This is a genomic window from Streptomyces sp. CB01373 (genome assembly GCF_002803075.1).
Classification (GTDB): domain Bacteria; phylum Actinomycetota; class Actinomycetes; order Streptomycetales; family Streptomycetaceae; genus Streptomyces.
This window is the reverse complement of sequence record NZ_NNBK01000010.1, coordinates 47,135-146,128: the sequence shown is the minus strand read 5'-3', so window position 1 is coordinate 146,128 and position 98,994 is coordinate 47,135. Positions and strand designations below refer to the sequence as shown.

The following is a 98,994-nucleotide window of genomic DNA, read 5'->3' as shown; positions in this document are numbered from 1 at the left end:
CGGCACGTACACCTCGTGCCAGTCCCGTACCCGCTCCTCGACCGGCCTGCGAGGCCATTCCTGGCGGGGTGTGGTCATGAAACCCTTGGGATCGGCCATGGCCGTCCCCCTTGCCTCGGGCACCAGCTCTTTCCGGCCACGATACGTCCGCCGCCCACCAGGCGCAGAGCCCGATATCCCGGGGGCGGCGGGGTGCCCGGAGCCGGGTGCGTCCGGCGGGTGTGTGCGGCGGGTGTGCCCGGCAGGTCGTCCATGGCGCGGCGCGCGCGGGGCGGGCACGTATGTGGTGCGGTGTGCGCGGGCGGGGCACGTATGTGGTGCGGTACGCGCGGCCGGGGAGGTCCGTGATGCGGTGCGTCCGCCGCCAGAGGCGTCCGTCGTGCGGCACGCGCGGAGCCGTCGGCTCGGGTGGGGCTAAGCGCGGGCTAAGCGTGCGGTTCAGGCTCCCGCCAGGCCCGCAGTACTGAGTTCACGGCGGGCCTGATCCGCCGCCGGGCCTCGGGCCGAGCCACCCCGCTCATCAGCAGCCGGTCGTAGGGCGTGTCCAGGTGGCGCACGGAGGCCGTGACCGCCGAGGTGACCGCGGCCTCGGACAGGGCGCGCCCCGACGCGCTGCGGCCGACCCGTCCACTGCCGCGCAGAGAGGCATGCGCGGCCACGGCCCGCGCGCGGTCCGGCGGGCAGGCGGGAAAGAGCCGCAGGACCTCCGCCGCGAACGCGTCCGTGACGCGTATGTCCTCGGCCGCGCGCCGCCGAGCGTCGCGCGCCCGACGACGGCGCCGGGCCTCGGCGTCTGCCAGACACCGTTGCTCCGCGCGGGCCAGCGCCGCCTCCTCGACGAGGACGCCCTGCCGCTCGTAACGGCTCCTGCGCCGGTTGAACCGCACGACCACCGCCGACAGCGCGCTCTCCTCCCGCGACCGGCGCGTCAGCGCGGTGTCGCCCCGCGGCAGGAAGACCAGGTGCCCGAGGTCGGCGCAGTCCAGGCACCGCGGCACCCCCTCCTCCAGCACGAGCAGCGGCAGCGGGCCGCGCCGGCACGCGGCGCAGTGCTTGCGGCGCACCGGCTGGACGACGAGAAGCCCGTCGGACGGCCGAGGCACGGGCAGCGGGGTCATACGTGAGGACGTATGTGGGGCCGTATGCGGGGCCATACGTCGTACATTCCCGGGCGCGTGTCCGGACGCCCCTCCCGCCGTACCCCGCTTTCAGCCTGGCGCATCATGGGCGTGTGCGACTTCAAGCGATCACCTGGGAACGGCTCGGAGACCTCCTCGCGGAGCGCCTGCTCGACCTGGAGCCCGCCGACGGCAGCCCCTGGCCGCGCATCGCCTTCGACGGCGCCCCCGCCGCCCTCCCGGGCGACCTGGCCCACCGCGTCGCCGAGGCACTGCGGCCGCTCGGCCGCCCCGCGGTGGTGGTGGGCACCGAGGGCTTCCTGCGCCCGGCCTCCCTCCGCCTGGAGCACGGCCACCGGGACGAGGAGTCCTACTACAACGGCTGGCTCGACACCGGCGCCCTGTGGCGCGAGGTCTTCGGCCCGCTCGAACCCGGCGGTGACGGACGCGTGCTTCCCGACCTGCGGGACCCGGTCACCGACCGCGCCACCCGCAGCGACTACGTCCGGCTCCCGCCCGGCGCCCTGTTGTTGCTGCACGGCCCCCTCCTGCTGCGGCACTGGTTCCCCTTCGACCTGACCGTCCATCTCCTCCTCTCCCCGGGCGCCCTGCGCCGCCGTACCCCGGAGGCCGAGCACTGGACGCTGCCCGCCTTCGAGCGCTACGACGCCGATACCGACCCGGCCCGCACCGCCGACGTCCTGGTACGCGCCGACGACCTCCGGCACCCGGCCTGGAACGGCTGAGCCCGGCGCCACCCGGAGTCAGAGCCAGCCGTTGCGGCGGAAGCCGCGGTACAGCGACAGACAGATGGTGGATATCAGGCAGATGACCAGCGGATAGCCGTACCGCCAGTGGAGCTCCGGCATCACCTCGAAGTTCATGCCGTACACCCCGCACACCATGGTCGGCACGGCGATCACCGCGGCCCAGGCCGTGATCTTGCGCATGTCCTCGTTCTGCGCCACCGTCACCTGTGCGAGGTGGGCCTGGAGAATCGAGTTCAGCAGTTCGTCGAAGGCGGCGATCTGCTCCTTGGCCCGCGTCTGATGGTCGAGGACGTCCCGGAAGTACGCCTGTATCTCCGGGCCGACCACCCGCATCGGCCGGGCGGAGAGCTCCTCCAGCGGGCGACCCAGCGGCACGACGGCCCGCTTCAGTTCCAGCAGCTCCCGCTTGAGCTGGTAGATCCGCCCCGGATCGACACGCTCGCCGTCCTCCGCGAACACCTCGGTCTCCACCTCGTCGATGTCCTCCTGGAACGAGCCGGTGACGCTCAGATAGTCGTCGACCACGTGGTCCGCGATCGCGTGCAGCACCGCCGCCGGCCCCTTGGCGAGCTGCACCGGATCGGACTCCAGCTCCTCGCGCAGCGGACCGAGTGAGCCGTGCCGGCCGTGCCGCACGGTGATCACGAAGTCCTGCCCGGTGAACACCATGATCTCGCCGGTGCTCACCACCTCGCTCGTCGCCGTCAGCTTCTCGTGCTCGAGGTAGCAGACCGTCTTGAACACCGCGAACAGCGTCTCGCCGTACCGCTCCACCTTCGGGCGCTGATGCGCCTTGACCGTGTCCTCCACCGCCAGCGGGTGCAGGTCGAAGAGGTCCGCGATGCCCGCGAACTCCTCGTCCGTCGGCTCGTGCAGCCCCAGCCAGACGAAACCGTCACGGGCCTTGCGCACCCGCGTCACGGCCTCCACCAGATCGCCGGCGTCCGGGACCCGCTCGCCGTCCTGGTAGGCCACGCAGTTCACCACGGAGGAGCCCAGCGGGGACCGGGCGGGATGGCTCAGGTCGACCCGGCGCCGCCCTCGGGCCAGCCGAGCCACCTTCCGCAGATTCCCCGCCATGGACATCCGGATCTCCTCGCGTGCACCTTTTGCCGCCTGGTCGAGCCAGTCTGCCAGGCTCACGTGAGGACCGGGCAAGCCTGTGGAAACCGCACGTTCCGCTTTGTTCCCGCCTGTGGACAAACGCGGCGGGCGTCAAAGGCGGCGGGCGTCAAAGGCGGCTGGGATGATCGCGGTATGAGGTACAGCGACGGGCAAGCGGACGGGCCTTCGGGCACGGACACCGACCACGGCAAGGACGGGCGCGGAGGCCGGAACGAGAGCCAGGACGGGGGCCGTCGCGAGGGCAGGGACGGCGGTGGATATCTGCTCGCCAACCGGCAGACCGAGGCGGGCGAGCGCTTCGACGCCTTCGCGGCCCTCTTCGACCCCACGACGTTCCGCCACCTCGAAGGACTCGGTGTCGGACCCGGGTGGCGCTGCTGGGAGGTCGGCGCCGGCGGCACCTCCGTCGTCTCCTGGCTGGCCGAGCGGGTCGGCCCCACCGGCACGGTCGTCGCGACCGACATCGACACCTCGCTGATCGCCGGGGCCGCCCGCCCGCCGGTGGAGGTCAGGGTCCACGACGTGGGCGCCGAGGAGCCGCCGGGGGAGGGCTTCGACCTCGTCCACGCCCGGCTCGTCCTTGTTCACGTGCCGGACCGGGAACGGGCACTGCGGTCCATGATCAAGGCCCTGCGCCCCGGCGGACGGCTGCTGCTGGAGGACGCCGACCCCGCCCTCCAGCCCCTGCTCTGCCCGGACGAGCACGGCCCCGCGGAGGAACTGGCCAACCGGCTGCGCCACGGCTTCCGCCGCCTGCTGGCCGACCGCGGCGCCGACCTGTCCTACGGCCGCAGACTCCCGCGCCTGCTGCGCGAGGCCGGTCTCCACCAGGTGGAGGCCGACGCCTACTTCCCGGTCACCTCCCCGGCCTGCACCGTCCTGGAGTCCGCCACGGTCCGGCAGATCCGCGCCCGCCTCGTCGCCGCGGGCCTGGCCACCGACGAGGAGATCGACCAGCACCTGGCCAACGTGGCCTCCGGCACCATGGACCTGACCACGGCGCCGATGATCTCCGCTTGGGGCACCAAGCCGTAGCACCTCGGGACCGCCGACCGGAAGGCCACCGGTGCTGAAGGCCTCGAAAGGTCACAGGGCTCGGAAAACCTCGGAGGAGCACCGGGCTCTCGGAGGCCTCGCGCCCACCCGCGCCACCGCGAGCGCGCCCGCCCCGCAGCCCCGGGCCGCCGCCGTCTCGGGGGTGGCGCCGGCCAGCAGGGCGGCGAGGAACGCGCCGGTGAAGGCGTCACCCGCGCCGGTGGTGTCCCTCGCGGTGGCCGGCACCGCGGGTACGTGGGCGCGGACGGCGCCCGTCCACGCCACCCGCGCTCCGGCGGCGCCCTGCTTCATGACCACCAGCGGCACGTGGCGGCTCAGCTCGGCCGCCGCGTCCGCCGGGTCGGGCAGGCCAGTCAGCAGGCAGGCCTCGTCGCGGCTCGGCAACAGGAGGTCCACCCCCTCCACGAGCGCGAGGAACCGGTCCACGCCCAGCGTGACGAGGAATCCGGCCGACGCGGGATCCAGGCTCACCGGCACACCACGCGCGCGGGCCGCCGTGACGGCCCGCGCCACCAGTGCCCGGCCCGTTCCGGAGAACAGCAGGTAGCCCGACAGATGCAGCCGGTCCACCCCGTCGAGCAGTGGGTCGGACCAGTCGCCCGCCTCCAGGCGAAGCGACGCCCCGCTGTCCGTGAGGAACGTGCGCTCGGCCGCCGCCGAGGAGTCGACGAGGCAGACCACCGTCCCGGTCGGCGCCCCGGGATCGACCACCAGGTGGGGACGCACCCCCGAGGCGATCAGCGCCCGTTCGTGCCAGCCCGCCGACTCCGCGCCCACCCGCCCCAGCAGCCGGACCTCCCGGCATCCGCTGTGGACCGCCCAGCAGGCCACGTTGGCCCCCGCCCCGCCCGGCAGCAGCCGGACCGCGGCGGAGGTGTCGGTGCCGGTGGCGAGCGGCCCGCGATGCCGTACGACGACATCCGTCACGACGTCCCCGACCACCAGCAGCGCTCCGCCGGCCGTCACGGCAGGGCCCACGCCGCCGCGATCAGTGCCGCCAGCCGGACATTGCCGCGCACCGCCGCCAGGTTGGCGCGCAGCGAGGCGCCGTCGGTGTGCCGCACCAGATAGTCGAGCAGGAACGGGGTCACCGCCTGCCCAGTGACGCCCTCCTCGGCGCACGCGCGCAGCGCGTCGGCGAGCACCCGCGCGTGCAGTTCGGGGTCCAACTGCTCCTGAGGCGTCACGGGGTTGGCGACGATCAGCGCCGACTCCGGCGCCCGCAGCGCGTTCTGTGCCCGCATGACCTCGGCCACGTCCTCCGGCGTCCGCAGCGTCCAGTCCACCGGGTGGCCGGAGTCGGAAAGATAGAAGCCGGGGAAGCGGTTCGTGCGGTACCCGGCCACCGCGACCCCCAGCGTCTCCAGCCGCTGCAAGGTCGCCGGAACGTCCAGGATCGACTTGACCCCCGCGCACACGACCGTGATCCGCGTGCGCGCCAGCAGCCCGAGGTCGGCGGACTCGTCCTGCGTCACCGTCCACTCCCGGTGCACCCCGCCGAGCCCGCCCGTGGCGAACACGCGGATGCCCGCCAGCGAGGCCAACAGCGCCGTCGCCGACACCGTGGTCGCCCCGCTCGCCCGCGCGGCCGTCGCGAGCGGCAGGTCGCGGTGGCCGAGCTTGCGCATCCCCTCCTCGTTCGCGACCCGCTCCAACTGCCCCTTTTCCAGGCCGACATGGGGATGGCCGTCCAGCACCGCGATGGTCGCGGGCACGGCACCCTCCTGCCGCACCACGTCCTCCAACTCGAGCGCCACCTGGAGATTGCGTGGGCGCGGCAGCCCATGGGCGATGATCGTGGACTCCAGGGCCACCACGGGTCGACGCGCCGCCAGCGCCTCCCGTACCTCTTCGGACACCACCAGCACGTGCCTGCCTCCCGTCTGTCGGGCTCTCCCCTCATCTCTGGCGGGTGCCGTACCGGGTCAAACCCCTGCGGCCGGTAGTTAAGGGCACCACGACCAGCGCACGCGCTGCTTGTCGCGCCCGGCGTCTCAGAACAGCGGCTCGGGCAGCACGCCTTCCAGCGCGAGCAGCCTGCGCTTGGCCTCCAGGCCGCCGCCGAAGCCGCCTATGCCCCCGTCGCTCTCGACGACCCGATGGCACGGCACGACCACCGGCAGCGGATTGGCGCCCATCGCCGCCCCCACCGCCTGGGCGGCACCCGGCTGCCCCACCCGGTCGGCCAGATCGCCATACCCGACGACCGAGCCGTACGGCACACCCGACGCCAGTTCGCGCAGCACCTGCCGGTTGAAGCCGGAGATCAGCGACCAGTCCAGCGTCAGCTCGAAGTCCTGCCGCTCGCCCGCGAAGTACGCCCGCACCTGGCGTATCGCCTCCGTGAGCAAGGGGGAGTCGGGCGCCTCGACCGGTTCGGTGCCCAGCCGGGACGCCAGCCTGGCCAGCGCACGCTCCCGTACCGCGTCGGTGGCATGGAAGACGACGTTGACCAGGCCCTCGAGGGTCGCTGCCAGCAGCAGCGGGCCGATGCCGGTACCGACGACGGCCCATACGACCCGCTGTTCGTCCTGCACGACCCGCTGCCCGTCCCGCTCGTGGCTGTCCATGCGATTACGGTACGGCCCACCACTGACAACGCCGGCTGACCTGCGCAGTCGTGGGATCAGACGGTTGTGAGCGCCGCGCGCACCACTTCCGGCTTGTTCGTGATGATGCCGTCCACGCCGTAGCCGGCGACGGTCCGGGCGCCGGCGGCGTCGTCCACCGTCCAGGCAAAGACCCCCATCGGGGCGCCGTGCGGTCCCCGGTGTGCGCGGACGGCCGCCATGTACTCCGCCGACAGCGAGCGGTACGAGGGGTTGATCAGGTCCACGAAGGCCGCGTACCGGTGCAGGTCGGCCGTGTCCGGGCGGCCGAGGAGGGCGGTCCGGACGGCGGGCTTCAGCGCGTGCACGGTCCGTACGCTGTCGGCGCTGAAGCTCTGCACGATCAGACGGCTCGCCAGGTGCCGCTGGTCGAGCCAGCCGTCGTTGGCGAGCACCTTGAGGATCTGTACCTCGATCCCGGGGTACAGCTCGGGGTTCTTGATCTCCAGGAGCAGCTTCTCGTGGTTGTGCTCGAGCCGGCGCATGTACTGGTCGAGCGTCGGCACGCGCGTGCCCGTGAACGCGGGGGAGAACCAGCTGCCCGCGTCCAGGCGGGCGATCTCGGCGGCGGTGAAGTCCTTCACGTTCCAGGGAGCCCGGCCGGGAAAGAGCCGCTCGACGTTGGTCGTCCGCTTCAAGGTGGCGTCATGGACGACCACGAGTTCGCCGTCCTTGGTGCGCTGCACGTCGTTCTCCACCCAGGAGAAGCCGAGCGCCGCCGCCTTGTCGACGGCGGGCAGCGTGTTCTCCGGGGCGTGGGAGGAGGCGCCCCGGTGGGCGACGACCACGGGCTGCGGTCGTTGGGCGTCGGCGGCCCGTGCCCCCGAGACGGGCAGGAGCAGGGCGGCGGCCGCCGCGAGAGCGGTGGCCAGGGCGGCGACTGCGCGCGCGTGCATGCGTACTCCTCGCGACGAACGACCACGGACAGCACAACACTGACAGCACAGGGTCAACGAGGCGCCCGCAGATGGGCCACGGGTGGGATCACAGGCCGTACGGATCCGGCCGAACTCGCTCACGGGTGCCGCACATCTGCGACGAGGCCGTGCTTCTTTGCCGGAAAGTCGTTCGGCCATTCCGGTGGCAGTCATACTCTCAGCGTCAACCCTGACCGCGTGGCGGTCCTGGGACGGGGGCATTCACGATTTCCGGGACTCGAGAGGCGGAAGGGCGACCGCATGCACGGAACCGTCGACGGATTCAGCTACGGGCTCGTCACTCCACTGGTGGCCTGTCTCATGGCCTGCCTCGGCGGGGCCCTCGGCCTGCGCTGCACCACCCGCGCCCTGCTCGTCGCCCGCTCCTGGCGCCCGGGCTGGCTCGCCCTGGGGGCGGCGGCGGTCGGGTCGGGCATCTGGACCATGCACTTCGTCGCGATGACCGGTTTCACCGTCGAAGAGGTGTCGATCGACTACGACCGGTCGACGACATACGCGAGTCTGGCCGTCGCCATCGTCATGACGGGGATCGGGATCTTCATCGTCGGCTACCGGGGCGCGACCGGCTCCGCCCTGTTCACCGGTGGCACGATCACCGGCCTCGGTGTCGCCAGCATGCACTACCTGGGCATGGCCGGGATGCGGCTCGACGGCACCGTCGACTACGACATTCCCATCGTCGTGGCCTCCGTGCTGATCGCCGTCGTCGCCGCGACCGCGTCCCTCTGGGTCGCCGGACGGGCGAAAGGGTTCCTCTGGAGCGTCGGCGCCGGCCTCGTGATGGGACTCGCCGGCGTCGGCATGCACTACACGAGCATGGCCGCCCTCGACGTCCACCTGCACGACACGGGCGGCGCCGTCGGCGGCGAGTCGTCGGCGGCCCTGCTCACGCCGATGCTGATCGGCCCGCTGGTCTTCCTGGTGCTCACCGGTGCCGTCGTACTGTTCGACCCGCTGATGATCACAGGCCGGTCCGGCTGGACCCCGGTCGAGCACAAGCCGGGCGTCCCGGCGCGCGAACTCGTCGCCCACTCCGCCCGCCGCTCCCCGGTCCGCGCCCACCGCGACCCCGACCGCGAGACGGTCCGCGAACGCTCCCGCACTCCGCAGAACCGCTGATCAGAACCCGTTGTCAGTGGCGGGTCGTACGGTGGATGTCATGCGGCCCGTCTCTCACATCGAACGCACGGTGGCGCCCTTCGAGGTCGTCAGCCCCTACCAGCCCAGCGGCGACCAGCCGCAGGCCATCGCCGAACTCGCCCAGCGCATCAAGGCGGGGGAGCCGGACGTCGTCCTGCTCGGCGCGACCGGCACCGGCAAGTCCGCCACCACCGCGTGGATGATCGAGAAGCTTCAGCGCCCGACCCTCGTCATGGCGCCGAACAAGACGCTCGCCGCACAGCTGGCCAACGAGTTCCGCGAGCTGCTGCCGAACAACGCGGTCGAATACTTCGTCTCGTACTACGACTACTACCAGCCCGAGGCCTACGTCCCGCAGTCGGACACCTACATCGAGAAGGACTCCTCGATCAACGAGGAGGTCGAGCGCCTGCGCCACTCGGCGACCAACTCGCTGCTCACCCGCCGCGACGTCGTCGTGGTCGCCTCCGTCTCCTGCATCTACGGCCTGGGCACCCCGCAGGAGTACGTGGACCGCATGGTCCCCCTCCGGGTCGGCGACGAGATCGACCGCGACCAACTGCTGCGCCGCTTCGTGGACATCCAGTACACGCGCAACGACATGGCCTTCGCCCGCGGCACCTTCCGGGTGCGCGGCGACACCATCGAGATCTTCCCGGTCTACGAGGAGCTCGCCGTCCGCATCGAGATGTTCGGCGACGAGATCGAGGCGCTGTCGACGCTGCACCCCCTCACCGGCGAGATCATCAGCGACGACCAGCAGCTGTACGTCTTCCCGGCCTCGCACTACATCGCCGGTCCCGAGCGCATGGAGCGGGCGGTCAGCGGCATCGAGAAGGAACTCGAGGAGCGCCTGGCCGAGCTGGAGAAGCAGGGCAAGCTGCTGGAGGCCCAGCGGCTGCGGATGCGCACCACCTACGACATCGAGATGCTCCGCCAGATCGGCACGTGCTCCGGCGTGGAGAACTACTCGATGCACTTCGACGACCGCGCGCCCGGCACCCCGCCCAACACCCTGCTCGACTACTTCCCGGACGACTTCCTGCTCGTCATCGACGAGTCGCACGTCACCGTGCCCCAGATCGGCGCGATGTACGAGGGCGACGCCTCCCGCAAGCGCACCCTCGTCGAGCACGGCTTCCGGCTTCCGTCCGCCCTGGACAACCGGCCACTGAAGTGGGAGGAGTTCCAGGAGCGCATCGGCCAGACGGTGTACCTGTCGGCGACCCCCGGCACATACGAGCTGTCCCGCTCGGACGGTCAGGTGGAGCAGATCATCCGCCCCACCGGCCTGGTCGACCCGCAGGTGGTCGTCAAGCCCACCGAGGGTCAGATCGACGACCTGGTGCACGAGATCCGCGGGCGCGTGGAGAAGGACGAGCGCGTCCTGGTCACCACGCTGACCAAGAAGATGGCCGAGGACCTGACGGACTACTTCCTGGAACTCGGCATCCAGGTGCGCTACCTGCACAGCGACGTCGACACCCTGCGCCGGATCGAGCTGCTGCGCGAACTACGCAGCGGCGAGTACGACGTCCTGGTCGGCATCAACCTGCTGCGTGAGGGCCTCGACCTGCCCGAGGTGTCGCTGGTGGCGATCCTCGACGCCGACAAGGAGGGCTTCCTGCGGTCGGGCACCTCGCTGATCCAGACCATCGGGCGCGCCGCACGCAATGTCTCCGGCCAGGTCCACATGTACGCCGACAAGATCACCCCGGCGATGGAGAAGGCCATCGAGGAGACCAACCGCCGCCGGGAGAAGCAGATCGCGTACAACAAGGCGAACGGCATCGACCCGCAGCCGCTGCGCAAGAAGATCAACGACATCGTCGCGCAGATCGCCCGCGAGGAGGTCGACACCGAACAGCTGCTCGGCACCGGCTACCGCAAGGGGAAGGACGGCAAGGGCGCGAAGACCCCCGTGCCGGCCCGCGGTGACAACGGCGCCAAGGCCGCCGGTGCCGCCAAGTCGGCCACATCCGCCAAGCCCGCGAAGTCCGCCAGGGGCAAGGCGAAGGAGACGGTGCCCACCGACCGCCCCGCCGCCGAACTCGCCGGGCAGATCGAGGAGATGACGGAGCGGATGCGCGCCGCCGCCGCCGACCTCCAGTTCGAGGTCGCGGCCCGGTTGCGCGACGAGGTCGCGGAGATGAAGAAGGAGCTGCGCCAGATGCGCGAGGCGGGGCTGTCCTGACCGACTGCGCTGTGTTGCAAGACCGACACAAAGCGCGGACCCGTGTGCGGCGATGTCAGTGCCTCTGCGTAGGGTTCTTGGCAGCCGCGGAACCGGCGGCGACAGGGGCGTAGGAGAGGGGAATCAGCCGTGACCGTCAACTTGACCAAGGGTCAGGCCATCAGTCTGCAGAAGAACGACGGGGGCAGCCTGTCCGCGGTCCGTATGGGTCTCGGCTGGCAGGCCGCTCCGCGCCGGGGCCTGTTCGGCTCGCGCACGCGTGAGATCGACCTCGACGCCTCCGCCGTGCTCTTCGCCGAGAAGCAGCCGGTCGACGTCGTCTTCTTCCGCCACCTGGTGAGCGACGACGGTTCGGTGCGCCACACCGGCGACAACCTGGTCGGCGGCGCGGGCCAGGGCGGCGACGACGAGTCGATCCTCGTCGACCTCCAGCGCGTCCCGGTCCACATCGACCAGATCGTCTTCACCGTGAACTCCTTCACGGGCCAGACCTTCCAGGAGGTGCAGAACGCGTTCTGCCGTCTGGTCGACGAGACCAACGGCCAGGAGCTCGCCCGCTACACCCTCGCGGGTGGCGGCGACTACACCGCCCAGATCATGGCGAAGGTGCACCGCGTGAACGGCGCCTGGACGATGACGGCCCTCGGCGTCCCCGCCAACGGCCGCACGTTCCAGGACCTGATGCCGACGATCCTGCCGCACCTGTAGAACGGCCAGGGCGGTCCGGCGGAAGTCCGGGCGGTCCGGTGAGTGGCGCACCACGGCATATGACAACAGGGGGACGCGGGCGATGACGGCCGAGCTGGTGCGGGGGCAGAACCACCCGCTCTCCGAGGTCCGCCTGGAGATCCGGATCTCGGCCGGCCGGCCGGTCGTGGCGGCGGCCACTCTCAGCGACGACAGCGGCAGGGCGAGGAGCGCCGAGTGGGTGGTGCACCCCGGCGCGCCCGTCCTGCCCGGTCTGGAGGTGTCCCGCCAGGCCGCCGCCGACCACCGGCTCGCCCTCGACCTCGGTGCCATGCCCGAGGCGGTGCACCACGTCGACGTGCTGCTGGCTCTGCCCGCCGCGGGCGGAGGACCGACTCGGTTCGGTGCGGTCGCCGCCCCCTTCGTCGCGGTCACCGGCCTGGACGGCACCGAGCTCGTCAGTTACACGATCATCGGCCTGGACGCGGAGTCCGCCGTGATCGCCCTGGAGCTGTACCGCCGCCAGGGCGCCTGGAAAGTGCGCGCCGTCGGCCAGGGCTACGCGGGTGGCCTCACCGCACTCCTCACCGACCTGGGGCTGGCCGAGGCCGGTGAACTGGCCGCCGCCGCCGAGGAGGCGGTGGCCCAGGGGCTGGCCCGCTCGGTGGCGCCACCCCCGTCCCGCACGACGGACGACGTCCGTTCGCACCAGGCCCCGGCGCCGCCCCGGCCGGACCCGGCTGCTGCCGTTTCCCCCCACGAGGGCTGCTCCCCTGAGGGACAGGTCTCCGGGACTGCCGGACCCGCGGTGCAGCAGCCCGCGAGTTCGATGGGATCCGGAGGAGCGACCCCGGCGGCCGGATCACCGCCCCCTCCGCCCGCGGGCAGAACCATCGACTACCGGCACCCGCGGCGACAGCCGGCACCCCCACCCCCAGCCGCTTCCGGACAGCCCGCATCCCCGTCCCCATCCGGACATCCCGCGGCGCCGACGGCCGCGGGCGCCGCGCCTGTCGGCCACGACGGGCAGCCCGCGCGGCCCGTCGCGGGGGACGCGACCGGGTGGTCGATGGACGAGCGGCTCTACAACCAGGTCTGGGGGATGTTCGAGGACCTGGCCCGCACCACGGCCGCCTACCGCAGCGCCGTCGACTTCGCCGACTCACGCATGGACAAGGAGCTGGACCAGGCCCTGTCCGACCCACGCAGCCGCATCGGCGGTCAGGGCGACGACGCCCGGGAGGCGGCCCGCGCCAAGCACACGCAGCTCGTCGACCAGGCCAGAGCGGCGCTCGACAGAGACCTGGCCCAGCTCACCGTCGAGTCCGAGGTCGTCGAGCCGGCCCTGCCGGCGGCGTACGCCCGCTGGGACAACCCGGTCTGGCACGGCTTCCGCGTGCCGATGGAGAACCCCATGGCGGTCCGTCTCGGCGACCTCCACCTGCCCGAGGACCCGTCCCTGCGCATTCCCATGCTGATCCGGCTGCCGCTGGAGCGCGGCCTGTGGATCGACAGCGGCCGCTGGGCGTCCCCCGACGACTCCTTCGCCGACGCGGGCGAACGGCGCCGCCTGGCGATGGAGGCGGCCGTGGCGCACGCGGCCCGGCTGATCGCCGTGCACCCGCCGGGCGAGTTCGGCGTCCATGTCGTCGACCCGGCCGGATCCGGGGCACAGGCACTCGCGCCCCTGGTGCGCACGGGCGTGCTCGCGGGACCGCCCGCGGCCGGCGCGGCCGGGGTCGCGGATGTCCTGAGTCGGCTCACGGAGCGGGTCGACCTGGTGCAGATGGCCGTGCGCGGGGGCGCGCCGGACGCGCTGCCGCCCGGCTTCGACGCCGGCGAACAGCTGCTGATCGTCAACGACTTCCCGCACGGGTTCGACGACCGCGCCGTGACCCAGCTGCGCTACCTCGCCGACGAGGGCCCGGCCGTGGGCGTCCACCTGATGATGGTCGCCGACCGCGAGGACGCCGCCGCCTACGGCCCGTTGCTCGACCCTCTGTGGCGTTCGCTGTTGCGACTGACCCCGGTGCCCGACGATCACCTCGCCGACCCCTGGGTCGGACACGCCTGGACGTACGAACCGCCGGTGGTGCCGTCGGGCAGCCAGGTGCTTCAGCTGGTGCTCACCGAGGTCGCGGCGGCCCGTCGCGACTGGAACCGCTGAGCCGCGCGACTGGAACCGCTGGACCTGGGTAGCGCCCCGGACCACCCATCCCCAAGGAATCGTAAACTCGCCTGACCTGCGACTTTGATCTTTTCTTTGCTTTTCCCTTTACCATTCCTTGGTCATTCCGGTACCGTTTTGTCCTGTGAACGTCTCGTTGTCCCTGTGGATCCTGACCATCGCCGGCCTGGCCGCCCTGATCGCTGTCGACTTCTTCATCGGCCGTAAACCCCACGACGTGTCGATCAAGGAAGCCGGGATGTGGACGGCCGTCTGGATCGTCCTGGCCGGTCTCTTCGGGCTCGGGTTGCTCGTCTTCGGCGGCGGCCGGCCGGCCGGCGAGTTCTTCGCCGGATTCATCACCGAGAAGTCGCTGAGCGTCGACAACCTCTTCGTCTTCGTCCTGATCATGGGCAAGTTCGCCGTGCCGTCGCAGTACCAGCGGCGGGTGCTGATGATCGGTGTCCTCATAGCCCTGGTGCTGCGGGCCGGCTTCATCGCCGCCGGAGCCGCGATCATCGCGAGCTTCTCGTGGGTGTTCTACCTCTTCGGCGCCTTCCTGATCTGGACCGCCTGGAAGCTCATCCAGGAGGCCCGTTCCGGCGGGGACGAGGAAGAGGAGTTCGACGAGAACAAGCTGCTCAAGGCGGCCGAGCGCCGGTTCGGCGTGGCCGACCGCTACCACGGCACCCGGCTGTGGATCCGGCAGAACGGCAAGCGGGTCATGACGCCGATGCTGGTCGTGATGCTCGCGATCGGCACCACTGACATCCTGTTCGCCCTCGACTCGATCCCCGCGATCTTCGGCCTCACCCAGGACCCGTACATCGTCTTCACCGCCAACGCCTTCGCACTGATGGGCCTTCGCCAGCTGTACTTCCTGATAGGCGGCCTGCTCAAGAAGCTGGTCCACCTGTCCTACGGCCTGTCGGTGATCCTGGGCTTCATCGGAGTCAAGCTGGTGCTGCACGCGCTGCACGAGTCCGGCGTACACGTCCCCCAGATCGGCATCCCCCTCTCCCTCGGCGTGATCTGCGCGGTTCTGGCCGTCACCACGGTCACCAGCCTGCTGGCCGCCAAGAGGCAGGCCGCGGATGAGGTGCGCGAGACGCGAGCACGGGACGAGCACCACGAGGACGCGCCGAAGGGCAGGGTCGATGCCTGAGCGCGAGCAGGAGCGCACCCGCCCTCTGATCGCGCATGCGAACATTCCGGGACTCTGCGACGATCGCAGCATGATCACGCGGCTCAGGGGACTCTTGACGGCGTGGACGGTCATCGTGCCGGTGCTCGCGGTCGTCCTGCTGATCCTCACCTGGGGGCGTTCCCTCCCCGGCGTGGCCGTCGGCGTGATCACCCTGGTCCTCGCGGGCTCGGTGCTGGCCGCGGTGCACCACGCGGAGGTGGTCGCCCACCGGGTCGGCGAACCCTTCGGCTCCCTGGTCCTCGCCATCGCCGTCACCGTCATCGAGGTCGCGCTCATCGTGACCTTGATGGCGGACGGCGGCGACAAGTCCTCGACGCTCGCCAGGGACACGGTGTTCGCGGCAGTGATGATCACCTGCAACGGCGTGGTGGGACTGAGCCTGCTGGTCGGCTCACTGCGTCACGGCACGGCCGTCTTCAACGCCGAGGGCACGGGCGCCGCCCTCGCCACCGTGGCGACCCTGGCCACGCTGAGCCTGGTGCTGCCGGCGTTCACCACCAGCCAGCCGGGGCCGCGGTTCTCCGGAGTGCAGCTCACCTTCGCCGCGATCTCCTCACTCGTTCTGTACGGCCTGTTCGTGACCACCCAGACCGTGCGGCACCGCGACTACTTCCTGCCGATCACCCGGCAGGGCGAGGTGATCACCTCCGAGGACCACGCGGCGGCACCGTCCGCCCGCACCGCCCGGATCAGCCTGGGACTGCTGGCCATGGCCCTGGTCGGCGTGGTCGGACTGGCCAAGGGCGTGTCGCCCACCGTCGAGTCCGCGGTGCAGGCCGCCGGGCTGCACCATGCGGTCGTCGGCGTGATCATCGCCCTGCTCGTGCTGCTGCCCGAGACCATCGCCGCCCTGCGCTCCGCCCGGCGCGACCGGGTGCAGACCAGCCTCAACCTCGCGCTGGGATCCGCGATGGCCAGCATCGGCCTGACCATTCCGGCCGTCGCGCTGGCGTCGTTGTGGCTGTCCGGGCCGCTCGTCCTCGGCCTCGGCTCCACCCACATGCTGCTGCTTCTGCTCACCGTGGTGGTCACTTCGCTGACGGTGGTGCCGGGACGGGCCACGCCGCTCCAGGGCGGCGTACATCTGGTGATCTTCGCGGCCTACCTGGAGTTGGCGATCAACCCCTAGGAGGATCAAGGTGTCGTGATAGACCGGGGTTTCGAGCGGCGGTCGCCCATCGGCCACCGCAGGACGAACGGACCGGAGGAACCGTGCCCCGTACCCTGGCCAACGCCCCGATCATGATTCTCAACGGCCCCAACCTGAACCTGCTCGGGCAGCGGCAACCGGACATCTACGGCTCCGGCACGCTCGCGGACGTCGAGGCGCTGTGCGCGAAGGCAGCCGCCGCGCACGACGGCACGGTCGACTTCCGCCAGTCCAACCACGAGGGTGAACTGGTCGACTGGATCCACGAGGCCCGGCTGAACCACTGCGGAATCGTCATCAACCCGGCCGCCTACTCGCACACCTCCGTCGCGATCCTGGACGCGCTCAACACCTGTGACGGGCTGCCGGTGGTGGAGGTGCACATCTCCAACATCCACCAGCGCGAACAGTTCCGGCACCACTCGTACGTCTCGCTGCGTGCCGACGGCGTCATCGCGGGGTGCGGAGTGCAGGGCTACGCGTTCGCGGTGGAGCGGGTCGCGGCACTGGCCGGCGCACAGCGGGCGGACGCGTAGCCGCCCGCCGCGTGCGGCCGGGGCCGTCGGCCGAGGGCGGGAGCAGGCGATCGGCGGCCCGTGCCGTTCACCACCCGCGCGCGTGCCACTCCGGCAGATGCGGGCGTTCGGCGCCCAGGGTGGTGTCGTTGCCGTGGCCCGGGTAGACCCAGGTCTCGTCCGGCAGGACGTCGAAGATCTTCGTCTCCACGTCGTGGATCAGGCGGGCGAACGCCTTCGGATCCTTGTGGGTGTTGCCCACCCCGCCGGGGAAGAGGCAGTCGCCCGTGAACACATGGGGGTGCCCGTGCGGGTCGTCGTAGACCAGCGCGATCGAGCCGGGAGTGTGGCCGACGAGGTGGCGCGCGGTGAGTTCGACCTGCCCCACCCGGACGGTGTCCCCGTCCTCCAGCAGCACGTCGGTCGGCACCGGGATGCCCTCGGCGTCGTCCCGTCCCGCGTACGTACGCGGGTGCGTGGCCGCCACGACCTCCGCCAGCGCCTGCCAGTGGTCGCCGTGCCGGTGGGTGGTGACGACGGAGGCGATGCCGTCGTCACCGATCGAGCCGAGCAGCGTGTGCGCGTCGTTCGCCGCGTCGATCAGCAGTTGCTCGTCCGTGGCCCGGCAGCGCAGCAGATAGGCGTTGTTGTCCATCGGGCCGACCGCGATCTTGGTGATCATCAGGTCCTTCAGCTCGTGCACGTCCGCCGGGCCGCCGACCTTCACCTCTCCGCTGTACGTCATGGTCGTCAGCCTATAGCGGGGGCAGCCGCCCGGGGACCGCGCACGCGGCTAGGGCCTCTCGTTTGGATCATGCCGGGCTCGCGGGGTCCGGCACCGTGCCTCGCGGTGTTGTCGTCGGTTGGCAGGGCTCCGCCCTGCCGCCCTCCTCCGCCTTGCGATCCACGGCACCAGACCCCGCTCCCTGATCCGGCCTGATCCAAACGACAGACCCTAGAGCGGGGGCAGCGCCGGGAGCGTTCCGCCCGCCGCCGTCAGGGCGGATCCGTCGCGGCGTCCCGCGAGCCAGCCGAGCAGGTCCGCCCGGCTCCCCGTCACGGTGACCGCGGGCTCGTCCGCCTTCCGGCCCGTGTCCCAAGCGTGCGTGCCGTCCGTCAGCCGGGTCGGCGGCACGTCCGGGTGTCCGGAGAACCGCTGGGCCAGGAACTCGATCTCCCGCTCGACGAACTCCGCCGGAAGGTCCTCGAGCTCGTAGCCGATGCCGAGGTCCACATGGTGCAGCTCGACCTCCACCCAGCGCCGGAAAGGCACCCGGGACGCGGAGTCGGTGACGCCGTTGCGCAGCTCCACGGTCCGCGACCAGTCCGCGGGTCCGGCCGCCGACCGCTGGAAGAGGGCCGCGCTCTCGCGCACGTCCGCGAGCTGGACGTCGAGGGGGCGCGTGGCGTCCCGCTCGATGTCGGAGTCCCGGGCCTCGGCGGACGCGTACATGGGACGGCCCTCGAGGACGTTCACCAGCGCGTCGGCGTTGCGGGCGAGGTGGGCCAGGATGTGGCCCCGGGTCCAGCCGGGGAGTCGTGACTCGTCGGTCACAGCCGCGTTGTCCAGCTTGCCGGCAGCGGTCAGCAGTCGTTCGGTCGCGTCCTGCACAGAGGCCAGGTCGCGCGCGTGATCAATCATGACGCCGACCCTAGCCCCGCCACACGTTCGGGTGAAGGCGGCGAAGGACGGCCGTAAATCGAATGTACGTGCTATAAGGTCGGGTGTGGCATCGGGCATGCTGGAGAGCCGGGGATTGTTGTGTATCCGGGCGGCTCCTGGAATCCCGCCCGGCGTTGTCAGTGGCTCCCCCTAGTCTGAGAAAGCACGGGGGCCCCGCCCCTGTCACTTCTCTCAAGAAAGGTGCGGACCGGCGTGGCCGACCGTCTCATCGTCCGTGGCGCGCGCGAGCACAACCTGAAGAACGTCTCGCTCGACCTGCCTCGGGACTCGCTCATCGTCTTCACGGGCCTGTCCGGGTCGGGCAAGTCCTCCCTGGCCTTCGACACCATCTTCGCCGAGGGCCAGCGGCGCTACGTGGAGTCGCTCTCCTCGTACGCCCGCCAGTTCCTCGGCCAGATGGACAAGCCGGACGTCGACTTCATCGAGGGTCTCTCCCCGGCGGTCTCCATCGACCAGAAGTCGACCTCGCGCAACCCGCGCTCGACGGTCGGCACCATCACCGAGGTCTACGACTACCTGCGCCTGCTCTTCGCCCGCATCGGCAAGCCGCACTGCCCCGAGTGCGGCCGGCCGATCTCGCGGCAGTCGCCGCAGGCCATCGTCGACAGGGTGCTGGAGCTGCCGGAGGGCAGCCGCTTCCAGGTCCTCTCGCCGCTGGTGCGCGAGCGCAAGGGCGAGTTCGTCGACCTCTTCGCCGACCTGCAGACCAAGGGTTATTCCCGCGCGCGCGTGGACGGCGAGACCATCCAGCTCTCCCAGCCGCCCACGCTGAAGAAGCAGGAGAAGCACACCATCGAGGTGGTCGTCGACCGCCTCACGGTGAAGGACAGCGCCAAGCGCCGCCTCACCGACTCCGTCGAGACCGCACTCGGCCTGTCCGGCGGCATGATCGTGCTCGACTTCGTCGACCTGCCCGAGGACGACCCCGAGCGCGAGCGGATGTACTCGGAGCACCTGTACTGCCCGTACGACGACCTGTCCTTCGAGGAGATGGAGCCGCGCTCCTTCTCCTTCAACTCGCCCTTCGGCGCCTGCCCCGAGTGCACCGGCATCGGCACCCGCATGGAGGTCGACCCGGAGCTGATCGTCCCGGACGAGGAGAAGAGCCTCGACGAGGGCGCCATCCACCCCTGGTCGCACGGGCACACCAAGGACTACTTCGGCCGGCTGGTCGGCGCCCTCGCCGACGCCCTGGGCTTCCGCACCGACATCCCCTTCGCGGGTCTGCCGCAGCGCGCCAAGAAGGCCTTGCTCTACGGCCACAGGACGCAGATCGAGGTCCGCTACCGCAACCGGTACGGGCGCGAGCGCGTCTACACCACGCCCTTCGAGGGCGCCGTGCCGTTCGTCAAGCGCCGGCACAGCGAGGCCGAGAGCGACGCCAGCCGTGAGCGCTTCGAGGGGTACATGCGCGAGGTGCCCTGCCCCACCTGTGAGGGCACGCGGCTGAAGCCGGTCGTCCTCGCGGTCACGCTCATGGGCAGGTCGATCGCAGAGATCTCCGCGATGTCCATCAGCGACTGCGCGGAGTTCCTGCGCGGGCTGAAGCTCGACGCCCGCGACAAGAAGATCGCCGAGCGGGTCCTCAAGGAGGTCAACGAGCGGCTGCGGTTCCTGGTCGACGTCGGCCTCGACTACCTCTCGCTGAACCGCGCGGCCGGCACGCTCTCCGGCGGCGAGGCCCAGCGCATCCGGCTGGCCACCCAGATCGGCTCCGGCCTCGTCGGCGTCCTGTACGTCCTCGACGAGCCGTCCATCGGCCTGCACCAGCGCGACAACCACCGGCTGATCGAGACCCTGGTCCGGCTGCGCGACATGGGCAACACGCTCATCGTCGTGGAGCACGACGAGGACACCATCAAGACCGCCGACTGGATCGTCGACATCGGCCCCGGCGCGGGCGAGCACGGCGGCAAGGTCGTGCACAGCGGCTCCCTGAAGGAACTGCTCGCCAACGCCGAGTCGCAGACCGGGCAGTACCTGTCCGGCAAGAAGGCGATCCCGCTGCCCGGCATCCGGCGCCCGCTGGACCCGTCCCGGCAGCTCACCGTGCACGGCGCCCGGGAGAACAACCTGAAGGACATCGACGTGTCCTTCCCGCTCGGCCTGTTCACAGCGGTCACCGGAGTCTCCGGTTCCGGCAAGTCGACGCTGGTCAACGACATCCTGTACACCCACCTGGCCCGCGAGCTGAACGGCGCGCGCAATGTGCCCGGCCGGCACACGCGCGTGGACGGCGACGACCTCGTGGACAAGGTGGTGCACGTCGACCAGTCGCCCATCGGCCGCACCCCGCGGTCCAACCCGGCGACGTACACCGGCGTCTTCGACCACATCCGCAAGCTGTTCGCCGAGACCACCGAGGCGAAGGTCCGGGGCTACCAGCCCGGCCGCTTCTCCTTCAACGTCAAGGGCGGCCGCTGCGAGAACTGCGCGGGCGACGGCACCATCAAGATCGAGATGAACTTCCTGCCGGACGTCTACGTCCCCTGCGAGGTCTGCCACGGCGCCCGCTACAACCGGGAGACGCTGGAGGTGCACTACAAGGGCAAGTCCATCGCCGAGGTGCTCAACATGCCGATCGAGGAGGCGACCGAGTTCTTCGAGGCGGTCCCGGCGATCGCCCGGCACCTCAGGACCCTCAAGGACGTCGGCCTCGGCTATGTCCGGCTGGGCCAGTCCGCGACCACCCTGTCCGGCGGTGAGGCGCAGCGTGTGAAGCTCGCCAGCGAGCTGCAGCGCCGTTCCACCGGACGCACGGTCTACGTCCTGGACGAGCCCACCACCGGTCTGCACTTCGAGGACATCAGCAAGCTGCTGAAGGTGCTGTCCGGACTGGTCGACAAGGGCAACACGGTCATCGTCATCGAGCACAACCTCGATGTGATCAAGACCGCCGACTGGGTCGTCGACATGGGCCCCGAGGGCGGCGCCGGCGGCGGTCTGGTCATCGCCGAGGGCACGCCCGAGCAGGTCGCCGGCGTCCCGACCAGCCACACCGGCAAGTTCCTGCGCGAGATCCTCCAGCCCGACCGGATCAGCGACGCCGCCTCCTCGGCCAAGGCCCCGCGCGCGACCGCCGCCAAGAAGGCCGTCGCGGCCACGTCGGCGACCCGCAGGACGACGGCCAAGGCTGCCAACAGCACGGCGAGCAAGAAGGCGACGCCCGCGAAGAAGACGACCCGGGCCCGCAAGGCCTGAGACACCGTCCAGTAGTACGAGCGGCGCCCCGCGGACATTCCCGCGGGGCGCCGCCCGCGCCTGAGGCACACAGAGGCCGAAGGCCTGGCGCCCTGCGCTACGGTGCGCCGACCTCCGACGCGTACGGCGGTTCCGCGCCCGCGCGTGAGCAGGTGATTGCCGCCGCGCGTGCCGCGAACCGCAGCAGCCGGGTCCAGCCCGTGGCGCCGAGGCCGGCCAGGGCCTCGGGGGACAGGGCGTCCTGGGCGGATAGGCCGTGCAGCAGGGCCGCGTTGACGGTGTCGCCCGCGCCGATGGTGTCGACGACGTCGACCTTCTCGCCCGGCACGGAGTGCTCCGCGCCGTCCCGGGTGTACGCGGTGAGCCCGTCACCGCCGTGGGTGATCACCACCGCCGAGGGTCCGGCGGCCAGCCACTCGCGCGGAGTGCCGCCCAGCCACCCCGCGTCCTCCTCGGACAGCTTCAGCAGCGACACCGAGGGCAGCCAGCTCGCGAAGCGCGCCCGGTAGGCGTCCGCGTCCGCTATCAGTCCTGGCCGGATGTTGGGGTCCAGCGCGGTGAACACACCCTGCGCGGACGCCGTCCGCATCAGCTCCTCGTAGGCGCTCGCGCCCGGCTCCAGCACGAGCGAGCAGGTACCGAAGGAGACAGCGCGGGTTCCGGCGGGAAGCGCGGCGGGCGCCGTGAACAGACGGTCGGCGGTGCCGTCGACGTAGAACGAGTACGCGGCGGAGCCGTCGGTGCCGACCGTGGCGACCGCCAGGGTGGTCGGCTCGGCGCCGCGCTGCACTCCGGACACGTCCACCCCGGCCCCCCGCAGCCCGTCGAGCAGGGCCTCGCCGAAGGCGTCGTACGACGTACGGGAGCAGAACGCGGTGGGCGAGCCGAGGCGGCCCAGCGCGACGGCCGTGTTGTACGGGCCGCCGCCGAGCGCCGGTCTGAGGTCCGCGAGGGCGCCCCTCTCCCGCGGTACCAGGTCGATCAGGGCCTCACCGGCGACGACGATCACGAGTCGGTTCCTCTCTCGGACAGCTCGGGCCGGGAAGCTATCCCATTGCGCGCCGGAGGTAAAACGCCGGTCCGGGGCGTCCGCGTCCGCCCGACCCGCCGCCGCCCGGTTCGGGCCCGGTGGGTATCGTCGGCCTCGTCCAGCCCCTTGACCAGTGGAGGACCTCATGTCCGGCCGCCCCTCCGCGAGCCGCCGCACGATCCTGCGGGGAGCGGCCCTCACCCCCGCCGTCGCGCTCGGGCTCACCGCCTGCGGGCCGATCGGCGGCGGCACCACGGCCCCGGCCACGCCCACCGCGCCGGTCGACCTGGGCGCCGAGAGCGACGTCCCCAAGGGCGGCGCCAAGCTGTACCGGGACCACAACGTGGTGGTCAGCCGTGACGCGGACGGCGCCCTCAAGGCTTTCAGCACGATCTGCACGCACGCGCAGTGCCCGATCAACAAGCTCGAGGGGACGAAGCTGATCTGCCCCTGCCACGGCAGCGAGTTCGACGCCACGACCGGCGAGGTCGTACGTTCCCCGGCCAGTACCCCGCTGCCCGGACTGCCCGTGCGCGCCGAGGGCGGCAGGCTCGTCGCCGGACCCGGCGCCTGACGGCCGCCGCCCGCCCGGCCCGCTCGTTCCCCCTGGTCACTCCCATTCCCAGCCGACCCCGACGGTCCCCGAGCGCACACGCGGCTCCACCAGGTGCACCGAACGGTGCCGTTCACTCACCGGCAGCTCCCGGCGGCCACTGCGCGGCGCCGCCGCCGACGCCTGGGTGAACCGGTGGCAGCGCACCGGCAGGGTGCCGGCGTCGAACCGCACCTGAAGCGCGTACTGGCCGCCGGGGGAGGCGAACTCCCGGACGTACTCGCACGTCGTCCCCGCCGTTCCGTCCTGCACGGCGTGCCGGAACAGGAACGTGTCACCGGCCCGCAGCCGGGTGTCGAAGAGCAGCTCGGCGACCAGCACCCCGGTGTCGTGGTGCCGGCGTATCCGCCCGGTGCGGCAGTTCTCCAGGGCGTGCACGGTCATCCGCTCCGGCGCGCACCCCGGATCGCCGTGGTGGACGGCCACGAAACGGTCCACGCCGTCCCGGTGGGCGCGCACGATGTGCTCGGACTCACGGCCCGCGAGCTCGCGCCGCGGCCCGATCAGCACCCGCTCGTGGTGCCCGAGCACGTGCGGCCCGCCGCCGGGCGGGCAGTCCAGCTCGGCCAGCAGCCCGCGCAGCACGTCAGAGGCCCGGACCAGGGAACGGTAGGAGCGGACGCCGGGCCGCCCGGCCGACGCGTGCTCGTCGGCCTCGGCCAGCAGCCGGATCAGAGACTCCTCCGGCAGTCGCAGGATCTCCTCCAGCGCCCGCACGGCCCGCAGCGACTCCGGGCGCTGTGGGCGCCGGGCGCCCTGCTGCCAGTAGCTGAGGCTGGTGACGCCGACCTTCACCCCGTAGCGCGTCAGATGGTGCTGCACACGCTGCAGCGGCAGTCCGCGGGCGGCGATCGCGGCGCGCAGCGCCACGTGGAAGGGGCCGCCCCGCAGGGCCGTGTCCAGTTCCGCGGTGGCGAACTCCGCCTGCTGTGGGGCGTGCGGCATGCGCGGGCCTTTCTGTGAAGGTGCGGGCGGCTCGGCGGACCCTTCACGCGGGTCGTCGGGGCCGCCCCGCGCGAAGGCAGGGTTCTGCACGTCCGGACGCCGTCGTCCGCGGCCCCGAGTTCCCCCGCATTGAAGCGTGTTGACCAAGCCCCGACAACACCTGGGACGGACAGGCGTGCGTTCCCGGCCGAGGAGGCACCCCTCGAGGGGGCGCGCCGTGGCCGGGGTGGTGGAGGGCCGCCGCGGTGTCAGTGCCCGACAGTAGGGTTGAGTCATGGCCGACCCCTCCAGCTACCGCCCCAAGCCGGGAGACATCCCGGACTGCCCCGGGGTCTACCGCTTCCGTGACGAGTACCGCCGGGTCATCTACGTCGGAAAGGCCAAGAGCCTGCGCCAGCGCCTGGCGAACTACTTCCAGGACCTCGCGAACCTCCACCCGCGCACCCGCAGCATGGTGACCACGGCCGCGTCCGTGGAGTGGACGGTGGTGTCCACGGAGGTCGAGGCGCTGCAGCTGGAGTACTCCTGGATCAAGGAGTACGACCCCCGGTTCAACGTCAAGTACCGCGACGACAAGAGCTACCCGTACCTCGCGGTGACGATGAACGAGGAGTTCCCCCGCGTGCAGGTGATGCGCGGCCACAAGAAGAAGGGCGTGCGCTACTTCGGGCCGTACGGGCACGCGTGGGCCATCCGCGACACCGTCGACCTGCTGCTGCGCGTCTTCCCGGTACGCACCTGCTCGGCCGGTGTCTTCAAGAACGCCGCCCGCACCGGCCGCCCCTGCCTGCTGGGCTACATCGGCAAGTGCTCCGCGCCCTGCGTCGGCCGCGTCTCCGCCGAGGAGCATCGCGAACTGGCCGAGGACTTCAGCGACTTCATGGCCGGCCGCACCGGCACGTATCTGCGCCGCCTGGAGAAGCAGATGACGGAGGCGGCCGAGGAGATGGAGTACGAGCGGGCCGCCCGCCTGCGCGACGACATCGAGGCCCTGAAGAAGGCCATGGAGAAGAACGCGGTCGTGCTCGCCGACGCGACCGACGCCGACCTCATCGCCGTCGCCGAGGACGAGCTGGAGGCCGCGGTGCAGATCTTCCACGTGCGCGGCGGACGGGTGCGCGGCCAGCGCGGCTGGGTGACCGACAAGGTGGAGGATGTCACCACCGGCGCCCTCGTCGAGCACGCCCTGCAGCAGCTGTACGGCGAGGAGAGCGGGGACGCCGTCCCCAAGGAGGTCCTCGTCCCGGCCCTGCCCGACCCGCTCGAGCCGGTCCAGGAGTGGCTCGCCGAGCGCCGCGGGTCGAACGTCTCGTTGCGCATCCCGCAGCGCGGCGACAAGAAGGCCCTCATGGAGACCGTGCAGCGCAACGCCCAGCAGGGGCTCGTCCTGCACAAGACCAGGCGCGCCTCCGACCTCACCACGCGTTCGCGTGCCCTGGAGGAGATCGCGGAGGCCCTCGATCTGGACAGCGCCCCCCTGAGGATCGAGTGCTACGACATCTCCCACCTGCAGGGCGACGACGTGGTGGCCTCCATGGTCGTCTTCGAGGACGGCCTCCAGCGCAAGAGCGAGTACCGCCGCTTTCAGATCAAGGGCCGCGCCGGGGACACGCGGCTCTGGCACGGCGAGGGCCAGGACGACGTCCGCTCCATGCACGAGGTGATCACCCGCCGGTTCAGGCGCTACCTCGCCGAGAAGGAGAGGACCGGCGAGTGGGCCGACGGCGAGGACGTCCCCGTGGACGGATCACCCGACGGCCTGCCCGACGGCCCGGTCGGCACCCTCGTCGAGGACGACGGCCGCCCCAAGCGATTCGCCTATCCGCCTCAGCTCGTCGTCGTCGACGGCGGGCAGCCCCAGGTGGCGGCCGCCCAGCGGGCCCTGGACGAACTCGGCATCGACGACATCGCCGTGTGCGGACTGGCCAAGCGCCTGGAGGAGATCTGGGTGCCCGGCGAGGACGACCCGGTGGTCCTGCCCCGCAGCAGCGAGGGCCTGTACCTGCTGCAGCGGGTACGCGACGAGGCCCACCGGTTCGCGATCACCTACCAGCGCACCAGACGGGCCAAGCGCTTCCGGTCCGGACCCCTGGACGACGTGCCGGGCCTCGGCGAGACACGCAAACAGGCGCTGATCAAGCATTTCGGCTCGGTGAAGCGGCTGCGGTCCGCGACAATCGACCAGATCTGCGGGGTACCCGGCATAGGACGCAAAACAGCCGAGACCATCGCGGCGGCCCTCGCCCAGGCGGCCCCGGCCGCACCCGCCGTCAACACGGCGACTGGAGAGATCATGGAAGACGTGGAAGAAGCGCCACCGGCGACGACGGCGGCTGACGCGGAGACGCCCGTGCCCACGAGCGTCCCGGACGACCGACGGGGGCAGGAGACATGACCGAGCACGACGCACGGCGAAGCGCCGAGCGAGATCAGTCCCAGGAAGGACCGCGCGAGGAACAGCACGAGCGCGCGTCCACGGAAAACGGAGCACAGGTGAGTACGGGCATCGACACGGCCGGCGTCCCCGACACGGCCATTCCCGAGCTGGTGATCATCTCCGGCATGTCCGGGGCCGGCCGGTCCACGGCCGCCAAGTGTCTGGAGGACCTCGGCTGGTTCGTCGTCGACAACCTGCCGCCGGCGCTGATCCCCACCATGGTGGAACTCGGTGCCCGTTCGCAGGGCAACGTGGCCCGCATCGCGGTCGTCGTCGACGTCCGCGGCCGCCGCTTCTTCGACAACCTGCGCGAGTCCCTGGCCGGTCTGGAGGCCAAGAACGTCACCCGCCGGATCGTCTTCCTGGAGTCCTCCGACGATGCCCTGGTGCGCCGCTTCGAGTCGGTGCGCAGGCCTCACCCGCTCCAGGGCGACGGCCGCATCGTCGACGGCATCGCCGCCGAGCGCACGCTGCTGCGCGAACTGCGCGGCGACGCCGACCTGGTGATCGACACCTCCAGCCTCAACGTGCACGAACTGCGGGCCAAGATGGACGCCCAGTTCGCCGGTGAGGAGGAGCCCGAACTGCGGGCCACCGTGATGTCGTTCGGCTTCAAGTACGGCCTGCCGGTCGACGCCGACCTGGTCGCCGACATGCGGTTCCTCCCCAACCCGCACTGGGTCCCCGAACTGCGCCCGTTCACCGGCCTGAACGACGAGGTCGCCGCCTACGTCTTCAACCAGCCCGGCGCCAAGGAGTTCCTCGACCGCTACGCCGAGCTGCTGCGGCTCATCTCGGCCGGCTACCGGCGCGAGGGCAAGCGGTACGTGACCATCGCGATCGGCTGCACGGGCGGCAAGCACCGCTCGGTGGCCGTGTCGGAGAAGCTCGCCGCGCGGCTCGCGGCCGAGGGCGTGGAGACCGTCGTCGTCCACCGGGACATGGGGCGCGAGTGAGAGGACGTACTCCGCGGCTGAGCAGCCTGCGCCGGGTGGTGCCGGAGGGGCGTTCGGCTCGGCAGGCGCTCGCGGCGCGCGCCGGGCGCCCGGCCGAGTCCCGGGGCGGCCGTCCACGCCGCCGCGGCGCCCAGCCCAAGGTGGTCGCACTCGGCGGCGGCATGGGCCTGTCCGCCTCGCTCGCCGCGCTGCGCCGGATCACCGGCGACCTCACCGCCGTCGTCACCGTGGCCGACGACGGGGGCTCCAGCGGGCGCCTGCGCGACGAGCTGGGCGTGCTGCCGCCCGGCGACCTGCGCAAGGCGCTGGCCGCGCTGTGCGGCGACGACGACTGGGGCCAGACCTGGGCCCGAGTGATCCAGCACCGCTTCACCTCCCAGGGCGACCTGCACGACCACGCGGTGGGCAACCTGCTGATCGTCGCCCTGTGGGAACAGCTCGGCGACCACGTCCAGGCGCTGGACCTGGTGGGCAAGCTGCTGGGCGCGCACGGGCGCGTGCTGCCCATGTCCGCCGTGCCCCTGGAGCTCCAGGCGCTGGTCAAGGGGCACGACCCGGAGCGGCCCGAGGACGTCGACACCGTGCGCGGGCAGGCCACCGTCGCACTCACCCCCGGCGAGGTGCAGTCCGTGCACCTGGTGCCGCACGACCCGCCCGCCGTGCCCGAGGCGGTCGACGCCGTCCTGGACGCGGACTGGGTGGTGCTCGGACCAGGCTCCTGGTTCTCCTCGGTCATCCCGCACCTGCTGGTGCCCGAACTGCTCGACGCGCTCACCGAGACCAGGGCGCGCCGGGTCCTGTCCCTGAACCTCGCGCCGCAGCCGGGAGAAACCGAGGGCTTCTCCCCGCAGCGTCATTTGGAGGTTTTGGGACGACACGCCCCTAAACTCGCCCTGGACGTGGTGCTGGCCGACGAGGCCGCCGTGCCCGACCGCGAAGTGCTCACCGAGGCCGCCAAGCGGTTCGGCGCAGCGGTCGAGCTCGCGCCGGTGGCCCGGAGGGACGGAACTCCGCGGCACGACCCGGAGCTGCTGGCCGCCGCGTACGACCGTATTTTTCGGATGCATGGAAGGATCGGCCCATGGCGATGACGGCAGCGGTGAAGGACGAGATCTCCCGGCTCCCCGTCACCCGGACCTGCTGCAGGAAGGCGGAGGTATCCGCCCTTCTGCGGTTCGCCGGCGGCCTCCACCTGGTCAGCGGGCGGATCGTGATCGAGGCGGAGCTGGACACCGCCATGGCGGCGCGGCGCCTGAAGCGGGACATCCTGGAGATCTTCGGTCACAGCTCCGAGCTGATCGTGATGGCGCCGGGCGGGCTGCGCCGCGGCTCCCGCTACGTCGTGCGCGTCGTGGCGGGCGGTGACCAGCTGGCCCGCCAGACCGGTCTGGTCGACGGGCGGGGCCGGCCGATCCGCGGCCTGCCGCCGCAGGTGGTCTCGGGTGCCACCTGTGACGCCGAGGCCGCCTGGCGCGGTGCGTTCCTGGCCCACGGCTCGCTCACCGAGCCGGGCCGCTCCTCCTCCCTGGAGGTGACCTGCCCTGGCCCGGAGGCGGCGCTCGCGCTGGTCGGCGCCGCGCGTCGGCTGTCCATCGCCGCGAAGGCCCGCGAGGTGCGGGGCGTGGACCGGGTGGTGGTCCGCGACGGCGACGCGATCGGCGCCCTGCTGACCCGTCTGGGCGCCCACGAGTCCGTGCTGGCCTGGGAGGAGCGGCGGATGCGCCGCGAAGTCCGCGCCACGGCCAACCGCCTCGCCAACTTCGACGACGCCAACCTGCGCCGCTCGGCGCGCGCGGCGGTCGCGGCCGGTGCGCGGGTGGCCCGCGCGCTGGAGATCCTCGCCGACGACGTCCCCGAGCACCTCGCCGCCGCGGGGCGCCTGCGCATGGAGCACAAGCAGGCCTCCCTGGAAGAACTCGGCGCCCTCGCCGACCCCGCGCTGACCAAGGACGCCGTCGCCGGCCGCATCCGCCGCCTGCTGGCCATGGCCGACAAGCGGGCCTCCGACCTCGGCATCCCCGGCACCGAGGCAAACCTCTCCGAGGATCTGGCGGACAACCTGGCGGGCTGACCGCCACGGGCCGACCGGCCCGGACTCGCCACACCCCGACCGGCCAACCAGCCGATGCTGGTTGGCCGGTGGTGGCCGCTCGGTTTGGTGGGGGAGCACCGACAGTGACCGGCACTGGTCGACCGACGCCGGTCGACGTCGGTGCTTGACAGGCCGCGTCGAGCGTCGCGGGACCGTCGCGGGCCGGGGTGCCGAGGCGTGGACGGGGCGATGCGCCGGCCTGCCGCCGCTACGGCCCCGTGGGGGAATTGCCTGGTTTGTCAGAAGTCCGGATTGGGCGGAGATCGGGGTATTTCACAAGTGAGCTGGGGGGCTCACGAACGAGTGACCAACGTGGTCAATTGGTATGGGCAATCCATAGCGAAATCGGGTGATCCAGACGGCCGGAGCGAGGGGCTCGGACCTTTGGCGAAGCCGTGCTGTCCAGGACGCGTCCGGATGTCACTTCGGAGGCCTTGGAGGGGTAGGGTCGTGGGTGGTCGGGGACATCCCAATACAGCTCGCCGGCGTCGAAACCGGCGTACCAACGAGGAGATCGGTTCGTGACGATCCGCGTAGGCATCAACGGCTTTGGCCGCATCGGTCGTAACTACTTCCGCGCGCTCCTTGAGCAGGGTGCGGACATCGAGATCGTGGCTGTCAATGACCTGGGTGACACCGCGACCACCGCTCACCTGCTGAAGTACGACACCATCCTGGGCCGCCTCAAGCAGGAGGTCTCCCACACCGCCGACACCATCACCGTCGACGGCCACACCATCAAGGTGCTGTCGGAGCGCAACCCCGCCGACATCCCCTGGGGTGAACTCGGCGTCGACATCGTCATCGAGTCCACCGGCATCTTCACCAAGAAGGAAGACGCCGAGAAGCACATCGCCGGCGGCGCCAAGAAGGTCATCATCTCCGCCCCGGCGAAGAACGAAGACGTCACGATCGTGATGGGCGTCAACCAGGACCAGTACGACCCGGCCAACCACCACGTCATCTCCAACGCCTCCTGCACCACCAACTGCGTGGCGCCGATGGCGAAGGTCCTCGACGAGAACTTCGGCATCGTCAAGGGTCTGATGACCACCGTGCACGCGTACACGAACGACCAGCGCATCCTGGACTTCCCGCACAAGGACCTGCGCCGCGCCCGTGCCGCCGCCGAGAACATCATCCCGACCACCACCGGCGCCGCCAAGGCCACCGCCCTGGTCCTGCCGCAGCTCAAGGGCAAGCTGGACGGCATCGCCATGCGCGTCCCGGTGCCCACCGGCTCGGTCACCGACCTCGTCATCGAGCTCTCCCGCGAGGTCACCAAGGAAGAGGTCAACGCCGCCTTCCAGAAGGCCGCCGAGGGCGAGCTGAAGGGCCTCCTGGACTACACCGAGGACCCGATCGTCTCCTCGGACATCGTCAACGCCCCGGCGTCCTGCACGTTCGACTCCTCCCTGACCATGGTTCAGGACGGCAAGAACGTGAAGGTCATCGGCTGGTACGACAACGAGTGGGGCTACTCCAACCGCCTCGTCGACCTCACGGTCTTCGTCGGCAACCAGCTCTGACCGGCAGGGCAGGCACCTCGATGTGAGCGCAGGGCCCGGTCGGCGCGCCAACGCGCCGACCGGGCCCTGACGCACGTACAGCGGGCCGAACGACCACAACCCGCCCACGTGCGGATCGATCAGCCCTCGTACGATCAAGAGCCCCCTCTTCAGGAGTCCCAACCCAATGAAGACGATCGACGAACTTCTCTCCGAAGGCGTGGACGGCAAGCGGGTCTTCGTCCGCGCCGACCTCAACGTGCCGCTGGCCGACGGTGTCATCACCGACGACGGCCGCATCCGCGCCGTCCTGCCCACCGTCAAGGCCCTCGCCCAAGCCGGCGCCAAGGTGGTCGTCGCCTCCCACCTGGGCCGCCCCAAGGGCGCCCCGGACCCGGCCTTCTCGCTGCTGCCCGCCGCCGAACGGCTCGGCGAACTCCTGGGCGCGCCCGTGGCGTTCGCCCAGGACACCGTCGGCCCGGCCGCCCACGACGCCGTGGACGGCCTGCAGCCCGGCCAGGTCGCGGTCATCGAGAACCTGCGGTTCAACCCCGGCGAGACGGCCAAGGACGACACCGAGCGCGGCGAGTTCGCCGACCGGCTCGCCGCCCTCGCGGACGTCTACGTCGGCGACGGATTCGGCGCGGTGCACCGCAAGCACGCCTCCGTCTACGACCTGCCGGCCCGTCTCCCGCACTACGCCGGCTACCTCATCAGCACCGAGGTCGGCGTCCTGAAGAAGCTCACCGAGGACGTCCGGCGGCCCTACGTCGTCGCGCTCGGCGGCGCCAAGGTCTCCGACAAGCTCGCCGTCATCGACGAGCTGCTCGGCAGGGCCGACCGCCTGCTCATCGGCGGCGGCATGGCGTACACCTTCCTCAAGGCCCAGGGCCACGAGATCGGCAAGTCCCTCGTGCAGGAGGACCAGCTCCCGGCTGTCAGGGAGTACATCGAGCGCGCCGAGAAGACCGGCGTCGAGCTGATCCTGCCGGTGGACACGCTGGTCTCGCCCGAATTCCCGGACCTGAAGGCCAAGGCCCCCGTCCACCCCACCGCGGTCGCCGCGGACGCCATGCCGGCCGACCAGCTGGGCCTGGACATCGGCCCGGAGTCCCGCAAGCTGTACGCCGCGAAGCTCGCCGACGCCGCCACCGTCTTCTGGAACGGCCCGATGGGCGTCTTCGAGCACCCCGACTTCGCCGAGGGCACCAGGGCGGTCGCCCAGGCCCTCGTCGACTCGGACGGCTTCACCGTCGTGGGCGGCGGCGACTCCGCCGCGGCCGTCCGTACGCTGGGCTTCGACGAGTCGGCATTCGGCCACATCTCGACCGGTGGCGGCGCCTCCCTCGAATACCTCGAGGGCAAGACGCTCCCCGGCCTCGCCGCACTGGAGGACTGAAACCGTATGAGCACGCGCACGCCGCTGATGGCGGGCAACTGGAAGATGAACCTCAACCACCTCGAGGCCATCGCACACGTCCAGAAGCTCGCCTTCGCCCTGGCCGACAAGGACTACGAGGCCGTCGAGGTCGCCGTCCTGCCGCCCTTCACCGACCTGCGCTCCGTGCAGACGCTGGTCGACGGTGACAAGCTCAAGATCAAGTACGGCGCCCAGGACGTCTCGGCGCACGACTCGGGTGCCTACACCGGTGAGATCTCCGGCCCGATGCTGGCCAAGCTGAAGTGCACCTTCGTGGTGATCGGCCACTCCGAGCGCCGGCAGTACCACAACGAGACCGACGAGCTGGTGAACGCCAAGGTCAAGGCCGCCTACAAGCACGGCCTGACCCCGATCCTGTGTGTCGGCGAGGAGCTGGACGTCCGTGACGCGGGCAACCACGTCGCGCACACGCTCGCCCAGGTCGAGGGGGGCCTGAAGGACCTCCCGGCCGAGCAGGCCGAGTCGATCGTGATCGCCTACGAGCCCGTCTGGGCCATCGGCACCGGCAAGGTCTGCGGTGCGGCGGACGCCCAGGAGGTCTGCGGCGCCATCCGCGGCAAGCTCGCCGAGCTGTACTCGCAGGAGGTCGCCGACCAGGTGCGCATCCAGTACGGCGGCTCGGTGAAGTCGGGCAACGTCGCCGAGATCATGGCGCAGGAGGACATCGACGGCGCCCTGGTCGGCGGTGCCTCGCTGGACACGGACGAGTTCGTCAAGATCGTCCGCTTCGGCGAGCAGTGAGCCGGGGCCGCCGCAGGCGGTGAGCCGGGCCCGCCGCGCACGGCGGGCCGGGCCGTGAGTATGCGCGGGCGGCGATCCGTCGTACTCTTGCGGGGGCATGGTAGGCACGGCCTGCCACACCCTGTCGTCCATCCGAATCCGAGGAAGTTGGTCCAGCCGTGGTTTTGGGGTTCTCGATCGCCCTGATCGTCTTCAGCCTGCTGCTGATGCTGCTGGTGCTGATGCACAAGGGGAAGGGCGGCGGCCTCTCCGACATGTTCGGTGGCGGCATGCAGTCGTCCGTCGGCGGCTCCTCGGTCGCCGAGCGCAACCTCGACCGCATCACCGTGGTGATCGGCCTGCTGTGGCTCGCCTGCATCATCGTGCTCGGCATCCTGATGAAGACGAGCAGCTGACGAGCGGCTGCGCCGGTACCGCGCATTCCGTACGCAAGGCCCCATGGTCGGTACGCGCTCCCGGGCGCGGCCTATCATGGGGCTTGCGTCTGTGTGGGAGCGGTAACTCCCAGCACTGGACGCGCGTTGGGCCTTACGTAGACTGAGGCGCTCGCGGCGGAGCGGCAGGCCGACCCGCTTCGCGGCACCATCACGCAGGGAGTTACGACCGTGGCAAGTGGCAACGCGATCCGAGGAAGCCGGGTCGGGGCGGGGCCGATGGGCGAGGCCGAGCGCGGCGAGTCCGCGCCGCGTCTGCGCATCTCCTTCTGGTGCTCCAACGGACACGAGACCCAGCCGAGCTTCGCCAGCGACGCGCAGGTTCCCGACACCTGGGACTGCCCGCGCTGTGGTTTCCCGGCCGGTCAGGACCAGGACAACCCGCCGGCCCCGCCGCGCACCGAGCCCTACAAGACGCACCTGGCCTATGTGCGGGAGCGGCGCAGCGACGCGGACGGTGAGGCGATCCTCGCCGAGGCGCTCGCCAAACTGCGGGGCGAGATCTAGGACTTGAGGTCCGGTCGGCCGCCCACGGGGGCGGGGCCGGACCTGCTGCGTATCCGGGCGGACCGGCCGTCGCGGACCGATTGTCAGTGGTGCCCTCTACGGTTTGTGCATCGGCGAATCGTGAGTGGGGGGAGCCATGACGCGGGTGGAGGCCGGGCGTGAGCCCGTCGGCGCGGGTGTACCGGCGTGGCGCGGCGGATTCGGACGGTTGTGGAGCGCCGCCGTGCTCTCCAGCTTCGGCGACGCGCTGCGTACGGTCGCGCTGCCGCTGCTCGCCCTGTCCCTGACCGACGACCCGCTGCTCATCGCCTCCGTCACGGCCTGCGGGTATCTGCCCTGGATCGTCTTCGGGCTGCTCGGCGGCGCCGTCGCGGACCGGGTGGACCAGCGGCGCGCGATGTGGGTGGCGGACACGGTACGGGGCCTGCTGGTCGCCGGGTTCGCGCTGGCCGTGGCCCTCGGGCATGCCTCGATCGGCCTGCTGATCGCCCTGGCCTTCGCCCTGACCACGCTCCAGACGCTCTTCGACAACGCCGCCACGGCCCTGCTGCCCGTCCTGGTCGGGCCCGAGGCGCTGGGCACCGCCAACGCCCGCCTGATGACCGGGCAGCGCCTCGCGGGCGGGCTGCTGGGCGGCCCGGTCGTGCCCCTGCTGATCGCCGCGGGGGCCGCCGCCCCCTTCGCGGCCGACGCGGTCACCTTCCTGGCCGCCGCCGCGCTCGTGGCCTCCCTGCGGGTTTCCGTGCCCGAGCGGAAGCCGAGACCCGCGGGGAGCACGCTGCGGCGGGAGACAGCCGAGGGACTGCGCGCCCTCGGGCGGGACAGGGCCCTGCGCGGGCTGTGCGCCGCCACCGCGCTGTGCAACGTCGGGATGGGCGCGCTCATCGCCACCCTGGTGGTCGTCGTGACCGGCTGGCTCGGCGCGGGCACCAAGGGGTACGCGATGGTGCTGACGGCGTACACGCTGGGCAGCCTGGCCGGTGGAGCGGCCAACCGGCCGATCGTGGCCCGGCTCGGGCGGATGCGGGCCGTACTGCTGGCCGGCGTGGTGCAGATCGCCGCCCTGGCGGTCGTGGGACTGGTGCGCAGCCTGGCCGTCGCGGTGGCCGCGCTGGCCGTGTTCGGGCTGATGGGCATGGTGTGGAACGTCAACACGACGACGCTGATGCAGCAGCGCAGCCCCGCCGGGATGCTGGGACGGGTCAGCGCGGCCTTCCGCACCCTGGCGGTGGCCGGGGCACCGCTCGGGGCGGTGCTCGGCGGGGCCGTCGCCGCGGTGTGGGGGCCGAACTGGCCGGCGCTGCTCACGGCCGGCTTCTTCGTCCTTTCCGTGGCCGCGCTGATACCCGTGCGCCGTGCCGACGTACTCGTTGTTGCGCCGGACGACGGCGTGACGACGACTCATGTCACCCGCTGATCAACTAGGTTGGAGCGGCAGCGGGGCAAGGACGCAGGACAGCTAGGAAAGAAGGCTGAGGTCCGAATGAACGCAGACGCCCGTACCAGGCTCAACCAGAGGCCGGAGTGGACCGCTCTGACCAGGCACCGTGAGGAGCTCGCCGACACCGGTCTGCGCGATCTGTTCGCGGCCCACCCGGAGCGCGGCGAGGCGTACGCCCTCCAGGTCGGTGATCTGTACGTCGACTACTCCAAGCATCTCGTCACCGACGAGACGCTGCGGCTGCTGCGGGAGCTGGCCGCCGCGACGGACGTGTTCGGGCTGCGGGACGCCATGTTCCGCGGCGCGAGGATCAACGTCACCGAGGACCGGGCCGTGCTGCACACGGCGTTGCGCGCGCCACGGGACGCGGTGATCGAGGTCGACGGGGAGAACGTCGTTCCGGGGGTGCACGCGGTCCTCGACAAGATGAGCGACTTCGCCCACCGGGTGCGGTCGGGGGAGTGGACCGGGCACACCGGCAAGCGGATCCGCAATGTGGTCAACGTCGGCATCGGCGGCTCCGACCTGGGGCCCGCGATGGCGTACGAGGCGCTGCGGGCCTATACGGACCGCGGTCTGACGGTGCGGTTCGTGTCGAATGTCGACGGCGCGGACCTGCACGAGGCCGTGCGGGATCTGGACGCGTCGGAGACGCTGTTCGTCATCGCCTCCAAGACGTTCACCACCATCGAGACGATCACCAACGCCACGTCGGCGCGCAACTGGCTGCTGAGCGAGCTGAAGGCCGGCCCGGAGGCGGTCGCCCGGCACTTCGTGGCGCTGTCCACGAACACGGAGAAGGTGTCCGGGTTCGGCATCGACGTCGAGAACATGTTCGAGTTCTGGGACTGGGTCGGGGGGCGGTACTCGTACGATTCCGCGATCGGCCTGTCCCTGATGATCGCGATCGGGCCGGACCGGTTCCGGGAGATGCTGGACGGCTTCCGTCTCGTCGACGAGCACTTCAGGACCGCGCCGCCCGAGTCCAACGTGCCGCTGCTGCTGGGGCTGTTGGGTATCTGGTACGGCAACTTCCATGACGCGCAGTCGCATGCGGTGCTGCCGTACTCCCACTATCTGTCGAAGTTCACCGCGTATCTCCAGCAGCTGGACATGGAGTCCAACGGGAAGTCCGTGCAGCGGGACGGGGAGCCGGTGGGGTGGCAGACCGGGCCGGTGGTGTGGGGGACGCCCGGCACGAACGGGCAGCACGCGTACTACCAGTTGATCCACCAGGGTACGAAGCTGATTCCGGCGGACTTCATCGGCTTCGCCGAGCCGGTGGCCGAGCTGAGCGGTGAACTCCGGGCGCAGCACGATCTGCTGATGGCCAACTTCTTCGCGCAGACCCAGGCGCTGGCCTTCGGCAAGACACCGGAGGAGGTTCGGGCGGAGGGGGTGCCCGCCGAGCTGGTGCCGCACAAGACCTTCCGCGGGAACCACCCCACGACCACGATCCTCGCGCGCGAGCTGACTCCGTCGGTGCTGGGTCAGCTGATCGCCCTGTACGAGCACAAGGTGTTCGTCCAGGGCGCCGTCTGGAACATCGACTCCTTCGACCAGTGGGGAGTCGAGCTGGGCAAGGTCCTGGCGAAGCGGGTGGAACCGGCGCTGACCGAGGGGGCGCAGGTGGAGGGACTGGACCCCTCCACGACCACCCTGGTCGCCAAGTACCGCGCCCTCCGCTCCCGCTGACCCCTTCTCCCACCCACCCCGTCACGCCGGAGCGGAGCCCCGGGCCCGGACCCTCCGAGGCCCGGGGGCTCCGCCCCGGCCCCCGGCCCCCGCGTGGTCAGGCCACCGCCGACAGTGTGTCCGCCTGGCGGCGATGGGAGGCTCGTGTGGCGGGGAGGGTGGAGAGGGCTGCGGCGCCGAGGGTGGCCGCGGTGACGAAGAGGAGGAGCAGGAGCGGGGAAGGGGGTCTGGCGATCCCGGCGCCGATGCCGCTGGAGTGGCCCTGGGCGTTGATCAGCCAGTCGGACAGGGGGAGGGCCAGGACGGTTGCGGTGGCCGCCGCGGCCAGAGCGGTACAGCTGGTCGAGGTCACCGTGATCGCGGTGATCTGGCGGGGGGAGAGACCGATGGCCTTGAGGGCCAGGAGGTCCCGTTCGCCCTCGCGGATCGTGCCGCCGATCGCGGAGAGGAGCTCGATCAGACCGATCAGGGCCAGGACGCAGATCAGGCCCACGATGACCGCGCGCATCGACGACAGGCCGTCGGCCGGATTGGTCACCGGGTGGACGTCCAGGTGGCCGTGGGCGCTGGCGGACAGGGCCGTGGCGACGTGGCGCGGATCGGCGCCCGGGTCCAGGCGGAGCTGGTAGAAGGTGGGGCTGAGGTTCGGGTCGTTCTCGTGCAGGGTGTCCAGGGACGTGGAGATGACCCGGCCGGCGTTCTCCGGCTCGATGCTGCGGCCGACGATGTGCAGGATCTGCGGCTGGTCGCCCACCGTCATGCGCACCCAGTCGCCGACCGTGACGTCGAGCAGGTCCAGCAGGCCCTGCCCGGCCACCGCCTCGTCGGGGCCGTTCGCGCGGCGGCCCTCGGCGAGGGCGAACGGGTAGGGGGCCTCGCGGGTGCCCAGGCCCCGCAGGGCGATCGTGGCCGTCTGGCCGGGGACCAGGGCGGCCACCTCCACCCCGGGGTAGACGGCGGCGACCCCGGGCTCCCTCGCCAGCAGGTCCCGCGCCTCGCGGTCGTCCAGGGCGCTGTCGGGGCGGACGGTGAGCGCGGCCGGCAGCCCCAGCTCCTCCGGCCTGCTGTGGAAGCGGTCGATCGTGGTCCAGGCACTCATCGCCACCACCATCAGCAGCAGCGGCAGCGCCAGCCGTCCCACCGTGGCGAAGGTGCGCGGACGGCGGGTGAAGGCCCGGTGCCAGCCCAGGACCAGCGCGGGCGGCAGGCGCAGACCCAGCGCCCTGCGGGCGGCCGCGGTCAGCCCGCCGCCCGGCACCGCCGTGGGGCGCGGCACCGGGACCGGCGGCACCCGTCCCGCCCGCCACGCCGCGAGCCCGGTCACCGCGCCGATGAACAGCACCGCTCCCACCGGGACCGCGACCATCGCCACCGTGTGGTCCGGCAGGCCCTGCCACACCCCCACCGCGTCGCCGAGCCGGCCCGGTATCCGCGCGCCCAGCCCCTCGGTGAGCACCACCGCGGCCACGGCGCCCAGCAGGGCGTACGCCACATGCTGGAGCAGGAAGATCCGGACCACCTGGGCGGGCGTGAAACCGATCGCCTTGAGCACCGAGATGTCCCGCAGATGCCCCCGGATACGGGTGCCGATCGCGCCGTGCACCGCCAGCCCGGCCGCGATCAGCGCGCCCAGCCCGAACAGGCCAAGCACCTGCCCGAGCAGCCGGTTGTCGCCCTGCGCCTCGGCCCGCGCCTGCTGCCAGGTGGACACCTCGCCGACCACGCCGGCGCCCAGCACGGTGACGGCGCGCTGCACGGCGTAGTCCGTGTCGTCGGGATCGGTCAGCCGCACTCCGACCACCCGTCCGCCGGGCTCGCGCACGGCGGACGGCAGCGCCCACACCAGCCCCGGCTGCTCGCCGGGGCCGTAGCGGGGCTCGGCGCTGTCGGCGATGCCCACCACGCTGAGCGTGCGCCCGGTGCCGGGCAGGACGAGCGTGTCACCGGGCTCGGCCAGCAGCGCCCTGGCCAGGCGGCTCTCCAGGACCACGCCGTCCGCCTCCCCGGCGGCCGGCCAGTGCCCGGCGGTGAGCAGCGGGCGGCCCACGGTGGGCAGCGACGGCGTGCCGCGCAGCTCCACGGTGGCGCGGGTGCCGCGGGAGACGACGGTGGCGGACTCGATGAGGTAGGCGTCGGTGACCGACTCGACACCGTCCAGCGCGGCCAGCCGCTCCGTCTCGGCGGACCGCGCCGTGTGCAGCCACACATGGGCCCCGTTGGACTGGGTGAAGACCCGCTGCCAGGGGTTGGTGGCGTAGCCGAACAACGCGGTGGCCAGCAGCAGCGAGGCGACGATGCCGGTCGTGGCCAGCGCGATGAACAGCGCCTCCCCGCGGTGGGTGCGCAGATCGGAGTGCGCCCAGCGCAACGTGGCTCGCACGGGCCTCAGCCCCTCGGTCCGGAACGCGGACCCGGGCACGCCCGGCGGCTGTGATCCGAACACATCAGGTGGTCGTACACCGCACTCAGTCCCTCAGCTCCAGCACGCCCGAGATCCCCGTGCTCCGCGACGGCGTGGTCCCGTCCAGTTCCGCGTCGTCGGCGATCCGGCCGTCGAAGAAACTGATCACCCGGTCCGCGGCGCTGGCCAGCCGGGCGTCATGGGTGACCAGCACGATCGTCTGGCCGCGCCCGTGGAAGCGGGACAGCAGCCGCATCACCTCGCGGGTGCCCTTGCTGTCGAGGCTGCCGGCGGGCTCGTCGGCGAGCAGCAACGGAGGGTGGTTGACCAGCGCGCGGGCCAGCGCGACCCGCTGCTGCTCACCGCCGGACAGCTCGCCCGGCATGCTGCGCTCCTTGCCCTCAAGGCCCAGCTCGGCCAGCAGCTCCTCCCGCTCGGCGCGTGCCTGCCGCGGAGAGCGGCCGGCGAGCAGGGCAGGCAGCTCGACGTTGTCGGCGACGGACAGGTTGGAGACCAGGTTGAAGAACTGGAACACGATCCCGATGCCGTTGCGGCGCTCCTCGGCCCAGCGGGCCTCGCCGTAGGAGTCGGTGCACCGGCCGTCCAGCCAGATGCTGCCCTCGTCCGGCCGCTGCAGCCCGCCGAGCAGGTGCAGCAGCGTCGACTTGCCGGCCCCGGACGGGCCGGTGACCGCCACGAACTCGCCGCGGGTCACCGACAGATCCACCCCGCGCACGGCCCGGGCGGGCGCCCCCTGGCCGTGATGCGTCTTGACCAGGCCCTCGGCCCGCAGCAGCGCCGGAGCTCGGACGTCACTCACTCCAGCCCCTCCAGTTCCTCCTGGCACCGCTCCAGCCAGTCCAGGTCGGCTTGAAGGTGCAGCATGGCGCCCTCGATCAGCAGTTGGGCGATTCGGTTGTCCCGGTTCTCGGCGGCGGCCAGCTTCGACAGACCGCGCATGGTGTTGAGGTACTGGCGCCGCTGCTTGTTGATGAGGGCGATCTGGTCGGCGAGACCGGTCTGCGGGGCGAGGGCGAGCTTCATGAAGAACTCGTCCCGCACCCGGGGTTCGTCCTCGGGCTCCTCGAACCAGGCGCGCAGTTCCTCCCGCCCGGCGTCGGTGAGGTGGTAGATCTTCTTGTTGGGCCGGCTGGACTGCTCGACCTCCTCGCCCTCGATCAGTCCCGACTTCTCGAGGCGGCCGAGGGTCACGTAGATCTGGCCGACGTTCGGCTGAGGGTACGCGGAGCCCAGCAGTTGCTCAAGGTCCTGCTTCAGCTCGTAGCCGTGGGCGGGACCGCGCGCGAGAAGTGCCAGGAGGGGCAGGCGCACGCGTGCTCTCCTCCTAGGTCCTCGTCAGACGCGTCATGCGGGGGTCTCCGGGTGGACGACGTGAGATTGACGCCAGGCCCTAGTATCGCCCATACCTAACAGGTATACATGGCCTGAGCCGGGCGAAGGTGCCCGGCGCCGGTGTGCAAGGAGGAACCTATGCGGTGGATCCACGCCGCTGGTAGGGGCCTCCTTGTTCTGGTCGTGGTCATGACCGGCTATATATCCTCGGGCGCGAGGGCGACCGGGGGGAGCGGTGAGGGCCGCGGCCCGCTCACCCTGGCCACCGCGGGCGATCTGACCGGCTACCTCGGTTCGCTCCTTGAGGGCTGGAACCGTACCCATCCCGCCGAGAGGGTCACACTCGTCGAGCTGCCCGACGCCGCCGACGAGACCCGGGCGCAGATGGCCACCGACCTGCGCGGCGGCAACCGCAGCCGGTTCGACGTGCTCAACATCGACGTGAACTGGACCTCGGAGTTCGCCGCGGCCGGCTGGATCCGCCCGCTGCCGCGCGAGCGCTTCCCGTTGAAGACCTTCCTGCCCCCGGTCGTCGGCACGGCCACCTACGACGGACGGCTGTACGCGGTCCCGTACGTCACCAACGCCGGCCTGCTGCTGTACCGCAAGGACGTCCTGGACAAGGAGGGCGTCGCGCCGCCGCGCACCTGGGCCGAGCTGGAGCACGCCGCCCGGACCATCGCGCCGAAGTACGGTCTGGACGGCTACGCGGGCCAGTTCCTGCCGTACGAGGGCCTGACCGTCAACGCCGCCGAGGCCGTGTACTCGGCGGGCGGCACGATCCTCGGCGACGAGGGCGAGCGCGTCACCGTCGACTCGCGCGCGGCCCGCGAGGGCATCGGCTTCCTGGCGCGCGGCTTCCGCGAGGGCTGGATCCCCCGGGAGGCGCTGACGTACAAGGAGGAGGAGTCCAAGCAGGCCTTCCAGGACGGCCGGCTGCTCTTCCTGCGCAACTGGCCCTACGCGTACGCCGTCGCCTCGGCCGAGGGCTCCAAGGTCGCCGGGAGGATCGGCGCCGTGCCGCTGCCCGGACCCGACGGGCCGGGGACCAGTGTCCTCGGCGGCTCCAACCTGGCCGTCAACACGCACGCGCGGCACCCCGACTCGGCCGCGCGCCTCATCGCGTACCTCACCAGCGAGCCCGTCCAGCGCCAGGTGCTCACCGAGGGCGCGCTGCCGCCCGTGCGCGCCGCGCTGTACGAGGACCCCGCACTCGTACGGCGGTTCCCGTATCTGCCGACCCTGCGGGCCTCCGTGCTGGCCGCCGCGCCGCGCCCCAAGAGCCCGCACTACGACCAGGTCAGCCTGGTGGTGCAGGCGGTCGTGCACGACGCGCTGGCGGGGCGGCAGACCCCCGAGGCGGCCGTGCGGCGCCTGGCGCGCGAGCTCGACGCCATCGCCGGGCGCTCGTAGCACTCGTACCGCTCACAGTGAAGCGCTCCCACTAGTTACGTGTTAGGTAACGCCGTCATCACATCTGCCTCTGGCCCGTCCTGACAAGTCAGGACATGGGCGGTCAACTGCTGAGTAGCTTCTGTTCCGTTCGTTGACACCTTCGAGACACCGCTACCTAACATGCATGCATAACTGCTGCCTTCACAGGAACAGGTCAATGGATTGAACAGGCATGGTTGGTGGCGCGACGCGGTGATCTACCAGGTGTATGTCCGCAGCTTTCTGGACAGCACCGGCGACGGCATCGGCGATCTGGCCGGGGTCCGCGCGGGGTTGCCGTATCTGAAGAAGCTCGGCGTCGACGGCATCTGGCTGAGTCCCTTCTACCCCTCCCCGCAGCACGACCACGGCTACGACGTGGCCGACTACTGCGGCGTCGACCCGGTCTTCGGTGATCTCGCCGAGTTCGACCTGCTGATGGCCACCGCGCATCGGCTGGGGATCAGGGTGCTCCTCGACATCGTCCCCAACCACTGCTCCAGCGAGCACCCGTGGTTCCGCGAGGCGCTCGCCGCCGCGCCCGGCAGCGAGGCCCGCGACCGCTACCACTTCACCGACGGGCGCGGCCCCGACGGCGCCGAGCCGCCCAACAACTGGCACGCCATGTTCGGCGGCCCCGCCTGGAGCCGGGTCACCGAGCCGGACGGCCGCCCCGGCCAGTGGTACCTGCACATGTTCACGCCCGAGCAGCCCGACTGGAACTGGCGCAACCCCGAGATCCCCGCCGAGTTCGAGCGCGTCCTGCGCTTCTGGCTCGACCGGGGCGTGGACGGCTTCCGCATCGACGTCGCCGCCGGCCTGTTCAAGCACCCCGAACTGCCCGACTCCCCGGACCCGGAGGCCGACGCCCGCACCCGCGACTCGGTCAACCCGCTCGCCTGGAACCAGCCCGAGGTGCACGACGTGTGGCGGCACTGGCGCGCGGTGTGCGAGGAGTACACCGCACGCGACGGCCGCGAACGCCTGCTGGTCGGCGAGGTGTCCGTGCCCAGCGCCCGCGAACACGCCCAGTACGTCCGCGCGGACGAACTGCACCAGGCCTTCTTCTTCGACCTGCTCGGCGCCCCCTGGGACGCCGATGCCTTCCGCAAGGTCATCTCCGAGGCCATGCTCGACATCGCCGGCACCGGCTCCACGGTCACCTGGGTCCTCAACAACCACGACCAGGTCCGCACCGTCACCCGCTACGGCGAGGCCGCCGTGGAGGGCAGCGGACTCGGCGCCGCACGCGCCCGCGCCGCCGCGCTGCTGATGCTGGCGCTGCCCGGAGCCGCGTACGTCTACCAGGGCGAGGAACTCGGCCTGCCCGAGGTCGTCGACCTGCCCGACGACGTGCTCACCGACCCCATCTTCCATCGCACCGGAAGCCGCACCCACGTCCGAGACGGCTGCCGGGTGCCGCTGCCCTGGTCGGGACAGGTCTCCCCGTTCGGCTTCACCTCCGGGACCCAGAGCGCCAAGCCCTGGCTCCCGCAGCCCGAGTACTTCGCCGAGTACGTCACCGAACGCGCCCTCGCCGACACCCGCTCCTTCTGGCACCTGTACCGCGACGGCCTGCAACTGCGTTCCGCGCTGCCCCAGTTGGGCGAGGGCTCGCTGCGCTGGCTGGACACCCCGCCGGACGTGCTCGCCTTCGTCCGCGGCGACGGCCTGGTCTGCGCCGTCAACTTCGGTACCTCGCCCACGACCGCGCCGGTCCCCGGCACTCCGCTGCTGGCCAGCGCCGACTGCCCGCCCGGGGTACTCGCCGGGTCCACCGCCGCCTGGTGGATCACCGACGGCACCGACCTCTGAACCTCACCGACCCCTGAACCTCACCGACCTCTGAACTTCGTCAATCCCCACCTTCCGAAGGGACATCAACGATGATGCGACGACGTACCACCCTGCTCACCGGCTGCACCGCCCTCGTCCTCGCCCTCGGCGCCACCGCCTGCGGCGGCGACGACCCCGTCTCCGCCGGTGGCGGCGACAAGACGCTCAGCGGCCAGACGGTCACCGTGGCCGGCGTCTGGTCCGGCAGCGAGCAGAAGAACTTCCAGAAGGTGCTGGACGCGTTCTCCGCGAAGACCGGCGCCAAGACCCAGTTCATGTCGACCGGCGACAACGTCTCCACCGTCGTCGGCAGCAAGATCGAGGGCGGCAACGCGCCCGACGTCGTGATGGTCCCGCAGGTCGGCGTGCTCCAGCAGTTCGCCAAGAAGGGCTGGCTGGAGCCGCTGTCCGACACCACCCAGAAGTCGGTGGACGCCAACTTCGCGCCGGTGTGGAAGAAGTACGGCAGCGTCGACGACACCCTGTACGGCCTGTACTTCAAGGCCGCCCACAAGTCCACTGTCTGGTACAGCCCCGACGCGCTCGACCAGGCCGGCGTCAAGGCACCGGCGACCTACGACGAGATGCTCAAGGCCGGGCACACCCTCTCCGACTCCGGACTCGCCGCCTTCGCGGTCGCCGGACAGGACGGCTGGACCCTGACCGACTGGTTCGAGAACGTCTACCTCTCCCAGGCCGGCCCCGAGAAGTACGACGCCCTCGCCGCCCACGACCTGAAGTGGACCGACGACAGCGTGGTCAAGGCCCTCACCACGCTCGGCAAGCTGTTCAAGGACAAGCAGCTGATCGCGGGCGGCCAGAAGGGCGCCCTCAACACCGACTTCCCGGGCTCGGTGGAGAAGGTCTTCGGACCCAAGCCCGAGGCCGGCATGGTCTACGAGGGCGACTTCGTCGCGGGCGTCGCCCACGACCAGTTCGACCGGACCATCGGCAAGGACGCGGACTTCTTCCCCTTCCCGCCGGTCGACGGCGGCAACGCGCCGGTCGTCAGCGGCGGTGACGCGGCCGCCGTCCTCAAGGACGGCAAGAACGCCAAGGCCGGCATGAAGCTCCTCGAGTACCTGGCCACCCCCGAGGCCGCGGCCGTGTGGGCCAAGGCCGGCGGATTCCTGTCCCCGAACAAGAACCTCGACCTCGCCTCCTACGGCGACGACGTCACCCGCGCCACCGCCAAGTCCCTCATCGGGGCGGGCGACTCCGACGCGGTCCGCTTCGACATGTCCGACCAGGCCCCGGCGGCCTTCGGCGGCACCAGCGGCGCGGGCGAGTGGAAGCTGCTCCAGGACTTCCTGCGCGACCCGTCCGACCCGAAGGGCACCGCGGCGAAGCTGGAGGCCGCGGCGGCCAAGGCGTACAAGAACCAGGGCTGATCCGTCATGACCGCCCCCACGCTCCCGAAGGAGAAGGGCGCGGGCCCCCCGTCGCCCGCCGCGCGCGCCGAGCAGGTTCGGCGCGCGCGGCGGCGGGGCCGGGTCGTCGCGCTGCTGTTCGTCTTCCCCGCACTGCTGCTGCTCGGCGCCCTCGTCGTCTACCCGGTGCTGTTCTCCGTCGGCCGGAGCTTCTTCGACGCCTCAGGCACCCGGTTCGTCGGCGGGGACAACTACACCGAGATATTCCACGACCCGGCGACGCTGAAGGCCATCCGGAACACCACGATCTGGGTCGTCGTCGCCCCGGCGCTGCTGACCGGGCTCGGACTGATCCTCGCCGTGCTGGTGGAGAAGGTCCGCTGGGCGACGGCGTTCAAGCTGCTGCTGTTCATGCCGATGGCCGTCTCCTTCCTGGCTGCCGGCATCATCTTCCGGCTCGCCTACGACGAGGACCCGGACAAGGGCGTCCTGAACGCCGCCGTGGTCTCCGTGCACGACGCGTTCAAGGAATCCCCGGCCTACCCGAGCGCCCGCGCCCGCGAGGGGTTCGGGCTGACCGAGGGCCGGGACGGCTCCTACCTCACGAGCACGAGCCTCTCGCCGGGCTCCACGGTGACCCTGCCCATGGTCGGCGTGCTGCCCAAGGACCTGCCCGGCGGCGCCTCGCCCGCCCGCCCGGTGGAGGACGGGAAGACCGCCGCGGACGAACTGCGCGGAGTCGTCTACCTGGACTTCGCACCCGGCGGAGGCGGCACCCAGGGCAAGATCGACCCCGGCGAGAGCGGTATGCCCGGCATGAAGGTCGAGGCGGTGCGCGACGGCCATACGGTCGCGAGCACCACCACGGGCTCCGACGGCTCCTTCAGCTTCACGGGCCTCAAGGCGGGCTCGTACGAGGTGAAGCTGGAGCAGGCCAACTTCGCCCAGCCCTACCAGGGCGTCTCCTGGCTCGGCCCGACGCTCGTCACCCCGATGATCATCGGCGCCTACCTGTGGATCTGGACCGGGTTCGCGATGGTGCTGATCGGCGCCGGACTGTCCGCGCTGCCGCGTGACGCGCTGGAGGCGGCGCGCATCGACGGGGCCAACGAGTGGCAGATCTTCCGCCGGATCACCGTGCCGCTGCTCGCCCCCGTCCTCACCGTCGTCTTCGTCACCCTCGTGATCAACGTGATGAAGGTCTTCGACCTCGTCTACATCATCGCGCCCGGCCCGGTGCAGCAGGACGCCACCGTGCTGGCGACCCAGATGTGGCTGGTGTCCTTCGGCGGTGGCAACAACCAGGGCCTCGGCAGTGCGCTCGGCGTGCTCCTGCTGCTCCTGGTGATCCCGGCGATGGTGTTCAACGTCCGCCGCTTCCGAAGGAGTCAGTGATGAACGCGGTCAGGCGAGGCCTGAGCAGCGCGCTGGTCCAGGCCGTCCTCGTGGTGATCGGCCTGGTCTGGATGACCCCGCTCGCGGGCCTGTTCGTGTCGTCGCTGCGTTCGGCCCAGGACACCGCGAAGGGCGGCTGGTGGACGGCGCTGGCAAGCCCGCAGCAACTGTCCTTCGACAACTACTCGGCACTGCTGAAGAACTCCGGCATCACCAGGGCCTTCTGGAACACGGTGCTGATCTCGGTGCCCACGACGTTCCTGGTCGTGGTCGTCGCGGCGCTGGCCGGATACGCGTTCGCCTGGATGGACTTCCCGGCCCGTGAGCCGCTGTTCCTGCTGGTGGTGGCCATGCTGGTGGTGCCCGTGCAGATCGGTCTGCTGCCCGTCGCCAAACTCTTCGGCCAGCTTGGCCTGTTCGGCACGATCCCCGGCGTGGTCCTCTTCCACGTGGCCTACGGACTGCCGTTCGCGGTGTTCCTGTTGCGGAACTACTTCGCCGAGATGCCGAAGGAGATGCTGGAGGCGGCCCGCATGGACGGGGGCAACGAGTGGCGGATCTTCACCCGGCTGGTGCTGCCGGTGGGGCGGCCCGCGATCGCGAGCCTCGCCATCTTCCAGTTCCTGTGGGTGTGGAACGACATGCTGGTGGCGTTGCTGTTCGCCGACACCTCGTCGCAGCCGCTGACGGTGGAACTCCAGTCGCAGATCCGGCAGTTCGGCAGCAACATCGATGTGCTGGCGCCGGGGGCGTTCCTGTCGCTGATCGTGCCGGTGGTCGTGTTCTTCGCCTTCCAGCGGCACTTCGTGCAGGGGGTGATGGCCGGGTCGGTGAAGTGACGCCGACCTCCGGTCCGGCCTGAACGGCCTCCTCCCCGCGTGCCGGACGGGCCGGGAACAAGGTGCGGCGGCGGTGTTCTCACCGCCGCCGCACCTTGCCGTTCACGCCGAAGCCGGCGGATACAGCGACCGCGGTAGTTGCGAGGCCGCCGCCGTGTCCAGGAGCCACAGGGTGCGGGCGCGGCCCCGGGCGCCGGCTGCCGGGGCCTGGATCTCGCCCGCGCCCGACAGGGCCATCGCCACCGCGTTGGCCTTGTCCTCGCCTGCCGCCAGCAGCCAGACCTCACGGGCCGAGCGGATGGCGGGCAGGGTGAGGGAGACGCGGGTGGGCGGCGGCTTGGGGGAGCCGTGCACCCCGATCACCGTACGCTCCGTCTCGCGCACCCCCGGGTGCTCCGGGAAGAGGGACGCGACATGGGTGTCCGGGCCGACGCCCAGCATCAGGACGTCGAACGCCGGGACCGCGCCGTGGTTCTCGGGGCCGGCCGCGCGGGCCAGCTCCTCGGCGTAGGCCTCCGCCGCCGCCTCGGCGTCCGCGCCATGGGGACCGTCCGACGCGGGCATGGCGTGCACGCGCTTGGGGTCCAGCGGCACGGAGTCCAGCAGGGCCTCGCGGGCCTGCGTGACATTGCGCTCCGGGTCGCCCTCCGGCAGGAACCGCTCGTCGCCCCACCACAGGTCGAGCCGGCCCCAGTCGATCGCGTCACGGGCGGGCGCGGCCGCCAGCGCGGCCAGCACGCCGTTGCCGTTGCGGCCGCCGGTGAGGACCACGGACGCCGAGCCCGTCGAGGCCTGCGCGTCCACGATCCGCGTGATCAGCCGGGCCGCGGCGGCCTGCGCCATCAGCTCCTTGTCGTGGTGGACGACCAGTTGCGGAGTGCTCACTTGGCGGCCTCCTCCTGGGGCACGGGCACCGCGATCGGCTCCGGCGCCGCAGCCCTGGAGCCGTCGGACGCCTGGGTGCCGTCCAGCCGGTCCACGCCGAACCGCAGCGCGGAGGCGTACGTGTCGTCCGGGTCGAGCCGCCGCAGCTCCTCCGCGATCAGCTCGGCCGTCTCCCGCCGCTTCAGCGCCACCGCCCGCTCCGGCTGCCCCTGGATGGACAGGGTCGCCAGCCTGCCGTCGGCCCGGTCCAGGGCGATCGGGCCGCAGCTGGTGTCCATGCGGACCGCGGTCAGACCGGGCCCCGCGGACTGCGAGCGCCTGACGGGTACGTCCAGCCGGTCCGCGAGCCACATCGCCAGCAGCTCGCAGCTCGGGTTGAACTCCTCGCCCTCCACCTCCACGGCCCTGACCTCGCAGGTGACCTGGTCGAGGGCCGCGGCCAGCATCGAGCGCCACGGCGTGATCCGGGTCCAGGACAGGTCCGTGTCGCCGGGCGTGTACGCCTCGGCCCGCGCCGAGAGCTCCCGCACCGGCTGCTCGGAGGAGTAGGTGTCGGTGACCCGGCGCTGCGCCAGGGCGCCCAGCGGGTCCTTGGCCGGGTCGAGCGGCGCGTTCACCGGCCACCAGACGACGACCGGCGCGTCGGGCAGCAGCAGCGGCAGCACCACCGACTGGGCGTGGTCGGCCACCTCGCCGTGCAGGCGCAGTACCACCGTCTCGCCGGTGCCGGCGTCCGCGCCCACCCGCACCTCGGCGTCCAGCCGCGAGGACGTGCGGTCGCGCAGGGTCCGGGCGTGCCGCTTGATGACGACCAGCAGGCGCGAGGGATGCTCCCGCGAGGCGTCGCCGGCGGCCTTCAGGGCGTCGTAGGCGTTCTCCTCGTCGGTGACGATGACCAGCGTGAGCACCATGCCCACGGCCGGGGTGCCGATCGCCCGCCGGGCCTTCACCAGCGCCTTGTTGATCTTGCTGGCCGTGGTGTCGGTCAGGTCTATCTTCATGGCCGGCGCCAGCTCCGTCCGTCTCGTGCGAGCATGTCGTCCGCCTCGGCGGGTCCCCATGTCCCGGACGGGTACTGCGCGGGCTTGCCGTGCTTGTCCCAGTACGTCTCGATCGGGTCGAGGATCCGCCAGGACAGCTCGACCTCCTCGGTGCGCGGGAAGAGGTTGGAGTCGCCGAGCAGCACGTCCAGGATCAGCCGCTCGTACGCCTCCGGGCTGGACTCCGTGAAGGACTCGCCGTAGGCGAAGTCCATCGACACGTCCCGGATCTCCATCGACGTGCCGGGCACCTTGGAGCCGAAGCGGACCGTGACACCCTCGTCCGGCTGGACGCGGATCACGATGGCGTTCTGCCCGAGTTCCTCGGTGGCCGAGGTGTCGAAGGGGGAGTGCGGCGCCCGCTGGAAGACGACCGCGATCTCGGTGACGCGGCGGCCCAGGCGCTTTCCGGTGCGCAGATAGAAGGGGACGCCCGCCCAGCGGCGGTTGTCGATCGCCAGCTTGACGGCCGCGTAGGTGTCGGTCTTCGACTTCTTGTCGATGCCCTCTTCCTCGAGGTAGCCGATGACCTTCTCGCCGCCCTGCCAGCCCGCCGCGTACTGCCCGCGCACGGTCGACCTGCCCAGGTCCTTGGGCAGCTTCACCGCGCCGAGCACCTTGGTCTTCTCCGCGGCCAGCGCGTCCGCGTCGAAGGAGGCGGGCTCCTCCATGGCGGTCAGCGCCAGGAGCTGCAGCAGGTGGTTCTGGATGACGTCACGGGCGGCGCCGATGCCGTCGTAGTAGCCGGCCCGGCCGCCGATGCCGATGTCCTCGGCCATGGTGATCTGCACATGGTCCACGAAGGACCGGTTCCAGATCGGCTCGAACATCGTGTTGGCGAAACGCAGCGCCAGGATGTTCTGGACGGTCTCCTTGCCCAGGTAGTGGTCGATGCGGAAGACCTGCTCCGGGTCGAACACCTCGTGCACGATCCGGTTCAGCTCCTCGGCCGACTTCAGGTCGTGGCCGAAGGGCTTCTCGATGACCGCGCGCCGCCACGAGCCGTGGCTCTGGTCGGCGAGCTGGTGCTTCTTGAGCTGCTGGATGACCACCGGGAAGGACTTCGGCGGCACCGACAGGTAGAAGGCGAAGTTGCCTCCCGTGCCCTGCGCCTTGTCCAGTTCCTCGATCGTGCCGCGCAGCCGCTCGAACGCGTCGTCGTCGTCGAAGGTGCCCTGCACGAAGCGCATCCCCTGGATGAGCTGCTGCCAGACCTCCTCACGGAACGGCGTGCGCGCGTGCTCCTTGACGGCGTCGTGCACGACCTCCGCGAAGTCCTCGTGCTCCCAGTCGCGGCGGGCGAAGCCGACGAGCGAGAAGCCCGGCGGCAGCAGACCCCGGTTGGCCAGGTCGTACACGGCGGGCATCAGCTTCTTGCGCGACAGGTCGCCTGTGACACCGAAGATGACCAGGCCCGACGGCCCCGCGATGCGCGGGAGCCGTCGGTCGGCGGGGTCACGGAGCGGATTCGCTCCGGTGACGGTAAGAGGAGCCAAGGTTCTCAGCCCTCCGCGGGAGCGAGGCGCTCCAGCTCCGCCTCGGTGGACTTCAGCAGGTCGTTCCAGGACCCCTCGAACTTCTCGACGCCCTCGTCCTCCAGAACCTGGACGACGTCGTCGTAGGAGATCCCGATGCGCTCCAGCGCGTCGATGTCCGCGCGGGCCTGCTCGTAGGTGCCGGTGATCGCGTCGCCGCGGATCGCGCCGTGGTCCTCGGTGGCCTCAAGGGTGGCCTCGGGCATGGTGTTCACCGTGTTCGGCGCCACCAGCTCCTCGACGTACATGGTGTCCTTGTACGCCTTGTCCTTCACCCCGGTGGACGCCCACAGCGGACGCTGCTTGTTGGCGCCCTCCCGCTCCAGCGCGCTCCAGCGGTCGGAGGAGAAGACCTCCTCGTACGCCTCGTAGGCCAGACGCGCGTTGGCCACGCCCGCCTTGCCGCGCAGCGCCTTGGCCTCGTCGGTGCCGAGCTCGTCGATCCGCCGGTCGATCTCGGTGTCCACGCGGGACACGAAGAAGGACGCCACCGAGTGGATCTTCGACAGGTCCAGGCCGCGGCCCCGGGCCTTCTCCAGGCCGCTCAGGTACGCGTCCATCACCGCGCGGTAGCGCTCCAGCGAGAAGATCAGGGTGACGTTGACGCTGATGCCGTTGCCGATGGTCTCGGCGATCGCCGGCAGGCCCGCCCGGGTGGCCGGGATCTTGATGAGCGTGTTGGGCCGGTCGACCAGCCAGGCGAGCTGGCGGGCCTCGGCGACCGTCGCCCTGGTGTTGTGCGCCAGACGCGGGTCCACCTCGATGGAGACCCGGCCGTCCTTGCCGCCGGTGGCGTCGAAGAGCGGGCGCAGGATGTCGGCGGCGTCGCGGACGTCCGCCGTCGTGATCATGCGGATGGCCTCATCCACCGTGACCCGGCGGGCGGCCAGGTCCGAGACCTGCTGCTCGTAGCCGTCCCCGTGCGAGATGGCCTTCTGGAAGATCGTCGGGTTGGTGGTGACGCCCACGACGTGCTGCTGGTCGATCAGCTCGGCGAGGTTGCCGGACGTGATCCGCTTGCGCGACAGGTCGTCCAGCCAGATCGCGACGCCTTCGTCGGAAAGGCGCTTCAGTGCGTCTGTCATGGAAAATGCATCTCCTACGGGTCGTATATGAGCGTCAGCGCTGGGCGGCGGCGATGGATTCCCGGGCCTTGGCGGCCACATTCTCGGCAGTGAAGCCGAATTCGCGGAACAGCACCTTGGCGTCGGCTGAAGCGCCGAAGTGCTCGAGGGAAACGATGCGGCCGGCGTCTCCCACGTACTTGTGCCAGGTCAGACCAATACCTGCCTCGACCGCGACACGTGCCCGCACGGCCGGGGGCAGCACGCTGTCCCGGTACCCCTGGTCCTGTTCCTCGAACCACTCCACGGACGGCATGGACACCACCCGGGTGGGGACGCCCTCGGCCTGGAGCCGCTCACGGGCCTCCACGGCCACGTGCACCTCGGAACCGGTGGCGATCAGGACGACCTGCGCCTCGGTGTTCTGCCCGTCGGGGCCCTCCGCCTCGAACATGACGTAACCGCCGCGCGCCGCGTCGTCGTTGGGCTCGTACGTCGGCACGCCCTGGCGGGTCAGCGCCAGTCCGTGCGGGGCGCCCTTGCCGAACTCCTTGGTCCAGCGGCGCAGGATCTCGCGCCAGGCGATCGCGGTCTCGTTGGCGTCGGCCGGGCGCACGATGTTCAGGCCCGGGATGGCGCGCAGCGAGGCCAGGTGCTCGACCGGCTGGTGGGTGGGGCCGTCCTCGCCCAGACCGACGGAGTCGTGCGTCCAGACGTACGTCACCGGCAGGTGCATCAGGGACGACAGACGCACCGCGTTGCGCATGTAGTCGGAGAAGACCAGGAAGGTGCCGCCGTAGACGCGGGTGTTGCCGTGCAGCGTGATGCCGTTCATCGCCGCGGCCATCGCGTGCTCACGGATGCCGAAGTGGATGGTGCGCCCGTACGGGTTCGCCTCCGGCAGCGGGTTGCCCTCGGGCAGGAACGACGAGGTCTTGTCGATGGTGGTGTTGTTCGAGCCGGCGAGGTCCGCCGATCCGCCCCACAGCTCCGGGACCACGTCGCCGAGCGCCTGGAGCACCTTGCCGGACGCGGCGCGCGTGGCCAGGCCCTTGCCCGCCTCGAACACCGGGATCTTCTCGTCCCAGCCGGCCGGCAGTTCGCCCGCGGCGATCCGGTCGAACTCCGCGGCCCGCTCGGCGTTCGCCTCGCGCCAGACCTGGAGCGACTTCTCCCACTCGGCCCTGGCCCGGCGGCCCCGCTCGACGGCGCCGCGGGTGTGGTTCAGCACCTCGTCGGAGACCTCGAAGTGCTGCTCGGGGTCGAAGCCGAGGACGCGCTTGGTGGCCGCGACCTCCTCCTCGCCCAGCGCCGAGCCGTGCGCGGCCTCGGTGTTCTGCGCGTGCGGGGCCGGCCAGGCGATGATCGAGCGCATCGCGATGAAGGACGGCCGGTCGGTGACGGCCTTGGCCGCCTCGACGGCCGCGTGGATCGCCTGCGGGTCGAGGTCGCCGTCCTCCTTGGCCTCCACGCGCTGCACGTGCCAGCCGTAGGCCTCGTACCGCTTGACGGTGTCCTCGGAGACGGCCGTCTCGGTGTCGCCCTCGATCGAGATGTGGTTGTCGTCCCACAGCAGGATCAGGTTGCCGAGCTTCTGGTGGCCGGCCAGCGAGGACGCCTCGGCGGAGATGCCCTCCTGGAGGCAGCCGTCACCGGCGACGCAGAAGATGAAGTGGTCGAACGGGGACTCGCCGGCGGGGGCCTCCGGGTCGAACAGACCGCGCTCGTAGCGGGCGGCCATCGCCATGCCCACCGCGTTGGCGACACCCTGGCCGAGCGGGCCGGTCGTGGTCTCCACGCCCGCCGTGTGCCCGTACTCCGGGTGGCCCGGCGTCTTCGAGCCCCAGGTGCGGAAGGACTTCAGGTCGTCCAGCTCCAGGCCGAAACCGGCGAGGTACAGCTGGGTGTAGAGGGTCAGGGAGGAGTGGCCGGCGGACAGTACGAAACGGTCGCGGCCCACCCACTGCGGATCGGCCGGGTCGTGGCGCATCACCTTCTGGAAGAGGGTGTAGGCGACGGGAGCCAGGCTCATCGCCGTGCCGGGATGGCCGTTGCCGACCTTCTGTACGGCATCGGCGGCCAGGACGCGCGCGGTGTCCACGGCACGCTGGTCCAACTCGGTCCAGTCGAGGTCTGTGGTGGTCGGCTTGTTGCTCACCCTGAGTCAGGGCTCCTCTCCACATGTCGGATGCCGGCGTACGGGGGGACCGCGCACCGGTTTGCCGGCCTTCTCGGCGTCGGCCGGACGTTGTCGAGCCTATCCCGTCAGAACGTGCGTTTTTCCGCGTCGTTCCAGAGTGCCGGGACTCTCCGGGATCCGCCTCCCCGCTGGTCGGAATCGCATTCCGCACATGAATACGGAGCTGCTCATTCGATCGCTCAATCGAGCCGGATCACGCCCTTCCGGAGGGCCCCGCCAACACGATCCGACCCCCGCGAATGTCCGGGTCTGGGCAACGTCTACAGTGGCGTGGTACGCGCGAGTCCTTACCGTCGGTTCACACGGGCGGCTCGCTGGGAGTCTCTGTCAGGGGTGTGCGTGACGGCCGTCGAATCCCGTCCAGCGGGTGGGGGCACCTCCCACGCCTTCAAGGCTGTGGGGGAGCTCGGTGCGAGCCAGAGCCCGAGCCACCGGCCGTTCGGGGCCCGTGTCAAGGCGTTCGTGGCGCTGACCAAGCCGCGGATCATCGAGCTGCTGCTGATCACCACCGTTCCGGTGATGTTCCTGGCCCAGCGGGGCGTGCCCGACCTGGGGCTGGTCCTGGTCACCTGCGTCGGCGGCTACCTGTCGGCGGGCGGCGCCAACGCGTTGAACATGTACATCGACCGCGACATCGACGCGCTCATGGACCGGACCTCCCAGCGCCCGCTGGTCACCGGCATGGTCAGCCCGCGCGAGTGCCTGGCCTTCGGCATCACGCTGGCGGTCGTCTCCACGCTGCTGTTCGGCCTCGCCGTCAACTGGCTGTCCGCGTGGTTGTCGCTCGGCGCGCTCCTCTTCTATGTCGTCGTTTACACGATGATCCTCAAGCGCCGCACCTCGCAGAACATCGTGTGGGGCGGCATCGCCGGCTGCATGCCGGTGCTGATCGGCTGGTCCTCGGTCACCAACTCGATGTCCTGGGCGCCCGTCATCCTCTTCCTCGTCATGTTCTTCTGGACGCCGCCGCACTACTGGCCGCTGTCAATGAAGGTCAGGGAGGACTACGCGCGCGTGGGCGTGCCGATGCTTCCGGTCATCGCCTCGAACAAGGTGGTCGCCCGGCAGATCGTGATCTACAGCTGGGTGATGGTGGCGGTCTCGCTGCTGCTGACCCCGCTCGGCTACACCGGCTGGTTCTACACGGCGGTGGCGCTGGCCGGGGGCGGCTGGTGGCTGTGGGAGGCGCACGCGCTGCAGAACCGGGCCAAGGCCGAGGCGACCGGCGTGAAGCTGAAGGAGATGCGCCTGTTCCACTGGTCCATCACCTATGTGTCGCTGCTGTTCGTCGCGGTGGCGGTGGATCCCTTCCTGCGCTGAGCTCTCGCCGGGACATCCCACGGGCGGGGTACGTGGTCAAGGCCACGCACCCCGCCCGTCGCCGTTTGATCTACCCGTGGGTAGCATCCTGGCCATGGCAGACACGCAGCAGGTTGACCCCAAGGCCGAGCGCAGGGCCGCACGTCTCGCCCGGCGGATCGGCTCCTTCTCCAAGGCCCACGGAGGTGCCGAGGGGCAGGTCGCGTACCTCGGGGAGCGCGGCGCCAGGATCGTCCTGGTCGGCGAGGACGGCACCTGGGGCGACCTCGTGGCCCCCACATACGCCATCGCCGAGCAGGCGGTGGAGAAGTCCGGGATCACCGTCCACGAGGCGTTCGACGGCGCGTTCGCGGCCAAGGTGCGGACGGGCCCGTACGAGTGGAGCCGCATGGCGGGCCTCCAGGTGGGCGGCCCGTCCAACCGCTGACCGGAACCGGACGCCGGGGCCGGCGGTCACCTGACGGCCGGTTCGCCCCTGGAAGCCGCTCGCTGTACGGCGGCGGCGTCACCGCTCACCTCGTCGACATGGGGGTGAGGGGCGATGCGAACGGGCCCGGCGGGGGAATCCGGGGTTCGCCCCGGATGCCCCCGCCGGGCCCGTTCGGTCTCAGGCCTTCGCCAGCGTCGCCTCGGTGGCGGGACCCGGCAGATCGGCCACGGTCTCCGGCCGCTCACGCAGCGACAGCAGCACGCGCAGCACCCAGATCCACATGACGCACGAGCCCAGCATGTGCAGGCCGACGAGGGCCTCGGGCAGATGCGTGAAGGACTGGACATAGCCGATGACGCCCTGGCCCAGCAGGATCAGGAACAACTCACGGGTCCGCGCCAGCGGGCCCCGCGGCGCGTCGACGGCCTTGAGGATGAACCACAGGGCGAACGTCAGCGTGATCACGATCCACGCCAGCACGGCGTGCAGCTTGGCGACGGTCTGCCAGTCGATCGGAATGCGGGAGACCTCCTGGGAGTCGCCCGCGTGCGGCCCGGCACCGGTGACCACCGTGCCCACCGCGATCAGCAGTACGCTCGCGAGGACCAGGAACCCGACCAGCTGCCGGATCGGCTTGCCGACCAGCGGACGCGGCTCGGCGTCGCCCTCGCGGGTGCGCTGCCACATCACCGTGGCGACCGCGATCAGCGCCGAGGAGAGCAGGAAGTGCGCCGCGACGGTGTACGGGTTCAGGCCCACCAGGACGACGATGCCGCCGAGCACCGCGTTGCCCATGACCACCCAGAACTGCGCCCAGCCCAGCCGGGTGAGGCTGCGCCGCCACGGCTTCTGGGCGCGCGCGGCGACGATCGCCCAGCCCACGGCGGCACACAGCACGTACGTCAGCATCCGGTTGCCGAACTCGATCACACCGTGCACACCCATCTCGCGGGTGGTGGTCAGCGAATCGTCCGTGCAGGTGGGCCAGGTCGGGCAGCCGAGGCCCGAGCCGGTCAGGCGGACGGCGCCGCCGGTGACGACGATGACCACCGCCATCACCAGCGCGGACAGGGCCGCCCGCTGGACGGTCCTCGGATGCGGGGTCCAGCGTTCGGCGATGAGGGCGAGCGGGTTGCGCGCGGCGCTCACGGCGTCGGCGCGGGTCAGGTTCGGCACGCGTTCCATCGTAGGCGCCCGCTTGTGCATCGTTTCACGAGGGTCCATGGCGCCCTACTCCCAACGGAAGAACTTCCCGGCGGCCGCGAGACCCGCCACCGCCCAGACGACGAGGATCGCGAGGTCGCCCCAGGGCATCCCGGCGCCGTGCTGGAGCACGTCCCGCAGCCCGCCGGAGAGCGCCGAGATGGGCAGCAGGCCGAGCACGTCCTGGGCGACGGGCGGGAACTTGTCCAGCGGCACGACCACCCCACCGCCGACCAGCAGCAGCAGGAAGACCAGGTTGGCGGCGGCCAGGGTGGCCTCCGCCTTCAGGGTCCCCGCCATCAGCAGGCCAAGCCCGGAGAAGGCGGCCGTGCCGAGGACCATCAGCAGCAGCACGGCGAACGGGTTGCCGTGCGGCGACCAGCCGAGCGCGAAGGCGATCACGGTGAGCAGCACGACCTGAAGCACCTCGGTGACCAGCACCGACACCGTCTTGGCGGTCATCAGCCCCCAGCGCGGCAGCGGCGAGGCGGCCAGCCGCTTCAGCACGCCGTAGCGCCGCTCGAAGCCGGTCGCGATGGCCTGCCCGGTGAACGCGGTCGACATCACGGCCAGCGCGAGGACCCCGGGGGTGAGGAAGTCCACGGCCCTGCCGGAGCCGGTGTCGACGATGTCCACGGAGCTGAACAGCACCAGCAGCAGCGTCGGGATGACGACGGTCAGCAGCAGCTGCTCCCCGTTGCGCAGCAGCATCCGCGTCTCCAGCGCCGCCTGCGCCGCGATCATGCGGGTCAGCGGGGCCGCGCCCGGCTTCGGGGCGTACGTACCGGTGGCGGTGGCGGTGGTCATGAGCGCAGCTCCTTGCCGGTCAGCTCCAGGCTGTGTTTTCCCGGGGGGCAACCCCCGGACCCCCGGCCGTGCTTCAGGTGGACCGGAATCATGAGCGCAGCTCCTTGCCCGTCAGCTCCAGGAAGACGTCCTCCAGGGTGTGCCGCTCGACGGAGATGCGGTCCGGCATCACGCCGTGCTGGGCGCACCAGGACGTCACGGTCGCGAGCAGCTGCGGGTCGATCTTGCCTACGACACGGTAGGAGCCCGAGGTCAGCTCGGCGGCCGAGGAGTCGGCGGGCAGTGCCTTGAGCAGGGAGGCGACGTCGAGTCCCGGGCGGCCGGTGAAGCGCAGGGTGTTCTCGGCGCCGCCGCGGCACAGCTCCTCCGGGGAGCCGTGGACGACGACCCGGCCGGCGTCGATGATCGCGACGTCGTCGGCGAGCTGCTCGGCCTCCTCCATGTAGTGCGTGGTGAGGATCACCGAGACGCCGTCGGCGCGCAGGTCGCGCACCAGGTCCCAGGTGGCCCGGCGGGCCTGCGGGTCGAGTCCGGCGGTCGGCTCGTCGAGGAAGACCAGTTCGGGCCGCCCGACGACGGCCATGGCGAGCGCGAGCCGCTGCTGCTGGCCGCCGGAGAGCCGGCGGTAGGAGGTGCGCCCGCAGCTGCCGAGCCCGAGCCGTTCGATGAGGGTGTCCACGTCCAGCGGGTGGGCGTGCAGTCTGGCGACGTGCCGCAGCATCTCGTCGGCCCGCGCGCCGGAGTACACGCCACCGGACTGGAGCATCACGCCGATACGGGGCCTGAGCCGCGCGGACTGTCTCACGGGGTCGAGGCCCAGGACGCGCACCGTGCCGGAATCCGGCCGCCGGTACCCCTCGCAGGTCTCGATCGTCGTCGTCTTGCCCGCGCCGTTGGGGCCGAGCACGGCGGTCACGCCCGCCCAGGCCACCAGGTCGAGGCCGTCCACCGCGGTCTTCGTGCCGTACCGCTTCACCAAGGCCTGGACCTGGACCACGGGCTCACTTCGCATGAGGCCAAAGTCTAGGGACGCGCCGGACGGCTCAGGCGGCCGGGTGAGGGAAGTCATCCTCCCGGGGCCGGTGCACCGCGAGCCACCGCTGCGCGTACGCCACCGCGTCCGCCAGCGGGAACAGCCGCGACCGTGCGGCGCCCACCGAGCCGCGGACCACCGGCCGGTCGCGCTCGAAGTCGTGCCCGAGCTCGTCGAACCGCTCGGAGGTGATGGACACGTCGGTGACGACCTCCCAGCCGTGCGGCCCCGGTCGGCCCACCTGGACGAGCGGCGCGGGGATCCGGTACTCGGCCAGGTGGAAGCAGGTGCAGGAGTCGTATCCGGCGCCCAGCATCAGCACCCGGGCGCCGAGCGCCTCCAGCCGGGCGAGCGGGCTGCGCTCGCCCAGCCGGCAGTCGGTGGCGTGCCCGTCGACGATCTCGGTGGCGCGGGGCCCGATCGCCGCGAACGAGGTGTGCGGGTGCGCGCTGCGCAGGGCGCCCGGCCAGGTGCGCACGGTCTCCGGGATCACTCCGACCCCGAGGGTGGGGGTGATCCGCGGGTCGTAGGCGGGCATCGTGGCCCGGATGGTGTCCCACCACTCCTCGGGTACCGGCGGTCTGCTCCAGTGCGCCGGGTCGGAGAGGTCGCCGGACTGGGTGGGGACCACGAGCGTGCCCTCGGGACCGAGCGCGTCGAGCAGCCCCTGGACGACCGCGACCGGACCGCCGCAGACCCAGCCGAGCGAGCTGAGGGAGGAGTGCGCGAGGAGGGTCTCGCCGGGGCGCACGCCGAGGTCGCGCAGTCCCCCGGCGATCGTGTCCCGGGTGACGAGCGGGCCGGTCGGAGGCGGTGTGGGCATGGTCGGGGAGTCTGGCGCATCGCCCCGGAGGGTGCCACCCGTTTGATCGACCGGAGATCGTTTCCGCAGGTCGGATTAGGTTTGCCTAAGTGACGCAGGGCACCGCCCATCCGGATCAAGGCCGCTTGTCAGTCCGTGAGGAATTACGCAACAATGGCGTTGTGAAAAACGTCGGCGAGGCTCGGGAGACCCCCACGGGGGCCCCGCAGGAGGAGTTCGCAACCGGGGAGCGTTCCACGCGCAACCGGGTCGCGCGGTCCATCCTGGACCACGGCCCGTCGACCGTCGCCGAGCTGGCCGGCCGGCTGGGACTCACCCAGGCCGCCGTACGGCGCCACCTGGACGCCCTGGCCGCCGACGACGTGGTCGCGGCGCGGGAGCAGCGGGTGTACGGAGCGCGGACGCGCGGCCGGCCCGCCAAGGTCTTCGCGCTCACCGACTGCGGCCGGGACGCCTTCGACCAGTCGTACGACAAGCTCGCCGCGGACGCGCTCCGCTGGATCGCCGAGCGGGAGGGCGGACCGGAGGCGGTCGCCGCCTTCGCCCGGGCCCGGATCGCCGCGCAGGCGGGCGCGTACCGCAAGGCGGTCGAGGCCGTCACGCCCGACCAGCGCACCGAAGCGCTGGCCAAGGCCTTGAGTGTGGACGGGTACGCTGCTACGGCGCGCAGCGCGCCCCTCCCGCAGCGGGGTGAGCAGCTCTGCCAGCACCACTGCCCGGTCGCGCATGTCGCGGAGCAGTTCCCGCAGCTGTGCGAGGCGGAGACGGAGATCTTCGCCGAGCTGCTGGGTACTCACGTCCAGCGACTGGCGACCATCGCGCACGGCGACGGCGTCTGTACGACGTTCATCCCCAAGATTTCCCAGACCGATCACCAAAGCCAGAACGCATCCGCAAGCACGGCCGGGAGGAACCCCGCATGACTCTCCCCACGGAGACTGCCCACCCCGAACTCGAGGGCCTGGGCACGTACGAATACGGCTGGGCCGACTCCGACACGGCCGGCGCCTCTGCCAGGCGCGGTCTGAACGAGGAGGTCGTCCGCGACATCTCGGCGAAGAAGTCCGAGCCGGAGTGGATGACCAAGCTGCGCTTGAAGGGCCTGCGGCTCTTCGAGAAGAAGCCCATGCCGAACTGGGGCTCGGACCTGTCGGGGATCGACTTCGACAACATCAAGTACTTCGTGCGCTCCACGGAGAAGCAGGCGCAGTCCTGGGAGGACCTGCCCGAGGACATCAAGAACACGTACGACAAGCTCGGCATCCCCGAGGCGGAGAAGCAGCGCCTCGTCGCCGGTGTCGCCGCGCAGTACGAGTCGGAGGTCGTCTACCACCAGATCCGTGAGGACCTGGAGGAGCAGGGCGTCATCTTCCTCGACACGGACACCGCCCTGAAGGAGCACCCGGAGCTCTTCAAGGAGTACTTCGGCACCGTCATCCCCGTCGGCGACAACAAGTTCGCCTCGCTGAACAGCGCCGTGTGGTCCGGCGGCTCCTTCATCTACGTCCCGCCGGGCGTCCAGGTGGAGATCCCGCTCCAGGCCTACTTCCGTATCAACACGGAGAACATGGGCCAGTTCGAGCGGACCCTGATCATCGTCGACGAGGGCGCCTACGTGCACTACGTCGAGGGCTGCACCGCGCCGATCTACCAGAGCGACTCCCTGCACAGCGCGGTCGTCGAGATCATCGTCAAGAAGAACGCCCGCTGCCGCTACACGACCATCCAGAACTGGTCGAACAACGTCTACAACCTGGTCACCAAGCGCGCCGTGGCCTACGAGGGCGCGACCATGGAGTGGATCGACGGCAACATCGGCTCCAAGGTGACGATGAAGTACCCGGCCGTCTACCTGATGGGCGAGCACGCCAAGGGCGAGACCCTGTCGATCGCCTTCGCGGGCGAGGGCCAGCACCAGGACGCCGGTTCCAAGATGGTCCACATGGCGCCGAACACCTCGTCCAACATCGTCTCCAAGTCGGTGGCGCGCGGCGGCGGCCGTACCTCGTACCGCGGCCTGGTCGAGATCGGCGAGGGCGCCGCGGGCTCCAAGTCCAACGTGCTCTGCGACGCGCTGCTCGTGGACACCATCTCCCGCTCCGACACGTACCCCTACGTGGACGTCCGCGAGGACGACGTGTCCATGGGCCACGAGGCGACCGTCTCCAAGGTCTCCGAGGACCAGCTCTTCTACCTGATGAGCCGTGGTCTGAGCGAGTTCGAGGCGATGGCGATGATCGTGCGCGGCTTCGTCGAGCCGATCGCCAAGGAGCTGCCCATGGAGTACGCGCTGGAGCTCAACCGGCTGATCGAGCTGCAGATGGAGGGCGCGGTCGGTTAAGCACCGACCCGGGCCGGCGTGAATCGCCGGCCCGCAGTCCGCCGTAGCCCACACGCAAGAAAGCGAGCAATACGACAGCCATGGCTGAGGCCCAGAACTCCCCCACCCTCGGATCAGCTCGGGCGGGGGGACCCCCATCCGTCGGTTCGACGACCGCCGGCCAGATCGCGGTCGCCGCCGAGTCGACCGTCGCCACGCGCATGAGCGCGCCGCCCTCCTTCGACGTCGCGGACTTCCCGGTCCCGCACGGTCGCGAGGAGGAATGGCGCTTCACCCCGCTGGGGCGGCTGCGCGGTCTGCACGACGGGACCGCGACCGCCACCGGCGAGGGCGTCAAGGTGGACGTCCAGGCCCCCGACGGCGTCACCGTCGAGACCGTCGGCCGCGACGACGCCCGGCTCGGCAAGGCCGGCACCCCGGTGGACCGCGTCGCCGCCCAGGCCTACTCCGCCTTCGAGAAGGCCTCGGTCGTGAGCGTGGCCAAGGAGGCCGTCCTCACCGAGCCGATCCGCATCGCGGTGCACGGCCAGGGCGGGGTCGCCTACGCCCACCAGGTCATCGAACTCGGGGCCTTCGCCGAGGCCGTCGTCGTCATCGACCACACCGGTGACGCGGTACTCGCCGCCAACGTCGACTTCCTGCTCGGCGACGGCGCCAAGCTGACCGTCGTCTCCATCCAGGACTGGGACGACAAGGCCGTGCACGTCGCCCAGTACAACACGCTGATCGGCCGCGACGCCTCCTTCAAGTCGGTCGTCGTCACCTTCGCCGGTGACCTCGTCCGCCTGAGCCCGCGCGTGACCTACGCCGGCACCGGCGGCGAGGCCGAGCTGTACGGCCTGTACTTCACCGACGCCGGCCAGCACCAGGAGCACCGCCTCCTGGTCACCCACAACACCCCGCACTGCAAGTCGAACGTCGCCTACAAGGGCGCCCTCCAGGGCGACGACGCGCACGCGGTGTGGATCGGTGACGTGCTGATCGAGGCCAAGGCCGAGGGCACGGACACCTACGAGATGAACCGCAACCTGGTGCTCACCGACGGCGCCCGCGTCGACTCCGTGCCGAACCTGGAGATCGAGACCGGCGAGATCGTCGGCGCCGGGCACGCCTCCGCGACCGGACGCTTCGACGACGAGCAGCTCTTCTACCTGATGGCCCGCGGCATCCCGGAGCAGGAGGCCCGCCGTCTGGTGGTCCGCGGCTTCTTCGCCGAGCTGGTCCAGCAGATCGGTGTCAAGGACATCGAGGAGCGCCTCATCGCCAAGATCGAGGAGGAGCTGGAGGCGGCGGTCGGATGACCCACACCTTCGTACGCGTCTGCGGGCTGAGCGAGCTGGAGGAGGACACCCCGAAGCGGGTGGAACTCGACGGCACGCCGGTCTCGGTCGTGAAGACCGAGGGGGAGGTGTTCGCCATCAACGACATCTGCTCCCACGCGAACGTCTCGCTCTCCGAGGGCGAGGTCGACGACTGCCACATCGAGTGCTGGCTGCACGGCTCGCGCTTCGACCTCCGTTCCGGCAAGCCCGACGCGCTCCCCGCGACGCGCCCTGTCCCCGTATACCCCGTAAAGATCGAAGGGGACGACGTGCTCGTCTCCCTCACCCAGGAGTCCTGAGGCACCCATGGCAACGCTTGAAATCCGAGACCTGCACGTCACCGTCGAGGCCGACAACGCCACGAAGGAGATCCTCAAGGGCGTCGACCTCACCGTGAAGCAGGGCGAGACGCACGCCATCATGGGCCCCAACGGCTCCGGCAAGTCGACCCTCGCCTACGCCCTGGCGGGCCACCCCAAGTACACCGTGTCCGGCGGCTCCGTCACCCTCGACGGTGAGGACGTCCTGGAGATGTCCGTCGACGAGCGCGCCCGCGCGGGCCTGTTCCTCGCCATGCAGTACCCGGTCGAGGTCCCCGGCGTCTCGGTCTCCAACTTCCTCCGCACCTCCGCCACCGCCGTCCGCGGCGAGGCGCCGAAGCTGCGCACCTGGGTGAAGGAGGTCAAGGAGGCCATGGAGCGGCTCTCCATGGACCCGGCCTTCGCCGAGCGCAACGTGAACGAGGGCTTCTCCGGCGGCGAGAAGAAGCGGCACGAGATCCTTCAGCTGGAGCTGCTCAAGCCGAAGATCGCGATCCTCGACGAGACCGACTCCGGCCTCGACGTCGACGCCCTGCGCATCGTGTCGGAGGGCGTGAACCGGGTCCGCGAGAGCGGCCAGGTCGGCACCCTGCTGATCACCCACTACACGCGCATCCTGCGCTACATCAAGCCCGACCACGTCCACGTGTTCGCCGGCGGCCGGATCGTCGAGTCCGGCGGCGCCGCGCTCGCGGACAAGCTGGAGAACGAGGGCTACGAGGCATACGTGAAGGGTGGCGCATCCGCGTGACACAGCTGCCGGGCCTCCTCGACACAGAGGCGATCCGCAAGGACTTCCCCATCCTGGACCGGCTGGTCCACGACGGCCAGAAGCTCGTGTACCTGGACAACGCGGCGACCTCGCAGAAACCGCGCCAGGTGCTGGACGCCCTGAGCGAGTACTACGAGCGCTACAACGCCAACGTCCACCGCGGTGTGCATGTGCTCGCCGAGGAGGCCACGGCGCTGTACGAGGGCGCGCGCGACAAGGTCGCCGCGTTCATCAACGCCCCGAGCCGCGACGAGGTGATCTTCACCAAGAACGCCTCCGAGTCGCTCAACCTCGTGGCCAACATGCTCGGCTGGGCCGACGAGCCCTACCGGGTGGACCACGAGACCGAGATCGTCATCACCGAGATGGAGCACCACTCCAACATCGTTCCCTGGCAGCTGCTGGCGCAGCGCACGGGCGCGAAGCTGAAGTGGTTCGGCCTCACCGATGACGGCCGCCTCGACCTGTCGAACATCGACGAGGTCATCACCGAGAAGACGAAGATCGTCTCCTTCGTGCTGGTGTCCAACATCCTCGGCACCGTGAACCCGGTCGAGGCGATAGTGCGCCGCGCCCAGGAGGTCGGCGCGCTGGTCTGCATCGACGCCTCCCAGGCCGCGCCGCACATGCCGCTGGACGTCCAGGCACTCCAGGCCGACTTCGTGGCGTTCACCGGCCACAAGATGTGCGGCCCGACCGGCATCGGTGTGCTCTGGGGCCGCCAGGAGCTGCTTGAGGACCTGCCCCCGTTCCTCGGCGGCGGCGAGATGATCGAGACCGTGTCGATGCACTCGTCGACGTACGCCCCCGCCCCGCACAAGTTCGAGGCGGGCACCCCGCCGATCGCGCAGGCGGTCGGTCTGGGCGCGGCGATCGACTACCTGAACTCGATCGGGATGGACAAGATCCTCGCCCACGAGCACGCGCTCACGGAGTACGCGGTGCGGCGGCTGGCGGAGGTCCCCGACCTCAGGATCATCGGCCCCACCACGGCCGAGGACCGGGGCGCGGCGATCTCCTTCACGCTGGGTGACATCCACCCGCACGACGTGGGCCAGGTCCTCGACGAGCAGGGCATCGCGGTGCGCGTGGGCCACCACTGCGCACGGCCGGTGTGCCTGCGGTACGGAATTCCTGCGACCACGCGGGCGTCGTTCTATCTGTACTCCACGCCGGCCGAGATCGACGTTCTGGTCGACGGCCTGGAGCACGTACGGAACTTCTTCGGCTGACGGGACGAACGATCGCATGAAGCTGGATTCGATGTACCAGGAAGTCATCCTGGACCACTACAAGAACCCGCACGGGCGTGGTCTGAGGGATGGCGACGCCGAGGTGCACCATGTGAACCCGACGTGCGGCGACGAGATCACCCTCCGAGTGAAGTACGACGGCACGACGATCAAAGACGTCTCGTACGAGGGCCAGGGCTGCTCGATCAGCCAGGCCTCGGCCTCCGTACTGAACGAACTGCTCGTCGGCAGGGAGCTGGCCGAGGCGCAGAGGATCCAGGAGACCTTCCTGGAGCTGATGCAGTCCAAGGGCCGGATCGAACCCGACGACGCGATGGAGGACGTCCTGGAGGACGCGGTCGCGTTCGCCGGGGTGTCCAAGTACCCGGCCCGGGTCAAGTGCGCCCTGTTGAGCTGGATGGCCTGGAAGGACGCGACGGCCCAGGCGCTGAGCGGCGCCGACGCCGAAAGGAAGACCGCATGAGCGAGACCGTGGAGATGAAGCCGGCCTCGGAGGAGGAGCTCCGCGAGGCCCTGATGGACGTCGTCGACCCCGAACTGGGCATCGACGTCGTCAACCTCGGCCTGATCTACGGCATCCACGTCGACGAGTCGAACATCGCGACCATCGACATGACCCTGACGTCCGCGGCCTGCCCGCTCACCGACGTCATCGAGGACCAGGCCAAGTCCGCCACGGACGGCCTCGTCAACGAGCTGCGCATCAACTGGGTCTGGATGCCGCCGTGGGGCCCCGACAAGATCACGGACGACGGCCGCGAGCAGCTGCGGGCGCTCGGCTTCAACGTCTGAGATCAACGAGCACAACACCGAACGGCGAGGTCCCCCGGAGGACCTCGCCGTTCGGCGTTCGCTCGCGGTTCCGCCGGTTTCCCTCGCCGGTCCGTGGAGGTCAGCGCACGACCAGCTCTCCGATCAGGCCGAACAGGGCCACCACGCCGAAGACGGCGATACCGACCCCCAGCGCCTTGCACAGCCCACTCACCGCCCGGGCGATCCCCGACGACCGCATCACGGCGCCGATCCGGCGGCCCGTGCGTGGCGTCACAGTGCAGAACGCACCGTAGAAGGCGGCCAGGCCGCCGAAGAGCACCAGCACGCAGAAGCAGATCACGGAGAGCCGCCAGGCTGTCGGCGTCACCCCGACCGTGTAGCAGTGGCCGTGGGCATCCCGCTGGACCGGCAGCACCGCCCCCTTCCTGTGGGGGCCGCCGATGGACGCGAACCTGTCCACGACACGGTGGTCGTCCGACCGGAAGGCGCCGACGCAGTCGGTGTGGCGCTGCTTGCCGGTGCCGGAGGTGATGCATTCGTCTATCTTCAGCAGCCCCGGGGTGCCGGAAGCACGCGTGGAGTACTTCAGACCATCGGCGAAATGCACGGTCGCGGCCACCCCGACGACGCTGAACAGCACCCCCGTGATCAGCATCACCAGCACGAGGCAGACGCGGCCCAGCAGCGACTTCGGCGGATCGGTCCTCTTCGGTGTGTCGTCGGCTTTCACTCGCGGCGCCCCTCCAGTCCGTGCCGTCACTCGCCGCAGCATTATCAGCGGCGATCGAAGACCCCCGTTGTGTACGGACGTACACAACGGCGGATACGCTCGCCCGCATGGGATACGTGTTGCTCGCCGGGGCCATCGCCGCGGAAGTCGCGGCCACGACGGCCATGAAGTACAGCGACGGCTTCAGCAGGTTCGGGCCCTCGCTGGTGACCGTCGTCGGGTACGTCCTCTCCTTCGTGCTGCTCGCCCGGACCCTGCAGACCGTGGCCATCGGCACCGCCTACGCGATCTGGTCCGGCATCGGCACCGCGGCCGTCGCCGCGCTCGGTCTGATGCTGTTCGGGGAGGGGCTCGGCCTCGCCAAGGTCGCCGGGATCGTGCTGATCGTCCTCGGAGTGGTCGTCCTCAGCCTGGGCGGGGCCCACTGATGGCCCGGCGGTACGACCCGGAGCGGCGGCAGCGGATCATTGACGCGGCGCTGCGCGTGGTGGGTGCCAAGGGCCTGGCCGGACTGAGCCACCGCACGGTGGCCGCCGAGGCGGACGTACCACTGGGCTCCACGACCTACCACTTCCGGACGCTGGACGAGCTGATGGTCGCGGCACTCGGGCAGGCAAACGAGGGCTTCGCCAAGGTGATCGCCGCGCGCGGCGGCCTCGACGACCCGCGCACCGACCTCGCGGAGGCGCTCGCGGGCTGGATGGGGGAGTGGCTGGCCGGTGACCGCACCGGGGTCGAGCTGGAGTACGAGCTGTATCTCGCCGCCCTGCGCCGTCCCGCGCTGCGCCCCGTCGCCGCCGAGTGGGCCGAGGACGTCGCGGCCCTGCTCTCCCGCCGCACCGACCCGACCACCGCCCGCGCCCTGGTGGCCCTGATGGACGGCATCTGCCTCCAGGTGCTGCTGACCGGAACCCCCTACGACGAGGGCTACGCGCGCGAGATGCTGAGGCGGATGATCCCGCCGCCCGTGGACGCCTGACCCGGCGGCACGCCCGCCGCGCCGCCTCCCGCGCGGGCCCCTGACCGGCACATGAGACGTCCACCGCACCGGTTCGCCGGTGCGCCCCGCCTCACGTTAGGTTTCCTTCTATGACCGACACGACTGTCCCCCGCACCACCGGCGCCGTGGCCGCCGGACTCGCCACGATCGCCGCCGACGGCACCGTTCTCGACACCTGGTTCCCCGCCCCCGAGCTGACGGACCAGCCCGGCCCGGCCGGCAGTGAGCGGCTGTCCGCCGAGCGGGCCGCGGAGCTGCTGGGCGAGGGTGCCACCGCGGCGATCGGACTGGACGCGCGCCGGGGCGTCGAGGTGGTCGCGGTCCGTACGGTCATCGCCTCGCTCGACGAGAAGCCGATCGACGCGCACGACGTCTACCTGCGTCTGCACCTGCTCTCGCACCGGCTGGTCAAGCCGCACGGCCAGAGCCTGGACGGCATCTTCGGTCACCTCGCCAACGTCGCCTGGACCTCGCTCGGCCCGGTCGCCGTGGACGACATCGAGAAGGTGCGGCTCAACGCCCGCGCCGAGGGCCTGCACCTCCAGGTGACCTCGATCGACAAGTTCCCGCGCATGACCGACTACGTCGCCCCGAAGGGCGTCCGCATCGCCGACGCCGACCGGGTGCGGCTCGGCGCGCACCTCGCCGAGGGCACCACCGTGATGCACGAGGGCTTCGTCAACTTCAACGCGGGCACCCTGGGCACCTCCATGGTCGAGGGCCGCATCTCCGCGGGCGTCGTGGTCGGCGACGGCTCCGACATCGGCGGTGGCGCCTCGACCATGGGCACCCTCTCCGGCGGCGGCAACGTGATCATCGCCATCGGCGAGCGCTGCCTGATCGGCGCCGAGGCGGGCGTGGGCATCGCGCTCGGCGACGAGTGTGTGGTCGAGGCCGGTCTGTACGTCACCGCCGGCACCCGGGTCACGATGCCCGACGGCCAGATCGTGAAGGCACGCGAGCTGTCCGGCGCCTCCAACATCCTCTTCCGCCGCAACTCGGTCACCGGCGCCGTCGAGGCCCGCCCGAACAACGCGGTCTGGGGCGGCCTGAACGAGATCCTGCACAGCCACAACTGACTCACCACCCGAGCGCCCTCCCACGACTGGCCCCCGAGCCGTCCCGGGAGGGCGGACTTCGGCGATGCCGACAGCACTGTTCTGACGGACGCGGAGCGGCGCGAGGTCCGTTTCTGGAAGATCACCATCCTGGGCGGAGTGCTGTTCAACTCCTGGGACTTGGCGTTTCGCGCGTTCCTCGCGTTCCCCGACCCGGCCCTCCCGCACGCCGTACCCTCGAATCATGAGCGCCAACTTCGGTGAACGGCTCCGGGAAGTCCGCAAGCGTCGGGGCCTGAGCCAGCGCGAGTTGTCAGAGCTCTCGGACGTCTCCCTCTCCCTCATCCGCAAGCTGGAGCAGGGCGAGCGAGACGACACGCGCTTGGAGACGGCGCGCCGGCTCGCGAACGTCCTGAAGGTGCCCACAACCCGGCTCATCACCGAGCACGCCGAGGCCGCGGCCGACGAGGAGACGGTGAACCGCTGGGCGCCCGTACACGCTGCTCTGGCGGCTCCCCCAGACCTTGACGGGCTCTCGGAGCAACCCACCTACGACGGCGTACGGGAGGCGCTCGAGGCGGCCGTGCCTCTGTTCGCCCACGACCGCTTCGCCGAGCTCGGCGCGGCTCTCCCGCCCCTCCTGCGTGACGCCGAGGCGCTGACCGAGACCGACCCGCGCGGTCGGCCGCTCCGCGCACGCCTGTTGGAGCTGACTGGCTGGCTGATGACTCAGACGCGTCAGTTCGACGCAGCGGAGTTGGCCTTGGAGCGGGCCCTGGACGACGCAGTCGACCGCGTACAGGGCGCCGCCACCGTCAGCGTCCAATGCTGGCTTCTGCTGCGCCGCGGAAGACTGGCCGACGCCCGCGCACTGGCCATCGAATGGGCTGACGAGGTCGAGCCCCGCATGTCCCGAGCTACACCGACCGAACTGAGTGCCTGGGGCTGGCTCCTGCTCCGCGTGTCGGCGGCAGCGATCCGAGACAACCGCCCCGGCGAGGCCGCAGACGCCCTGCGGCTCGCTCGGTCGGCTGCCGTGGCCCTTGGGGAGGAGCACACTCCCGAGGGCGACTTCCTACGCACTTTCGGGCCCGTCACCGTGGCGTTGAAGCGTACAGAGAACGCGATGGTGGCCGGCCGCCCCGACGAGGTGCTCTCCCTGGCTGCCAAAATCCCTGCGGACAGCCTGAAGCCGACCTCGAACAACCGGAACAGGCACCTACTCGATGTCGCAAGCGCACAGACTCAGCTACGGCAGTACGCGGAAGCCGTCGACACCTTCAACAAGATCCGCGTCGGATCCCCGCAGTGGCTCCCGAACCAGCGCTACGCACACGACATCCTCGTCCGCATCGTGAGTAGGCGTCGCACGCTCACGCCGGAGATGCGGGAGCTTGCCGACCTGGTGCATCTGCCCGTGTGACACCCCGTGGCACTTCGCCTTCGCCGTGCGTCAAAGTGCCATCGACGCAGCGTCAACGCAGCTTCTAGCGTTGCAGTATGGCTATCAGCGACGAGAGAAATCATGGCGCGAACTTCCCCTCTCAGGAGGGGCGGCTCCTCCCGTGGATCGGCGAGGACGGCAAGCCGTGCTACCTGTCCCCGCGAAGTGGGGGCGGGTTCCTCTCCCGCCTCGCAGACGCCATGGAGGCCGAGCAGGTCCGCGACTCGCGGGAGGTCCTGGCCCACTCGAATGGCCTCCTGGAGAAAGAGCGTCTCGGGAACCAAGAGCTTCGGTTCATCGCAACCCGCCTTGCCGAGTGCCTCGCGACCACGCTCCGCGTCACGGAGTCGCGCGGTCTCCGGTTGGGCGTCATGGAATTGGACGGGGACGAAGACGTCACGGCCGGTACACACAGCATGTTTGGAAGGCCGCCCATCGATGCACCATCGTTGCCCTTCCACGAACCGTACCGGCGGTCCGATTCCGAGAAAGGCGCGACATGAAGCGCATCATCGCCCGTCTGTGGCGGATCATCAGGGGCCCTGTGCAGTGGCGTGTGCTGTGGCTGGCCCACAGCAAATTCATGGTCGGCGTCACTGGTGTCGTGCGCCGCGACGACGGCCGGGTTCTGCTGCTGCGCCACCGTATGTGGCCGCCGGAGCGTCAGTGGGGTCTGCCGACGGGTTACGCCGTAAAGGGCGAGGAGTTCGCCCAGACCGTGGTGCGGGAGGTGCGTGAGGAGACCGGCCTGGAGGTGAAGCCGGGGGCCCTGGTGCACCTGAAGAGTGGCTACAAGCTACGCGTCGAAGTTGCCTATGAGGCGCACCTCGTAGGCGGCGAGATGAAGATCGATTCCTTCGAGATCCTGGAGGGGAAATGGTTCTCCCCGGACAACCTGCCGAAAGGACTGCAGGAGTCTCACCGGCCCCTCATCCTGGGCAAGGAATCGAACGGCTGACCCGGTCGGTCGGCATCAGTCCGCGGTTACTCGCCCCGAACGAGCATCTGGCCGGTACCAGCAACATGGGCCGTCTGCTGGACCGGCTGATCGAATTGCGCACGACGGACACCCTGACCGGCGACCACCCGAACGTCACCTTTCTGCCGCTGCCCATGGCCCTGCGGCGGTGGGGCGAAGCCGGGGTGGACGTGGGTCCCTTCCTGTATGGATCGGCGATCCTCCGACCCAGGTACGCGGCCCTCGGCTTGTCCCGACTGCTGCCGCTGGACCGTGTGCTCTACGGCATCCAGTCCACCGACTCCGGCGCGTTCGGCGGTTTTCATCACCCGAACCAGGGCTATAGGCATGCACAGATGAGGGCTCTGATCACCGCCTACGGGCCGATGAACACAGGTCTCCCCGAGCGACCGGTGCTGGCGGCGCTCGACCTGTTGCGAGCGTACGCGCACGACTGCCTGCACTATGGCTCGTACCGCTCTTATCGACTGCGCGGCGACGAGGTGGTCCGCAGCCAGTACGGCGTGAATTTCCGCAGGCACGACGGCCGCACCTACTCGGCTCCAGATCTGGCGGGTTCACCCACGACGCGAAATCTCGGCGTGGTGATGGAAGGGGCTTGCGACCGGGAGGCCCGTGCGATCACGCGAGCGGCAGCCCTGCAATGCGACATCCAGCAACCGGACGGCGTCGACCGGTTCGCGTTCCGGGATGTGACGGGGCTGCTGGATCAGGCGGACACCGACGACCTTGCCCGGCCGGAGGCATGGGACGCGGTGGCCCCGAGCCCCGTTGCCGCGGCGTTCCTCGGTTCGATGGGCAGGTACCAGGCCGGCGTCAATGCCCGGTACAGCATGTTTCTCGAGGAGATCGGGCGCGATGAAGCGAACGACCTGCACACCACGGTCTTGACGGCGATGATCACCGGCGTGCTGACGCCACTGTGTACCTGGCTGCGCGATCGGCATGGTCCGAAGGCATTCGAAACGCTGTTCCTGTCACCCGCGTATTTCGGGCCCGTCGATTCCGTAACCTGACCGGTTGGCGTAGCTTCCACCGTCACCCCGCTCGTCGAGGCGGGGCAGCGTCGCTCCCTGCTGTTTCTTGCTCGCTGGATTGAGGGATCAACTCGCTTTGCTGGCACGCCATTCCAGGGCCTGGGGTTCTTCCGTGAACTCGACGAGATGCTGGCCGGCGTACCGTTGGAGGGCATCGCGCACCTCGGCCGGGGTGACGCGGAAGAACTCCTTTCGGACGTTGACGCGGTTGACTCGGTGATTCGCGAACTCCTTGTGGAGCTGGGACTCCAGGCCGACTGCGTCCTTGCTGAAGATCAGCGCGTGGACGTCGAACCGGAACGGCACTGATGCACCGCTCAGCTCGTATACACGCTCCAGCGGTTCCAGCCGCCGGGTCATTCCGATCTTGACCATCCGCTCACCGAAGGCGCCGATGTTGGAGATCACGTACACGTACCCGGTGCGGACATTGGCGGCACGTGCCTCGACGGAGCTCAGGGCCTCTTCGATCTCGGTGAGTCTGGCTTCCATCCCCGCCACGGCATCGGCGTCCCCGCGTTCCCGGAGTCGCTGCAACGCGGCCTGGTAATGTCCCAGTTCCTTGTGGAGCTTCACTCGTTCACGTTCCAATTCCCGTTGTGCGGCAGCTTCTTCCTTCTCTCGCGCCCGGATCTCCCGCTGGGCTTCCTTCTCCTCTTCCTTCTTCTGCAGGAAGTCGGCGGTCAGTTGCAGTTCACGTACGCGCGCGTCGTGGTAGGCGTCGGAGATGCGGATGTGCATGGTCGCGCCGAGCTTCGCGATGGTCTCCCGACTCTTGTAGAGGCGGTCGATGAGCGAGTTCAGACGGTGGGGGCGCATGGACCGCACCGCGTAGTCCGCCTCGGAGTTGTAAGCCCTGAGCATGAGTTTCGAGAAGTCCCGGACCATCTTGCGCCCCGCGCTGGCAGAACCGTTGACGGTCCAGTCCTGGGCTGCGAGTACTGCCTGGTCGGTTCGCGCGAGGCTTTTGATTTTTACCTGCAGCGAGTCCAGCCGGGTGCGGTAGGCGATGGCATCCTGTAGCTGGTGCCGGTAGGCGTAAATGCCGACCTGTTGAAGCATGGCTGTTTCGTCGGTGGTGACGACCTGGGCCTGGAGTTCGGCGAGTCGGCTACTCGCCTTGTAGGTCTCCTGCCGAGTCTTCTCAGCCTCTTTCCGAGCCCGGTCGGCGTCCTTGGAGGCCTTCTTAGCCTCTTCCTTCTCTCTCTTCACCTCTTCGTGGGCCTTTTGGCGGATCTGCTCTGCGTCCGCTTCTGCGGCTTCGCGCAAGGCGGCGGCTTCCTCGCGCGCCAAGCGAAGGGCATCGAGGACCTGCACGGCGTCCATGCCGTGTGTGTGAGTTATCCAGGCTCGTAGCTGTTCGATCTCTTGGGACTCGTCACGTCGGCGTCTGCCGAACAGCCCACCACGGCGAGCAGAGGGAATGGGAGGTTGTGGGGGAGCGGCGGGCTGTGCGCCGACTACTCGGTCGGCGTCTGAGTCGGACGGCATGGTCGGCGGGCTGTCGACTGATCTGGTTTGGTCCGGCACGACCGTGGGGCCGGTGTTGACGCCATTCGTGGTGTCGTGCACCCAAAGCTGCCAACCCGGCGGCGGTGGCGGCCACGACGGGTCCGGGTGCCATCCCGGAGGCGGAGTCCACCCCGGAGGCGGTGCCGGCCAACCCGGCGGCGGATTGAACCGATACGTCATCATCATGCCCCCCGACCCGGTCTGTCCCCACAGACCGATACCGTCTCCACTCTCCGCACTCCTCAGAGTGCGGAGAGTTGGTAGAGGGAGGTTACTACCCCTCGTCGGGCGTCGACCCGCGCACGGAGACTGAGGAGCTTGGATCTTCTGGCAGAGTGGCGTGGCCGTGGTCACGCCGCCCGCAGGCGTTCGTACGCCGCGCGCAGCTCGGCCGCCGTTTCGCGGGTGGCCGGGCGCAGGGGTGGGCGGACCGGGCCGGCGGGCAGGGACAGGTCGTTCAGGAGGGCCTTGACGGTGACCGTGCCGGGGAGGCCGGCGGACATCGTCGACTCGATGAGTTCGGCGGCCTGTTGCTGGAGGCGGGCGGCACGGGCGGTGTCGCCCGCGTCGAACGCGTCGAGGATCGAGTGCAGTTGGCGCGGGACCAGGTTCGCGACCGTGCTGACGTATCCGGTGCCGCCCACCGCGTACAGCGGGAGGATGTGCTCCTCGCAGCCCGCGTAGTACGCCAACTCGGTGCGGGACAGCACCTTCTGGGTGCCGAGGAAGTCGTAGGAGCAGTCCTTGACCGCCACGATCCGGGGATGTGCGGCAAGCCGCAGCATGGTCTCCGGCTCGATGCGCGTGCCGGTGCGGCCGGGGATGTCGTAGAGCATCACCGGCAGCCCGGAGGCGTCCGCCACCGTGCGGAAGTGCTCCTCCACGGCGTCCTGCGGCGGTCTGCTGTAGTACGGCGTCACCACCAGCACCCCGTCCGCGCCCGCCTTCCCGGCCGCCAGTGCCAGCTCGACGGTGTGCCGGGTGTCGGCGGTGCCCACGCCCGCGACGATCGGGGCGCGCTCCCCGACCGCCTCGCGCACGGCCCGGACGAGCGCCGACTTCTCGGCGTCCGTCGTGGTCGGCGACTCGCCCGTCGTACCGCTGAGCACGAGTCCGTCGCACCCCTCGGTCACCAGCCGGTCGGCGAGCCGCTGGGCGCCGTCGAGGTCGAGTTCGCCCGAGGCGGTGAAGGGCGTGATCATGGCGCACAGGGCGCGGCCGAAGGGCGGGGCGGGAGTGGCTGCGGTCGTCGTCATGGAAGCAGTGTCGGCGGAGTTGACAGTGAAGCTCCACTTAATTCTTCTTCCGGTTATCGGTAAGCAAAGCTGGAGAGAAGGCGTCCTGTGTCCAAGTCGGCCGTGATGCGTCACCATGGGCAGGAGGTCACCGACGGCAGGCACGGGAGGCGTCATGAAGCTCGGCAAGGCACTGGCCACCGGCGTGGCGGAGGAACGGCCGACGGTCCGCGAGGAGCAGGCAGGACTCCCCGAGGCGGTCCAGGAGAGCCAGGAGATCCAGGAACCGCGGGCCGCCGCCGCGCCCGAAGAGGCTCCGGCCGCCCGATGAGGCTGCGGCTGCCCGCGGAACGCCCGACGGAGCCGCCGACCGGATACAAGATCGCCCACCCGGTGCTGTCCCACGACGGCACCCGGGCCCGCTTCACCGGTGTGTCGCTCGGCGGCGCGCTGCCGTACGGCGTCGTCGCCGACGCGGCCTGCGTCTACGGCCGCCGGCACCGGCCACCCGCCCGTCTGTGCGACTGCGGGTTCCACTGCGTGCACGAGCGCGCCGCCGCCGAGGCCCTGCTGTGCACGGCCGAGCACCGTGGAGCCGTCCTCCTTGAGGTCTCCGTCCTCGGCGCCTACATCCGCTACGAACGCGGGTTCCGCTACGCCCGCCAGCGGGTGCGGACGGCGACGGTCGGCCCGTGCGCGTGCGGCGCGCCCGCCTCCGCCCTGGCCGACGCCGGCTGGGGCAGGCCCGGCTGGCGGGCGCTGACCGCCGCCTGCGCGGGCTGCCTGCACGGCCGTACGTCCGTGACCTGCGCCGGGTTCGCCCGGCTGGCCGGGGCCGGGCTGCGGATCGTGGCGGGCGGCGGTTGGCCGGCACCGGTCGCCGGGGCGATCGCCGCCTCCGGGGCGCCGGCTGGGCCGCTCGCCGGACCCGAAGGGCTCGGGGTACCCGAACTCGCCGCGGAGGCAGCCCTGTTGCAGGCGCGCCTCGACTGGTTCCAGACCCAGCTGGCCCGGCTCGGCGAGCGCGGTCCTGGTGGCCTTGGCCACGGGTAGTCGCGGAGGTCCCGGGTACCCGGATGGTCCGGACCGAGAGGAGGCGGACACCGTGACCGGGACTATCGATGTGAGGCCTGCGCCCGACCAGCGCCGCCCAGTGCGCGAGCGCCCGGGCGACCGTGCACCGGATACACGTTCGCTGGACGAACGCCTGCCGGCCGAACCGTCGGTGGGCGACCGTTCACCGGCTGTGCCGGTGGCGGGCGAGCACTCGGTGGGTGAACTCGTCCACCGGGCCACCGAGCAGCTCTCCCAGCTCGTACGGCAGGAAATGGCGCTGGCCAAGGCGGAGCTGACACAGAAGGGGCGCCGCATGGGACGCGGCGGCGGACTGCTCGGCGCGGCGGGCGCCGTCGGCTATGTCGGGCTGATCGCCCTCGCCGGCGCGGCCACCGCCGCCCTCTCGCTGGCGCTGCCCGTGTGGGCCGCGGCGCTTGTCGTGACGGCCTTGCTGTTCGCGATCGCGAGCGTGCTGGCCATCGTCGGCCGCGCTCAGCTGCGCCGCGCCTCACCACCCACGCCGGAGGAGATGCTCGGCAGCGTCAAGGCGGACGTCGAGGCGATCAAGGAAAGGGCACACCACCGATGACGGACAGGACACAGGGGGACGGCGGCGCCACCACGCCGACCGGAGCGAAGGGCCCCGACGAGCTGAGGCAGCAGATCGAGCAGACGAGGAGCCGGCTCGGCGACACCGTCGAGGAGCTGGCGGCCAAGGCGGACGTGAAGGGCCGCGCGAAGGCCCGCGCGGCGGACCTGATGGACAAGGCGGGCGCCATGACGGTCCAGCTGCGCAGCTCGGCCGCGCACGCCGGGCATCGCGTCCAGGAGAAGGCCATCCACGCCCGTCACCGGACCCAGGAGGGGGCGGGCCGGTCCGGGCACACGCTTCAGGAGCGGGCCACGCGGGCGGGTCACCTGGTCCAGGAACAGGCCACGCGTGCCGGGCACACGGTCCAGGAGCAGGCATCCCGGGCCGGGCAGTCCGCCCCGGTGAGCAACGCGGTCGAGGCGTACCGGCGCAACCCGCGCCCGATGGTGATAGCGCTCGCGGCGGGCGCGGCGGCCCTGGTCGCGACCGGACTGCTGATCCGGCGCAGCCGCCGCCGCTGAACCCGCGGGCCGTCCGGTCGCGGCGGCGACCACGGCCGGCCGGGACCACCGGCGTCCCGAAGGCCGCCCCCACCCGAGAGGTGGGGGCGGCCTTCCCGGTACCGCGCCGGGGGACCGTCGCCCCCGGAACGCGCGGGTGTTACGGGTGGAAGCGCAGCACCTGCGGGTCGTGGTCGCTGGTCTGGTCGTGGAACTCCGCGTTGACGTGCACGCTGTCGTAGTCGAAGTTGCCGCCGCGCTTGATCGCCGGGCTGATCAGGATCTGGTCCAGAACCTGGAGGTTGCCCTGGTAGTCGTAGGTGTAACGCTCGTTCTTGGGCAGCGACTTGATCGCCGACCACAGCTCGCCGTCACCCTCGAGGATCTTCGCGGTGTCGGAGAACTCGAAGTCGTTCATGTCGCCGAGCACGACGACGTCCGCGTTCTTCTCGACCTTCAGGATGTCGTTGACGAAGGAGTTCACCTCGGCCGCCTGGCGGTGGCGCTGGACCTCCGAGCTGCGCGCCGGCGGCTGGTACTGCGCGGTCAGGCCCTGGTCGCCGCCCTTGGAGGCGAAGTGGTTGGCGATCACGATGACCGTGCGGCCGCGGAAGACGAACTCGCCGGCCAGCGGCTTGCGGCTGTTCTTCCAGGCGTCGCTCGCGGGGTCGATCCGGCCCGGGGAGACCGTCAGGGCCGCCTTGTTGCCGTTCACCTTCCTGACGCCGACCGCGGTGGTCGAGTCGCCGCCCGGGCGGTCGGTGAAGGAGACCCGCGCGGGGTTGAACAGGAAGACCTGGCGGATGTTGCCGCCCGGCTCGCCGCCGTCCTGGTCGTTGACCGGGTCGATGGAGCGCCAGTCGTACTTCGGGCCGCCGGCCTTGACGATCGCGTCGATCAGCTTGCCCATGGTCACGCTCGCGTCGACCGTGCCGTCGTCCACGGCGCCGTTGTTGTCCTGGATCTCCTCCAGGGACACGATGTCGGGCGACTGCAGGTTGTGCACGATCGCGGCGGCGTGCTCGTCGAAGGTGGCGTCGGACGGGTCGAGGTTCTCGACGTTGTAGGTGGCCACCGAGAGCTCGCCGGGGGACTGCTTGGCGGTCGTCTCGCGCTGCAGGCCGCCGCTCTTGAGCGCGCCGAGCCGGCTGGCGACGAGCGTGTAGCCGCCGTAGGAGTTGTAGTCCATCGGGCCGGTGGTGGTGCCGGCGAGGGTGTCGCCGACGTTCGCCACGGGGAAGTCGGCGGTGGAGCCCAGCGACTCGACCTGGAGGCGGCCGGTGTTCTGGGAGTCGTAGGAGCCGTAGACCGTGCCGCCGCGGGAGCTGCGGTTCTCGTCCGGCTTCACCGTGACCCACAGCTCGCTGTAGGGGTTGGTGGCGGTGACCACGCGGGCGTCGGCGATCTGGACGTTCATGCCCTCCAGGGACTCGTAGTAGTCCAGGGCGTACTTCGTCGGCTCCAGGGTCAGGCCGTTGACCGAGCCCTTCGCGGCGGGGTCGCCGGCCGGGGCGTAGACGGCGGGAACCGACTTGGCGTCGATCACGACCGGGGCCGGGACCGGGTTGCCCTTGGAGACGACGGTGACCACCGGCTTGGTGATCTCGGTGACCGACTGGTTGCCGGAGGTGGCGCCGCCCGGGACGTACTCGGAGACGGTTCCGGTCACCGTGACGGAGTCGCCGACCGCGACCGTCGGGGTGGAGCTGGTGAAGACGAAGATGCCCTCGCTGGTGGCGGGGTTGTTGTCCGGATTGGCGTCCTGCATCCAGAAGCCTCTGGTGGAGCCGTAGGTGCGCACGGCGGTGACGATGCCGGGCACGGACGTGACCTGCTGGTTCGCGTAGGGGGATATCCGGGTGGCGCCCTGGATGTCGTGGATGCGCACGGTGTCCGCGTGCGCGGGAGAGGTGAGGACGACGGCGGACGCGGCCGAGCAGACGGCGGCGATGGTCAGCGCGGCGAGACGGGCGGAGGACTTGCTGGGCACGGTGGATCCCTTCGGGCGTGACGGAGTACGGCGACGGGGGTGCGACGCGAAAACGCGGGACGCGGGCGGGAGGCACCGGTCGACGCGCGTAGAGCGTGACGGGAACGAGCCGCCTCCGCATTTCTACGCGCGTCAATCTGCTGCGCGGCCCGGTCGGTTGTCAAGGTTTCCGCCATGGACGGGAGGTGACGGAAAGGTGAACCGGACGGGATGGGTCGAAATCCGTCTAGGCTGAGCTTTCGAGTCGTCAGGCTTACCGGCCCGTGGGCTTCCCACCCTCCGGGCCCCGGTCCGCTAGGAGAAACCAGCCGATGTCAGACAGGTCCTCGTTCCCGCCGGTGCGGATCGCCTCCGAACCGGAGCTGGCCCGGTACGCGCTCGCCACACCGCTGCTGTCCCGCGCCGCGCGGCTCGCGCGCTGGGCCGGGGACGGGACACGGGTCGACGCGGACGGCGGGCTCGCGCAGGAACAACTGCCCGCCGCGGCCGAGATGCTCGGTCTGAGCGGCGACGCCGCGGCGGCCGCCGCGGGCGAGGCCTGGCGGGTCGCCCTGGACACCGGGCTCGTCCGCGTCGCCGACGAGGACGAGGGCGCCGTCGCGCCCGGCCCCGACCTGGAGCTGCTGACCGGCGGCTCGCCGCACGACGTGCTCGCCCTCTGGTCGAACGCCCTCGAGACCGCGCTGGCCGACGCGAGCGTGCCCGACCTGGACGCGCTGGTCGAAGCGGTGGGGCAGGGCGGCGCGGTCGACCTCTCCGGGCTGGACTGGGACCCCGGGGCGGAGGCGGAGTTCCTCGACGGGGTGCTCGCCAACCTCTACCGGCTGACGGCCGGTGCGGAGGGGGCCGACGGCGTTCCGGTGCCGCTGCCCGTGCTCGCCGCCTCCATGATCGTGCCCAGCGACATGGGGGAGCCCACCAACGACATACTGGAGCAGGTCTCCGAGGCGATGATGCGGCTGGACGACCAGTTCCGGCTGCTGGAGCCGGCGGGTCTGGTCGAGTACCGGCCGGTGGACGAGGAGTTGATGGCGGAGGCCGAGAGCGAGTCGTCCACGCCGGCGGAGGAGGTGGACGTCGCCCGCTACGGCATGGTGCGGCTGACCCCGCTCGGACTGCACGGGCTGCGGACCCGGCTGCTTGAGGCCGGCTGCCGGGCGCCGGTGATCGGCGAGCTCGCGGACAAGGGTGCCGACGCGCTGCTCGACGGTACCGCCGGGTTTCCGCCCGAGGCCACGCACGCGGAGACCGAGCAGTGGCTGGCGAGCCGTGAACCGCTTTCCGCCGCACGGGAGTTGCTCGTTGCGGCGCGCGGTACGGACGCGGGTGCGCCGCTGCGGCGGCTGCGCTGCCAGCAGGCGCTGTCCCTGGTCGGCGCGGAGGCCGAACCGGCGCTGCGGGAGGTGCTCGACGACGCCGAACTGGGCGGTCTTTCCCGGGTCTGGCTGACCGAGCGGGGCCTGGCCGACGTGCCGCCGCCGTCCCAGGAGATGATCTTCTGGCTGACCATCGACACGGTGGCCGCGCAACTGGCCGCCGAGGGCGACTCCGAGGAACTGCACGCCCTCGTCGAGGGTCTCGCCGAACAGCACAGCGGCTTCTTCGCGGCCGCCTGGCGGGTGGACCACCCGCAGACGGCGGACGTACTGGAGGCGATGGGCCGCCTGCACCCGGACAAGAAGACCGCCAAGGAGGCCCGCAAGGCAGCCTTCAAGGCACGCTCCGCGCACGGCGGCTGAGCGAGGACAGTGACCGGCCGCGGCCCGCATTCGCTGTGCGGGCCGCGGCCGTTCGGTCATGGCGCGGGGTTCGTCACTTGCTCACGGCGAAGCGCATCAGGGCGTGTTCGTCGCCCTGCTTGATCTTGCCCGTCTCGTTGATCACTTCGAGCTTCCAGGAGCCGCCGACGCGCATGGCCTTGGCCACCGCGCAGCCGTTGTCCTGGGTGAGCAGGCTCGGCCAGATGTCGGCGACCTGCTGGGAGGTGCCCCCGGTCGCGTCGTAGACCTTGAAGCTGATGTTGCGCGCCTTCTGGAAGGAACTGCCCTTCTTGAACGCGGCGGCGATGAACACGATCGAGGTGATGTTCTGCGGTATCCGCGCGAACTCCACCGTCACCGTCTCGTCGTCGCCGTCCCCGCGGCCGGTCTGGTTGTCGCCGCTGTGCTGCAACGAGCCGTTGCCCATGGGGTCCAGCGAGTCCAGGCCCGCCAGGCGCACCGGGTCCGTGCCCTGCATGGCGACGGCGATCAGGTCGAGGTCGGTGCCCATCTTGCGGCGGAGCATGCCCATCACCCCGCCGGAGGTGCCCCCGGTGGGGTCCCAGGACACGCCGATGGACATGTGGGTCACCCCGTCCAGGTCCGCCGGTCCGTCTTCTTTCGTCAGCGTGATCATGTGTGGTTCATCCTCTGGTGAAGGTGGCTGCGACAGGCGAATTCTGTCCTACAGCGCCTGGGCCGCGGGCTTCACCATGTTCCGCACGGTGCGCGCCTTGACGAAGTCGCCCATGGCCGTCATCTCCCACTCGCCGGTGAACTGACGGATGAGCTTGGCCATCAGCACCCCGGTCTGCGCCTCGGCGTTGGTGAGGTCGAAGCGGACCAGCTCCTCCTCGGTGGTGGCGTCCACCAGGCGGCAGTAGGCCTTGGCGACATCGGTGAACTTCTGGCCCGAGAAGGAGTTCACGGTGAAGACCAGGCCGGTCACCTCCTGCGGCAGGCGTCCGAGGTCGACCACGATCACCTCGTCGTCGCCCGCGCCCTCGCCGGTGAGATTGTCGCCGGAGTGCTTCACGGCGCCGTTCAGGATGGTGAGCTTGCCGAAATAGCAGCTGTCGATGTGGTTGCGCTGCGGGCCGTAGGCGATGACCGAGGCGTCCAGGTCGATGTCGGCGCCGCGGTACGCCGGTTCCCAGCCGAGACCCATCTTGACCCGGGCGAGCAGCGGACGGCCGCCCTTGACCAGGGACACGGTCTGGTTCTTCTGGAGGCTGACCCGGCCCTTGTCCAGGTTGACCTTCCCGGTGCCCGGGGCGGGGGCGGCCGGCGGGGCCGGGGGAACCGGAGGGGCGGCCGGAGACTGCGCGGCGGGCGCCGGGGGCGGCGGGGTGAGCGGCCGGGGCGGGACGGCCGGCTGCGGCGGGGCCACCGGGGCGGGGGCCGGTTCCTCCACCGTCACTCCGAAGTCGGTGGCGATGCCCGCGAGTCCGTCGGCGTACCCCTGGCCGACGGCCCGCGCCTTCCACTGGCCGCCGCGCAGATAGATCTCCACGACCACCAGCGCCGTCTCGGTGCCGAGCCGTGGCGGGGTGAAGGTGGCCAGCACCGAACCGGTGTCCGCGTCGCGGACGGTGGCCGTGGGCTCGATGCCCTGGAAGGTCTGCCCGGCGGCGTCCGGGCTCGCGGTGACCACGATCTTCTCGATGCCCGGCGGCACCGCGGTGGTGTCCACGGTGATCGCGTCGGGCGTGCCGCCGCCGCCCGAACGGTAGGTCACGCCCGGCCCGGACGGCTGGTTGTAGAAGATGAAGTCGTCGTCCGAGCGCACCTTGCCGTCGGCGGTGAGCAGCAGGCCCGATACGTCCAGCCGCACCGGAGCGGCGACGTCGACCGTCACACGCGCGACGGACAGCGGGATGTTCGAGCCGGGGGTCATAGCTGTCATGTGGGAGGTAACGAGCGAGGGCGCTTTACCGTTCCCTTACCCGGCGAACGGGTGAGGCGGCGCAGCGCACGCAACCGGTGCTCGCTACGGGATCACCACGATCTTCCGGCCCACCCCGGAGGCGAACTGGTCGAGTGCCTCCGGGTACCGCTCCAGCGGGATCCGGTCACTGATGAAGACCTCGGGGTCCAGCACCCCGGCCGCGAACAGCTCGGCGGCCCGTTCGAAGCTGTGCAGCACCGCCATGGAGCCGGTGATGGTGATCTCCTGGTTGTAGATCCGGTACGGGTCGATCATCACCCGGGTCGCGTAGTCGGCCACCCCGAACTGGAGGAACGTGCCCGCCTTGGCCACCCGGTCCAGACCGTCCTGGATCGCCGCCGCGTTGCCGGTCGCGTCGATCACCACGTCCCAGCCCCGCGGCCGGTCCAGTTCGTCGGCGTTCGCCGCGGACGCCGACACACCCAGCTGCCGGGCCGTCTCGAGGCGGGCCGGGTTCACGTCGACCACGTCGACGCTGGCCGCGCCGGTCCGCTTGGCCAGCTCCAGCATCATCAGACCCATGGTCCCGGAGCCGTAGATCAGCACGTTCGAGCCCAGGCGCGTGCGCAGTACGTCGTAGCCGCGGACCGCGCACGACAGCGGCTCGATCAGGGCCGCGTCCTCGGTGCGGATGTGCTCGGGCAGCTTGACGCAGTTGGCGACCGGGGCCACGGCGTACCGGGCGGCGCCGCCCGCGGTGGTCACGCCGATCGCGGCCCACCGCTCGCACATGTTGTTGTGCCCGTCGCGGCAGAAGCGGCACTCGTAGCAGTACAGCGACGGGTCGACCGCCACCCGGTCGCCGACCGACACCTCCGTGACCTGCGTGCCGACCGCGGCCACTTCGCCGGCGAACTCGTGCCCGGGCACGATCGGCAGCTTGGGCGCGAACTCGCCCTGGAGGATGTGCAGATCGGTGCCGCACAGCCCGCAGGCCGCCACCTCGACGACGACCTCGCGGGGCCCCGGCGTCGGGTCGGGGACCTCGGTGACGACGGCGCGGCCCACGGACTCGATGACGGCGGCCTTCATTTGACGGCTCCCAACGACAGGCCCTGGACCAGTTTGTCCTGGGCGGCGAACCCCGCGGCGAGCACCGGCAGGGAGATGACGAGCGACGCGGCGCACACCTTGGCCAGGAACAGGCCCTGGCTGGTGATGAAGGTGGTGAGGAACACGGGGGCGGTCTCGGCGACCACGCCCGTGAGGACCCGCGCGAACATCAGCTCGTTCCAGCTGAAGATGAAACAGATCAGGGCGGTCGCCGCGATGCCGGGCAGGGCGATCGGGGCGACCACGCGGCCCAGCACGGTCGGCAGCCGGGCGCCGTCGATCTGGGCGGCCTCGATGATCGCGGCCGGGACCTCGGACAGGAAGGACTGCATCATCCAGACCGCGATCGGCAGGTTCATGGCCGTGTAGAGGATGACCAGCGCCCAGATGTTGTCGAGCAGGCCGGTGTTCTTCGCGAACAGGTAGATCGGCAGCAGACCGGCCACCAGGGGCAGCATCTTGGTGGACAGGAAGAAGAACAGGACGTCGGTCCACTTCTTCACCGGCCGGATGGACAGCGCGTACGCGGCGGGCAGCGCGAGGAGGAGAGTCAGCAGGGTGGAGACCAGCGAGGCGGTCATGGAGTTGATCAGCGCGGGCCAGGGACTGGCCCCGCCGGTCACCCCGAAGAACTGCCGGTAGCCGTCCAGCGTCAGCGAGGCGGCCACCGACGGCGGGTTGGTCGCCGCGTCCGCCTCGGAGTGGAAGGACGTCAGCACCATCCAGAGCAGGGGCAGCACGAACACGAGCCCGGCCAGCCAGGCGACGACGCCCAGGGCCGCACCCCGGAACCGGCCGCGCGGCTTGCCGTACCGCAGGGTGGTGGTGGCGACGGTGGCCATCAGCGGGACACCTCCTCACGGAACAGCGACGACACCACGCGCAGCGCGAAGGTCGCCAGGATGATCGAGCCGATCACGACGATGACGCCGGCCGCGGAGGCGAGGCCGTTCTCGTGCGCCTGGTAGAAGGTCTGGTAGATCGTGTACGGCAGGTTCGCGGTGCCCAGGCCGCCGGAGGTGATGGTGAACACCGCGTCGAAGTTCTGCACGATGTAGATCGAGCCGAGCAGCACGCCGAGTTCGAGGTAGCGGCGCAGATGCGGCAGCGTGATGTGCACGAAGATCTGCCAGTTGCTCGCGCCGTCCATCCTGGCCGCCTCGAGCAGTTGTGAGTCGCGGCTCTGCAGTCCGGCCAGCAGGATCAGCATCATGAACGGGGTCCACTGCCAGATCAGCGCGGCCTCCACCGCCATCAGCGGCATCTCGGAGATCCAGTCCGGCTGCACCGCCCCGTCCCCGCCGATGGCGTGCAGGATGCCGTTGAACAGCCCGTACTCCGGGTTGAACAGCAGGTGCTTCCACATCAGCGCGGCGGCGATCGGCACCAGCAGGAACGGCGCGATGAGCATGGTGCGCACGGCGGCCCGGCCGCGGAAGCGGCGGTCGAGCAGCAGCGCGAGGAGCAGGCCGAGCAGCAGGCTGACCAGCACCACGGTGACGGTCAGCAGGATGGTCGTCCACACCGAACTGCGCAGGTCGGCGTCGCTCAGCACCTCGCCGTAGTTGGCGAATCCGGCGAAGTGGCGCCGGTCGGGGTAGAGCGCGTTCCAGTCGAGGAACGAGATCACCAGGGTGGCCACGAAGGGCAGCTGGGTGACGACGATCATGAAGATCAGCGCCGGCAGCAGGGGCGCCCGGGTGGCCCAGGCGCGCATGCGGTTCGGGCGCCGGGCCGCCGGCCGTCCGGAGACGGCGGCGGCGCGGGCCGGGGACGTCAAGGTCATGACCCCTCGTACTTCTGGGCGACGGCCTCGGCGAGCTTCTGAGCCTTCGTCAAGGCGCTGTCCACCGACTGGCGTCCGGCGATGGCGGAGCTGATCTCCTGGGAGACCTTGGTGCCCAGGTCGGTGAACTCGGGGATGCCGACGAACTGGATGCCGGGCGCGGGCCGGGGCTGCACGCCCGGGTCCTCGGGCTTGGCGTTCGCGATGGCGTCCCGGGTGACGTCCGCGAACGCGGCGGCCTCCTTGCGGTACTCCGGGATGTCGTAGGTCGAGGCGCGCTTGCCGGCCGGGACGTTGGACCAGCCCGCCTTCTCGCCGGCGAGCTTCTCGTAGTCCTTGCTGGAGGCCCAGGAGATGAACTTCCAGGCGTTCTCGGAGTTCTTGGACGCCTTCTGGATGCCCCACGCCCAGGTGTAGAGCCAGCCCGAGCCGTCGGTCTTCTCGACCGGGGCCGGGGCGTAGCCGATCTTGCCCTTGACCGGAGAGCCGTCGGCCTCCAGGGAGCCGGCTCCGGCGGTGGCGTCGTACCACATGGCCGTCTTGCCCTGGGTCATGTTGTTCAGGCACTCCGCGTAGCCGGACTGGGCGGCACCGGCCTCGCCGTGCTTGCGGACCAGGTCGACGTAGAACTGGGTGGCCTCCTTGAACTCCTTGGAGTCCAGCCGTGCCGTCCAGTCCTTGTCGAACCAGGTGCCGCCGAAGGTGTTCACCACCGTGGTCAGCGGTGCCATGACCTCGCCCCAGCCCGGCAGCCCGCGCAGGCAGATGCCCTTCATGCCGGAGCCGTCGACCTTGGCGGCCAGGTCGGCGACCTGCTTCCAGGTGGGCTTGGCCGGCATGCTCAGGCCCTTCTTCTCCAGGACGTCCTTGCGGTACATCAGGAAGGAGGACTCGCCGTAGAACGGCTCGCCGTACAGCTTGCCGTCCTCGGCGGTGAGCGCCCGGGTCATCGGGGGGAGGATGTCGGCCTGGTCGAAGGCGGTGTCCTTCTTGACGTAGGCGTCCAGGGGGTGCAGCCACCCGTTCTTGGCGTAGATCGGGATCTCGTAGTTGCTCAGGGTGGCGACGTCGTACTGCCCGGCCTGGTTGGCGAAGTCCTGGCTGATCTTGTCCCGGACGTCGTTCTCCGGCAGGACGGTGAAGTTCACCTTGATGCCGGTGTCCTTGGTGAAGTGGGCGGCGGTCAGCTTCTGCAGCTCCACCATCTGCGGATTGTTCACCATCAGGACGTTGACGGAGCTGCCGCCGGCGGATCCGGACCCGCCGGCGCCCGAGCAGGCGGCGAGCGGAGCGATCAGCGTCCCTACCGCCGCCACGGCGAAGAGGGTCCGTGGCGAGCGTCGGCTCTGGGTTCGCATGGGTACTCCAGGAGATGTTGACACTAATGGGGACTTGAAGGGGGACGAGAGCGCCTCGCGGGGCGGGTGAAGGGTGAGGTTCAGCGGGGTGCCGGGCGACTCGGCGGTCAGACCCGGATGACCTGCGGCCCGAGCAGGGAGTAGCGGTGTGCCTCGGTCGCCGGGAGCAGGGTGCTCGTCACGATCGCCTCCAACGCGCCGACTTCGGCGAACCGGCAGAAGCTGACCGCCCCGAACTTGGTGTGAACGCCCGCGAGCACCACCCGGCGCGCGGCCCTGACCGCCTGCGCCTTCACCTCGCTGACCGCCGGGTCGGGCGTGGTCAGACCGTGTTCGCGGGAGATGCCGTTGGCGCCGATGAACGCCAGGTCGATGACGAAACCGGACAGCATCTTCGTCGTCCAGTGGTCCACGGTGGCGAGGGTGCCGGAGCGGACCCGGCCGCCGAGCAGCAGCACGGAGATGGTGCCGGTCTCGGCGAGCGCGCCCGCGACCGGCAGGGAGGCGGTGACCACGGTCAGCGGCCGGTCCCGGGGCAGGGCCTCGGCGATGAGCTGCGGGGTGAAGCCCTCGTCGACGAAGACCGTTTCGGCGTCCCCGAGCAGTTCGGCGGCGGCGGTCGCCACCCGGCGCTTCTCGGGTACGTGGCTGGTGGCGCGGAAGGCCAGGGTGGTCTCGAAGCCGGCGCTCTCCACGGGGTAGGCGCCTCCGTGGGTACGGCGTACCAGACCGTGGTCCTCCAGGGAGCGCAGGTCCCGCCGGACGGTCTCCTTGGCCACGCCCAGGTCGGTGGCGAGCGCGGTGACGTCGACCGATCCGGTGGCACGCGCCAGCCGCACGATCTCGCGCTGGCGCTCCTCGGCCGTCCCGTGGCTCATGGGTCGACCACCCGCTTCCTGGTTTCGATGCCCGTTCGGGCCCGGTGTGGCCCTTGCCGGATGTTCTACAGCGGGTAAGCGGTTCTGACCAGGCTTGTTTTGGGTTCGCTCCTGCCCGTTTACGCCCGTTCGGCTCGGCTGGTGCCCGCCTCGGACCTGCGAGGGGGTGTTCCGGGACGTGGGAACGGGCAGCGCGGATGCCCGAATACGAGGGCGGGCGGGCCCGTTCGGGGCCCGCCCGCCTTTTGCTGCGTCGATTTTCCGCCGCGTCAGTATGGCCAGATGGGCGGGTCCGTCACGAAGGGGCCGCCGATGTGGAGATGGGCCTTGTTGTCCGGGTCGAGCTCGCCCTGCTCGGCGATCAGCTTTTCGGCGTACGGCTCGGAGTCGTCCTGCGGTTCGTAGCCGAGCGCCCGCGCACTGGTGAGGTCGAGCCACAGGCGGGTGTTGGCGGACGCGCCGTGGACGACGGTGTGGCCCACGTCCTCGGCGGTCAGGGCCGCGTGGAAGAGACGGGCGCCGTCGGCGGGGCTCATCCACATGGAGAGCATCCGCACACTGGTCGGTTCGGGGAAGCAGGAGCCGATGCGCACCGAGACGGTCTCCAGGCCGTGCTTGTCCCAGTAGAGCTGGGCGAGGTCCTCGCCGAAGGACTTGGACAGGCCGTAGAAGGTGTCCGGGCGGCGCGGGGTCCCGATCGGCAGGAGCGGCTCGCCGGGGCCGGGGTGCGGGGTGTGGCCCACCACGTGGTTGGAGGAGGCGAAGACGATCCGCCGCACGCCCTCTTCGCGGGCCGCCTCGTACAGGTGGTACGTGCCCTCGATATTGGCCTTCAGGACCTTCTCGAAGGGGGCTTCCAGGGAGATGCCCGCGAGGTGGATGATCGCGTCGACGCCCCGGACGGCCTCGCGCAGTGCGTCCCGGTCGGAGAGGTCCGCGACGATCGCGTCCGGCTCGTCCTCGATGGGCCGCATGTCCAGCAGGCGCAGCGCGTAGCCGTAGTCGGGCAGCAGGCCCCGCATCAGGGTGCCGAGCCCGCCGGCGGCGCCGGTGAGCAGAACGGTGCGGGGAGCGGGCATCCTCGGTCTCCTTGAAGGGGTCGTTCTTGTGTGTGGACACGATTCACATGGATGGACACGCTATGAACAGTGTCCGTACCCCGTCAAGTGTGTCGCGAACACGCGAAATCCGCTCCCTGGTTGCCGGTTCGCCCGCTTGACCTGCCCGAATGGGGGCTCCTAACGTGATCGCGTTCATGAACGTGGACATTGCTCAGCAACATGCACTCGCCCGGCTGACCGAGCGCGGCAGCGTGCTGCTCGACGAGGAGGAAGCGTGAAGACCTCGGCCTTCGTCTACCCCTGGGACGTGAACGGCGATCCCGAGGCGCCCGGCCGGCTGGCCGCCCTCGGAGTGGAACAGGTGACGCTCGCCGCCGCCTACCACTCCACGCGCGCGCTGACCCCCCGCCATCCGCGCCACCGCGTGGTCACCGCCGAGCACGCCGCCGTGCTGTATCCGGTGGACGACCGCTGGGAGGGCCGCACGCCGCGTCCGTACCCGGCCGGCGACTGGGCACCGGGCGACGCGTACGGCGAGGCCGCGGCGGCCCTGGCCGAGACCGGTCTGGAGGTGCACACCTGGGTCGTCCTCGCGCACAACTCCCGCCTGGGCGCCGAGCATCCGGACACCTCCGTCGTCAACGCCTACGGCGACCGCTACCCGTGGGCGCCGTGCATCGCCCAGCCCGCCACGCGCGCGTACCTGACCGAGCTGGCCGCCGAGGCGGCCGTCCGCCCCGGGGCGCGCGGCACCGAGCTGGAGTCCCTCGGCTGGTACGGGCTCGCCCATCTGCACGCCCACGACAAGACCGCCGGGGTGGGTCTCGGGGAGGCCGGGCAGTACCTGATGTCCTTGTGCTTCTGTCCCGCCTGCCGCACCGGGTACGGCGAACAGGGCCTGGACCCGGACGAGTTGGCGCACGCCGTACGCTCCGCCCTGGAACCGGTGTGGCGGGGGGCGCCCTCCGGCGGGGACGCCGCCCGGCCGAGCGGAGGCGGGACCGGGGGAGGCTGGGCCGGGGTGGTGGAACTGCTCGGCGAGAGAAGGGCGGACGCCACCCGCGCATGGCGCGACCGGACCGCGCGCACCCTTCAGGAGGCGGCGGTCGCGGCGGTCCGCGCGGCGGCCCCCGACGGCTTCCAGGTCCTTCTGCACGCCGATCCGGTGTCCTACCACTGCGGCGCCAACGCCGGTGTCGACCCCGCCCACATCCTGTCCGTGGCGGACGGCGTGGTGGTGCCCTGCACGGGCGGTTCCGGCCTGCTGGCCCCGTTCGCCGAACAGGGCCGCCCGGACGCCGTCCTGGCCGCCAACTTCACGATCGTCTCCGGCATGGGCGGCAGTCCGGGCACCCTCGCCGAGGACGCGGGCCGCGCGCGGGACCTGGGGGCATCCGAACTTCGGCTGTATCACACGGGGTTGGCCTCGGACGGCGACCTGGAGGCGGTGCGGTCGGCGTTGCGGGGCCTGTGAAGCAGCATCAGTGACGTGGCCGACAGGCCGAGGGCGAGGGGGGCCAGGAGCACCGGGAGGGAGACGGTGCCGACCAGTGCGGCACCCGCGGCCAGGCCGACGACGTTGGGGGCGAAGAGCAGCGTGTTCGCGGTGGCGGACGTCCGGCCGAGCAGTTCCGCCGGTGTCTCCCGCTGCACGGCGGTGAACGCGGCGATCAGTACGCACGGCAGCCCGGCACCGCTCACCACGCTGCTGACCAGGGCCGCCGGGTCGGACGGGATCGCGCGCAGGGCCACGCCGGCCGCGGTGAGGGCGATGCCGAAGGCTGCGAAGCGGCGGCTGCCCAGGCGGCGCAGAGCGGTGCCCGAGGCGAGACCGACCGCCACCGAACCAGCGCCCTGGACGGCGTACAGCACCCCGGCGTACGCGGGCGCGTGGCCGAGGCGGTCGACGACGGCGTAGATCAGCGCGCCGGTCACGCCGGTGAGCAGCATCGTGGCGCCGCCGGCCAGCACCAGGGGCCGCAGTCGCGGGTGGGACCACAGATGGCGGGCGCCCTCGGCGCTCTGCGCGCGCCAGGAGCCCTCGGGCCGGTGGGGCTCGTCCTCGCGGACCCGCAGCATCGCGTACAGCCCGGCGGCGAGCAGGAACGTGGCCGCGTCCAGCAGGGCCACGCAGCGGCCGCCGTACGCCGCGTACAGGCCGGCGCCCGCCAGTGGGGCCAGCAGCTTCATGCCCTCGTTGGCGGTCATCCGCAGCCCGTTGAAGTCGCCGAGCAGCCTCGCGTCGACGGCGGTGGCGACGAGCGCCGACTGCGCCGCGTCCTCGACGACGCCCGTGGCGCCGTAGAGGAACAGCGCCCCGTACAGCACCCAGACGCGGCCGGGGGCGTCGACGGTGAGGAGGATCGGCAGCAGCGCCGCCAGAAGCAGGTTCGTGCCGATCAGCACCGGCCGCCGGCGGGTGCGGTCGGCGAGCGTGCCGAGCGCCGGGCCGGCCAGGGTCGGCGCCCACATCGCCAGCAGGCACAGCGCGGCCAGCCCGTCCGAGCCGGTGAGGTCCTTGACCCACACACCCGAGGCCAGCCACAGCGCCGAGGTGCCGAAACCGGACACCACCACAGCGGCCAGACACACCCCCGCCGCCCGGTCGCGCAGCACCCGCACCAGGGTCCATTCAGTCGTCATACGGCCCGATCGTCGCCCTAAGGCCCCGCCCCACGGATCCGGCAGATGCCGTAGAACCCGGGCCCGCCCGGCCGGCGATCCGCGGGTGGGGTCGGTCATGTCACGGGGTGACGGGCGGACGGCTCGCGTCGGTGGGGGCCGGGAGCCCGGGCGTGGGTGCCGGGTTCCGGCCGGGCCGAACTCCGTGGGGAGCCGTGGGGGCGTGCCGTCGTGGCATGGGTGGGTACCGGCGGTCCCGCTCCGGGACGGTTCGCGGCGCTGGGTTCGCCGCGGTGGGGGCTGGGCGTCCGAGCCTGTGCCCCGGCAGCCGGGCGTCGTGGTGTCGCGCGGGTGCCGAGTCCGGATCGGGCGGGAGTGCGCGGTCGTGCCGCCGGGGCGTGGCTCGGCAACGGCGGTCATGTGCCAGGGACGGCCGTCGCGGATGGTCCGCGCCGGTGGGGGAGCCGGGTGTGCGAGCGCGTGCCCCGCCCGGCCGCCGGGCCTCCGTCCCGTGCGGCGATGAGTTTCGGGGGCGGCGGCGGTCCACCTCCTGTACGTGAGACGCAGGACTGGAGGAACGATGAACGACACGATCATCGATCTCGGGCCGCAGGCCCGAGTCGTGGCGAGGCTGGCCGGGGCGGTGCGCGAGGAGCAGCTCGGCGCGGTGACACCGTGCCCGGACTGCGCGGTGCGCAACCTGCTGGGGCATCTGCTCGGCCTGGCCGTGGCCTTCCGCGACGCCGGCCGGAAGGAACTGGGCGTCACGACCGACACCAGCCCGGACGCCGCCGCGCCCGACATCGGCCCGGGCTGGCGCGAGGAACTGCCCAAGGCCCTCGACGAGCTCGCCGGGGTCTGGCGCGACCCGGCCGCCTGGACCGGCATGACCCGCGCCGGCGGCGTGGACCTGCCGGGCGAGGTCGCCGGGGCGGTGGCCGCCGACGAACTGGTGATCCACGGCTGGGACCTGGCCCGGGCCACCGGCCAGGACTACGACCCCGACCCCGCCGCGCTCCAGGCGTCGTACGGCTTCCTGCGCGCGGCGGCCGACGACCCGAACCGGGGCAACGGCCCGTTCGGGCCCGTCGTCCCCGTCCCCGAGGACGCTCCACTGCTCGACCGTGCGGTGGGCCTGAGCGGCCGTGATCCCGGCTGGAAGCCCTGAACCGCCGAATCGCAGTGCACCTCGTCCACGCGCCCCGCGACCGCACCCGGCGGTCGCGGGGTTTCTTCGCGCCGCCCGGTGCCGGACACGGTCCTCGGCGGTCCGCGGCCGGCGTGCCGCGGGATTTTCCTGTGTCGGAGGCATTGACGAAACCGCTTGCCCCTCTTACCTTCATCGCGTCGTACTTCGTACGTCATATATGAGACGCGATACGCGAGTTCGGAAACTCGCGATCCGAGCCGTGATGTGATCGACGAGATCCGAGAGGCGCGCATGACCTCTGTGCCCACGCCGATTCCCTCCCGCACGCAGGTCGTGCTGGAGGGGATCAAGCACCGCATCCTCACCGGGCTGCTGACGCCCGGTCAGGCCCTGGTCGAGACCGAACTCGCCGCTCAGTTCGGGGTGTCCAAGACCCCGGTGCGCGAGGCGCTGAAGACCCTGGCCGGCACCGGACTGGTCGTGATGAACCAGTACAAGGGCGTCACGGTGCGCGAGGTGGACGCGGACATGGCACTCGAGGTCTACGACGTGCGGCTGCTCCTCGAACCCGAGGCACTGAGGCGTTCGGTGCGCCGCGGTGCCTCCCTGGACGCCGCCCGCGACGCGCTGAAGCGGGCCGACGAGGCTGTGGACACCGCCGAACGCTCCCTCGCCAACCGCGAGTTCCACCGCGCCCTCTACCTGCCCTGCGGCAACCCGCTGCTCGGCCGGATGCTCGACGAGGTCCGCGACCAGGCCGCCCTCGTCTCCGCCGTCGCCTGGTCCGCCGACCCCTCCTGGGACCGGGAGGCCACCGAGCACCGGGACATCCTGCGGCTCGCCCTGGAGGGCGACGCCGACGGCGCTGCCCGCGCCCTCCACGCCCACATCGCGTCGTTCGTGCAACGGGCCTTCCCCTCAGCGGAGTCGAAGGCCCAGGGAGAGGACGGTCAGGCATGACAACGGCGTTCGAGACCCAGCGGGCGGCACTGGCCGACGTGGTGGCGATCCCGGTGACCCCGTTCACCGAGGACGGCGGCGTCGACGGCGCCACCTACCGGACCCTGCTGCGCCGCCTGCTCGACGGCGGCATCACCACCCTCACGCCCAACGGCAACACCGGCGAGTTCTACGCCCTCACCCCCGAGGAACGCCGGCAGGTCACCGAGATGACCGTCGAGGAGGCCGGCGACCGGGCGAGCATCCTCGTCGGCGTCGGCCACGACGTGCCCACCGCGATCGCCACCGCCCGGCAGGCCCACGAGCTGGGCGCGCAGATGGTCATGGTCCACCAGCCCGTGCACCCCTACGTCTCCCAGGGCGGCTGGGTCGACTACCACCGCGCCATCGCCGAGGCCGTGCCCGGGCTGGGCGTCGTCCCCTACATCCGCAACGCCCAGCTGCCCGGCGCCCGCCTGGCCGAACTCGCCGACGCCTGCCCGAACGTCATCGGCGTCAAGTACGCCGTCCCGGACACCACCCGCTTCGGCGCCTTCGCCCGGGACGCGGGCCTGGACAGGTTCGTGTGGGTCGCGGGACTCGCCGAGCCCTACGCGCCCTCCTACTTCTCCGCCGGCGCCACCGGCTTCACCTCCGGCCTGGTCAACGTCGCCCCGGCCGTCTCCGTCAGCATGCTCCGGGCGCTCAGGGCCGGCGACTACCCGGCCGCGATGAAGGTCTGGGAGCGGATCCGCCGCTTCGAGGAGCTGCGCGCGGCCAACGGGTCCGCGAACAACGTCACCGTCGTCAAGGAGGCCCTCGCCGCGCTCGGCCTGTGCCGCCGGGACGTGCGCCCGCCGAGCAAGCCGCTGCCGGAGAGCGAACGCGCCGAGGTCGCCGCCATCGCCGCCGGGTGGTCCATATGAGTGCCCGGCCGGGCGAAAGGCGCCCGGAGGACCTGCGCAGCCACCAGTGGTACGGCACCGACGGCCTGCGCTCCTTCAGCCACCGCGCCCGCACCCGCCAGCTCGGCTACCTGCCCGAGGAGCACCTGGGAAAGCCGGTCGTCGCGATCCTCAACACCTGGTCCGACATCAACCCCTGCCACGTCCACCTGCGCGACCGCGCCCAGGCGGTCAAGCGCGGGGTGTGGCAGGCGGGCGGCTTCCCGCTGGAGTTCCCGGTCTCCACGCTCAGCGAGACCTTCCAGAAGCCGACCCCGATGCTCTACCGCAACATGCTCGCCATGGAGACCGAGGAGCTGCTGCGCTCCTACCCGGTCGACGGTGCGGTCCTGATGGGCGGCTGCGACAAGTCCACCCCCGCCCTCCTGATGGGCGCGGCCAGCGTCGACCTGCCCACCGTCTTCGTGCCCGCCGGGCCCATGCTGCCCGGCCACTGGCGCAGCGAGGTCCTCGGCTCCGGCACCGACATGTGGAAGTACTGGGACGACAAGCGGGCCGGACTGATCGGCGACTGCGAGATGGCCGAGCTGGAGAGCGGCCTGGCCCGTTCGCCCGGTCACTGCATGACCATGGGCACGGCCTCCACGCTGACCGCCGCGGCCGAGGCCCTCGGCGTGACCGTCCCCGGCGCCTCCAGCATCCCGGCGGTGGACTCCGGGCACGACCGGATGGCGGCGAAAGCGGGCCTGACGATCGTCGAACTGGTCCGCAAGGACCGCAGGCTGAGCGAGATCCTCACCCGCGAGGCGTTCGAGGACGCGGTCACCACTGTCCTCGGCCTCGGCGGCTCCACCAACGCGGTGATCCATCTGATCGCCATGGCGGGCCGCGCGGGCGTCACGCTCACCCTCGACGACTTCGACCGCATCGCCCGCACCGTGCCGGTGCTCGCCAACGTCCGCCCCGGTGGACAGAAGTACCTCATGGAGGACTTCCACTTCGCCGGCGGCCTGCCCGGTTTCCTCTCCCGCATCCCGGACCTGCTCCACCTGGACCGGCCGACGGTGTCGTACGACACCCTGCGCGAGCAGATCGCCGGCGCCCGGGTGCACGACGACGAAGTGATCCGGCCCCGCGACAACCCGGTCGCGGACGAGGGCGGCGTGGCGGTGCTGCGCGGGAACCTCTGCCCGGACGGCGCCGTCATCAAGCACATCGCCGCCGAACCGCACCTGCTCGAACACACCGGGCCCGCCGTCGTCTTCGACGACTACCGGACCATGCAGCGCACCATCAACGACCCGTCGCTCGGCATCACCGCCGACAGCGTGCTCGTGCTGCGCGGCTCCGGACCCAAGGGCGGACCCGGAATGCCCGAGTACGGCATGCTGCCCATCCCCGACCACCTGCTCAAGCAGGGCGTGCGGGACATGGTCCGGATCTCCGACGCCCGTATGAGCGGCACGAGTTACGGCGCCTGCGTACTGCACGTCGCCCCCGAGAGCCACGTCGGCGGACCGCTGGCGCTGGTGCGCACGGGCGACCGGATCACTCTCGACGTCAAGGCCCGCATTCTCCGACTCCACGTGGACGACGAGGAGTTGGAGCGCCGCAGGGCCGAGTGGACGCCGCCGCCCGCGCGGTACGAGCGGGGCTACGGCGCCCTGTACTCCGAACAGATCACCCAGGCCGACACCGGCTGCGACTTCGAGTTCCTGGCCCGGCCCGGAAAGGTGCCGGACCCGTACGCCGGGTAGCCGGCCCCGCCCGGAACCGGGAGACAACCGCCCCACCCTCTGCCCACTCCGCGGAAGCGCTTCACCCACGTGTACATAGCAAGCGCTTCCTACGGACTGCTGTACTGCCCCACTGCGAACGGAGAACAGTCGTGGCCCAAGCCGCAGCCGTGGCGAAACCGCCCGCGCCACCCCGGCGGCGCGGTGCCTCCACCACGCCGCGCAGGCTCCCGTACCTGCTGATCGCCCCGGCCGCCCTGCTCATGCTGGGCTTCATCGCCTACCCGGTGCTCAGCGTCTTCTACTACAGCCTGCAGAACTACAACCCCACCAAGCCGTGGCGGAACGGATACGCGGGCTTCGACAACTTCGTCCACGCCTTCACCCAGGACCCCCAGTTCTGGGACACGCTGATCTTCAGCGCCAAGTGGGTGGTCGTCGAGGTCGGGCTGCAACTGCTCTTCGGACTCGCCCTCGCCCTGATCGTCAACCAGACCTTCGTGGGCCGCGGGATCGGCCGGGCCATGGTGTTCTCCCCGTGGGCCGTGTCCGGCGTGCTCACCTCCGCGATCTGGGTGCTGCTCTACAACTCCCAGACCGGCATCACCCGTTACCTCGCCGACATGGGCATCGGTTCCTACGGCACCAGTTGGCTGTCGGACACCTCCACGGTGTTCCCGGCGGCGGTGGTCGCCGACCTGTGGCGCGGGGTGCCCTTCTTCGCCATCCTCATCCTCGCCGACCTCCAGTCCGTCTCGAAGGACCTGTACGAGGCCGCCGAGGTCGACGGGGCGAGCCGGCTCAAGCAGTTCTGGCACATCACCCTGCCCCATCTGAAGGACGCCATCGTCCTGTCCACGCTGCTGCGCGCGGTGTGGGAGTTCAACAACGTCGACCTGCTCTACACCCTGACCGGCGGTGGACCGGCCGGCGAGACCACCACCCTGCCGCTCTACATCGCCAACACCAGCGTCGACGCCCACAACTTCGGCTACGCGTCCGCCCTGACCACGGTGGCGTTCGTCATCCTGCTCTTCTGCTCGATCGTCTATCTGCGGCTGAGCAAGTTCGGAGGTGAGAAGTGATCACCGAGATCGCGCCCGCGCCCGAGCGCGCGGTGTCCGGACCGGCCCGGCCGCGCGGCACGCGCCGCGCCTGGGACGAGGTGCCGCGGTGGCACATCTATCTGCCGCTGTCCGTGTACCTGCTCTTCACGCTGATCCCCTTCTACTGGATCCTGCTGTTCGCGCTGCGCCCGGCCGGCTCCACCTCGCTCGTGCCCTGGCCGATGACCTTCGACCACTTCGAGAAGGTGTGGACCGAGCGGAGCTTCGGCCTCTACTTCCAGAACAGCGTGCTCGTCGGCGTCGCGACCCTGGTCCTCACCACGGTCGTCGCCCTGGCCGGCGGCTACGCGCTCGCCCGGTTCGACTTCCGGCTCAAGCGCGGCTTCATGCTGGCCCTGCTCTGCTCCCAGTTCGTGCCCGGCGCGCTGCTGCTCGTCCCGCTCTTCC

At 70.9% G+C, this 98,994-nt stretch carries 90 protein-coding genes and 1 pseudogene; 56 read left to right on the top strand and 35 right to left on the bottom strand.

Translation table 11 applies throughout. The features are described from left to right. Nucleotides 1-425: 425 nt before the first annotated feature. Complete coding sequence (locus tag CG719_RS17200) at nt 426-1,118, bottom strand: DUF2293 domain-containing protein (RefSeq protein ID WP_100569532.1); 693 nt, start codon at nt 1,116-1,118, stop codon at nt 426-428. Between the two features lie 113 nt (nt 1,119-1,231). On the opposite strand from CG719_RS17200, the gene CG719_RS17195 reads away from it, so the two are divergent. Continuing rightward, nucleotides 1,232-1,864, top strand: a complete 633-nt coding sequence (locus tag CG719_RS17195) for a uridine kinase (protein WP_100569531.1) — start codon at nt 1,232-1,234, stop codon at nt 1,862-1,864. An 18-nt stretch (nt 1,865-1,882) separates the two neighbouring features. Here CG719_RS17195 and CG719_RS17190 read toward each other — a convergent pair whose 3' ends face one another. Continuing rightward, nucleotides 1,883-2,974, bottom strand: a complete 1,092-nt coding sequence (locus tag CG719_RS17190; protein ID WP_100569530.1) for a magnesium and cobalt transport protein CorA — start codon at nt 2,972-2,974, stop codon at nt 1,883-1,885. A gap of 171 nt (nt 2,975-3,145) precedes the next feature. On the opposite strand from CG719_RS17190, the gene CG719_RS17185 reads away from it, so the two are divergent. Next, on the top strand, nt 3,146-4,048 hold the full coding sequence (locus CG719_RS17185) for a methyltransferase domain-containing protein (protein ID WP_100569529.1): 903 nt from the start codon (nt 3,146-3,148) through the stop codon (nt 4,046-4,048). A 51-nt stretch (nt 4,049-4,099) separates the two neighbouring features. On the opposite strand, the gene CG719_RS17180 is transcribed toward CG719_RS17185, so the two are convergent. From CG719_RS17180 to CG719_RS17165, 4 genes are all read right to left on the bottom strand, one after another. Beyond that, nucleotides 4,100-5,047, bottom strand: a complete 948-nt coding sequence (locus tag CG719_RS17180) for a carbohydrate kinase family protein (RefSeq protein ID WP_100569528.1) — start codon at nt 5,045-5,047, stop codon at nt 4,100-4,102. Continuing rightward, nucleotides 5,032-5,937, bottom strand: a complete 906-nt coding sequence (locus CG719_RS17175; protein WP_100569527.1) for a pseudouridine-5'-phosphate glycosidase — start codon at nt 5,935-5,937, stop codon at nt 5,032-5,034. The genes CG719_RS17180 and CG719_RS17175 overlap by 16 nt, the downstream gene beginning before the upstream one ends. Nucleotides 5,938-6,063: 126 nt before the next feature. Next, nucleotides 6,064-6,639: a methylated-DNA--[protein]-cysteine S-methyltransferase gene (locus tag CG719_RS17170; protein WP_100569526.1), complete on the bottom strand. Its 576-nt coding sequence runs from the start codon at nt 6,637-6,639 to the stop codon at nt 6,064-6,066. A 56-nt stretch (nt 6,640-6,695) separates the two neighbouring features. Then, nucleotides 6,696-7,574, bottom strand: coding sequence for a glycerophosphodiester phosphodiesterase (locus CG719_RS17165; protein ID WP_100569525.1), 879 nt, complete (start codon nt 7,572-7,574; stop codon nt 6,696-6,698). A gap of 282 nt (nt 7,575-7,856) precedes the next feature. Here CG719_RS17165 and CG719_RS17160 point away from each other — a divergent pair, with 282 nt between their 5' ends. The 7 genes from CG719_RS17160 (at nt 7,857) to aroQ (ending at nt 16,697) form a co-directional block, all read left to right on the top strand. Beyond that, nucleotides 7,857-8,735: an MHYT domain-containing protein gene (locus CG719_RS17160; RefSeq protein WP_100569524.1), complete on the top strand. Its 879-nt coding sequence runs from the start codon at nt 7,857-7,859 to the stop codon at nt 8,733-8,735. Nucleotides 8,736-8,775: 40 nt separating this feature from the next. After that, nucleotides 8,776-10,950: an excinuclease ABC subunit UvrB gene (gene uvrB, locus CG719_RS17155; RefSeq protein WP_100569523.1), complete on the top strand. Its 2,175-nt coding sequence runs from the start codon at nt 8,776-8,778 to the stop codon at nt 10,948-10,950. 129 nt (nt 10,951-11,079) lie between these two features. Then, on the top strand, nt 11,080-11,658 hold the full coding sequence (locus CG719_RS17150) for a TerD family protein (RefSeq protein ID WP_100569522.1): 579 nt from the start codon (nt 11,080-11,082) through the stop codon (nt 11,656-11,658). Between the two features lie 82 nt (nt 11,659-11,740). Then, complete coding sequence (locus CG719_RS17145) at nt 11,741-13,804, top strand: TerD family protein (protein ID WP_100569521.1); 2,064 nt, start codon at nt 11,741-11,743, stop codon at nt 13,802-13,804. A 145-nt stretch (nt 13,805-13,949) separates the two neighbouring features. After that, nucleotides 13,950-14,969: a TerC/Alx family metal homeostasis membrane protein gene (locus CG719_RS17140; RefSeq protein WP_100569520.1), complete on the top strand. Its 1,020-nt coding sequence runs from the start codon at nt 13,950-13,952 to the stop codon at nt 14,967-14,969. A gap of 70 nt (nt 14,970-15,039) precedes the next feature. Then, entirely contained in the window at nt 15,040-16,140 is a 1,101-nt protein-coding gene (locus CG719_RS17135) for a calcium:proton antiporter (protein WP_100569637.1), read from the top strand. Between the two features lie 83 nt (nt 16,141-16,223). After that, nucleotides 16,224-16,697, top strand: a complete 474-nt coding sequence (gene aroQ, locus CG719_RS17130; protein WP_100569519.1) for a type II 3-dehydroquinate dehydratase — start codon at nt 16,224-16,226, stop codon at nt 16,695-16,697. 67 nt (nt 16,698-16,764) lie between these two features. Here aroQ and CG719_RS17125 read toward each other — a convergent pair whose 3' ends face one another. Next, nucleotides 16,765-17,421 carry an MBL fold metallo-hydrolase gene (locus tag CG719_RS17125; protein WP_100569518.1) on the bottom strand — a complete coding sequence of 219 codons (657 nt, stop codon included), beginning with the start codon at nt 17,419-17,421 and terminating at the stop codon, nt 16,765-16,767. A 210-nt stretch (nt 17,422-17,631) separates the two neighbouring features. After that, entirely contained in the window at nt 17,632-18,318 is a 687-nt protein-coding gene (locus CG719_RS17115; protein ID WP_100569516.1) for a maleylpyruvate isomerase family mycothiol-dependent enzyme, read from the bottom strand. A gap of 234 nt (nt 18,319-18,552) precedes the next feature. On the opposite strand from CG719_RS17115, the gene uvrA reads away from it, so the two are divergent. Next, nucleotides 18,553-21,561, top strand: a complete 3,009-nt coding sequence (uvrA, locus tag CG719_RS17110; protein ID WP_100569515.1) for an excinuclease ABC subunit UvrA — start codon at nt 18,553-18,555, stop codon at nt 21,559-21,561. Nucleotides 21,562-21,658: 97 nt separating this feature from the next. Here uvrA and CG719_RS17105 read toward each other — a convergent pair whose 3' ends face one another. Further along, nucleotides 21,659-22,570 carry a carbohydrate kinase family protein gene (locus tag CG719_RS17105; protein WP_100569514.1) on the bottom strand — a complete coding sequence of 304 codons (912 nt, stop codon included), beginning with the start codon at nt 22,568-22,570 and terminating at the stop codon, nt 21,659-21,661. 166 nt (nt 22,571-22,736) lie between these two features. Between CG719_RS17105 and CG719_RS17100 the strand changes: the two genes are divergently transcribed. Further along, nucleotides 22,737-23,165: a Rieske (2Fe-2S) protein gene (locus tag CG719_RS17100; RefSeq protein ID WP_100569513.1), complete on the top strand. Its 429-nt coding sequence runs from the start codon at nt 22,737-22,739 to the stop codon at nt 23,163-23,165. 36 nt (nt 23,166-23,201) lie between these two features. Here CG719_RS17100 and CG719_RS17095 read toward each other — a convergent pair whose 3' ends face one another. Next, nucleotides 23,202-24,149 (bottom strand): hypothetical protein, encoded by a 948-nt coding sequence (locus CG719_RS17095; RefSeq protein WP_100569512.1) that lies wholly within the window; start codon nt 24,147-24,149, stop codon nt 23,202-23,204. Nucleotides 24,150-24,423: 274 nt separating this feature from the next. Here CG719_RS17095 and uvrC point away from each other — a divergent pair, with 274 nt between their 5' ends. The 11 genes from uvrC (at nt 24,424) to pgi (ending at nt 37,401) form a co-directional block, all read left to right on the top strand. Beyond that, complete coding sequence (uvrC, locus tag CG719_RS17090) at nt 24,424-26,544, top strand: excinuclease ABC subunit UvrC (RefSeq protein ID WP_100569511.1); 2,121 nt, start codon at nt 24,424-24,426, stop codon at nt 26,542-26,544. Further along, nucleotides 26,541-27,542, top strand: coding sequence for an RNase adapter RapZ (rapZ, locus tag CG719_RS17085; protein ID WP_100569510.1), 1,002 nt, complete (start codon nt 26,541-26,543; stop codon nt 27,540-27,542). The genes uvrC and rapZ overlap by 4 nt, the downstream gene beginning before the upstream one ends. Further along, complete coding sequence (locus CG719_RS17080; RefSeq protein ID WP_100569509.1) at nt 27,539-28,633, top strand: gluconeogenesis factor YvcK family protein; 1,095 nt, start codon at nt 27,539-27,541, stop codon at nt 28,631-28,633. The genes rapZ and CG719_RS17080 overlap by 4 nt, the downstream gene beginning before the upstream one ends. Beyond that, a complete protein-coding gene (gene whiA, locus CG719_RS17075; RefSeq protein WP_100569508.1) occupies nt 28,624-29,613 on the top strand; it encodes a DNA-binding protein WhiA in 990 nt (329 codons plus the stop codon). The genes CG719_RS17080 and whiA overlap by 10 nt, the downstream gene beginning before the upstream one ends. A gap of 542 nt (nt 29,614-30,155) precedes the next feature. Continuing rightward, nucleotides 30,156-31,163 (top strand): type I glyceraldehyde-3-phosphate dehydrogenase, encoded by a 1,008-nt coding sequence (gap, locus tag CG719_RS17070; RefSeq protein WP_100569507.1) that lies wholly within the window; start codon nt 30,156-30,158, stop codon nt 31,161-31,163. Nucleotides 31,164-31,329: 166 nt separating this feature from the next. Further along, entirely contained in the window at nt 31,330-32,541 is a 1,212-nt protein-coding gene (locus CG719_RS17065; protein WP_100569506.1) for a phosphoglycerate kinase, read from the top strand. A 6-nt stretch (nt 32,542-32,547) separates the two neighbouring features. Further along, entirely contained in the window at nt 32,548-33,324 is a 777-nt protein-coding gene (gene tpiA, locus CG719_RS17060) for a triose-phosphate isomerase (protein ID WP_100569505.1), read from the top strand. 158 nt (nt 33,325-33,482) lie between these two features. After that, nucleotides 33,483-33,719, top strand: a complete 237-nt coding sequence (gene secG / locus CG719_RS17055; protein WP_100569504.1) for a preprotein translocase subunit SecG — start codon at nt 33,483-33,485, stop codon at nt 33,717-33,719. Nucleotides 33,720-33,929: 210 nt separating this feature from the next. Beyond that, nucleotides 33,930-34,265, top strand: coding sequence for an RNA polymerase-binding protein RbpA (locus tag CG719_RS17050; protein ID WP_073952427.1), 336 nt, complete (start codon nt 33,930-33,932; stop codon nt 34,263-34,265). Nucleotides 34,266-34,401: 136 nt separating this feature from the next. Continuing rightward, the gene (locus tag CG719_RS17045) at nt 34,402-35,682 is read left to right on the top strand and encodes an MFS transporter (protein WP_100569503.1); all 1,281 of its coding nucleotides are present in this window, start codon (nt 34,402-34,404) and stop codon (nt 35,680-35,682) included. 66 nt (nt 35,683-35,748) lie between these two features. Then, on the top strand, nt 35,749-37,401 hold the full coding sequence (pgi, locus tag CG719_RS17040; protein ID WP_100569502.1) for a glucose-6-phosphate isomerase: 1,653 nt from the start codon (nt 35,749-35,751) through the stop codon (nt 37,399-37,401). Between the two features lie 97 nt (nt 37,402-37,498). On the opposite strand, the gene CG719_RS17035 is transcribed toward pgi, so the two are convergent. From CG719_RS17035 to CG719_RS17025, 3 genes are all read right to left on the bottom strand, one after another. After that, nucleotides 37,499-39,781: an ABC transporter permease gene (locus CG719_RS17035; protein WP_100569636.1), complete on the bottom strand. Its 2,283-nt coding sequence runs from the start codon at nt 39,779-39,781 to the stop codon at nt 37,499-37,501. Between the two features lie 85 nt (nt 39,782-39,866). Next, on the bottom strand, nt 39,867-40,622 hold the full coding sequence (locus CG719_RS17030) for an ABC transporter ATP-binding protein (protein ID WP_100569501.1): 756 nt from the start codon (nt 40,620-40,622) through the stop codon (nt 39,867-39,869). Then, on the bottom strand, nt 40,619-41,134 hold the full coding sequence (locus tag CG719_RS17025) for a PadR family transcriptional regulator (RefSeq protein ID WP_100569500.1): 516 nt from the start codon (nt 41,132-41,134) through the stop codon (nt 40,619-40,621). The genes CG719_RS17030 and CG719_RS17025 overlap by 4 nt, the downstream gene beginning before the upstream one ends. 159 nt (nt 41,135-41,293) lie before the next feature. On the opposite strand from CG719_RS17025, the gene CG719_RS17020 reads away from it, so the two are divergent. The 5 genes from CG719_RS17020 (at nt 41,294) to CG719_RS17000 (ending at nt 48,029) form a co-directional block, all read left to right on the top strand. Continuing rightward, nucleotides 41,294-42,568, top strand: coding sequence for an ABC transporter substrate-binding protein (locus CG719_RS17020; RefSeq protein ID WP_100569499.1), 1,275 nt, complete (start codon nt 41,294-41,296; stop codon nt 42,566-42,568). 204 nt (nt 42,569-42,772) lie between these two features. Then, nucleotides 42,773-44,404 carry a glycoside hydrolase family 13 protein gene (locus CG719_RS17015; protein WP_100569498.1) on the top strand — a complete coding sequence of 544 codons (1,632 nt, stop codon included), beginning with the start codon at nt 42,773-42,775 and terminating at the stop codon, nt 44,402-44,404. A gap of 71 nt (nt 44,405-44,475) precedes the next feature. After that, nucleotides 44,476-45,816 (top strand): ABC transporter substrate-binding protein, encoded by a 1,341-nt coding sequence (locus CG719_RS17010; protein ID WP_100569497.1) that lies wholly within the window; start codon nt 44,476-44,478, stop codon nt 45,814-45,816. Between the two features lie 6 nt (nt 45,817-45,822). Beyond that, complete coding sequence (locus CG719_RS17005) at nt 45,823-47,190, top strand: ABC transporter permease (RefSeq protein WP_100569496.1); 1,368 nt, start codon at nt 45,823-45,825, stop codon at nt 47,188-47,190. Further along, nucleotides 47,190-48,029 (top strand): carbohydrate ABC transporter permease, encoded by an 840-nt coding sequence (locus CG719_RS17000; RefSeq protein WP_100569495.1) that lies wholly within the window; start codon nt 47,190-47,192, stop codon nt 48,027-48,029. The genes CG719_RS17005 and CG719_RS17000 overlap by 1 nt, the downstream gene beginning before the upstream one ends. 102 nt (nt 48,030-48,131) lie before the next feature. Here CG719_RS17000 and pgl read toward each other — a convergent pair whose 3' ends face one another. The 5 genes from pgl to tkt are packed head-to-tail and all read right to left on the bottom strand — an operon-like array spanning nt 48,132 to nt 54,711. After that, complete coding sequence (gene pgl / locus CG719_RS16995; protein ID WP_234375630.1) at nt 48,132-48,872, bottom strand: 6-phosphogluconolactonase; 741 nt, start codon at nt 48,870-48,872, stop codon at nt 48,132-48,134. 38 nt (nt 48,873-48,910) lie between these two features. After that, a complete protein-coding gene (gene opcA / locus CG719_RS16990; RefSeq protein ID WP_100569493.1) occupies nt 48,911-49,915 on the bottom strand; it encodes a glucose-6-phosphate dehydrogenase assembly protein OpcA in 1,005 nt (334 codons plus the stop codon). Beyond that, nucleotides 49,912-51,450: a glucose-6-phosphate dehydrogenase gene (zwf, locus tag CG719_RS16985; RefSeq protein ID WP_100569492.1), complete on the bottom strand. Its 1,539-nt coding sequence runs from the start codon at nt 51,448-51,450 to the stop codon at nt 49,912-49,914. The genes opcA and zwf overlap by 4 nt, the downstream gene beginning before the upstream one ends. Nucleotides 51,451-51,455: 5 nt before the next feature. After that, nucleotides 51,456-52,574 (bottom strand): transaldolase, encoded by a 1,119-nt coding sequence (gene tal, locus CG719_RS16980; RefSeq protein ID WP_100569491.1) that lies wholly within the window; start codon nt 52,572-52,574, stop codon nt 51,456-51,458. Between the two features lie 34 nt (nt 52,575-52,608). Next, entirely contained in the window at nt 52,609-54,711 is a 2,103-nt protein-coding gene (tkt, locus tag CG719_RS16975) for a transketolase (RefSeq protein ID WP_100569490.1), read from the bottom strand. A 375-nt stretch (nt 54,712-55,086) separates the two neighbouring features. On the opposite strand from tkt, the gene CG719_RS16970 reads away from it, so the two are divergent. Both CG719_RS16970 and CG719_RS16965 read left to right on the top strand, forming a co-directional pair. Next, nucleotides 55,087-56,073, top strand: a complete 987-nt coding sequence (locus tag CG719_RS16970; protein WP_100569489.1) for a heme o synthase — start codon at nt 55,087-55,089, stop codon at nt 56,071-56,073. A gap of 94 nt (nt 56,074-56,167) precedes the next feature. Then, nucleotides 56,168-56,500, top strand: a complete 333-nt coding sequence (locus CG719_RS16965) for a hypothetical protein (protein WP_199836671.1) — start codon at nt 56,168-56,170, stop codon at nt 56,498-56,500. 180 nt (nt 56,501-56,680) lie between these two features. On the opposite strand, the gene CG719_RS16960 is transcribed toward CG719_RS16965, so the two are convergent. From CG719_RS16960 to CG719_RS16945, 4 genes are all read right to left on the bottom strand, one after another. After that, nucleotides 56,681-57,688, bottom strand: coding sequence for a COX15/CtaA family protein (locus tag CG719_RS16960; RefSeq protein WP_100569488.1), 1,008 nt, complete (start codon nt 57,686-57,688; stop codon nt 56,681-56,683). Nucleotides 57,689-57,733: 45 nt separating this feature from the next. Next, nucleotides 57,734-58,513 (bottom strand): ABC transporter permease, encoded by a 780-nt coding sequence (locus CG719_RS16955; RefSeq protein ID WP_100569487.1) that lies wholly within the window; start codon nt 58,511-58,513, stop codon nt 57,734-57,736. An 88-nt stretch (nt 58,514-58,601) separates the two neighbouring features. Next, nucleotides 58,602-59,525, bottom strand: a complete 924-nt coding sequence (locus tag CG719_RS16950) for an ABC transporter ATP-binding protein (RefSeq protein WP_100569486.1) — start codon at nt 59,523-59,525, stop codon at nt 58,602-58,604. Nucleotides 59,526-59,556: 31 nt separating this feature from the next. Beyond that, nucleotides 59,557-60,369, bottom strand: a complete 813-nt coding sequence (locus CG719_RS16945; RefSeq protein ID WP_100569485.1) for an aminoglycoside N(3)-acetyltransferase — start codon at nt 60,367-60,369, stop codon at nt 59,557-59,559. Between the two features lie 161 nt (nt 60,370-60,530). On the opposite strand from CG719_RS16945, the gene CG719_RS16940 reads away from it, so the two are divergent. From CG719_RS16940 to CG719_RS16905, 8 genes are all read left to right on the top strand, one after another. Continuing rightward, entirely contained in the window at nt 60,531-61,292 is a 762-nt protein-coding gene (locus CG719_RS16940) for a helix-turn-helix transcriptional regulator (RefSeq protein ID WP_100569484.1), read from the top strand. Next, nucleotides 61,289-62,710, top strand: a complete 1,422-nt coding sequence (gene sufB / locus CG719_RS16935) for a Fe-S cluster assembly protein SufB (RefSeq protein ID WP_100569483.1) — start codon at nt 61,289-61,291, stop codon at nt 62,708-62,710. The genes CG719_RS16940 and sufB overlap by 4 nt, the downstream gene beginning before the upstream one ends. An 80-nt stretch (nt 62,711-62,790) precedes the next feature. Then, on the top strand, nt 62,791-64,011 hold the full coding sequence (gene sufD, locus CG719_RS16930; RefSeq protein ID WP_100569482.1) for a Fe-S cluster assembly protein SufD: 1,221 nt from the start codon (nt 62,791-62,793) through the stop codon (nt 64,009-64,011). Further along, on the top strand, nt 64,008-64,331 hold the full coding sequence (locus CG719_RS16925) for a non-heme iron oxygenase ferredoxin subunit (RefSeq protein WP_100569481.1): 324 nt from the start codon (nt 64,008-64,010) through the stop codon (nt 64,329-64,331). Before sufD ends, CG719_RS16925 begins: the two co-directional genes overlap by 4 nt. Nucleotides 64,332-64,338: 7 nt before the next feature. Continuing rightward, nucleotides 64,339-65,103 carry a Fe-S cluster assembly ATPase SufC gene (sufC, locus tag CG719_RS16920; protein WP_100569480.1) on the top strand — a complete coding sequence of 255 codons (765 nt, stop codon included), beginning with the start codon at nt 64,339-64,341 and terminating at the stop codon, nt 65,101-65,103. Next, nucleotides 65,100-66,356 (top strand): cysteine desulfurase, encoded by a 1,257-nt coding sequence (locus tag CG719_RS16915; RefSeq protein WP_100569479.1) that lies wholly within the window; start codon nt 65,100-65,102, stop codon nt 66,354-66,356. Before sufC ends, CG719_RS16915 begins: the two co-directional genes overlap by 4 nt. Before the next feature lie 16 nt (nt 66,357-66,372). Continuing rightward, on the top strand, nt 66,373-66,840 hold the full coding sequence (gene sufU, locus CG719_RS16910) for a Fe-S cluster assembly sulfur transfer protein SufU (RefSeq protein WP_100569478.1): 468 nt from the start codon (nt 66,373-66,375) through the stop codon (nt 66,838-66,840). Further along, nucleotides 66,837-67,169 carry a metal-sulfur cluster assembly factor gene (locus CG719_RS16905; protein WP_100569477.1) on the top strand — a complete coding sequence of 111 codons (333 nt, stop codon included), beginning with the start codon at nt 66,837-66,839 and terminating at the stop codon, nt 67,167-67,169. Before sufU ends, CG719_RS16905 begins: the two co-directional genes overlap by 4 nt. A gap of 100 nt (nt 67,170-67,269) precedes the next feature. On the opposite strand, the gene CG719_RS16900 is transcribed toward CG719_RS16905, so the two are convergent. Then, a complete protein-coding gene (locus CG719_RS16900) occupies nt 67,270-67,881 on the bottom strand; it encodes a hypothetical protein (RefSeq protein WP_100569476.1) in 612 nt (203 codons plus the stop codon). A gap of 107 nt (nt 67,882-67,988) precedes the next feature. On the opposite strand from CG719_RS16900, the gene CG719_RS16895 reads away from it, so the two are divergent. The 7 genes from CG719_RS16895 (at nt 67,989) to CG719_RS16865 (ending at nt 73,378) form a co-directional block, all read left to right on the top strand. Then, nucleotides 67,989-68,309 carry a DMT family transporter gene (locus CG719_RS16895; protein WP_100569475.1) on the top strand — a complete coding sequence of 107 codons (321 nt, stop codon included), beginning with the start codon at nt 67,989-67,991 and terminating at the stop codon, nt 68,307-68,309. After that, nucleotides 68,309-68,860, top strand: coding sequence for a TetR/AcrR family transcriptional regulator (locus tag CG719_RS16890; protein ID WP_100569474.1), 552 nt, complete (start codon nt 68,309-68,311; stop codon nt 68,858-68,860). Before CG719_RS16895 ends, CG719_RS16890 begins: the two co-directional genes overlap by 1 nt. A 110-nt stretch (nt 68,861-68,970) precedes the next feature. Further along, nucleotides 68,971-69,960, top strand: a complete 990-nt coding sequence (gene dapD / locus CG719_RS16885) for a 2,3,4,5-tetrahydropyridine-2,6-dicarboxylate N-succinyltransferase (RefSeq protein ID WP_100569473.1) — start codon at nt 68,971-68,973, stop codon at nt 69,958-69,960. 223 nt (nt 69,961-70,183) lie between these two features. Then, on the top strand, nt 70,184-71,362 hold the full coding sequence (locus CG719_RS16880) for a helix-turn-helix transcriptional regulator (RefSeq protein ID WP_100569472.1): 1,179 nt from the start codon (nt 70,184-70,186) through the stop codon (nt 71,360-71,362). A 77-nt stretch (nt 71,363-71,439) separates the two neighbouring features. Then, on the top strand, nt 71,440-71,886 hold the full coding sequence (locus CG719_RS16875) for a hypothetical protein (protein ID WP_199836670.1): 447 nt from the start codon (nt 71,440-71,442) through the stop codon (nt 71,884-71,886). After that, nucleotides 71,883-72,341, top strand: a complete 459-nt coding sequence (locus CG719_RS16870; protein WP_100569471.1) for an NUDIX domain-containing protein — start codon at nt 71,883-71,885, stop codon at nt 72,339-72,341. The genes CG719_RS16875 and CG719_RS16870 overlap by 4 nt, the downstream gene beginning before the upstream one ends. Before the next feature lie 65 nt (nt 72,342-72,406). Further along, the gene (locus CG719_RS16865) at nt 72,407-73,378 is read left to right on the top strand and encodes a hypothetical protein (RefSeq protein WP_234375621.1); all 972 of its coding nucleotides are present in this window, start codon (nt 72,407-72,409) and stop codon (nt 73,376-73,378) included. Nucleotides 73,379-73,465: 87 nt separating this feature from the next. Here the strand turns inward: CG719_RS16865 and CG719_RS16860 are convergent, their stop codons facing one another. Then, on the bottom strand, nt 73,466-74,725 hold the full coding sequence (locus tag CG719_RS16860; RefSeq protein ID WP_234375620.1) for a DUF4041 domain-containing protein: 1,260 nt from the start codon (nt 74,723-74,725) through the stop codon (nt 73,466-73,468). A gap of 536 nt (nt 74,726-75,261) precedes the next feature. After that, nucleotides 75,262-76,167 (bottom strand): 4-hydroxy-tetrahydrodipicolinate synthase, encoded by a 906-nt coding sequence (dapA, locus tag CG719_RS16855; RefSeq protein ID WP_100569469.1) that lies wholly within the window; start codon nt 76,165-76,167, stop codon nt 75,262-75,264. Nucleotides 76,168-76,321: 154 nt separating this feature from the next. On the opposite strand from dapA, the gene CG719_RS35830 reads away from it, so the two are divergent. From CG719_RS35830 to CG719_RS16840, 4 genes are all read left to right on the top strand, one after another. Continuing rightward, nucleotides 76,322-76,477, top strand: a complete 156-nt coding sequence (locus CG719_RS35830) for a hypothetical protein (RefSeq protein WP_199836668.1) — start codon at nt 76,322-76,324, stop codon at nt 76,475-76,477. Beyond that, nucleotides 76,474-77,199: a hypothetical protein gene (locus tag CG719_RS16850; RefSeq protein ID WP_100569468.1), complete on the top strand. Its 726-nt coding sequence runs from the start codon at nt 76,474-76,476 to the stop codon at nt 77,197-77,199. The genes CG719_RS35830 and CG719_RS16850 overlap by 4 nt, the downstream gene beginning before the upstream one ends. A 172-nt stretch (nt 77,200-77,371) precedes the next feature. Then, nucleotides 77,372-77,791, top strand: coding sequence for a phage holin family protein (locus tag CG719_RS16845; RefSeq protein ID WP_234375629.1), 420 nt, complete (start codon nt 77,372-77,374; stop codon nt 77,789-77,791). Then, nucleotides 77,788-78,315: a DUF3618 domain-containing protein gene (locus CG719_RS16840; protein ID WP_100569466.1), complete on the top strand. Its 528-nt coding sequence runs from the start codon at nt 77,788-77,790 to the stop codon at nt 78,313-78,315. Before CG719_RS16845 ends, CG719_RS16840 begins: the two co-directional genes overlap by 4 nt. Before the next feature lie 139 nt (nt 78,316-78,454). On the opposite strand, the gene CG719_RS16835 is transcribed toward CG719_RS16840, so the two are convergent. After that, entirely contained in the window at nt 78,455-80,284 is a 1,830-nt protein-coding gene (locus tag CG719_RS16835; RefSeq protein WP_100569465.1) for an endonuclease/exonuclease/phosphatase family protein, read from the bottom strand. A 311-nt stretch (nt 80,285-80,595) separates the two neighbouring features. On the opposite strand from CG719_RS16835, the gene CG719_RS16830 reads away from it, so the two are divergent. Then, nucleotides 80,596-82,023 (top strand): hypothetical protein, encoded by a 1,428-nt coding sequence (locus CG719_RS16830; protein ID WP_100569464.1) that lies wholly within the window; start codon nt 80,596-80,598, stop codon nt 82,021-82,023. A 73-nt stretch (nt 82,024-82,096) separates the two neighbouring features. On the opposite strand, the gene CG719_RS16825 is transcribed toward CG719_RS16830, so the two are convergent. From CG719_RS16825 to CG719_RS16790, 8 genes are all read right to left on the bottom strand, one after another. Beyond that, nucleotides 82,097-82,681 (bottom strand): TerD family protein, encoded by a 585-nt coding sequence (locus CG719_RS16825; protein ID WP_100569463.1) that lies wholly within the window; start codon nt 82,679-82,681, stop codon nt 82,097-82,099. Nucleotides 82,682-82,729: 48 nt separating this feature from the next. Continuing rightward, the gene (locus CG719_RS16820) at nt 82,730-83,941 is read right to left on the bottom strand and encodes a TerD family protein (protein WP_100569462.1); all 1,212 of its coding nucleotides are present in this window, start codon (nt 83,939-83,941) and stop codon (nt 82,730-82,732) included. A gap of 93 nt (nt 83,942-84,034) precedes the next feature. Next, complete coding sequence (locus CG719_RS16815; protein ID WP_100569461.1) at nt 84,035-85,024, bottom strand: zinc-dependent alcohol dehydrogenase family protein; 990 nt, start codon at nt 85,022-85,024, stop codon at nt 84,035-84,037. Further along, nucleotides 85,021-85,887, bottom strand: coding sequence for a carbohydrate ABC transporter permease (locus CG719_RS16810; protein WP_100569460.1), 867 nt, complete (start codon nt 85,885-85,887; stop codon nt 85,021-85,023). Before CG719_RS16810 ends, CG719_RS16815 begins: the two co-directional genes overlap by 4 nt. After that, a complete protein-coding gene (locus CG719_RS16805) occupies nt 85,887-86,831 on the bottom strand; it encodes a carbohydrate ABC transporter permease (RefSeq protein WP_100569459.1) in 945 nt (314 codons plus the stop codon). The genes CG719_RS16810 and CG719_RS16805 overlap by 1 nt, the downstream gene beginning before the upstream one ends. After that, nucleotides 86,828-88,189, bottom strand: coding sequence for an ABC transporter substrate-binding protein (locus tag CG719_RS16800; protein WP_100569458.1), 1,362 nt, complete (start codon nt 88,187-88,189; stop codon nt 86,828-86,830). The genes CG719_RS16805 and CG719_RS16800 overlap by 4 nt, the downstream gene beginning before the upstream one ends. 107 nt (nt 88,190-88,296) lie before the next feature. Further along, nucleotides 88,297-89,067, bottom strand: coding sequence for a DeoR/GlpR family DNA-binding transcription regulator (locus CG719_RS16795; RefSeq protein ID WP_100569457.1), 771 nt, complete (start codon nt 89,065-89,067; stop codon nt 88,297-88,299). Between the two features lie 269 nt (nt 89,068-89,336). Next, a complete protein-coding gene (locus CG719_RS16790) occupies nt 89,337-90,146 on the bottom strand; it encodes an NAD-dependent epimerase/dehydratase family protein (RefSeq protein ID WP_100569456.1) in 810 nt (269 codons plus the stop codon). Nucleotides 90,147-90,402: 256 nt separating this feature from the next. Between CG719_RS16790 and CG719_RS16785 the strand changes: the two genes are divergently transcribed. Next, a complete protein-coding gene (locus CG719_RS16785; protein WP_100569455.1) occupies nt 90,403-91,602 on the top strand; it encodes a hypothetical protein in 1,200 nt (399 codons plus the stop codon). Here CG719_RS16785 and CG719_RS16780 read toward each other — a convergent pair. Then, nucleotides 91,539-92,771 (bottom strand): MFS transporter, encoded by a 1,233-nt coding sequence (locus tag CG719_RS16780; RefSeq protein WP_100569454.1) that lies wholly within the window; start codon nt 92,769-92,771, stop codon nt 91,539-91,541. The two genes, CG719_RS16785 and CG719_RS16780, sit on opposite strands and share 64 nt — an antisense overlap. A 559-nt stretch (nt 92,772-93,330) precedes the next feature. On the opposite strand from CG719_RS16780, the gene CG719_RS16775 reads away from it, so the two are divergent. The 6 genes and pseudogenes from CG719_RS16775 to CG719_RS36470 all read left to right on the top strand — a co-directional run. Beyond that, nucleotides 93,331-93,918 carry a TIGR03086 family metal-binding protein gene (locus CG719_RS16775; RefSeq protein WP_100569453.1) on the top strand — a complete coding sequence of 196 codons (588 nt, stop codon included), beginning with the start codon at nt 93,331-93,333 and terminating at the stop codon, nt 93,916-93,918. A 273-nt stretch (nt 93,919-94,191) separates the two neighbouring features. Continuing rightward, a complete protein-coding gene (locus CG719_RS16770; RefSeq protein WP_100569633.1) occupies nt 94,192-94,860 on the top strand; it encodes a GntR family transcriptional regulator in 669 nt (222 codons plus the stop codon). Then, the gene (locus tag CG719_RS16765; protein ID WP_100569452.1) at nt 94,857-95,765 is read left to right on the top strand and encodes a dihydrodipicolinate synthase family protein; all 909 of its coding nucleotides are present in this window, start codon (nt 94,857-94,859) and stop codon (nt 95,763-95,765) included. Before CG719_RS16770 ends, CG719_RS16765 begins: the two co-directional genes overlap by 4 nt. Beyond that, nucleotides 95,762-97,501, top strand: coding sequence for an L-arabinonate dehydratase (araD, locus tag CG719_RS16760; RefSeq protein WP_100569451.1), 1,740 nt, complete (start codon nt 95,762-95,764; stop codon nt 97,499-97,501). Before CG719_RS16765 ends, araD begins: the two co-directional genes overlap by 4 nt. Nucleotides 97,502-97,632: 131 nt before the next feature. Further along, nucleotides 97,633-98,565, top strand: coding sequence for a carbohydrate ABC transporter permease (locus tag CG719_RS16755; RefSeq protein WP_100569450.1), 933 nt, complete (start codon nt 97,633-97,635; stop codon nt 98,563-98,565). Further along, nucleotides 98,562-98,994, top strand: a pseudogene (locus CG719_RS36470) (carbohydrate ABC transporter permease); the annotation flags it as partial. The gene CG719_RS16755 and the pseudogene CG719_RS36470, both read left to right, overlap by 4 nt.

What these genes read in the sequence shown, in the direction of transcription:
- CG719_RS16880 (WP_100569472.1), top strand. Translation starts at nt 70,184, where the DNA reads ATGAGCGCCAACTTCGGTGAACGGCTCCGGGAAGTCCGCAAGCGTCGG.
- CG719_RS17095 (WP_100569512.1), bottom strand. Translation starts at nt 24,149, where the DNA reads ATGCCGCACGCCCCACAGCAGGCGGAGTTCGCCACCGCGGAACTGGAC.
- CG719_RS16775 (WP_100569453.1), top strand. Translation starts at nt 93,331, where the DNA reads ATGAACGACACGATCATCGATCTCGGGCCGCAGGCCCGAGTCGTGGCG.
- dapD (WP_100569473.1), top strand. Translation starts at nt 68,971, where the DNA reads ATGACCGACACGACTGTCCCCCGCACCACCGGCGCCGTGGCCGCCGGA.
- opcA (WP_100569493.1), bottom strand. Translation starts at nt 49,915, where the DNA reads ATGAAGATAGACCTGACCGACACCACGGCCAGCAAGATCAACAAGGCG.
- CG719_RS16830 (WP_100569464.1), top strand. Translation starts at nt 80,596, where the DNA reads ATGTCAGACAGGTCCTCGTTCCCGCCGGTGCGGATCGCCTCCGAACCG.
- sufD (WP_100569482.1), top strand. Translation starts at nt 62,791, where the DNA reads ATGGCTGAGGCCCAGAACTCCCCCACCCTCGGATCAGCTCGGGCGGGG.
- CG719_RS17100 (WP_100569513.1), top strand. Translation starts at nt 22,737, where the DNA reads ATGTCCGGCCGCCCCTCCGCGAGCCGCCGCACGATCCTGCGGGGAGCG.
- CG719_RS17005 (WP_100569496.1), top strand. Translation starts at nt 45,823, where the DNA reads ATGACCGCCCCCACGCTCCCGAAGGAGAAGGGCGCGGGCCCCCCGTCG.
- CG719_RS16810 (WP_100569460.1), bottom strand. Translation starts at nt 85,887, where the DNA reads ATGGCCACCGTCGCCACCACCACCCTGCGGTACGGCAAGCCGCGCGGC.
- CG719_RS16865 (WP_234375621.1), top strand. Translation starts at nt 72,407, where the DNA reads ATGGGCCGTCTGCTGGACCGGCTGATCGAATTGCGCACGACGGACACC.
- sufB (WP_100569483.1), top strand. Translation starts at nt 61,289, where the DNA reads ATGACTCTCCCCACGGAGACTGCCCACCCCGAACTCGAGGGCCTGGGC.
- tal (WP_100569491.1), bottom strand. Translation starts at nt 52,574, where the DNA reads ATGACAGACGCACTGAAGCGCCTTTCCGACGAAGGCGTCGCGATCTGG.
- CG719_RS16795 (WP_100569457.1), bottom strand. Translation starts at nt 89,067, where the DNA reads ATGAGCCACGGGACGGCCGAGGAGCGCCAGCGCGAGATCGTGCGGCTG.
- CG719_RS16870 (WP_100569471.1), top strand. Translation starts at nt 71,883, where the DNA reads ATGAAGCGCATCATCGCCCGTCTGTGGCGGATCATCAGGGGCCCTGTG.
- CG719_RS16905 (WP_100569477.1), top strand. Translation starts at nt 66,837, where the DNA reads ATGAGCGAGACCGTGGAGATGAAGCCGGCCTCGGAGGAGGAGCTCCGC.
- CG719_RS17125 (WP_100569518.1), bottom strand. Translation starts at nt 17,421, where the DNA reads ATGACGTACAGCGGAGAGGTGAAGGTCGGCGGCCCGGCGGACGTGCAC.
- CG719_RS16805 (WP_100569459.1), bottom strand. Translation starts at nt 86,831, where the DNA reads ATGACCTTGACGTCCCCGGCCCGCGCCGCCGCCGTCTCCGGACGGCCG.
- CG719_RS16765 (WP_100569452.1), top strand. Translation starts at nt 94,857, where the DNA reads ATGACAACGGCGTTCGAGACCCAGCGGGCGGCACTGGCCGACGTGGTG.
- CG719_RS17185 (WP_100569529.1), top strand. Translation starts at nt 3,146, where the DNA reads ATGAGGTACAGCGACGGGCAAGCGGACGGGCCTTCGGGCACGGACACC.
- CG719_RS16945 (WP_100569485.1), bottom strand. Translation starts at nt 60,369, where the DNA reads ATGCCCACACCGCCTCCGACCGGCCCGCTCGTCACCCGGGACACGATC.
- CG719_RS16925 (WP_100569481.1), top strand. Translation starts at nt 64,008, where the DNA reads ATGACCCACACCTTCGTACGCGTCTGCGGGCTGAGCGAGCTGGAGGAG.
- pgl (WP_234375630.1), bottom strand. Translation starts at nt 48,872, where the DNA reads ATGGCGCAGGCCGCCGCGGCCCGGCTGATCACGCGGATCGTGGACGCG.
- CG719_RS16790 (WP_100569456.1), bottom strand. Translation starts at nt 90,146, where the DNA reads ATGCCCGCTCCCCGCACCGTTCTGCTCACCGGCGCCGCCGGCGGGCTC.
- CG719_RS16825 (WP_100569463.1), bottom strand. Translation starts at nt 82,681, where the DNA reads ATGATCACGCTGACGAAAGAAGACGGACCGGCGGACCTGGACGGGGTG.
- CG719_RS16965 (WP_199836671.1), top strand. Translation starts at nt 56,168, where the DNA reads ATGGCAGACACGCAGCAGGTTGACCCCAAGGCCGAGCGCAGGGCCGCA.
- CG719_RS17115 (WP_100569516.1), bottom strand. Translation starts at nt 18,318, where the DNA reads ATGATTGATCACGCGCGCGACCTGGCCTCTGTGCAGGACGCGACCGAA.
- CG719_RS17170 (WP_100569526.1), bottom strand. Translation starts at nt 6,639, where the DNA reads ATGGACAGCCACGAGCGGGACGGGCAGCGGGTCGTGCAGGACGAACAG.
- CG719_RS16815 (WP_100569461.1), bottom strand. Translation starts at nt 85,024, where the DNA reads ATGAAGGCCGCCGTCATCGAGTCCGTGGGCCGCGCCGTCGTCACCGAG.
- CG719_RS16800 (WP_100569458.1), bottom strand. Translation starts at nt 88,189, where the DNA reads ATGCGAACCCAGAGCCGACGCTCGCCACGGACCCTCTTCGCCGTGGCG.
- CG719_RS16950 (WP_100569486.1), bottom strand. Translation starts at nt 59,525, where the DNA reads ATGCGAAGTGAGCCCGTGGTCCAGGTCCAGGCCTTGGTGAAGCGGTAC.
- CG719_RS16895 (WP_100569475.1), top strand. Translation starts at nt 67,989, where the DNA reads ATGGGATACGTGTTGCTCGCCGGGGCCATCGCCGCGGAAGTCGCGGCC.
- CG719_RS16860 (WP_234375620.1), bottom strand. Translation starts at nt 74,725, where the DNA reads ATGGACGCCGTGCAGGTCCTCGATGCCCTTCGCTTGGCGCGCGAGGAA.
- rapZ (WP_100569510.1), top strand. Translation starts at nt 26,541, where the DNA reads ATGACCGAGCACGACGCACGGCGAAGCGCCGAGCGAGATCAGTCCCAG.
- whiA (WP_100569508.1), top strand. Translation starts at nt 28,624, where the DNA reads ATGGCGATGACGGCAGCGGTGAAGGACGAGATCTCCCGGCTCCCCGTC.
- CG719_RS17190 (WP_100569530.1), bottom strand. Translation starts at nt 2,974, where the DNA reads ATGTCCATGGCGGGGAATCTGCGGAAGGTGGCTCGGCTGGCCCGAGGG.
- CG719_RS17065 (WP_100569506.1), top strand. Translation starts at nt 31,330, where the DNA reads ATGAAGACGATCGACGAACTTCTCTCCGAAGGCGTGGACGGCAAGCGG.
- CG719_RS16955 (WP_100569487.1), bottom strand. Translation starts at nt 58,513, where the DNA reads ATGACCACCGCCACCGCCACCGGTACGTACGCCCCGAAGCCGGGCGCG.
- CG719_RS17200 (WP_100569532.1), bottom strand. Translation starts at nt 1,118, where the DNA reads ATGACCCCGCTGCCCGTGCCTCGGCCGTCCGACGGGCTTCTCGTCGTC.
- pgi (WP_100569502.1), top strand. Translation starts at nt 35,749, where the DNA reads ATGAACGCAGACGCCCGTACCAGGCTCAACCAGAGGCCGGAGTGGACC.
- CG719_RS16890 (WP_100569474.1), top strand. Translation starts at nt 68,309, where the DNA reads ATGGCCCGGCGGTACGACCCGGAGCGGCGGCAGCGGATCATTGACGCG.
- sufC (WP_100569480.1), top strand. Translation starts at nt 64,339, where the DNA reads ATGGCAACGCTTGAAATCCGAGACCTGCACGTCACCGTCGAGGCCGAC.
- CG719_RS17000 (WP_100569495.1), top strand. Translation starts at nt 47,190, where the DNA reads ATGAACGCGGTCAGGCGAGGCCTGAGCAGCGCGCTGGTCCAGGCCGTC.
- uvrB (WP_100569523.1), top strand. Translation starts at nt 8,776, where the DNA reads ATGCGGCCCGTCTCTCACATCGAACGCACGGTGGCGCCCTTCGAGGTC.
- CG719_RS17160 (WP_100569524.1), top strand. Translation starts at nt 7,857, where the DNA reads ATGCACGGAACCGTCGACGGATTCAGCTACGGGCTCGTCACTCCACTG.
- CG719_RS16820 (WP_100569462.1), bottom strand. Translation starts at nt 83,941, where the DNA reads ATGACCCCCGGCTCGAACATCCCGCTGTCCGTCGCGCGTGTGACGGTC.
- CG719_RS16780 (WP_100569454.1), bottom strand. Translation starts at nt 92,771, where the DNA reads ATGACGACTGAATGGACCCTGGTGCGGGTGCTGCGCGACCGGGCGGCG.
- CG719_RS17165 (WP_100569525.1), bottom strand. Translation starts at nt 7,574, where the DNA reads ATGCACGCGCGCGCAGTCGCCGCCCTGGCCACCGCTCTCGCGGCGGCC.
- CG719_RS17135 (WP_100569637.1), top strand. Translation starts at nt 15,040, where the DNA reads ATGATCACGCGGCTCAGGGGACTCTTGACGGCGTGGACGGTCATCGTG.
- CG719_RS35830 (WP_199836668.1), top strand. Translation starts at nt 76,322, where the DNA reads ATGAAGCTCGGCAAGGCACTGGCCACCGGCGTGGCGGAGGAACGGCCG.
- CG719_RS17045 (WP_100569503.1), top strand. Translation starts at nt 34,402, where the DNA reads ATGACGCGGGTGGAGGCCGGGCGTGAGCCCGTCGGCGCGGGTGTACCG.
- araD (WP_100569451.1), top strand. Translation starts at nt 95,762, where the DNA reads ATGAGTGCCCGGCCGGGCGAAAGGCGCCCGGAGGACCTGCGCAGCCAC.
- tpiA (WP_100569505.1), top strand. Translation starts at nt 32,548, where the DNA reads ATGAGCACGCGCACGCCGCTGATGGCGGGCAACTGGAAGATGAACCTC.
- CG719_RS16770 (WP_100569633.1), top strand. Translation starts at nt 94,192, where the DNA reads ATGACCTCTGTGCCCACGCCGATTCCCTCCCGCACGCAGGTCGTGCTG.
- CG719_RS17020 (WP_100569499.1), top strand. Translation starts at nt 41,294, where the DNA reads ATGCGGTGGATCCACGCCGCTGGTAGGGGCCTCCTTGTTCTGGTCGTG.
- CG719_RS16960 (WP_100569488.1), bottom strand. Translation starts at nt 57,688, where the DNA reads ATGGAACGCGTGCCGAACCTGACCCGCGCCGACGCCGTGAGCGCCGCG.
- CG719_RS16875 (WP_199836670.1), top strand. Translation starts at nt 71,440, where the DNA reads ATGGCTATCAGCGACGAGAGAAATCATGGCGCGAACTTCCCCTCTCAG.
- CG719_RS16840 (WP_100569466.1), top strand. Translation starts at nt 77,788, where the DNA reads ATGACGGACAGGACACAGGGGGACGGCGGCGCCACCACGCCGACCGGA.
- sufU (WP_100569478.1), top strand. Translation starts at nt 66,373, where the DNA reads ATGAAGCTGGATTCGATGTACCAGGAAGTCATCCTGGACCACTACAAG.
- uvrC (WP_100569511.1), top strand. Translation starts at nt 24,424, where the DNA reads ATGGCCGACCCCTCCAGCTACCGCCCCAAGCCGGGAGACATCCCGGAC.
- CG719_RS17145 (WP_100569521.1), top strand. Translation starts at nt 11,741, where the DNA reads ATGACGGCCGAGCTGGTGCGGGGGCAGAACCACCCGCTCTCCGAGGTC.
- CG719_RS16850 (WP_100569468.1), top strand. Translation starts at nt 76,474, where the DNA reads ATGAGGCTGCGGCTGCCCGCGGAACGCCCGACGGAGCCGCCGACCGGA.
- dapA (WP_100569469.1), bottom strand. Translation starts at nt 76,167, where the DNA reads ATGACGACGACCGCAGCCACTCCCGCCCCGCCCTTCGGCCGCGCCCTG.
- CG719_RS17010 (WP_100569497.1), top strand. Translation starts at nt 44,476, where the DNA reads ATGATGCGACGACGTACCACCCTGCTCACCGGCTGCACCGCCCTCGTC.